Annotated in this window: 104 protein-coding genes and 3 pseudogenes (1 of these 107 running past the window's edge); 51 read left to right on the top strand and 56 right to left on the bottom strand. The window is 74.3% G+C overall.

The annotated features are described in order from the left end of the window. A protein-coding gene (locus tag ACLQ20_RS11985; RefSeq protein ID WP_132234804.1) for a winged helix-turn-helix domain-containing protein crosses the window boundary here: on the bottom strand, window positions 1–79 show its beginning. 161 nt of this gene lie to the left of the window's left edge; only the first 79 of its 240 coding nucleotides appear in the window; its start codon is at window positions 77–79; its stop codon lies beyond the left edge, outside the window. Window positions 80–446: 367 nt separating this feature from the next. On the opposite strand from ACLQ20_RS11985, the gene ACLQ20_RS11980 reads away from it, so the two are divergent. Genes ACLQ20_RS11980 through ACLQ20_RS11970 form a run of 3 tightly spaced genes read left to right on the top strand, consistent with a single transcriptional unit; the run spans window position 447 to window position 1,997 of the window. Then, window positions 447–686, top strand: coding sequence for a DivIVA domain-containing protein (locus tag ACLQ20_RS11980; RefSeq protein ID WP_334564998.1), 240 nt, complete (start codon window positions 447–449; stop codon window positions 684–686). Further along, window positions 683–1,024 (top strand): hypothetical protein, encoded by a 342-nt coding sequence (locus tag ACLQ20_RS11975; protein WP_425855457.1) that lies wholly within the window; start codon window positions 683–685, stop codon window positions 1,022–1,024. Before ACLQ20_RS11980 ends, ACLQ20_RS11975 begins: the two co-directional genes overlap by 4 nt. Beyond that, window positions 957–1,997, top strand: coding sequence for an ADP-ribosylglycohydrolase family protein (locus ACLQ20_RS11970; protein ID WP_425855455.1), 1,041 nt, complete (start codon window positions 957–959; stop codon window positions 1,995–1,997). The genes ACLQ20_RS11975 and ACLQ20_RS11970 overlap by 68 nt, the downstream gene beginning before the upstream one ends. A 53-nt stretch (window positions 1,998–2,050) precedes the next feature. Here the strand turns inward: ACLQ20_RS11970 and ACLQ20_RS11965 are convergent, their stop codons facing one another. From ACLQ20_RS11965 to ACLQ20_RS11950, 4 genes are read right to left on the bottom strand one after another with little or no spacing between them, the layout of a single operon-like run. Continuing rightward, window positions 2,051–2,539: a hypothetical protein gene (locus ACLQ20_RS11965; protein WP_425855454.1), complete on the bottom strand. Its 489-nt coding sequence runs from the start codon at window positions 2,537–2,539 to the stop codon at window positions 2,051–2,053. Beyond that, entirely contained in the window at window positions 2,502–2,900 is a 399-nt protein-coding gene (locus ACLQ20_RS11960) for a hypothetical protein (RefSeq protein WP_425855453.1), read from the bottom strand. The genes ACLQ20_RS11965 and ACLQ20_RS11960 overlap by 38 nt, the downstream gene beginning before the upstream one ends. Then, window positions 2,897–3,775, bottom strand: coding sequence for an anti-phage DNA glycosylase Brig1 (gene brig1, locus ACLQ20_RS11955; RefSeq protein WP_425855451.1), 879 nt, complete (start codon window positions 3,773–3,775; stop codon window positions 2,897–2,899). The genes ACLQ20_RS11960 and brig1 overlap by 4 nt, the downstream gene beginning before the upstream one ends. A 9-nt stretch (window positions 3,776–3,784) precedes the next feature. Continuing rightward, window positions 3,785–4,108, bottom strand: coding sequence for a hypothetical protein (locus ACLQ20_RS11950; RefSeq protein ID WP_425855935.1), 324 nt, complete (start codon window positions 4,106–4,108; stop codon window positions 3,785–3,787). On the opposite strand from ACLQ20_RS11950, the gene ACLQ20_RS11945 reads away from it, so the two are divergent. The 5 genes from ACLQ20_RS11945 to ACLQ20_RS11925 all read left to right on the top strand — a co-directional run bounded on the left by ACLQ20_RS11945 (window position 3,989) and on the right by ACLQ20_RS11925 (window position 7,822). Then, a complete protein-coding gene (locus ACLQ20_RS11945; protein WP_425855913.1) occupies window positions 3,989–4,414 on the top strand; it encodes a hypothetical protein in 426 nt (141 codons plus the stop codon). The two genes, ACLQ20_RS11950 and ACLQ20_RS11945, sit on opposite strands and share 120 nt — an antisense overlap. Before the next feature lie 238 nt (window positions 4,415–4,652). Beyond that, entirely contained in the window at window positions 4,653–5,081 is a 429-nt protein-coding gene (locus ACLQ20_RS11940; RefSeq protein WP_425855450.1) for a hypothetical protein, read from the top strand. Between the two features lie 7 nt (window positions 5,082–5,088). Then, window positions 5,089–6,261, top strand: a complete 1,173-nt coding sequence (locus tag ACLQ20_RS11935) for a hypothetical protein (protein WP_425855449.1) — start codon at window positions 5,089–5,091, stop codon at window positions 6,259–6,261. Further along, window positions 6,258–6,863 carry a hypothetical protein gene (locus tag ACLQ20_RS11930; protein ID WP_425855446.1) on the top strand — a complete coding sequence of 202 codons (606 nt, stop codon included), beginning with the start codon at window positions 6,258–6,260 and terminating at the stop codon, window positions 6,861–6,863. The genes ACLQ20_RS11935 and ACLQ20_RS11930 overlap by 4 nt, the downstream gene beginning before the upstream one ends. Continuing rightward, the gene (locus ACLQ20_RS11925) at window positions 6,860–7,822 is read left to right on the top strand and encodes a hypothetical protein (RefSeq protein ID WP_425855445.1); all 963 of its coding nucleotides are present in this window, start codon (window positions 6,860–6,862) and stop codon (window positions 7,820–7,822) included. The genes ACLQ20_RS11930 and ACLQ20_RS11925 overlap by 4 nt, the downstream gene beginning before the upstream one ends. Here the strand turns inward: ACLQ20_RS11925 and pglW are convergent. Both pglW and ACLQ20_RS11915 read right to left on the bottom strand, forming a co-directional pair. Next, entirely contained in the window at window positions 7,772–12,163 is a 4,392-nt protein-coding gene (gene pglW / locus ACLQ20_RS11920) for a BREX system serine/threonine kinase PglW (protein WP_425855443.1), read from the bottom strand. The two genes, ACLQ20_RS11925 and pglW, sit on opposite strands and share 51 nt — an antisense overlap. Window positions 12,164–13,902: 1,739 nt before the next feature. Beyond that, the gene (locus ACLQ20_RS11915) at window positions 13,903–14,118 is read right to left on the bottom strand and encodes a hypothetical protein (protein WP_425855442.1); all 216 of its coding nucleotides are present in this window, start codon (window positions 14,116–14,118) and stop codon (window positions 13,903–13,905) included. 19 nt (window positions 14,119–14,137) lie between these two features. On the opposite strand from ACLQ20_RS11915, the gene ACLQ20_RS11910 reads away from it, so the two are divergent. Further along, window positions 14,138–14,599, top strand: a complete 462-nt coding sequence (locus tag ACLQ20_RS11910) for a hypothetical protein (RefSeq protein WP_425855912.1) — start codon at window positions 14,138–14,140, stop codon at window positions 14,597–14,599. Between the two features lie 111 nt (window positions 14,600–14,710). Here ACLQ20_RS11910 and ACLQ20_RS11905 read toward each other — a convergent pair whose 3' ends face one another. Beyond that, entirely contained in the window at window positions 14,711–16,336 is a 1,626-nt protein-coding gene (locus tag ACLQ20_RS11905; protein WP_425855441.1) for an ABC transporter permease, read from the bottom strand. Further along, the gene (locus tag ACLQ20_RS11900) at window positions 16,333–17,304 is read right to left on the bottom strand and encodes an ATP-binding cassette domain-containing protein (protein ID WP_425855439.1); all 972 of its coding nucleotides are present in this window, start codon (window positions 17,302–17,304) and stop codon (window positions 16,333–16,335) included. Before ACLQ20_RS11900 ends, ACLQ20_RS11905 begins: the two co-directional genes overlap by 4 nt. Before the next feature lie 107 nt (window positions 17,305–17,411). Here ACLQ20_RS11900 and ACLQ20_RS11895 point away from each other — a divergent pair, with 107 nt between their 5' ends. Further along, on the top strand, window positions 17,412–18,263 hold the full coding sequence (locus tag ACLQ20_RS11895; protein WP_425855438.1) for a TetR family transcriptional regulator: 852 nt from the start codon (window positions 17,412–17,414) through the stop codon (window positions 18,261–18,263). Window positions 18,264–18,501: 238 nt separating this feature from the next. On the opposite strand, the gene ACLQ20_RS11890 is transcribed toward ACLQ20_RS11895, so the two are convergent. After that, window positions 18,502–20,055, bottom strand: coding sequence for an aminotransferase class I/II-fold pyridoxal phosphate-dependent enzyme (locus ACLQ20_RS11890; protein ID WP_425855436.1), 1,554 nt, complete (start codon window positions 20,053–20,055; stop codon window positions 18,502–18,504). A gap of 23 nt (window positions 20,056–20,078) precedes the next feature. After that, window positions 20,079–21,407 carry an NAD(P)/FAD-dependent oxidoreductase gene (locus ACLQ20_RS11885; protein ID WP_425855911.1) on the bottom strand — a complete coding sequence of 443 codons (1,329 nt, stop codon included), beginning with the start codon at window positions 21,405–21,407 and terminating at the stop codon, window positions 20,079–20,081. A 393-nt stretch (window positions 21,408–21,800) separates the two neighbouring features. On the opposite strand from ACLQ20_RS11885, the gene ACLQ20_RS11880 reads away from it, so the two are divergent. Then, window positions 21,801–22,787, top strand: a complete 987-nt coding sequence (locus ACLQ20_RS11880) for a serine hydrolase domain-containing protein (protein WP_425855434.1) — start codon at window positions 21,801–21,803, stop codon at window positions 22,785–22,787. A gap of 73 nt (window positions 22,788–22,860) precedes the next feature. On the opposite strand, the gene ACLQ20_RS11875 is transcribed toward ACLQ20_RS11880, so the two are convergent. After that, window positions 22,861–24,654 carry an ABC transporter ATP-binding protein gene (locus tag ACLQ20_RS11875; RefSeq protein ID WP_425855909.1) on the bottom strand — a complete coding sequence of 598 codons (1,794 nt, stop codon included), beginning with the start codon at window positions 24,652–24,654 and terminating at the stop codon, window positions 22,861–22,863. Between the two features lie 79 nt (window positions 24,655–24,733). Between ACLQ20_RS11875 and ACLQ20_RS11870 the strand changes: the two genes are divergently transcribed. Together ACLQ20_RS11870 and ACLQ20_RS11865 are read left to right on the top strand one after the other, a co-directional pair. After that, window positions 24,734–25,159 carry a MarR family winged helix-turn-helix transcriptional regulator gene (locus ACLQ20_RS11870; protein WP_425855433.1) on the top strand — a complete coding sequence of 142 codons (426 nt, stop codon included), beginning with the start codon at window positions 24,734–24,736 and terminating at the stop codon, window positions 25,157–25,159. A 232-nt stretch (window positions 25,160–25,391) separates the two neighbouring features. Then, a complete protein-coding gene (locus ACLQ20_RS11865; protein WP_425855432.1) occupies window positions 25,392–27,176 on the top strand; it encodes an N-acetylglutaminylglutamine amidotransferase in 1,785 nt (594 codons plus the stop codon). Window positions 27,177–27,418: 242 nt separating this feature from the next. On the opposite strand, the gene ACLQ20_RS11860 is transcribed toward ACLQ20_RS11865, so the two are convergent. The 9 genes and pseudogenes from ACLQ20_RS11860 to ACLQ20_RS11820 form a co-directional block, all read right to left on the bottom strand. Further along, window positions 27,419–28,552, bottom strand: coding sequence for a carboxylate-amine ligase (locus tag ACLQ20_RS11860; RefSeq protein ID WP_151452927.1), 1,134 nt, complete (start codon window positions 28,550–28,552; stop codon window positions 27,419–27,421). Window positions 28,553–28,653: 101 nt separating this feature from the next. Then, window positions 28,654–29,865: an RNA polymerase sigma factor gene (locus ACLQ20_RS11855; protein WP_425855429.1), complete on the bottom strand. Its 1,212-nt coding sequence runs from the start codon at window positions 29,863–29,865 to the stop codon at window positions 28,654–28,656. Window positions 29,866–29,867: 2 nt separating this feature from the next. Continuing rightward, window positions 29,868–30,218, bottom strand: coding sequence for a YciI family protein (locus tag ACLQ20_RS11850; protein WP_151452929.1), 351 nt, complete (start codon window positions 30,216–30,218; stop codon window positions 29,868–29,870). Window positions 30,219–30,334: 116 nt separating this feature from the next. Then, window positions 30,335–33,172, bottom strand: coding sequence for a DUF5682 family protein (locus ACLQ20_RS11845; protein WP_151452930.1), 2,838 nt, complete (start codon window positions 33,170–33,172; stop codon window positions 30,335–30,337). Continuing rightward, complete coding sequence (locus ACLQ20_RS11840) at window positions 33,169–34,278, bottom strand: ATP-binding protein (protein WP_151452931.1); 1,110 nt, start codon at window positions 34,276–34,278, stop codon at window positions 33,169–33,171. Before ACLQ20_RS11840 ends, ACLQ20_RS11845 begins: the two co-directional genes overlap by 4 nt. Before the next feature lie 14 nt (window positions 34,279–34,292). Beyond that, window positions 34,293–35,363 (bottom strand): annotated as a pseudogene (locus tag ACLQ20_RS11835) (vWA domain-containing protein); the annotation flags it as partial. Window positions 35,364–35,495: 132 nt separating this feature from the next. After that, window positions 35,496–35,831 (bottom strand): annotated as a pseudogene (locus tag ACLQ20_RS11830) (VWA containing CoxE family protein); the annotation flags it as partial. Next, the gene (locus ACLQ20_RS11825) at window positions 35,828–37,234 is read right to left on the bottom strand and encodes a hypothetical protein (RefSeq protein WP_425855427.1); all 1,407 of its coding nucleotides are present in this window, start codon (window positions 37,232–37,234) and stop codon (window positions 35,828–35,830) included. The gene ACLQ20_RS11825 and the pseudogene ACLQ20_RS11830, both read right to left, overlap by 4 nt. Beyond that, on the bottom strand, window positions 37,234–37,740 hold the full coding sequence (locus ACLQ20_RS11820; RefSeq protein ID WP_327028692.1) for a hypothetical protein: 507 nt from the start codon (window positions 37,738–37,740) through the stop codon (window positions 37,234–37,236). Before ACLQ20_RS11820 ends, ACLQ20_RS11825 begins: the two co-directional genes overlap by 1 nt. A gap of 450 nt (window positions 37,741–38,190) precedes the next feature. Between ACLQ20_RS11820 and fxsA the strand changes: the two genes are divergently transcribed. The 3 genes from fxsA (at window position 38,191) to ACLQ20_RS11805 (ending at window position 41,629) form a co-directional block, all read left to right on the top strand. Then, a complete protein-coding gene (fxsA, locus tag ACLQ20_RS11815; protein WP_425855426.1) occupies window positions 38,191–38,382 on the top strand; it encodes an FxSxx-COOH cyclophane-containing RiPP peptide in 192 nt (63 codons plus the stop codon). 112 nt (window positions 38,383–38,494) lie between these two features. Then, complete coding sequence (locus ACLQ20_RS11810; RefSeq protein ID WP_425855425.1) at window positions 38,495–39,703, top strand: FxsB family cyclophane-forming radical SAM/SPASM peptide maturase; 1,209 nt, start codon at window positions 38,495–38,497, stop codon at window positions 39,701–39,703. A 669-nt stretch (window positions 39,704–40,372) separates the two neighbouring features. Next, the gene (locus ACLQ20_RS11805) at window positions 40,373–41,629 is read left to right on the top strand and encodes an aKG-HExxH-type peptide beta-hydroxylase (RefSeq protein ID WP_425855423.1); all 1,257 of its coding nucleotides are present in this window, start codon (window positions 40,373–40,375) and stop codon (window positions 41,627–41,629) included. Between the two features lie 106 nt (window positions 41,630–41,735). On the opposite strand, the gene fxsT is transcribed toward ACLQ20_RS11805, so the two are convergent. Both fxsT and ACLQ20_RS11795 read right to left on the bottom strand, forming a co-directional pair. Next, entirely contained in the window at window positions 41,736–45,647 is a 3,912-nt protein-coding gene (gene fxsT / locus ACLQ20_RS11800; protein ID WP_425855421.1) for an FxSxx-COOH system tetratricopeptide repeat protein, read from the bottom strand. Window positions 45,648–45,663: 16 nt separating this feature from the next. Beyond that, complete coding sequence (locus ACLQ20_RS11795; protein WP_358119851.1) at window positions 45,664–46,896, bottom strand: TIR-like protein FxsC; 1,233 nt, start codon at window positions 46,894–46,896, stop codon at window positions 45,664–45,666. A 188-nt stretch (window positions 46,897–47,084) separates the two neighbouring features. Between ACLQ20_RS11795 and ACLQ20_RS11790 the strand changes: the two genes are divergently transcribed. The 4 genes from ACLQ20_RS11790 to ACLQ20_RS11775 all read left to right on the top strand — a co-directional run bounded on the left by ACLQ20_RS11790 (window position 47,085) and on the right by ACLQ20_RS11775 (window position 49,419). After that, window positions 47,085–47,465: an ArsR/SmtB family transcription factor gene (locus tag ACLQ20_RS11790; RefSeq protein WP_132234872.1), complete on the top strand. Its 381-nt coding sequence runs from the start codon at window positions 47,085–47,087 to the stop codon at window positions 47,463–47,465. Then, window positions 47,462–48,103, top strand: a complete 642-nt coding sequence (locus ACLQ20_RS11785; RefSeq protein WP_425855419.1) for an SRPBCC family protein — start codon at window positions 47,462–47,464, stop codon at window positions 48,101–48,103. The genes ACLQ20_RS11790 and ACLQ20_RS11785 overlap by 4 nt, the downstream gene beginning before the upstream one ends. A 166-nt stretch (window positions 48,104–48,269) precedes the next feature. Further along, window positions 48,270–48,830 carry an NADAR family protein gene (locus ACLQ20_RS11780; RefSeq protein ID WP_358119845.1) on the top strand — a complete coding sequence of 187 codons (561 nt, stop codon included), beginning with the start codon at window positions 48,270–48,272 and terminating at the stop codon, window positions 48,828–48,830. Between the two features lie 76 nt (window positions 48,831–48,906). Continuing rightward, window positions 48,907–49,419: an NUDIX domain-containing protein gene (locus ACLQ20_RS11775; protein WP_311412605.1), complete on the top strand. Its 513-nt coding sequence runs from the start codon at window positions 48,907–48,909 to the stop codon at window positions 49,417–49,419. A gap of 7 nt (window positions 49,420–49,426) precedes the next feature. Here ACLQ20_RS11775 and ACLQ20_RS11770 read toward each other — a convergent pair whose 3' ends face one another. Further along, window positions 49,427–49,966, bottom strand: coding sequence for an RNA 2'-phosphotransferase (locus ACLQ20_RS11770; RefSeq protein WP_358119841.1), 540 nt, complete (start codon window positions 49,964–49,966; stop codon window positions 49,427–49,429). Window positions 49,967–50,079: 113 nt separating this feature from the next. Between ACLQ20_RS11770 and smpB the strand changes: the two genes are divergently transcribed. Both smpB and ACLQ20_RS11760 read left to right on the top strand, forming a co-directional pair. After that, window positions 50,080–50,574 (top strand): SsrA-binding protein SmpB, encoded by a 495-nt coding sequence (gene smpB / locus ACLQ20_RS11765; RefSeq protein WP_425855418.1) that lies wholly within the window; start codon window positions 50,080–50,082, stop codon window positions 50,572–50,574. Window positions 50,575–50,808: 234 nt separating this feature from the next. After that, window positions 50,809–51,201, top strand: coding sequence for an SCO5389 family protein (locus tag ACLQ20_RS11760; protein ID WP_425855417.1), 393 nt, complete (start codon window positions 50,809–50,811; stop codon window positions 51,199–51,201). Window positions 51,202–51,262: 61 nt separating this feature from the next. On the opposite strand, the gene ACLQ20_RS11755 is transcribed toward ACLQ20_RS11760, so the two are convergent. Together ACLQ20_RS11755 and ACLQ20_RS11750 are read right to left on the bottom strand one after the other, a co-directional pair. Beyond that, the gene (locus ACLQ20_RS11755) at window positions 51,263–52,402 is read right to left on the bottom strand and encodes a hypothetical protein (protein ID WP_225851956.1); all 1,140 of its coding nucleotides are present in this window, start codon (window positions 52,400–52,402) and stop codon (window positions 51,263–51,265) included. Then, on the bottom strand, window positions 52,294–53,478 hold the full coding sequence (locus ACLQ20_RS11750; RefSeq protein WP_151452944.1) for a transporter substrate-binding domain-containing protein: 1,185 nt from the start codon (window positions 53,476–53,478) through the stop codon (window positions 52,294–52,296). The genes ACLQ20_RS11755 and ACLQ20_RS11750 overlap by 109 nt, the downstream gene beginning before the upstream one ends. Window positions 53,479–53,624: 146 nt before the next feature. Between ACLQ20_RS11750 and ACLQ20_RS11745 the strand changes: the two genes are divergently transcribed. The 4 genes from ACLQ20_RS11745 to ACLQ20_RS11730 are packed head-to-tail and all read left to right on the top strand — an operon-like array spanning window position 53,625 to window position 56,705. Further along, window positions 53,625–54,050: a TOBE domain-containing protein gene (locus ACLQ20_RS11745; RefSeq protein WP_151452945.1), complete on the top strand. Its 426-nt coding sequence runs from the start codon at window positions 53,625–53,627 to the stop codon at window positions 54,048–54,050. After that, window positions 54,047–54,832, top strand: a complete 786-nt coding sequence (gene modA, locus ACLQ20_RS11740; protein WP_151452946.1) for a molybdate ABC transporter substrate-binding protein — start codon at window positions 54,047–54,049, stop codon at window positions 54,830–54,832. The genes ACLQ20_RS11745 and modA overlap by 4 nt, the downstream gene beginning before the upstream one ends. Further along, window positions 54,829–55,644: an ABC transporter permease gene (locus ACLQ20_RS11735; RefSeq protein WP_151452947.1), complete on the top strand. Its 816-nt coding sequence runs from the start codon at window positions 54,829–54,831 to the stop codon at window positions 55,642–55,644. The genes modA and ACLQ20_RS11735 overlap by 4 nt, the downstream gene beginning before the upstream one ends. After that, window positions 55,641–56,705: an ABC transporter ATP-binding protein gene (locus tag ACLQ20_RS11730; protein WP_151452948.1), complete on the top strand. Its 1,065-nt coding sequence runs from the start codon at window positions 55,641–55,643 to the stop codon at window positions 56,703–56,705. The genes ACLQ20_RS11735 and ACLQ20_RS11730 overlap by 4 nt, the downstream gene beginning before the upstream one ends. A 184-nt stretch (window positions 56,706–56,889) precedes the next feature. On the opposite strand, the gene ACLQ20_RS11725 is transcribed toward ACLQ20_RS11730, so the two are convergent. Then, on the bottom strand, window positions 56,890–57,315 hold the full coding sequence (locus ACLQ20_RS11725; RefSeq protein ID WP_151452949.1) for a type II toxin-antitoxin system Phd/YefM family antitoxin: 426 nt from the start codon (window positions 57,313–57,315) through the stop codon (window positions 56,890–56,892). Window positions 57,316–57,481: 166 nt separating this feature from the next. Between ACLQ20_RS11725 and ACLQ20_RS11720 the strand changes: the two genes are divergently transcribed. The 3 genes from ACLQ20_RS11720 (at window position 57,482) to ACLQ20_RS11710 (ending at window position 60,898) form a co-directional block, all read left to right on the top strand. Further along, entirely contained in the window at window positions 57,482–58,267 is a 786-nt protein-coding gene (locus ACLQ20_RS11720) for an RNA ligase family protein (RefSeq protein WP_225851958.1), read from the top strand. 258 nt (window positions 58,268–58,525) lie between these two features. Then, window positions 58,526–60,067, top strand: a complete 1,542-nt coding sequence (locus ACLQ20_RS11715; RefSeq protein ID WP_425855907.1) for a chitinase — start codon at window positions 58,526–58,528, stop codon at window positions 60,065–60,067. 243 nt (window positions 60,068–60,310) lie between these two features. Continuing rightward, window positions 60,311–60,898 (top strand): TOPRIM nucleotidyl transferase/hydrolase domain-containing protein, encoded by a 588-nt coding sequence (locus tag ACLQ20_RS11710; RefSeq protein WP_151453155.1) that lies wholly within the window; start codon window positions 60,311–60,313, stop codon window positions 60,896–60,898. On the opposite strand, the gene ACLQ20_RS11705 is transcribed toward ACLQ20_RS11710, so the two are convergent. After that, window positions 60,869–61,444, bottom strand: a complete 576-nt coding sequence (locus ACLQ20_RS11705) for a GNAT family N-acetyltransferase (protein ID WP_327028706.1) — start codon at window positions 61,442–61,444, stop codon at window positions 60,869–60,871. The genes ACLQ20_RS11710 and ACLQ20_RS11705 overlap by 30 nt on opposite strands. A gap of 80 nt (window positions 61,445–61,524) precedes the next feature. Here ACLQ20_RS11705 and ACLQ20_RS11700 point away from each other — a divergent pair, with 80 nt between their 5' ends. The 3 genes from ACLQ20_RS11700 to ACLQ20_RS11690 are packed head-to-tail and all read left to right on the top strand — an operon-like array spanning window position 61,525 to window position 64,999. Beyond that, complete coding sequence (locus ACLQ20_RS11700; RefSeq protein WP_151453153.1) at window positions 61,525–62,049, top strand: PadR family transcriptional regulator; 525 nt, start codon at window positions 61,525–61,527, stop codon at window positions 62,047–62,049. Continuing rightward, on the top strand, window positions 62,046–62,726 hold the full coding sequence (locus ACLQ20_RS11695) for an ABC transporter ATP-binding protein (protein ID WP_327028707.1): 681 nt from the start codon (window positions 62,046–62,048) through the stop codon (window positions 62,724–62,726). The genes ACLQ20_RS11700 and ACLQ20_RS11695 overlap by 4 nt, the downstream gene beginning before the upstream one ends. Then, window positions 62,723–64,999: an ABC transporter permease gene (locus ACLQ20_RS11690; protein WP_327028708.1), complete on the top strand. Its 2,277-nt coding sequence runs from the start codon at window positions 62,723–62,725 to the stop codon at window positions 64,997–64,999. Before ACLQ20_RS11695 ends, ACLQ20_RS11690 begins: the two co-directional genes overlap by 4 nt. A 51-nt stretch (window positions 65,000–65,050) precedes the next feature. On the opposite strand, the gene ACLQ20_RS11685 is transcribed toward ACLQ20_RS11690, so the two are convergent. The 6 genes from ACLQ20_RS11685 to ACLQ20_RS11660 all read right to left on the bottom strand — a co-directional run bounded on the left by ACLQ20_RS11685 (window position 65,051) and on the right by ACLQ20_RS11660 (window position 71,639). Then, window positions 65,051–66,211 carry a (Fe-S)-binding protein gene (locus ACLQ20_RS11685; RefSeq protein WP_327028709.1) on the bottom strand — a complete coding sequence of 387 codons (1,161 nt, stop codon included), beginning with the start codon at window positions 66,209–66,211 and terminating at the stop codon, window positions 65,051–65,053. Then, window positions 66,208–67,593 carry an FAD-binding oxidoreductase gene (locus ACLQ20_RS11680; protein ID WP_151453151.1) on the bottom strand — a complete coding sequence of 462 codons (1,386 nt, stop codon included), beginning with the start codon at window positions 67,591–67,593 and terminating at the stop codon, window positions 66,208–66,210. The genes ACLQ20_RS11685 and ACLQ20_RS11680 overlap by 4 nt, the downstream gene beginning before the upstream one ends. 205 nt (window positions 67,594–67,798) lie before the next feature. Then, complete coding sequence (locus tag ACLQ20_RS11675) at window positions 67,799–68,242, bottom strand: hypothetical protein (protein WP_327028710.1); 444 nt, start codon at window positions 68,240–68,242, stop codon at window positions 67,799–67,801. 54 nt (window positions 68,243–68,296) lie between these two features. Further along, complete coding sequence (locus ACLQ20_RS11670) at window positions 68,297–69,094, bottom strand: sugar phosphate isomerase/epimerase family protein (RefSeq protein WP_327031233.1); 798 nt, start codon at window positions 69,092–69,094, stop codon at window positions 68,297–68,299. Window positions 69,095–69,218: 124 nt separating this feature from the next. Then, the gene (locus ACLQ20_RS11665; RefSeq protein WP_151453149.1) at window positions 69,219–70,373 is read right to left on the bottom strand and encodes a dihydrodipicolinate synthase family protein; all 1,155 of its coding nucleotides are present in this window, start codon (window positions 70,371–70,373) and stop codon (window positions 69,219–69,221) included. A 114-nt stretch (window positions 70,374–70,487) separates the two neighbouring features. After that, window positions 70,488–71,639, bottom strand: a complete 1,152-nt coding sequence (locus tag ACLQ20_RS11660) for a Gfo/Idh/MocA family protein (RefSeq protein WP_151453148.1) — start codon at window positions 71,637–71,639, stop codon at window positions 70,488–70,490. Between the two features lie 294 nt (window positions 71,640–71,933). Here ACLQ20_RS11660 and ACLQ20_RS11655 point away from each other — a divergent pair, with 294 nt between their 5' ends. Both ACLQ20_RS11655 and ACLQ20_RS11650 read left to right on the top strand, forming a co-directional pair. Continuing rightward, window positions 71,934–72,998 (top strand): LacI family DNA-binding transcriptional regulator, encoded by a 1,065-nt coding sequence (locus tag ACLQ20_RS11655; RefSeq protein ID WP_151453147.1) that lies wholly within the window; start codon window positions 71,934–71,936, stop codon window positions 72,996–72,998. 440 nt (window positions 72,999–73,438) lie between these two features. Next, window positions 73,439–73,843, top strand: coding sequence for a helix-turn-helix domain-containing protein (locus tag ACLQ20_RS11650; RefSeq protein ID WP_151453146.1), 405 nt, complete (start codon window positions 73,439–73,441; stop codon window positions 73,841–73,843). Between the two features lie 18 nt (window positions 73,844–73,861). On the opposite strand, the gene ACLQ20_RS11645 is transcribed toward ACLQ20_RS11650, so the two are convergent. After that, the gene (locus ACLQ20_RS11645; protein WP_425855407.1) at window positions 73,862–74,470 is read right to left on the bottom strand and encodes a phosphoesterase PA-phosphatase; all 609 of its coding nucleotides are present in this window, start codon (window positions 74,468–74,470) and stop codon (window positions 73,862–73,864) included. A 258-nt stretch (window positions 74,471–74,728) separates the two neighbouring features. Here ACLQ20_RS11645 and ACLQ20_RS11640 point away from each other — a divergent pair, with 258 nt between their 5' ends. Then, the gene (locus tag ACLQ20_RS11640) at window positions 74,729–75,202 is read left to right on the top strand and encodes a hypothetical protein (RefSeq protein WP_151453144.1); all 474 of its coding nucleotides are present in this window, start codon (window positions 74,729–74,731) and stop codon (window positions 75,200–75,202) included. A 12-nt stretch (window positions 75,203–75,214) separates the two neighbouring features. After that, window positions 75,215–76,447: an MAB_1171c family putative transporter gene (locus tag ACLQ20_RS11635; protein WP_151453143.1), complete on the top strand. Its 1,233-nt coding sequence runs from the start codon at window positions 75,215–75,217 to the stop codon at window positions 76,445–76,447. A gap of 6 nt (window positions 76,448–76,453) precedes the next feature. Here ACLQ20_RS11635 and ACLQ20_RS11630 read toward each other — a convergent pair whose 3' ends face one another. Continuing rightward, a complete protein-coding gene (locus ACLQ20_RS11630) occupies window positions 76,454–77,707 on the bottom strand; it encodes a hypothetical protein (RefSeq protein ID WP_327028714.1) in 1,254 nt (417 codons plus the stop codon). Between the two features lie 227 nt (window positions 77,708–77,934). Between ACLQ20_RS11630 and ACLQ20_RS11625 the strand changes: the two genes are divergently transcribed. Then, the gene (locus ACLQ20_RS11625) at window positions 77,935–79,524 is read left to right on the top strand and encodes an NAD(P)/FAD-dependent oxidoreductase (RefSeq protein WP_358119799.1); all 1,590 of its coding nucleotides are present in this window, start codon (window positions 77,935–77,937) and stop codon (window positions 79,522–79,524) included. A gap of 81 nt (window positions 79,525–79,605) precedes the next feature. On the opposite strand, the gene ACLQ20_RS11620 is transcribed toward ACLQ20_RS11625, so the two are convergent. The 4 genes from ACLQ20_RS11620 to ACLQ20_RS11605 form a co-directional block, all read right to left on the bottom strand. After that, window positions 79,606–80,304 (bottom strand): class I SAM-dependent methyltransferase, encoded by a 699-nt coding sequence (locus ACLQ20_RS11620; RefSeq protein WP_151453140.1) that lies wholly within the window; start codon window positions 80,302–80,304, stop codon window positions 79,606–79,608. A 121-nt stretch (window positions 80,305–80,425) separates the two neighbouring features. Beyond that, the gene (locus ACLQ20_RS11615; RefSeq protein WP_425855403.1) at window positions 80,426–81,670 is read right to left on the bottom strand and encodes an RNA polymerase sigma factor; all 1,245 of its coding nucleotides are present in this window, start codon (window positions 81,668–81,670) and stop codon (window positions 80,426–80,428) included. Further along, entirely contained in the window at window positions 81,667–82,056 is a 390-nt protein-coding gene (locus ACLQ20_RS11610; protein ID WP_425855401.1) for a YciI family protein, read from the bottom strand. Before ACLQ20_RS11610 ends, ACLQ20_RS11615 begins: the two co-directional genes overlap by 4 nt. Window positions 82,057–82,077: 21 nt before the next feature. After that, window positions 82,078–82,440 (bottom strand): YciI family protein, encoded by a 363-nt coding sequence (locus ACLQ20_RS11605; RefSeq protein WP_151453137.1) that lies wholly within the window; start codon window positions 82,438–82,440, stop codon window positions 82,078–82,080. Between the two features lie 244 nt (window positions 82,441–82,684). Between ACLQ20_RS11605 and ACLQ20_RS11600 the strand changes: the two genes are divergently transcribed. Next, window positions 82,685–82,972 (top strand): hypothetical protein, encoded by a 288-nt coding sequence (locus ACLQ20_RS11600; protein WP_225851988.1) that lies wholly within the window; start codon window positions 82,685–82,687, stop codon window positions 82,970–82,972. 145 nt (window positions 82,973–83,117) lie between these two features. Here ACLQ20_RS11600 and ACLQ20_RS11595 read toward each other — a convergent pair whose 3' ends face one another. Next, on the bottom strand, window positions 83,118–83,558 hold the full coding sequence (locus ACLQ20_RS11595; RefSeq protein WP_425855400.1) for a hypothetical protein: 441 nt from the start codon (window positions 83,556–83,558) through the stop codon (window positions 83,118–83,120). Between the two features lie 201 nt (window positions 83,559–83,759). Between ACLQ20_RS11595 and ACLQ20_RS11590 the strand changes: the two genes are divergently transcribed. Next, window positions 83,760–84,257 carry a DinB family protein gene (locus ACLQ20_RS11590; protein ID WP_425855398.1) on the top strand — a complete coding sequence of 166 codons (498 nt, stop codon included), beginning with the start codon at window positions 83,760–83,762 and terminating at the stop codon, window positions 84,255–84,257. A gap of 92 nt (window positions 84,258–84,349) precedes the next feature. Continuing rightward, entirely contained in the window at window positions 84,350–84,835 is a 486-nt protein-coding gene (locus tag ACLQ20_RS11585) for a GNAT family N-acetyltransferase (RefSeq protein ID WP_425855396.1), read from the top strand. 64 nt (window positions 84,836–84,899) lie between these two features. Here the strand turns inward: ACLQ20_RS11585 and ACLQ20_RS11580 are convergent, their stop codons facing one another. Together ACLQ20_RS11580 and ACLQ20_RS11575 are read right to left on the bottom strand one after the other, a co-directional pair. Beyond that, window positions 84,900–85,745, bottom strand: a complete 846-nt coding sequence (locus ACLQ20_RS11580) for a siderophore-interacting protein (RefSeq protein ID WP_425855395.1) — start codon at window positions 85,743–85,745, stop codon at window positions 84,900–84,902. Beyond that, window positions 85,742–86,779, bottom strand: a complete 1,038-nt coding sequence (locus ACLQ20_RS11575) for an ABC transporter substrate-binding protein (RefSeq protein ID WP_151453132.1) — start codon at window positions 86,777–86,779, stop codon at window positions 85,742–85,744. The genes ACLQ20_RS11580 and ACLQ20_RS11575 overlap by 4 nt, the downstream gene beginning before the upstream one ends. Before the next feature lie 90 nt (window positions 86,780–86,869). On the opposite strand from ACLQ20_RS11575, the gene ACLQ20_RS11570 reads away from it, so the two are divergent. From ACLQ20_RS11570 to ACLQ20_RS11555, 4 genes are all read left to right on the top strand, one after another. Then, the gene (locus ACLQ20_RS11570; RefSeq protein ID WP_425855905.1) at window positions 86,870–87,946 is read left to right on the top strand and encodes a FecCD family ABC transporter permease; all 1,077 of its coding nucleotides are present in this window, start codon (window positions 86,870–86,872) and stop codon (window positions 87,944–87,946) included. Continuing rightward, a complete protein-coding gene (locus ACLQ20_RS11565; RefSeq protein WP_425855393.1) occupies window positions 87,943–88,971 on the top strand; it encodes a FecCD family ABC transporter permease in 1,029 nt (342 codons plus the stop codon). Before ACLQ20_RS11570 ends, ACLQ20_RS11565 begins: the two co-directional genes overlap by 4 nt. A gap of 47 nt (window positions 88,972–89,018) precedes the next feature. Next, on the top strand, window positions 89,019–89,858 hold the full coding sequence (locus ACLQ20_RS11560) for an ABC transporter ATP-binding protein (protein ID WP_358119784.1): 840 nt from the start codon (window positions 89,019–89,021) through the stop codon (window positions 89,856–89,858). A gap of 100 nt (window positions 89,859–89,958) precedes the next feature. Next, window positions 89,959–90,525 carry a GNAT family N-acetyltransferase gene (locus tag ACLQ20_RS11555; RefSeq protein WP_425855390.1) on the top strand — a complete coding sequence of 189 codons (567 nt, stop codon included), beginning with the start codon at window positions 89,959–89,961 and terminating at the stop codon, window positions 90,523–90,525. Window positions 90,526–90,574: 49 nt separating this feature from the next. Here ACLQ20_RS11555 and ACLQ20_RS11550 read toward each other — a convergent pair whose 3' ends face one another. Then, window positions 90,575–92,185, bottom strand: a complete 1,611-nt coding sequence (locus ACLQ20_RS11550; RefSeq protein ID WP_425855389.1) for a hypothetical protein — start codon at window positions 92,183–92,185, stop codon at window positions 90,575–90,577. Between the two features lie 221 nt (window positions 92,186–92,406). Next, window positions 92,407–96,960, bottom strand: coding sequence for a HAMP domain-containing protein (locus ACLQ20_RS11545; RefSeq protein ID WP_425855903.1), 4,554 nt, complete (start codon window positions 96,958–96,960; stop codon window positions 92,407–92,409). 335 nt (window positions 96,961–97,295) lie between these two features. Between ACLQ20_RS11545 and ACLQ20_RS11540 the strand changes: the two genes are divergently transcribed. Then, window positions 97,296–98,432: an FUSC family protein gene (locus tag ACLQ20_RS11540; protein WP_425855387.1), complete on the top strand. Its 1,137-nt coding sequence runs from the start codon at window positions 97,296–97,298 to the stop codon at window positions 98,430–98,432. Here the strand turns inward: ACLQ20_RS11540 and ACLQ20_RS11535 are convergent. From ACLQ20_RS11535 to ACLQ20_RS11505, 7 genes are read right to left on the bottom strand one after another with little or no spacing between them, the layout of a single operon-like run. Further along, window positions 98,399–99,091: a RibD family protein gene (locus ACLQ20_RS11535; RefSeq protein ID WP_151453125.1), complete on the bottom strand. Its 693-nt coding sequence runs from the start codon at window positions 99,089–99,091 to the stop codon at window positions 98,399–98,401. The two genes, ACLQ20_RS11540 and ACLQ20_RS11535, sit on opposite strands and share 34 nt — an antisense overlap. Next, window positions 99,084–99,740, bottom strand: a complete 657-nt coding sequence (locus tag ACLQ20_RS11530; RefSeq protein WP_327028726.1) for a GTP cyclohydrolase II — start codon at window positions 99,738–99,740, stop codon at window positions 99,084–99,086. The genes ACLQ20_RS11535 and ACLQ20_RS11530 overlap by 8 nt, the downstream gene beginning before the upstream one ends. Before the next feature lie 11 nt (window positions 99,741–99,751). Further along, a complete protein-coding gene (locus ACLQ20_RS11525) occupies window positions 99,752–100,678 on the bottom strand; it encodes a lysylphosphatidylglycerol synthase transmembrane domain-containing protein (protein WP_425855902.1) in 927 nt (308 codons plus the stop codon). 58 nt (window positions 100,679–100,736) lie between these two features. Beyond that, the gene (locus tag ACLQ20_RS11520) at window positions 100,737–101,558 is read right to left on the bottom strand and encodes a methyltransferase domain-containing protein (protein ID WP_425855385.1); all 822 of its coding nucleotides are present in this window, start codon (window positions 101,556–101,558) and stop codon (window positions 100,737–100,739) included. Continuing rightward, entirely contained in the window at window positions 101,555–102,592 is a 1,038-nt protein-coding gene (locus ACLQ20_RS11515) for a glycosyltransferase family 4 protein (protein WP_425855384.1), read from the bottom strand. The genes ACLQ20_RS11520 and ACLQ20_RS11515 overlap by 4 nt, the downstream gene beginning before the upstream one ends. After that, entirely contained in the window at window positions 102,593–102,991 is a 399-nt protein-coding gene (locus ACLQ20_RS11510; protein WP_151453121.1) for a 6-pyruvoyl trahydropterin synthase family protein, read from the bottom strand. It abuts the gene before it with no gap. 3 nt (window positions 102,992–102,994) lie between these two features. Further along, entirely contained in the window at window positions 102,995–103,975 is a 981-nt protein-coding gene (locus ACLQ20_RS11505; RefSeq protein ID WP_151453120.1) for a zinc-dependent alcohol dehydrogenase, read from the bottom strand. 92 nt (window positions 103,976–104,067) lie between these two features. Between ACLQ20_RS11505 and ACLQ20_RS11500 the strand changes: the two are divergent. Both ACLQ20_RS11500 and ACLQ20_RS11495 read left to right on the top strand, forming a co-directional pair. Then, window positions 104,068–104,820, top strand: a pseudogene (locus tag ACLQ20_RS11500) (CDP-alcohol phosphatidyltransferase family protein); the annotation flags it as partial. 25 nt (window positions 104,821–104,845) lie between these two features. Next, entirely contained in the window at window positions 104,846–106,612 is a 1,767-nt protein-coding gene (locus ACLQ20_RS11495) for a sulfatase-like hydrolase/transferase (RefSeq protein ID WP_425855382.1), read from the top strand. A 214-nt stretch (window positions 106,613–106,826) separates the two neighbouring features. Here the strand turns inward: ACLQ20_RS11495 and ACLQ20_RS11490 are convergent, their stop codons facing one another. The 3 genes from ACLQ20_RS11490 to ACLQ20_RS11480 all read right to left on the bottom strand — a co-directional run bounded on the left by ACLQ20_RS11490 (window position 106,827) and on the right by ACLQ20_RS11480 (window position 109,596). Next, a complete protein-coding gene (locus ACLQ20_RS11490) occupies window positions 106,827–107,372 on the bottom strand; it encodes a GerMN domain-containing protein (RefSeq protein ID WP_327031236.1) in 546 nt (181 codons plus the stop codon). A gap of 197 nt (window positions 107,373–107,569) precedes the next feature. Continuing rightward, window positions 107,570–108,925, bottom strand: a complete 1,356-nt coding sequence (locus ACLQ20_RS11485) for a sensor histidine kinase (RefSeq protein ID WP_425855380.1) — start codon at window positions 108,923–108,925, stop codon at window positions 107,570–107,572. After that, the gene (locus tag ACLQ20_RS11480; protein ID WP_151457378.1) at window positions 108,922–109,596 is read right to left on the bottom strand and encodes a response regulator transcription factor; all 675 of its coding nucleotides are present in this window, start codon (window positions 109,594–109,596) and stop codon (window positions 108,922–108,924) included. Before ACLQ20_RS11480 ends, ACLQ20_RS11485 begins: the two co-directional genes overlap by 4 nt. Window positions 109,597–109,769: 173 nt before the next feature. Here ACLQ20_RS11480 and ACLQ20_RS11475 point away from each other — a divergent pair, with 173 nt between their 5' ends. Genes ACLQ20_RS11475 through ACLQ20_RS11465 form a run of 3 tightly spaced genes read left to right on the top strand, consistent with a single transcriptional unit; the run spans window position 109,770 to window position 111,137 of the window. Further along, complete coding sequence (locus ACLQ20_RS11475; RefSeq protein WP_192581595.1) at window positions 109,770–110,141, top strand: GlsB/YeaQ/YmgE family stress response membrane protein; 372 nt, start codon at window positions 109,770–109,772, stop codon at window positions 110,139–110,141. Then, window positions 110,138–110,782 (top strand): STAS domain-containing protein, encoded by a 645-nt coding sequence (locus tag ACLQ20_RS11470; protein WP_327028731.1) that lies wholly within the window; start codon window positions 110,138–110,140, stop codon window positions 110,780–110,782. Before ACLQ20_RS11475 ends, ACLQ20_RS11470 begins: the two co-directional genes overlap by 4 nt. Window positions 110,783–110,837: 55 nt before the next feature. Continuing rightward, on the top strand, window positions 110,838–111,137 hold the full coding sequence (locus ACLQ20_RS11465; RefSeq protein ID WP_327028732.1) for a BON domain-containing protein: 300 nt from the start codon (window positions 110,838–110,840) through the stop codon (window positions 111,135–111,137). A 123-nt stretch (window positions 111,138–111,260) separates the two neighbouring features. Here the strand turns inward: ACLQ20_RS11465 and ACLQ20_RS11460 are convergent, their stop codons facing one another. After that, window positions 111,261–112,010 carry a DNA-formamidopyrimidine glycosylase family protein gene (locus ACLQ20_RS11460; RefSeq protein ID WP_327028733.1) on the bottom strand — a complete coding sequence of 250 codons (750 nt, stop codon included), beginning with the start codon at window positions 112,008–112,010 and terminating at the stop codon, window positions 111,261–111,263. An 86-nt stretch (window positions 112,011–112,096) separates the two neighbouring features. Between ACLQ20_RS11460 and ACLQ20_RS11455 the strand changes: the two genes are divergently transcribed. Then, window positions 112,097–113,173 carry a spore photoproduct lyase family protein gene (locus ACLQ20_RS11455; RefSeq protein WP_358119754.1) on the top strand — a complete coding sequence of 359 codons (1,077 nt, stop codon included), beginning with the start codon at window positions 112,097–112,099 and terminating at the stop codon, window positions 113,171–113,173. Window positions 113,174–113,267: the final 94 nt, after the last annotated feature.

The raw sequence follows: 113,267 nt of genomic DNA, 5'->3' as shown, positions 1-113,267 counted from the left end.
CCCCCGGCTTCAACTTCTTGGACCTGACGTCGGCGATCACATCGTCGGCGATGCGCCAATAGTCCGGCACTTCTCGCATGGCACTCCTCGCGTGGCAATCCGATTCGATCACACCGCGACGCGCCTAACAAGCAGCGTTGACTCATCTGACATGTCTAGCTATGTTGATTCGGAGCCCGTCCTCGCGTGGCAACGAGTTCGGCTCATCCCCTGGTCGGGGCGGGTGAGCGTGCCCGTCCCGACCCCGTCCGGCTGCTCTGCTGTCGTACCGCCGAATCGGGCTGCGACGGCCGAGCGGGCGGGTCGTCCGCGGCCCCCTCGCGGACGACCCGCCCTTCCAGACCCCACCGCGCGGAGCCTGCGCTCCCGCCTGCCCTGGAGAGAGGATCGTCGTGGCCCAGGTCTATCGAGGTGCTCAGCCCCATCCCGCCGGTTACCCGGGCCGGTTGACGCCGCACGAGGTGCGGACCCGCGAGTTCGCCGCGCGACGGCGCGGCGTCGACCCCGTGGAGGTACGCGAGTTCCAGGCCCGGGTGTCCGACGAGCTGGCGATGCTCAACGAGACGGTACGGCTGCTCACCCAGGAGAACGACCGGATCAGGCGGGCGCTGCGCGACTGGCAGACCATGCACGCGCGGGAGTGCCGGCCGCCGGAGGAGCACCACCGCAACTCCGGCCACTGGTGACCGCGCGCCCCTCCCCCGGCGACCTGCTCGCCGTCGACGGCCGGGCCTCGGTGCAGTTCGCCGGGGACCGCGCCCTGACCTTCCGCGTCGTCTCGGTCTCCGACCAACCCACGTACGCCGGTTGGATCTGGCTGACCGGCTACGTCCTGAACCGGCGCGGCGAGGCGACCGACAAGCGTGAGATCTACGTCCAGCTCGCCGGCCTCAGCCCCGTCGTCAGCCCGCCGACCCCGCAACGCCCGCGTGCCATCCGCTCCTATGCTTCTCAGGGTGACCAAGGTGACGGCAGAGCAGCTCGCAACCGCTCGGGGCAGCGTGCTCGGGCTGATGCTCGGTGACGCGATCGGCGCGGCGGGCGGCAACGTGCCGACGGGCGGAACCCTGCCGGTCACCAGCGCCGGCCAGCTCGCCTGCTTCACCATCGAGGGGATCATCCGGGCCAACATCCGGGGCACCCACAAGGGCATCTGCCACCCTCCCGGCGTGGTGCGCCACGCCTACACGAGATGGGCCGCGATGCAGGGCGTCCCTGGGATCAAGCGCTGGCAGGAGCAGGACTGGCCGGACGGCTGGCTCGCTGGGGTGCCGACGCTGACGGCCCGGCGTGGGTCTGCTCCCGCCACCGTCTCCGCGTTGCAGAGCACAGCCACGTACGCGCCAGGGAAAGCTGACTGGACCAGCGTCGGAGCCCATGGGCTCACCCGGAGCCTGCCCGCCGGGCTCATCCCGGGGTGGGGGCCGCAACCCGGGCGCTTCGCGGCGGAGATCGCAGCCACCACCCACGGCCCAGCAGCGGCCGACGCCGCCGCACTGGGTGCCACGGTGATTGCCAACGTCGTCAGCCGTCAGGACGTCGAGAAGGCGGCGGAACTCGCGCAGCGGGAGTGCCAGTCGATCGTGACGGTCCTGACCGGGCTGCCACTCGCACCGGCCCTGCACGCCGGCCGGAGGCGCCCGCGCCAAGCAGAGGTCCTGGCGCAGCTCGCGCCGGACGCGCGTGCGGCATCGGCACTGGCCGGAGGCGTCTACGTCGCACTCTCCTATCCTGACCGCTCGCAGCTACGCGACGCCCTCGTCTTTGCCGCATCAGTTCCGCACGGCAAGCACGTGGCCGCTACCGCCGGCGCGTTCCTCGGTGCCGCGCACGGCGTCGACGCGCTCCCCGTCGACGTGGTCTCCCGAGTCGAGTTGGTGTGGGTGGCCGACGTCCTGGCGCGGGATCTCCTCACCGAATTCGCGGACGGCCCGTCCGGCAGCGGCTACGGCGACGAGACCGATCCGCACTGGTGGGAGCGTTATCCGGGCTGGTAGCGCATTCCGCTGTCCGGGGCCGGTGGGGCGTGGCTGGACATTGACGGCAACCGTCAGCTCTGCTGCTGAAGCCATCGGCGTGCGGTTCTGATCGTCGGCGCAACCGTCCCGTGCAGGTAGGGCACGCTGGTCAGCCGCCCCCAGTGGTCCGTCAGCCGCATGGCGGACGGGTGGGTGAAGGCGTCGACGAGCGTGTCGACGCCGGCGATCCTCGCCCGTACGAGGTACGGTGTGATCTCCCGACGGCGACTCATGATCGCGGTGAGCGACTTGTGGACCTCGACGCCCTGGACGATGCAGAGGGTCGGCTGGAGGATCGCGATCGTCGCCGCCATGTGCGGGGCGCAGTTGCGGCTCATCGTGGCGTTACCGAGCGATTTGGTCGTGCCGCTGACCACGGCCGAGCAGAGCCGCATGTTGGCCATGGCGTAGGCGTCGAAGAGGTGCACCGGGGAACGGACGCCGTCCAGGTGGAGCAGCTCACCGGCCCGGTCGGGCCCGGGTTCACGCCCGACCGGCGAGCCGCAGGGCGCTCGTGACACCGCGCATGTGCGGGTTCCGGGCGGTGAACGCCAAGCCAGCGGACTGCATGACCTCGGCATGACGCTGTTTGAGCGTCACGCCCTCGCGCGCCCGCCCGGTCTCCATGGCGATGACCAGGGTCCGCTCCGGCACGCCGTCGAGGACCAGGTCGTAGTGGTGGCCGACGTGCGAGAGTTGCCCCGCGGCGAAAGCGGCCTCGGGTCGGGACGCCGATCGGCGTCCGCCCAGGGCGCTCTCACGGCAGCTGCCGAGCCTGCGGCAGACGCAGGCCCCGGACGGCGCGAGGACGTGCTCGGCCATGTACTGATCGAGCTGCGCGATCCGGCCGGCGGTGACAATCGGGTCGCTGGCATGGGTCATGAGGACGGCCCGATCGGGGTCGGAGCAGGGCTCGAGTCGACGGAGACTCCCGCCCTGGGAATGGGCGTCGTCCGGATGCCGTCACTCCCGGCGCCGACGAGCGCTTTCCGCAGCAGCGCCGTCTCCTTCGCGCTCGGCGGTCCGGCTGAGCCCGTATGCCACTCGACGACCAGTCGCTGCCCCGACGGCAGCGCGTACGTCCGCACCGCCCGGCTGGGCACCTTCGACCCGTAGTCCGTGCCGCCGGAGCCCAGCGCGCCCGTCAGCGGCAACTTGAGCGCCCGAGCGAGGTCATTCCAGGGGCGGCCGAAGGCGAACACGTCCCACACGGGCAGCTCCGCGATCGGCTGCCACACGAACTCGTCGATGACCTCCGGCGGCGGCCGCAGTGGCGCGGTTATGGCCTTCGAGTGCCACGGATAGCACTCGAAGATCAGCAGGTCACGATGATCGGCGCTCGGGTCCTGCAGCCACCGGCGGGTGAACGCCAGCCGGGCCTGGTAGTACCTGTTCTTGCCCATCTCCTGCGGCAGCGTCCATGGCGGCCGGTTGTAGGGGCATGTCGTCGCCCACCTGCTGTACGAGCCGTGCTCCTTGATCTCCTCGGCGAAGATGCCGTCCCGCGCCTGGAAACGGGGGCGGAATTCGCCGGGGTTCAGGCCGAGCACCACCATTCGTGGCGTGTGCTCCAGACCGAGGAGGTCACCGTGGTAGGGCTCCGGAAACCCGTCACGGGTCACCTCGCCGTGGCCGACGCCGACATAGGAGTCGAACCATGGCTGGAGGCATTTTGGTAGTTCGTCCTCGCCGCTGAGCCAGGATTCGACGTGAGCGTCCCAGAAGGCCGCGACGCGCTGCCGTGCGGAGGTCGTCATGACGAAAAGTTAGCGATGCGTGACTGGCCAGGCCAGGGCGCAACGCGAAGAATCAACCTCGTGACCGAAACCTTGCGCCAATTGGCCGCGTTGCTGCGGGATCGCGACGAGTTGGACACCCGGATCGCGGCGCTCACCGGGCGATCGGCGCGGCCGGGTGACATCGGCGAGTTCATCGCCGCCCAGGTGTTCGACATCGAGCTGGCCGCCGCGATCCAGGCCGGCTACGACGGCACGTTCCGATCCGGTCCACTCGCCGGCCGGACGGTGAACGTCAAGGCCTACGGTGACGCCTTCGCCGGCCTCGACATCAGCCCGCACCACTGCGACCACCTACCTGATCCTCAGTGGACCGGCCAAGCCCCCGGGCATCGTGCGGCACCACCGGTGGCGGATCTCCGCGGCGTACCTTCTCGACACCCGCCGCCTGCTCGAGACCCTCACGGCCAGGGGCGTGAAGGTCGGGATCGCGACGAGCATTCGCAGAGGCGACCTCGAGGTCGCCCAAGTCTTCCCCACTACCGGGGCGCACGCCCCGATACGCCTCACGCCGGAGCAGGCAGCGCTGTTGTCGCTGTTCGCGTAGCCCCCTCCTGTCCGGTGCCGCCACTGGCGGGCGGACATGCGCAACGCCGCTAATTTGAACGCGCCGACCGGGGCGGACTGTCGTGATGACGACAGCGCGATGCTCCCTCGATCGGGCTCGGCACCGACCGTCGCACAAGCAATAGGCGATTTTCCATGGAAAACGGCGGTTTCTCATGCCAGTGGATCGATAGCGGGAAGGCCCGGCGCATTCTTGACAGGCATTTTGGCATTGGCATACTGGGCGGTGCCCGTTTCCCGGTGTGCGCCATCACGACAGATGCGGTGACCCATGGACGACCTGTCGGCAGCAGGCCTGGCCGCCGCAGCGAGCGCGGCTCTGATCCAGGCCATGGTCTCGGACGTGTGGCTCAACGTGAAGGACCACGCGGCACGCATCCTCGGTCGCGACGAGACGGAGTCGATGGTCCGCGCAGACCGGGTCCTGGAGGATTCGCGCGAACGGGTGTTGACCGCCTCGCCGGACCGCAGAGATACGGCGTCAGCATTGGAGGCGGCCCGGTGGAAGGGCCGGTTGCAGGCCCGGCTGGAGGAGGACCCGGACTTTGCCGTCGCGATACGGGAGCTGGTCGCCGCAGTCCGGGCGGCCGGCGAAGGCGTGGACCAGTCGACCACCGTGCAGCAGAACGTGACCGCCGGACGGGATTCGTACACCGCAGGCCGTGATCTCACCGTGGGCCGCCCCGATCCGGCTCCATGAGTGACGCGTGACCGTGCCCCAGCAGGATGTCAGCGCACGGCGCGACGGCTATGTCGCGGGCCGGGACCTACACCTGCACGTGACGGGGCAGCAGCTCAGCCTTTATCCGGAGGAACGCTTTGCCGCGCCGCTGACCTACGATCGCGAACGGCCGATCTTCCTGCAGTACCTGAATCCGGAGATCCGGTCGTGTTACGGCCGCCCACCGACGGCCCGTTTCACCGAGGCGGATCTGTCCCAGGCGCTGCACGCGACGCGGCTGGCCGTGCTCGCCACCGACGAGGAACTGATCCTTCCCGCGTCGTACCTGTTCGAGGTGCCGAGCCTGTCGATCTTCCTCACCCGGATCAGGCCACTCGTGGTTCGGGGCGTGGTCCACTACTCCTCGCACATCGCCGACCTCGACTCCTACGTGGAGCACAAGGCCGTCGAATACCGCCGCGACACCCGCAACCCCTACGAGCTGACCCCGCACCGCAGTCTCACCGACGGCCTCGTCTGGCGGCCCCGCTACGCGCAGAACACCGCCACCGACATCGGCCAGAGCTGGGGCACCGCCCTACAGCCGGACGGCGAGTTGGCCACGACGCTCGCCAGCATCGCCGGTCGCTGGCCCGCGACGGCCGGTGACGTCGAGACGCACCTGCATGAGGTGCCCGATCGACTCGACGGGCAGGCCTTCATCAGCCGGTTCGTCCGAGCCACGGTGCCGGTGACCCTGGGAGCCGAGGAACGGGCCAGGATCGACATGTTCCTGTCCCGCGAGTACCTCGCCAGCTACCTGCGCGACCTCGACGCCGCCATCGTCGCCGACTTCGACTTCGGCGACTTCTCCTGCGGCATCCGCCAGATGCGGACGTCGCTCGCGGACCGCGTGCTGTCCGCCCGCTCGTTCGACCTCGGCCTGCGATGGCTCGGCATCCACGACTTCGTCCACCGCAGCGCCCGCTGGCCCGATCTGCTCTCCCTGCGCTCGACTCCAGAGTTCGGCACCATCGCCGCCGCCACGCAGCATCCGGTGCTCCGCGCCCGGCTCCGCGAGGCGGTGATCCGCGGGCGGAAGCGCATCAGGTTCCAGAACGCCGCGACCATCCAGCAGGCGCTGACCGTGGTGGCTGTCGTCGCCAACAGGCTCGACGGCACGTTGAACCAGACAGATCCCGACCGAAGGGCACGATGATGCTGATTTCCGTCTACTGTTCCGGGTCGATCATCAAGGGCGGAGGCGATCAACAGCGTCTCTGCTGGACGGATGTGGAGCGGGAGGAGGTCGCGGGCGGGGCGGCTCCCTGTGACGTCGTGTTCCTCAATCCGGACGACCCAATTCCCGACGCAGGCAACACGTTGGGTCAGTTCGGCCGGGACATGTACCAGGTGATGGTGGCGACGGCGGTCATCGTCGACGCGCGGGTACGCCGTGGGATCGGCATCGGTGTCGAGATGGCGGCAGCGGTCACGCTGGGAACGCCTGTGGTCGTGGTCGCACCCCGCAATTCGCAGTACCGCAGTGACGTCCTGGAATACCGGGGCGTGCGGGTGACCGACTACGTGCACCCGCACGTGGCGGCGCTGGCCACCGACGTGGTCGACGACTTCGCCGCCGCCGGTCGCGCTCTCGTGGCGTTGGCCGACCGACCCAGGGCAGCCCAACCTCGCCCCGCCTGGCTGTCCGCCGCACTGGACGAGTACGAGAACAACGTGCTCGGCATCGACACGCCGATGCTCGACGCACTACGACGGATCGAGGCCGGCGCGGCGCGAGTGCCCAGCACGACGGCATGATCGCCGACACGGGGTCCAGCGCCGTCGAGCCGATCAGCATCAGGACGGGGGTGAGGGGACTCCACCTGGTGCACAACCGCCACCTGGAAGCGCTGTTGTTCGACCGAAACCTGACGGAGTTGCCGTTTCGGCGAGCCTGCCTCGCCAGCAGCCGGGAGTTCGTCCGACACATCCGGGACGAACTCGACGGTGCCGACCTCGCCGAGGTGATCATCCTGAGCAAGGGCCTGGTCTACCAACTCGCGGAGGCGGTCGCCGCCGAGGCGGGCCGGAACCTGCCGGCGAACCTCGTCTCCACGAGCAGGGTGGCCGTCGCCTCCGACGACGCGACGGTCGAGGTGTCCTACGCGCGGTTCGACGCCGGCGGCTCGACGCTGCTGATCGGCGACACCGTCGCCTCCGGTGCGACGATAGTGGCGGCGCTGCGGGAGTACCGGCGATTCCACCCGGTCCGCCGCCTGTACGTGCTGTCGTACGCCGGTGCCGTGCACGGTGCTGCCCGCATCGCCGACTACTGCGCCGGCAGCGGGATCGAGTGCACCATGCTCTTCGGCCTGGCCGCGTTCGGGCTCGCCGAGAACGGGTTCGACCTGTCCTTCCTGCACCCCGCGACGGTCACCAGGGACGCCTATCGCGAGCGGGCCCGACGGCAGTTCGCCGGCAGGCCCGTCTCGGCTGTCGGGTGGGACTTCGGCTCGCAGGCCATGGCACCGGAGAAGTACCGCCAGCTCTGCTGGGTCGAGGCCGGCTTGTGGGAACTGCACGGCTCACCGGCCCTCGCCGTGGCCCGCGAGCCGGAGAACATGGCAGCCCTCGCGCACGAGGCACCCGCGTACGCGGGCACCACGTTCCAGGCTCCGGGCAACGACGCGGTCCGAGGCGCCGAGACCATGGCGGACGCTCGTGCGTCAAGCGGTGACTGCGCTGCGGTGGGCGTTGACGACCCAGGCGTCCGGTAGGGCGATCCACTCGTTGTCGCCCACCCGCACGACCGCACCGTCCAGCTTGGGCAGCAGCGCCGGGTCCTCCATCGGGCAGAGCAGCCACACGTCGCCCGCCCCGCCCCGCGCCGCGTCGGCCAGCTCGTAGAGCCGGTCCACCGCCCGGTAGCGCGCCAGCACCGCCGCGTCGTGCAGCAGCACCGGCCCCTCCCCGGCCCGCAGCTCCGCGCGCAGCTCTGGCACGGCGAGCTGCCACGCCTGTTCGGCGTACTCGCCCAGCTTGATCGCCGGCCGGGAGCCGGGCTCCGCGATGTCGGCTCTCAGCACCGTCTCCCAGGTCGGCTTCGGGCGCGCGTCGACGAGGGCGTGCAGGTGGTCCAGGAAACGGGCCGCCACGTTGACCGGCCGGGCGTCGAAGCGCCGGATGAGTTCCTCGCGAGCCGGGGCGTACCGGTTCAGGCGTACCGTCAGGGCCCGGAACCCACCGGCGGTCCTGGCGCCGGTCAGGCGCTCCTCGGCCCGCACCGCCGCCGCCAGCTCCGGCGACTCGGCCGTCCACCGGCTCGGCGCGGCCGTAGCCGACGGGCGACGCTGCACGTACGACATCGAGGACGACGCGTTGCGGGGCGGTGGCGGGACATACCGGTCGCGGTCCCAGCGCAGCTCGAAACCGGCCTCGGCGAGCAGCCGATCCAGCTTCGGGTGCGGCGGCAGCGGGTCCAGCTCCGGGAACCGCGCGGCCACCCGGTCGGCGACCTGCGTCGGGGTCAGGCCGCGCCGTTTGTCGGGCCCGGCCGCCGGGGGCACCACACCGGCCTGGGCCAGCCGAAGCGCCCGCACCGGGTCGAGGTCGCGAGGATAGAGCTCCAGCCGCGCGGTCGCGGCGGCCCGCTCCGAGGCCACCGCCGCGAGCAGCACCCGTCGCCGCTCGTCGATCACGTCGGCCGCCCCGCCGGGCACGGTCACGGCCGCGAGGGTACGCAGCACTGTCGCCGGGCTCGGCAGCACCTCGCTGGCGGCGAGCTTGTCGGCGGCCTTGCCGAGCGCGTCGGCGTAGTCGAGCAGGGCCGGCGCGGCCGGGGCGTCCGGGGCGTCGTCCTCGCCCGCCTCAAGGGCCACCAGCAGCCGCTCTCCGTGCCGGCGCAGCAGCAGGCGCGGCTCGTCGGCGAGGGCGTCGACCTCCACGGCGGCCCGCACCGCGGCGAGCGCCACCGCCTGGCGCAGCGCGTCGCCGGTGCGCACCGAGCCACGGCTGCCGAGCAGCGCCGTGGCCAGCTCGCCGACGCCCATCACCCGGCCGCCGTCGCGCAGCAGCTCGATGATCTGCGTACGGACGCTGCCGACGACGGGGATGTCGTGCCAGCGCTTGCGCTGCTTGCCGAGGATCTGCGCGATGCGGGCGGAGCTGACGCCCAGCGCGGTGGCGACCTGCGGCTGCTGCGGCCAGGGCGGCAACGCCGGCAGCGTGCCGGATTCGTCGGGCAGGTGCAGCAGCAGTCGGGTGCCCTCGATCTCGGTGCCGTTGCGGCCGTTCTTCGCCGGCAGGAGCAGCGTGGCGATCGCGTCCACGCCGACGCGTACCAGATCGGCGTCGCCGTGTCCGGCGGCGGTCTCGGTGGCGGCCTCGGCGGTGGCCGCCTTACGGGCGGCGGGAGTGGTGGGGAGGGTCTCCCGCTCCCCCAGCCGGCCGCGCCACTCCTTGACCCGGCGCTGCAACTCCTTGCGGGTCCGCGCGCCGAGGCCGGGGAGGGTGGCGAGCTTGTTCGCCACGGTGAGCAGCTCGCCGACGGTGGAGGCCTCCAGCCGATGGGCCGCGGAGACGGCGCGCGGGGTGAGGCCGGCGGCCTCCAGCGCGGTGGCCCGGGTCGCCCTTGTCGCGGCCTCGTCGCGGGCCGCCTCGGCGGCCTGCTCGTCCGGCTCGTCGGCCTCGATCTCCGGATGGTCGGTGCCGACCGGGGCGCTCGCGTCGGAGCGACGGAAGACCTCGTGCCAGGCGTCGCGCATGTCCTTCAGCGAGGCGAACCGCTGCCGGTGGTCGCGATGCAGGGCCTCATGGAAGAAGTCGACCAGGTCGTCGCGGATCGCCGGGTCGAACGCCTCCACAGCCAGCACCGGAGGGCCCTCGGTGAGCTGCGGCTCCGTGCCGCCGTCGCCCCACACCGGCAGTTCGCCCGACGCCATCTCGTGCAGGGTGACCGCGAGGGCGTACCACTCGGCGTGCTTGTCGTAGACCTGCCGGTTGGCGGTGCCGAGGAACGGGTCCAGGTAGCGGGGGGTGCCGGCGGCGGTCTCCTTCACCGAGACGCCGGCCAGGGAGAAGTCGAACAGCACCAGCTGGCGGGTGCGGTTCGGGCGGATCCGGATGGCGATGTTGTCGGGCTTGATGTCGCGGTGGTAGACGCCCTCGCCCTCCAGGTAGTCGAGCGCCCCGAAGAGGTAGTGGCTGTAGGTCTCCAGCTCGTCAACGGTGAGCCGGCCGTCGTCGCGCAGCTTGCGGGCCAGCGTCAGCTCGCCCGCGTGCTCCAGCACCACGACGGTGCGGTTGCCGAGCTGCAGGGGCTCGGGCCGGGCCAGCCGGATCACCCGGGAGTCGGTGAGCGGGCCGAGCACCCGGGCCTCGTGCGCCAGCCGGGCGCCCTTCTCGTCGGAAAGGCCGACCTTGAGCACCTCGTCCTTGCCGGTGCGCTCGTTGTGCGCGAGGAACGCGCGGCACGTCGAGCCGGTGCCGAGGCTCTTCCTGATCGTCCACTCGCCGACCCGGTCACCGCCGCGCGCCTCCAGCGGGTCGACCTGCTCGGGCTCCCGTTCCTCCGGGTGCACCGAGCCGGGCGGCGGGGCGGTCAGCTCGTCCTCGACGACCTGCAGCATCTCGATGAACTCGGCGACGGTGGTGAGTCGCTGCGTCGGCACCGGGGCGGTGGCCGCCTGGATCAGCTCGTCGGCGAAGAGGCTGATCCCATCGGCCACGGCGGTGGCGCGCAGCCCGTTGTCGCGGGCCAGCCGGGAAAGCAGCTCGGGGCGCTTCGCCGCCGGCGGCTCGCCGGTCAGGATCAGGTACGCCAGCGCGCCCAGCCCGAAGACGTCCATCGCCACCGAGTCGGGCTTGGGGGCGGTCAGCTCCGGCGCGAGGTACGCCTCGGCGGAGTGCTCGATGTGCGAGGCGGCGTGCGAGGAGTGGGTCACCGGATCACCGCTGCTGCCACCGGCGGTGTCGGCACCCCGCGTGGCCGCCTGCCAGTCGCTGACCTGCAACTGCGGCACCAGCCAGGCCTCGTCCTCGCTGCCGCCCCGACGCCGCCGACCCGGGCTGACCAGCACGCTGCGGGCCGACAGGGCGCGGTGGTGCAGCCGGCGGCGGTGCGCGTACGCCACCGTCTCGGCGAGCTGACGGATCATGGCGAGCCGGCTCAGCGCGTCGAGGCGGTCGCCGTACTGGGCCATGTAGTGGTCCAGCCGGATGGAGCGTTGGTCGTACCGGAAGATCAACGCCGGCCCGGCCTCGTGCGACTCCATCGAGTCCACCCGCACGATGCCCGGGTGGTTGATGCCGTGCAGCACGGTCATCTCGCGCTTGGCGGCACGTTCGATGCTGGCCCGCTCGGACTGCACCGCGTTGCGCTCGACCAGGTAGATCCGGATCCGCCGGTGCTCCCGCTCCAGCTCCCGGTGCCGGGCGTGGTGGTCCTGCCACGTCGGGCCCAGGTCGAACGGGCGGGTGTCCAGCTCCCATGCCCCGATCTGGTAGTGCTTGCGGCTGCGGGCGATGCCGACGGCCTTGAGCAGCTCCGGCAGCGCTGCGGACATCTCCTTGGTGATCCGCTGCCGCTCGTCCTGCGGTGGGCGCTGCAACAGCGAGCCGATCGTCGGCAGCGGGCCCGGCTGGTGGCCGGGAGCAGCCTCGGGGCCGTGGATGCCGTGCAGGTGGTGCTCGGCGAGGTTGACGATCAGGCCCGGCTTGGACAGGAAGACCGCCGCCTGCACGAACGGGATCCTGAGCGGCGGACCCTTGCGCTGGCTCGCCGCCGCCTGGAGCAGGGACTTGATCTTCTTGGCTTTGGCGTCGGCCAGGTGCAACGGGTTGTCGAACGTGCGGGTGCTGCTCGGGCCGTACAGGATCCAGTTGGAGCCACTGGAGGTCAGCCGGCCGGTCAGGCTCTTGATCTCAACGAGGTAGAGCCCGCCCGGACCCGCTACCAGCAGGTCGACCTCGTACGGGTGGCCGGTCTGCGCGGTGAAGGTGAAGTTCGACCAGGCGCGGTAGGGCTCCGTGTCGGGCAGCAACGCCTGAACGTGCGCCAATGCCTCCCGCTCGTGTGCGAACTGCGACGGCGTGATCGTCGTCCACCGGCCCTCCTGCATGCCAGTGATCCTAGAACCTGCACATCCGGCCGCGGCCCTACCGCCTCAGCGGAGCCTGGCGACTTAGCGCCTCGCCAAGCTCCGCTGCATCGGCAAAACACCCGTTGAGGCCTTTAATGCCTCAACGGCCGACGATCGTGTGAAGAGCGCCGGCCACGACGATGCCTGCCGCAACACCCGCGGCGGCTCCGGCGGCTGTGCTGGTCATAGCACCTACAATCACAGACGCCATCAAGATCACCGCCCAGCGGAGCGGGAGTTGACGCTGATCGTTCGCGTCCCCGTTGTTCCCTGAGGCGTCACCCTGCAGCTCAACCACGTCCTGCCACTCCCTCTCCCTCGCCTCGACAGAGGCTGTGCTCTCTCGTGAGTCATCACTTGTCGAGCAGTGCCACTGTGGACGATCCTGCAGGGCGTCCGATGGGCGCGCGAGCATGTCCGACGCACGTTTTGGTCCGCCATGGTCGCCTGGCGCGCGCACGGGCGCGGATGTTAGGTGGGCCAAGACGTGGCGATCAAGGGGAGGATGTTCGTGGATCGAACTTCATGGAAGGACTCCAAGCGACCGAACCTAGGCGAGATGGAACGGCTACGCCGCCGCGCTCGGCGACTCAAGGCAATGACACCTTCACCCGGCCAAGTCGAGGAGAACCTGCGCCAACTGGCCAAGCCGGACATGGACGAGGTGCTGATCCGTCGTGACTTCGTCTACCGAGCACAGCCCGCTCCAGGCGATCCTGACGACCGTCGCCTTCCCGCCGCGCGAGATCGCCCCCCAGCAACCCGCATCATCTCGCCCAGAGGTTGCGCCCTGCGCCTCTACCTCACGGCAATTTTCGAAGCGCAGAGCCGCAGCAGAGCCGGAACCAGTCCCACCAATGACCGCCCCCTAGCAGGCCGAGCCGACGAACTCGGGTGGACAGAACTTGTCAGCTCCCCCGCCGCCACAACGACAGATGCAAAGCGATACATGACAGCAAGATCGAAGCGCCTTCGACAACTACACGAGGCGCTTAAGACATTGTCAAGCGACGACGTTCAACTTATCGCCCTCCCCTCCGGCCATCGAACCCGACACAAGTACGAACGGTTCCAGATCTTGGACGAGGCAGGGGCGAGGGCCGGGGAGCCAGCCCCTTACACCATTCCGAATAGGGGCGAAGCGACCTTCGGCATTCCGGCTTGGTGGTTCATTGGCGGCTGGATCAATGTGCTGGAAGACACAGAAATCACCTTCTTGCTCATGCTCGCGGACGTTGAGGCAGGCCGCCAGGGATGGGGTCCCGTCATGATTCCCAGCCACCGACGACTCTTACATTACGGAGTCGGACGAGACGCATATGAAGAAGCGCAGCGACTACTCTCGCACATAGGATTGATAGACGTGTCCGCAGATTTCCAACGCCGAACGGACGGCACAGTAAGAGGCTTCGACCCTGTTGCGAAGCCTTATCTACACCGCCTCCGAATCCGCCGATCCCCTTACGGCGCACCAGACAGCGACAAACTCTTGAAGTATCTCGAGTTTCAGATTAACCGAACCTAACGGCGCATATCGGCGACACCTATCAGCGCCAGAGCGGCAGTAGGGTCCCGATTGGAGTCTCCACTACGGCGAAAACTCGTGATCGCGTTTTATAGAGTGAGTGCGTATGCCACCGCGAGAGCAACGGTGTGGGTTCGTCACGTGACGGATCTGCGAGGGGTCCTAACCAGGCTGACCCGAAGGCGAAGCGCCGCTACCGCTCGCTGCGCCACGGCGCCCGCACCCATGCCAGCGCCTCCCCCTCGTACGTGAACCGCGACGGCTGAGCCTCCTCCACCGGCCCGCCGTCGGCCACGGGAACTCCCCCGGTGCGGGGCTTGACCCTCGAGTCGGTCGAGCCCCGAGCATGTGCCGCGACGACCCGCCGGCCGGCCGGCGGGTCCACGACCGCGAGGAGCACAGTGGACACGAACGACGCCGACGAGGTCATGGCGCAGATCGGCCGCGCCCTGGAGCTGGGTGGCGCCGGCGACCGGGCCGCCGCACGCGAGGCCCTCACCCAGCTCTGGGACCGGGTCGGCGACACCGGGGACGCCCTGCACCGCTGCACCGTCGCGCACCACCTGGCCGACCTCCAGGAGTCGGTCGCGGACGAGGTGGCGTGGGACCGCCGCGCGCTGGCCGCCGTCGCCGACCTCAGCGACGAGCGCGTCCAGCGGCACCACGGGGCATTGCGGGTGCGCGCCCTCCTGCCGTCCCTGCACCTCAACCTCGCCGACGGGTACCGCCGCGCCGGCGATCTCTCCCGCGCCCGGGAGCACCTGGCGGTCGCGGCGCCCCTCGCCGCCGAGTTGCCGGACGACGGGTACGGCGCGATGATCCGCAACGCGATCGCGCGGGTGGCCGCCCTCCTCGACGCCGGGTCCCGGGAACCCCTCGCCGCACCGTGACACCGCGTCGCCCCGGCCGGGTCGGCGGCGCGCGTCACCGGCGCGGGCGACGGCTGCTCAGGTGCGACAACGGTGTCCGGAACCCGAGCGGGACGCGTCGGTAGGGGTCCGTCAGCTCGGGACGTCGCGGCGGCGGAAGCCGGCCGTCCCGGCCGCCAGCAGCGCGGCTCCCACCCCTGTCAGCACGACCAGCGGCAGCGCCGCCGGGTCGACCGCCGGGGCCGACGGCACGTGGGTGTACGGCGACAGGTTCAGCGCCGCCTGCGGCAGGTCGAGCACCGCGCCGAGCTGCCCGAGCAGCAGGAACACGATCAGTGCCGCCCAGGACAGCGCCACCGACCAGCGGGGCAGCAGGCCGAACAGCGCCGTGACCACCCCGGCGACCACCAGCAGGGCCGGCAGTCGCACCAGCGCCGCTCCGCCCAGCCCGAAGGCCCGGCCGAGGGGGTCGCCGGCGACCAGGCCGTAGCCGAGGCCGGTGGTGAGCCCGCCCAGCAGCACCAGGGCGAGCGCGCCGAGCGTCGCCGCGGCCACCTGGGTGACGAGCCAGCGGGTACGGCTGACCGCCGTGGCCAGCACGGCCTCCAGCAGCCCGTCGGCCTCGTCGTTGCGTGTGCGTAGCAGCGCCTGCACGACGTACGCCCCGATGGTCAGCGCGAACAGTCCCAGCATCGCCGCCAGGTACGCGTCGATGAGTTTCGCGCCGCCGCCCATCGCGCTGATGGCCTCGGCGGCGGCCGGGTTCTCCTCGATCATGGCGTTGAACTCGTCGCCGGCGATGCCCATCGAGAACCCGAGCACCGCCACCCCGACCGCCCAGCCGAGCAGCGCGCCGCGCTGCAACCGCCAGGCCAGCCCGGCGGGGCTGAGCAGCCCGGGTGCGGCCGTGGCCGGCCCGCGTCGGGGCGCGACGAGCCCGGCGCCGATGTCCCGCCGCTCGGCGAGGGCGTAGGCCGCCGCCACCCCGGCGACCAGCAGCGCCACGGGCAGCGCCAGCGTCCACCAGCGTTCGCCGCCGAAGGCGCGGACCTGGTTGCCCCAGCCGAGCGGCGAGAGCCAGGACGGCCAGGCGCTGACCACCCGCAGCCCGCCGTCGGTCTGCTCGCCCAGCACGTCACCGGCCGCGCGGAGCAGGAAGGAGATCCCGACTGCGGCGGCGGCGAGCGCGTTGGCGCCCCGGGACGTGACGGACAGTTGGGCGGCGACGGCGGCGACACCGGTGAACGCCAGGCCGACGCCGCCGATGGCGGCGGCCGCGGCGACCGACCCGGCGAGCGGCAGGCCGGCTCCGGACAGTGCGGCGGCGAGCAGGGCGGTGGCGGCCACGTTCGCGGCGGCGACCACCAGCAGCGCGGCGGTGAGCAGGGCGTACCGGCCGACGACGGAGGCGCCCAGCAGTTCCGCCCTGCCGGTTTCCTCGTTCTGCCGGGTGTGCCGGATGACCGCGAAGGTGCTCAGCAGCGCGGCGAGCAGGGCCAGCGTCACGTACGTCTCGGCGGTCACCACCGCGCCGAGGTCGGTGCCGGCGATCGGCCCGTTGAACGCACGGGCGACCAGGCTGGACGCCGACGTGGTGGCGTAGCCGACCCGGGACGCCTCGTCCGGGTAGAACTCCTTGACGCTGCCGGCGAGGGCGTAGCCGAGCAGGGGCGTGCCGAGCACCCAGATCGCCAGCCGGAGCCGGTCGCGGCGCAGCACGAGGCGGGCGAGCCGCCCGGTGCCGGTGAACGCGCTCACCGGGCACCCGCCGGCCGGTTGGCGTCGGGGCGGTCACCGTCGGTCGAACCCGCCGCCGGGGCGGAGGCGCCAGCGGGGACGGCGGCGCGCTCGTCGCCGTAGTGGCGCAGGAACAGCTCCTCCAGGGTGGGCGGAGCGCTGGTCAGCGCGCGTACGCCGAAGCGCACGAGGTGCCCGAGCAGCTCGTCGAGGTGGGCGGGCTCGACCTCCAGGTGGGTGCGACCGTCGACCTCGCGCACGTCGTGCACGCCGGGCAGCGCCGCCAGGCCGGTCGCCGGCCGCGCGGTCTCGACCGTCACGGCCGTACGGGTGAGGTGGCGCAGCTCGGTGAGGGTGCCGGACTCGACGGTGCGGCCCTCGCGGATGATGCTGACCCGGTCGCAGAGTGCCTCGACCTCGGCCAGCACGTGGCTGGAGAGCAGCACGGTGGCGCCGTCGCGCTTGAGTTGGCGGACCTCGTCCTGGAACACGGCCTCCATGAGCGGGTCGAGCCCGGAGGTCGGCTCGTCGAGCACGTAGAGCTCGACGGCCGAGGCGAAGGCGGCGACGATGGCGACCTTCTGCCGGTTGCCCTTGGAGTAGGTGCGGCACTTGCGCGTCGGGTCGAGGTCGAAGCGCTCCAGCAGCTCGTCGCGGCGGCGCCGGTCGAGGCCGCCGCGCAGCTGGCCGAAGAGGTCGATCGCCTCGCCGCCGGAGAGGTTCGGCCACAGGTTCACGTCACCGGGCACGTACGCGAGGCGGCGGTGCAGGGCGACCGCGTCGCGCCACGGGTCGGCGTCGAAGACCCGCACGTCGCCCGCGTCGCGGCGCAGCAGGCCGAGCAGGACGCGGATGGTGGTGGACTTGCCGGAGCCGTTGGGCCCGAGGAAGCCGTGCACCTCCCCCGCCGCGACCGTCAGGTCCAGCCCGTCGAGCGCGCGGACGCTGCCGAACGTCTTGACCAGGTTGCCGATGGAGATGACGGGCATGGGCCCTCCTGTCGCTGGCGGTGCCGACGACCACACTGTACTAACCGGCGGTCAGTCGAATCAACAGGGTTGCCTGCCATCGGTCAGACGCCGCTAGGCTTGCCGCCATGACCGCCGAGGCGCCCGACGACACGCGTACCCGGATCCTGCGCGCCGCGCTCGACCTGTTCGCCGAGCACGGCTACCAGCGCACCCCGCTGCGCCAGATCGCCGAGCGGCTGCGGCTGACCAAGGCCGCGATCCTCTACCACTTCCCGACCAAGGAGCACCTGCTCACCGCCCTGATCGAGCCGATGGTGGCCGATTTCGAGGCGCTGCTCGACGCAGCCGAGGAGGGGCCGGCCGAGCGGGCCCGGTGGACGGTGCTGGAAGGCTGGGTGGACATCATCCTGGGCCACCGCCGACCACTCGGCATGCTCTTCCACGACATCGCGCTCGTCGGCCGGGGCGACACCTACCACCGCCTGATACGGATCGCGATGCGCGCCAACGACCTGATCGCCGGGCCCGACGCGGGGCGCCGGGAGCGGGTTCGAGCGGTGCAGGCGGTCGCCGCGTGCAGCGATCCGGTCGTCTTCTTCGTCGACGTGCCGGACGCGGTGCTGCGGGCGGACATGCTGGACGGCGTGCGCCGGCTGCTCGGCGACCCGACCGGCTCCGGCTCCGACCAAGCCGGCGGCGCGGGCACGGCCGGCGGCGCGAGCACCCGCACGGCGGCGACCAGCGGCGGCACAGGCACGGCGGCCGACGGCGGTGGCGGTGCGGGCACCCCGGCGGCCGGCGGCGCGGCGAGGGGCCGGCGCCGGCCCGGCCGACCACGGGCGATGAGCCCGGAGCAGGTCGAGGCGGCCCGGCGGATGCACGCCGGGGGCGACCACTCGGCGGACGAGATCGCCGCCGCGCTCGGGGTCTCGCGGGCCACCGTCTACCGCCACCTCGACCCGGCCGCCGCGAAATAATGAGACTGTTTCTGCGACAGTTTTGAGAACGGGGCCGGCCCGTCAGGTGTCGAAGTCCAAGGTCGTCCGCACGGCTGCTCGACAACGCATGAGCTGATCCACCCGGGCCGCTCCGAACCAGATTTCGGGAGTGCCGTCTTCGGCGGACGAGAAGCGATCAGCAGGAGGCACCCTCATCCGAGGGTGCCTCCACTGCGCTGATCCGGTGCTGGGCGGTACCGGGATCCAGAGACGTCTCTCAGCGGGGAGCGCTGCCGAAGGCGCTGGAGAGGTACGCCCGGGAGTCGGCGATGGCGCCCTCGATGATCCGGGCCGCCTCACGGGCTTCCTCGGGCCGGTGCCCGGCCTGCACCTGAAGCCGGAACCGGGACGAGCCGGTCGGAGTCACCGGGAACTCGACCATGAATGCCAGCACCCCCCGGTCGAAGAGCAGGCGGTTCGCCGTCCGCGCCAGCTTCTCGTTGCCGATCAGTAGCGGCACGATCGGTGACGGCTCACCCATGCAGGTCAGACCCCGGCCGGTCAGCTCGTCGCGCAGGGCGTGGATCGCGGTGAAGAGCCGGGCCCGCAGCACGTCCCCCTCGGCCGACCGGATGATCCTGGTGGCCTCCCGCACCACGGCGGTCTGCACCGGCGACAGCGCGTTGGAGAAGAAGTGCGAGCCACCGAACATCTTGATGTACTGCTTCAACGCCGGCGAGTGGGAAGCCACGAAGCCACCGTTGGAGCAGAACGTCTTGGAAAAGGCGCCCATCACGATGTCGACGCTGCCGAGCAGATCCTGCATCCCCAGCACACCCGTGCCGCCGGGCCCCATCGAGCCGAGGTCGTGCGCCACGTCGACCAGCAGCGTGGCGTCGTGTTCCCGGCAGACGCGTTGCAGGGTGACGAGGTCCGGCCAGTCCGCGTCCACCGAGAAGAGCCCATCGGTGACCACCAGGATGCCGTTGCGGGTGTCCGTGGCCCGAATCTGGGTCAGGTGCCGGCGTACCGCCTCGACGTTGAGGTGCTCGTAGCGGACCACGTTCCGGGTGGCCGCCCGTGCCCCCTGCTGAAGGCAGGAGTGGGCCAGCCGGTCGATCAGGATGTGGTCGGACTGCCGGACCAGACCGACGACCGCGCCGAAGCCGGCCGCCCAGCCGGTCGGAAAGAGCGTCACGTGGTCGAGCCCGACCAGGTCGCCGAGGGCAGCCTCCAGATCGTCGGAGATGCGGGTGTTGCCGAGCACCATCGGCGAGCCGGCGCTGTGCGGCCCGTAGTCGTGCATCGCCTTGGCCGCCGCCTCCCGGATCGCCGGGTGGGTGTTGAACGACAGGTAGTCCTGCGAGTTGAAGTTGATGCCGCGGGCCCGCCGGCCCAGGTCGTTGGTGATCTGGGCGACGCTGTCCGGTGCCGCCTCCAGCACCCGCGAGTACTGCCACGTCTCCGTGCGTCGACGGGCCTGCACCCAGCCGTAGAAGTCCCCGGTGCGGGTCAGCAGGTTGCGGCCGGCGGGCCGGTAGAAGTCGTACGCGTTCTTGTCCAGGGCGTACTCCTCGTCGGGGTCGACGGGGCTGCGCAGGTGGGCCGGCTCCCACATCTCGGTGAGGTCGGCGACCACCTGGGCCAGCTCGTCGTCGGCGCCTTCGAGCGAGGCGAGGTCGTCCCACGGGATGTGGGTGGCCCAGTTACGGGTCATCTCGGAGACCTCGGTCGCGGTACGCGCCATGGTCTCGAAGTCCCGGCAGTGTGCCGCCTTGAGGATGATTCCGATCAGTTCGCCGTCTTCACGCTGGTCCAGCTCGGTGGTCACGGTGTCGTCTCCCTGGTGGATCATCAGGCGAAGAGGTTCTGCTGGTAGCTGCGGGAGGTCTCCGCGAAGTCCTCGAAGACCGCGTGGTCTGCGGAGGACTCCTTCCCGGCGTCGTTGAGCAGGAAGAGGTTGGAGGCCTGGAAGAACTCCGACACCGGCGCGACGTCGGCGTGGGTGGCGATGAACCGGTCGGTCTCCTGCTGGTTGCCCCGCAACGCGACGAACAGTTGCAACTCGTCGTGCCGGTACGGACGCATCTCGGCGAGGGTGCAGACGTAGTCGTGGTAGGCGGCGGCGTTCTGGCTCCGGCGGCGGTCCCCGTAGGCGGTCATCGCCTCGTCGATCGACGCGTCACCGCGGAGCCACCGGTCGAGGGCGGCGCTGACCAGCTCGGCGTCGCGGAAGGCGTGGGTGATGCCGATCGCGGTGCACTGGTCCTTGGCCGACTCGGCGTCACCGACGAGCACCCACCCGGGCCCGTGCAGTGGCCGGAGAAAGGCCGACTGGTCCAGGGTGCCGTAGATGCGTTCCTCCCTGGTCCCCTTGCTGCGCACCACGTCGCCCAGCTCCGGACTGACGAAGTCCAACGCCTTCTGGTAGTTGCCCGGCACGTCACCGCGAAACTCCCGCGACCACTCACTCGGCCCCCAGACCAGGACCATGTTCTGGTCGAAGTTGGTCGGCGCCACCGCGCAGGCCAACCGGCCGCGCCGGTGCAGTTGTGCCGGCCCCAGGTCGAAGCCGGACCAGTAGCTCCAGTAGGCGAACGTGCAGCGGGGCCGCTCGTCGTACTTCGGCAACGCGAGGGTGCGGGCGACGAACGAGTTCCGGCCGTCGGCACCGACCACGATCCGGGCCCGCTCTTCGACCAGCTCTCCGTCGACCGCACGCCCCCGGACACCGACGACCTGCCCGTTCTCGACGATCAGCTCACGAACGGTGAAGTTGGTCCGCACCTCGGCGCCGGCCTTGGCGGCCGCACCGACCAGGATCTCGTCGAGCACCCGGCGCCGCACGGACGCATAGCTCTGCACCACGCCCGAGTCGTCGCCGTGCAGGTCCCGGAAGTACTCGCGCAGCAGTTCGGTCGGCACCGAGCCGGTCAGCGAGATGCCGTCGTTGACCACCTCGACCGTGGTGTGCGCCGGAGTGACCGCCAGGACCTCGTCGAGCAGTCCCCACCGGTTCAGGTAGGACATCCCGTGCGGCCAGAGGAAGTGCGTCGAGATGACGTCGCTGGGAAACGAGGAGCGGTCCACCACGAGCACCCGGTGTCCACGCTGGGCGAGCAACAGGGCGGTGGACGCACCCGAACAGCGGGCGCCGATGACGATCGCGTCGTACAACTGAATCGATCCTTCGTTGATGTGGCGGTGGCGGCGCAGGTAGCGGCGGCGGAAAACCCACCCAAGAGCGGCCCCGGGGTCCGCGGATCGCGCAGGTCACCCGGGTTGCGTGCGGCGTCGGCCACCGTTGCCGGTGGCTGCCTCTGCCACACCTACCGATCGAGTCGGCAGGCCCGGCGGAGAGCGTAGCGTATGTCCACAGTGGATCGAAACCGCTCGGAGTGGGCGTGCGAGGTCACTTCAGTGGACTGGCGCCACGAACAAATCGAGCGGCTCACGGCGGCTGAGGACGCGCGGCGGGCCGGGCTTGGCCCTCCCAGCCGGGTCGCCTGAAGAGCGGAAACTCCGGTATAACGAGCATGCTGTTCCGCTGGCCGGCATCGCCCCCTCGGAGTGCCCATGACGACGCAGTTGCGTGACCGTCTCGACGACATACTTCGAGCTGGCCAGGTCGGCGGTCTGCACACCGTCGCGGCGGTTCGCGGTGGTCACACCGTGCTGGAGTACTACGGGGCTGGTGAGGACTTCGCCTGGGGCGACTCGCTGGGCGTCGTCGAGTTCGGGCCCGGGGTCCTGCACGACATCCGGTCCGTCACCAAGAGCGTGACCGTCCTGTTGTACGGCATCGCGCTCGGCGAAGGGCTGGTCCCGCCGCCGGCGGAGCCGCTCCTGCACCGGTTCCCGCAGTACCCCGACCTGGCGGCCGACCCCTGGCGCGCCCGGCTCACCGTCGAGCACGCACTGACGATGTCGTTGGGCGTGGAATGGTGCGAAGATCTCCCGTACAACAGCCCGGCCAACGCCGAGATCGCGATGGAGCTGGCGCCGGACCGGTACCGGTACGTCCTGGAGCGGCCGATCCTCGAGCCGCCCGGCACCCGGTGGACCTACTGCGGCGGTGCCACGGCTCTGCTCGGCCGGCTGATCGCCGACGGCACCGGGCAGTCGCTGCCGCAGTACGCGCAGGCCGTGCTGTTCGGGCCGCTGGGCATCGGCAGCTTCGACTGGATGACCGGCGCGGACGCAGTGGCCTCCGCCGCGTCCGGGCTGCGACTCACGCCCCGCGACCTGGCCCGGATCGGCGAGCTGGTGCTGGCCGAGGGAACCTGGGACGGTCAGCGGATCGTCCCCGCCGACTGGATCCACACGATGCTCCAGCCACGCCTGCAGACCAGCTGGGGCGCGCGGTACGGCTACCAGTGGTACATCGATTCCATCGAGGGCCATCGGCTGGTGGCGGGCATGGGCAACGGCGGCCAACGCCTGTTCGTCCTGCCCGACCTGGACCTCGCCGTGGCCATCACCGCCGGCAACTACGACGACCCCGACCAGTGGCGGACCCCGCTCACGGTGCTGGAACGGGTCATCTTTCCCGCACTGGCCTGACGGCGCCGCGTCCGCCGGTCAGCCATCGGCAGGGCACACCTCTGGCGTGCCCAGGAGTCCGGACCCTGACACGTCAGGCGGCCAGGGTGGCGTAGCGGCCGGCGCGCTCCAGCAGGCCGTCGTGGCTGCCGGACTCGACGATCCGACCGTGGTCGAGCACCGCGATCCGGTCCGCGTTGCGCACCGTGGAGAGCCGGTGCGCGATGGTGATGGTGGTACGCCCCCGGGCCACCTCGTCGAACGCCCGCTGCACGGCGCGCTCGGTCTCGGTGTCCAGCGCGCTGGTGGCCTCGTCGAGGATCAGGATGCGCGGGTCGCGCAGCAGCGTACGGGCGATCGCGAGGCGCTGCTTCTCGCCGCCCGAGAAGCGGTGTCCCCGCGAGCCGACCATGGTGTCGTACCCGTCGGGCAGCCCGGCGATCAGGTCGTGGATCTGGGCGGCGCGGGCGGCGGCCTCGATCTCGGCGTCGGTGGCGTCCGGGCGGGCGTAGCGCAGGTTCTCCCGCACGGTGGTGTGCAGCAGGTACGTCTCCTGGCTGACCACGCCGACGATCGCGGCCAGATCGGCCAGGCGCAGGTCGCGCAGGTCCACGCCGTCGACGGTGATCCGGCCGCTCGTCGGGTCGTGCAGGCGGCTGATCAGCGCGGCCAGGGTGCTCTTGCCGGAGCCGGTCTCGCCGACCAGCGCCAGGCCGCTGCCGGCCGGCACGTCGAGGGTGATCCCGGCGACGGCGGCGGTGTCGCTGCCCGGGTAGCGGAAGGTGACGTCGCTCAGGCGCAACTCGCCCCGGATCCGGCGCGGGTCGACGTCGACCGGCTCGGCGGGGTCGTCCACCTCGACCGGCAGGTCCAGGTACTCGAAGATCCGGGCGAACAGTGCCAGCGAGGCGGTCACGGAGACGCCGACGTTGAGCAGGCCCATCAGGGGGCGGAACAGCCCGCCCTGCAACGCGGTGAAGGCGACCAGGGTGCCGATGCTGAGCGTGCCGGCGGCGCCGGGCAGCCCGGCGCTGAGGTAGATGACCGCCGGGATGGCGGCGAAGACGACGCTCATGGTGGCCATCCGCCAGCGGCCGGCGAGTTCGGAGCGCAGTTCCAGGTCGACCAGGCGGTCCGACGAGGCGGCGAAGCGGGCGGCCAGGGCGGGGCCGGTGCCCAGCGTCTTGGCCAGGTGCACGCCGCTGACGGACAGCCCCTCCTCGACGGTGACGTTGAGGTCGGCGAGTTCGCGCTGGCGCTGCGCGGTGATCTCGCGGCGCAGGTGGGCGACGCGTCGGGTCAGCCAGATGGCCGGCGGCAGCACGACGAGCGAGACCAGCGAGAGCCGCCAGGAGAGCGCGACCATCGCCGCCGCCGTGGCGACGACGGTGGTCAGGTTGGCCGCGATCGAGGTGGCGGTCGAGGTGACCACGCTCTGCATGCCGCCGATGTCGTTGGTGATGCGGGACTGCACCTCGCCGGTGCGGGTGCGGGTGAAGAACGCCAGGGACTGCCGTTGCAGGTGGGTGAAGACGTCGGTGCGCAGCCGGTGCATGACCTGCTGGCCGACCCGGGTGGAGATCCAGGTCTGGAGCACGCCGAGCACCGAGGTCACGGCGGCGACGGCGACCATGCCGGCCACCAGCCAGACCAGCAGCGGCAGGTCGCGCTCGGGCAGGGCCCGGTCGATCACGGCGCGGAGCAGGAAGGGCGAGGCCATGGCGAGCACCGAGGAGACCACGATGATCGCGGTGACGGTGGCCAGCGCCGCCCGGTGTCGGGCGAACAGGACGCCGATGCGCCGCAGGGACACCTGGCGGGCCTGCGCCTTCTCGGCGGCGCTGACCTTGCGGGGGCCGCGGTCGCGGCCGGAGGGGACGGGTTCCAAGGGATACTTCCTCACGTCGGATATGCTGAGGTTACCTCAACATGAGGGAGCAACAGCTTCCGCTGCTACGGTATTCCCCGTGACGGCAGACACCGACAGCACCGAGGACGGCCTGGCCGAGGCGTTCCGGGCGGTGACCCGGCGGCTGCGCCACCGCACCGGCGAGGCGCTCGCGCCCTGGGACGTGACGCCCGGCCAGTCCCGGGCCCTCGGCGTGCTGATCCGGCACGGCGCGTTGCGGCTCAGCGCGCTCGCCGAGCACCTGCGCATCGCCCCGCGCTCCGCCACCGAGGTCGTGGACGACCTCGAGACGCGCGGGCTCGTGCGGCGCCGGCCCGATCCGGCGGACCGGCGCGCCACCCTGGTCGCGCCGACCGAGGAGGGCACGCGCGCCGGCGCCGCCATCCACGCCGCCCGCCGGGCCGCCGCCGAGGAGCTGTTCGGCCGCCTCGCACCCGCCGACCGGGTCCACCTCGCCCGCATCCTGCGTACGCTGCGCGACTGACCGCCCGCCCACCGCCCGGCGCCGTCCCCGCGCCCCTGCCCGGCCTTCCGCCCGGCGCCCGCCAGGGCGTGCTACCGGGCGCCGGGGTTTGCCGCCCCCAGCGGCGGGTAGCCCAGCCACCCGTCCTGCCGACGGGACCGGGTCCCCCGAGCGGGCGGCCCGGCACACCTGCGACGCCGACAGGAGTGATCACGGTGGGTCGGATGCCCGGCAAGCCCGGTGACCGCTGACGATGTGCGGCATCAGTGGCGAGGCGAGGTTCGACGGATCGCCGCCGGACGCCGGCGCGGTGACCCGGATGACCGAGGCGATGCGCTCCCGGGGCCCCGACGGGGAGGGCCTCTTCGACGACGGCTGGGTGGTCCTCGGGCACCGCCGGCTCACCATCATCGACCTCACCGAGGCCGGCTCCCAGCCGATGGTCCGCGACGACCTGGGACTGGCGCTGGTCTTCAACGGCTGCGTCTACAACTATCCCCAGCTGCGCGAGGAGCTTCGCGGCGCCGGGCACACGTTCCACTCCACCAGCGACACCGAGGTCGTCCTGGTGGCGTACGCGCAGTGGGGCGAGCAGTTCGTCGACCACCTGGTCGGCATGTTCGCCGTCGTGCTGGTGGACCGCCGGCGGCGCCGGCTCGTGCTGGCCCGCGACCGGCTCGGCATCAAGCCCCTCTACCTCGCCGAGTCACCCGGCCGGCTGCGGTTCGCCTCCACCCTGCCGGCGCTGCTGCGCGCCGGCGACGTGGACACCTCGATCGACCCGGTGGCGCTGCACCACTACCTCTCCTGGCACTCCATCGTCCCGGCGCCCCGCACCGTCCTGCGCGGCATCCGCAAGCTACCCCCGGCCACCGTGCGCGTCGTCGAGGCCGACGGGCGCAGCCGCCAGCACGTCTACTGGCGGCCCGACTACGCCCGGGACCCCGCCCACACCGGCATGGACGCCGGGGACTGGCAGGCCGCCGTCGGGGAGGCGCTGCGCGAAGCGGTACGGCGGCGGCTCGTCGCCGACGTCCCCGTCGGCGTGCTGCTCTCCGGCGGCCTGGACTCCAGCATGATCGTGGCGCTGCTGGCCGAGGCCGGGCAGCAGCATCTGCAGACCTTCAGCATCGGCTTCGACAGCCGCGGCGGCGAGGCCGGCGACGAGTTCCACTACTCCGACCTGGTCGCCCGCACGTTCGGTACCGACCACCACCGCATCCGGCTCGCCGACGGCGACCTGGTCCCGGCGGTACGGCGGACCGTGCACGCGATGACCGAGCCGATGGGCAGCCACGACGTGGTCGCCTTCCACCTGCTCTCCGAACAGGTCGCCCAACACGTCAAGGTGGCCCAGTCCGGCCAGGGCGCCGACGAGGTCTTCGCCGGCTACGGCTACCACCAGCCCCTCACGCGGGTGCTCCGCGACGACGCGGCGGCCACCTTCGCCGACGCGTTCTTCGACCGGGACCACGCTGAGCTGAGCCGGGTGGTGGACCCGGCGTACGCCTGCGACCGCGACGCCAGCCGCGAGCTGCTCGCGACGGACCTGGCCGCGCCGGGCGCGCAGACGGCGCTGGACGCGGTGCTGCGCCTGGACACCCACCTGATGCTCCCCGACGACCCGGTCAAGCGGGTGGACAGCATGAGCATGGCCTGGGGGCTGGAGGTGCGCACCCCGTTCCTGGACCAGGACCTGGTGGCGCTGGCGGCGGCCTGCCCACCCGAGCACAAGGTGGCCGACGGCGGCAAGGGCGTGCTCAAGGAGGTGGCTCGCCAGGTGCTGCCCGCCGAGGTGGTCGACCGGCCGAAGGGCTACTTCCCGGTGCCGGCGCTGCGCAACGTCGACGGGCCGGTGCGGCAACTCGTCACCGAGGCCCTCGCCGCGCCCGCCGCCCGCGAGCGCGGCCTGTTCCGCCGCGAGTACGTCGCCGAGCTGCTCGCCGAGCCGGACCGGGCGCAGGCCGCCGCCGGCAGCAACAAGCTGTGGCAGCTCGGCCTGCTGGAACTCTGGCTCCAGTCCCACGACGTCCGCTGACCGCCTCCCGTCCGACGCCCGCACCCCGGTCGCCGGGCTGCGGCGACGCCGTCGAGCCCACGAGTGGAACACCACGGGTCCCTCCACCGCCGGGTGAGACCCGTGGTGTTCCACCGGCCAGCTGCCGCCACCGGCCAGCTGCCGCCACCGGCCAGCTGCCGCCACCGGCCCGCGGCTCGCCGCCGGGCGGGACGGGTCAGACGGCGCGGGGTCAGACAGCGCGGGGCCAGGCGGCGCGCGGGTCAGGCGGCGCGGGTCTCGGCGGCCAGGTGGTCCAGGACGGCGCGCACGTCGTCGCCGGTACGGGCCATGACCCGGCGCTGCCGGGTGGCGCCGTTGCCGTCGCGCCGCAGCCGGACCAGCTGGTCGCGTACGTAGTCGAGGTCGCCGTGGCGGGCCAGGGCCGGCGCGACCGTGTCGACGAGCTCGCCGACCAGGTCCCAGGCGGGACGGGCGACGCCGGCGCGCAGGTCGATCAGGTCACCCTCCAGCCCGTCGTGGGCAGCCCGCCAGTGCGCGGCGGAGACCAGGCAGTCCCGGATCCGTCGGGCGGGGACCCCGGCGCGGGCGTCGTCGGCCATCGTCGCGACGAGCGCGCGGACCAGCCCGGCGACCAGCACGGTGTCGTCCACCGCCGGGCAGACGTCGCCCACCCGCACCTCCACGGTGGGGTACGCGGCCGACGGGCGCGCGTACCAGTAGACCATTGCCGCGTCGAGCATGATCCCGGCGTCGATCAGCTCCGCCACCGTCGCGTCGTAGTCGGCGACCGACTCGAAGTGCGGGGTCGGCCCGATGCTGGGCCAGCGTTCCAGCTGCATGGAGCGCCAACTGGCGTGCCCGGTGTCGCGTCCGTCGTGCAGCGGCGAGTTGGCGGTGATCGCCTGTACCACCGGCAGCCAGGGGCGCAGGTGGTTGCAGACCTGGATGGCCAGTTCGCGGTCGGGCATCCCGACGTGCACGTGGCAGCCGCAGACGGCGGGGTCGTGCGCCACCGGCCCGAACCGGCGGGACATGGCGTGGTAGCGCGGTTTGTCCGGCACCGTCCGGTGCGGCTCGTGCACGGGCGTGGCACCGACCGCGACGAGCCGCGCCCCGGCGGCCTCGGCCGCGTCGCCGACGGAGCGGCGCAGCGCCACCAGGTGCGCGCGCAGCTCGGCCAGGTCGGCGGTGACCGGCGTGACCATCTCCACCATGCTGTGCCGGAACTCCTGCCGGCTCTGGTCCCGCGCGCTGCCGGACAGGGCGGTGAGCACCCGGTCGGCGACCGGCAGGCTCTCCCCGGTCTGCGGGTCGAGCAGAAGGTACTCCTCCTCGACCCCGAGCGTCAGCGTGGTCTGGTCGGAAGCGGTGGCAAGTGCCGGACGGTACGTCATGGGCGCTCGCGTCCGTTCGTCGGGCGACGCGCCGGGCGCCGCGCTGCCGGACAACCCGAATTCCCGGCCCACTGCCTGGGCAAACGCCTGGGGCGAGGGCGTCATCCACCCGTCAGCACCGAGGTCGCCCGGCTGTCCAGGAAGGCGCGTTCGGCCGCGTTGTCCGTCCGCTCGGCAGCCGTCCGGTACGCCCGCACCGCCTCCCCCGCCCGGCCGAGCCGCCGCAGCAGGTCCGCCCGGACGGCGTGGAACACGTGGTACCCGGCCAGGTCGAGCCGCTCGACGGCCGCCAGCCCCGCTGCCGGCCCGGCCACCTCGGCGAGCGCGACGGCCCGGTTCAACGCCACCACCGGCCCCGGGGCGCACGCGGTGAGCTGGTCGTACAGCCGGAGGATCTGCGCCCAGTCGGTGTCGGCGGCGTCGGGCGCGTCGCTGTGCACGGCGGCGATCGCGGCCTGGATCTGGTACGGCCCCGGCCGGTCGCGGCGCAGGCAGCGGCGCACCAGGGCCTGCCCCTCGCCGACGAGCCCGGCGTCCCACCGACGGCGGTCCTGCTCGGGCAGCGGCACCAGCGCGCCGTCGGCCGTGGTGCGGGCGGGGCGGCGCGCCTCGGTGAGCAACATCAGCGCCAGCAGCCCCAGCGCCTCGGGCTCGTCCGGCATGAGCCGCACCAGCAGCCGGCCGAGCCGGATCGCCTCGGCGCACAGGTCGTCGCGGACCAGCCGGTCGCCGGAGCTGGCGGTGTGCCCCTCGGTGAAGATCAGGTAGAGCACGGCCAGCACGGCCGGGAGCCGGTCCGGCAGGTCGGCGTCGCCGGGCACCCGGTACGGGATCCCGGCGTCGCGGATCTTGGCCTTGGCCCGGACGATCCGCTGTGCCATGGTCGCCTCCGGCACCAGGAACGCCCGGGCGATCTCGGCGGTGCCCAGCCCGCCCAGCAGCCGCAGGGTCAGCGCGACCCGGGCGGCGGGGCCGAGCGCCGGATGGCAGCAGGTGAAGATCAGGCGGAGCCGGTCGTCGCGCACGGGTCCCTCCTCGGCCGGTACGTCGCGGACGTGCAGCAGGGCGGCCTGGGCGTGCCGGTCGGCGCGGGAGGCCTCCCGCCGCAGCCGGTCGACGGCCCGGTTCCGGGCGGTGGTGATGATCCAGCCGGCCGGGCTGGGCGGCGGCCCGGTCTCGGGCCACCGCGCCACCGCCACCGTGAACGCCTCCTGCACCGTCTCCTCGGCGAGGTCGATGTCGCCGAGGAGGCGGACCAGGACGGCGACCGCGCGGCCGTACTCCGCGCGGAACACCGCCTCCACGTCGGGCATGGTCAGCTCTCGCCCTGGAAGGGGCGCACCTCGATCGGCAGGGTGGTGGCCAGCGCGTACCGGCGCCCCCACGCCAGCGCGGCGTCGAGGTCGGGCGCCCGGAGGATGGTGATCCCGCCGAGGTGTTCCTTGCCCTCCACGAACGGCCCGTCGGTGACCAGCACCTCGCCGTCGGACGGCCGCAGCACGGTCGCCGTGTCGGGCGCGTGCAGCCCCTGGCCGAACACCCAGCAGCCGGACGCCTCCAGCTCCTCCCGGATGGCCCCCAGCTCGCGCATCACCCCGGCCAGGAACTCCGGGTCCGGCAGCCCGTCACCGTCGGGCTGGTGGATGCTGAGCAGGTACTGCTTCATGGCCCCTCCTCACGTCGGCGGCCGGCGGCGCCGCCGGCCTCTCATCCTCCACACGAACGGAGCGGGCCAGGATCGACAACCCGCCGGAAAATCGGTCCGCCAGCGGTCGGCGCCGGTCAGCGCGGGGTGGCCGCCAGCAGGTCGGCCACGGCGTCGACGGACTCCGGATGCGCTGCCAGCAGCGCGGTCAGGCCGGCGGGAACGGCGGTGGTGGCGGCGTCCACCTCGCGCCAGCCGCCGGCGCAACCGAGCAGCGCGGCGACGGCGTCCACGCTCTGCGGGTTGGCCGCCAGCAGGGCGGCGACCGGCCCGGACACGGCGGCGGGGACCGCCGGCGCCGGCGGTGACGTCGGCCTCGACCACGGCGGCACCCAGGCGTCCAGCGCGGCCAGCGAGCCGGGGAACGTACGCCCCGCCTCCCGCACCAGCAGCGGCACCAGCTCCGCGCCGTGCTCGCGCAGCGTGGTGATCAGGGTGGGCAGCCACGGCAGCAGGACCGGGTCGGGCAACCGGGCGAACGCGGACGACATCACCTCCACGACGAACGGCGCGAGCCCCGGCACCGGCTCCAGGGCCTGCACGAAGCCGCTGAGGTACTGCGGGAAGGCGGGCACCACCAGCGGGTTGGCGAGCAGCGCGGCGCACCGCTCGCGCAACTCGGCCAGGGGCAGCAGGCCCAACTGGTGCCGGGCGGCCCAGAGCAGCGCCACCTTGGCCGGCGTCTCCGGATGGGACTGCGCGACGGCGAGTTCGAGCTGGGACCGGTCGCAGCCCAGGGAGAGCGCCAGACTCTCCATGCCGAACAGGAAGCCCAGCATGGCGCCGACCTGACGCACGCCGCTCTCCTCGTCGAGGAACGCGGTGGGCAGCAGGGTGCAGTAGTGCGCGTACCCGGTGGTCACGAACGCCTCGCACCAGGCCGGCAGCGGCCCGGTGGCGCGGTGGTGGGCCAGCAGCCGCCGGATCCGGCGCAGCACCTCGGGGGCGTCGTCAACGGTGCGTTCGGCGGCGAGCAGCTCCACCGCCCGGTTGCCTAGCTCGTCGACCAGGCGCGGGCTGTCGAGCAGCCGGATGGCGTCCTCCACGGCCTCCAGCGCGACCGAGGCCGTCGCCGCCGGGCCCCGCACGGCGCGGCGCAGGCGCTGCTCCAGCACCTGCTCGACGGTCACCCCCTCGTAGCCCAGCTCGATCAGCGCCCGCTGGCTGCGGCCGAGGGCCAGGTCCCAGCTCTCCTGGATCGAGCGCTGCCCCAGCCGGCGCTCGCCCATGATGGGCCGGACCGCGTCGCGGGGCAGCAGGTGCCGCAGCCGCCACAGCAGATCCGAGCAGGGCACCAGCTCGGGGTTGGCCCGCAGGTCCACCAGGGCCCGCTGGATCGTACGCTTCTCCAGGTCCAGCCCGAGCGGGGCGAGCCGGTCGTGGACGTCGCGGGCGAGCGGCGGAAGGGCCTCGTAGCCCACCTGGCCGACCCGGTCGCCGCCGAACAGGATCTCGCAGAGCCGGCGGACGTCCCGGCGGCCCGGGACGACGTCCTTCTCGATGCAGGTGACCGCCGCGTCGGCGAAGTCGTACGGCGTGGGACGCGCGCGGTTGCGCAGGCCGGCGAGGAGGATCGAGGTCTCGAAGACGGCGATCGCGTCGGCGGTGCTGGCCAGGTAGCCGTTGCGCCGGGCCAGCCGGACGATGTCGACGCACCAGCCGCGCAGCTCCGCCTCGTCCAGGCTCTGCGTCGCCGGCGGCTGCGCCAGGTAGCCGGAGAGCCGGTCGGCGACCCCGGCGGCGGGCACGGGCGCCGGGGTGGCGCGGCGGCGGCCACCGGTGCGGGTCCGGCCGCCCCGCTGCCCCTCCAGCCGGAACGGGCTCAGCTTGGTGCGGGCGACCGCCTTCGTCCAGGTGGCGGAGGCGATCGACACCGAGCCGGGCGCGAGGCCGAACTGCGCCTCGATGGCGGAGTGGCTGGACGGGATGAGCCCGTAGTGCCACCGGGTGCCGGTGCGCGGGCCGATCTCGAAGGGGGCGTCGGCCCGCAGCCCGAACTGCTCCACCCGGCTGGCGGCGTGGAACGCGCCGCAGACGTAGAGGCAGTCGGCGGGGTCGGCCCCGGAGGCGGCGAGGTGCTGCCGCATCCGGGTCCACATGTAGCGCTCGCGGTCCTCGTCGCGGTCCTGCCGGTCCGCCCCGGCCGGGCGCAGCCGCCGGAACAGGCTGCCGATCAGCACCATCACCTGCCGGTAGGTGTCGTGGTCGGCGTCGGCCAGCGGCTGCTCGACGTACTGGTCCCACCACTCCGACCAGTGCCGGACCTTGCCGTGGTGCAGCAGGTAGGCCTCCAGCTCCGCGAAGCGGGGCCGCAGGTCGCCGATCTCGACCCCGACCGCGTCGCCGTGCAGGGCAGCCTCCTCCCCCGCCGGCGCGGCGGCCTCGACGTCCCCGCCGGCCGGGGCCTCGTCGGCGGCGTCGGCGGGGCGGCGCGGCGACCACTGGAAGACGTGGTCGGTGGAGCGGTCCACCAGCACCAGCTCGACGCCCGGCGTCTCCAGCGCGTACGCGATGGCCTGGTATTCGGCGCTGGCCTCGGTGATCGGCGCGACCACGCTGAGCGGCCCCCAGTCGGCCGGGAAGCCGTCCAGCTCCGAGGCGAAGGCCTGCACGGCCACCGGGAGACTGCAGTTGCGCAGCTCGCCCAGCAGCGGCTGGAGGTCCTCGCAGAGCTCCAGGTAGATCACCTTCGGCTGCTTCGCGCGCAGCCTGCGGACCATGGCCAGCGCGGACGCCGGGGAGTGGTGGCAGACCGGGAAGATCTCCAGTTCCTCGCCGAGGGCGCGGTCGACGTCGTCGACGATGCCGGCGAGGATCTCCGCGACGGCGCCCGAGCTGCCGGCGAATGCGCCGGCGGCGGCCGTGAGCTGCTCGCGCAGCGCGCCGAAGGGCCCGGCGGTGGTGGGGGCGGTCACGACAGGGCGGCGATCGCCTGGCGGCCACCGTCGAGGAAGCCCTCCCAGCCGCCGTCCTGCTTGGCGCGCGGCTCGACCACCCCGTGCAGGTACTTGTTGAGGATCGCCAGGTCCTCGGGGCTGCGCCGGGCCAGCGAGCCGACCAGCGACCCGGCCAGCGTCGCGGCGCGCAGGGTGCGGTCGCCGAAGAACTGGCTGTGCAGGATGGCGTCCTCGAGGACGCCGATCTGTTCGGCAGTGGACAGCGCCGACTCCAGCTTCTCGTCGTCGCTGGTCGCCGAGGTGGCGGCGGCGCGCAGGTCGGCGAAGCTCTGCAACAGGATGTCGAGCAGGGTGGGCGGCACGTCCAGCGTGATCTGGTGGCGGCGCAGCAGCTCCTCGGTGCGGAAGCGGACGATCTCGGCCTCGCTGCGCTTGTTGGTCACCACGGGGATCCGGACGAAGTTGAACCGCCGCTTGAGCGCGGAGGAGAGGTCGTTCACGCCCCGGTCCCGGCTGTTCGCGGTGGCGATGATCGAGAAGCCGGGCTTGGCGAAGACGATGTTGTCGTGGTCCAGCTCCGGGATGGAGACGTACTTCTCCGACAGGATCGAGATCAGCGCGTCCTGCACGTCGCTGGTGGAGCGGGTCAGCTCCTCGAACCGGCCGACGGTGCCCTGCTCCATCGCCGTCATGATGGGCGAGGGGATCATCGACTCCCGGGACTGGCCCCGCGCGATGACCATGGAGACGTTCCACGAGTACTTGATGTGGTCCTCGGTGGTGCCGGCGGTGCCCTGGACCACCAGGGTCGAGTTGCGGCAGACGGCGGCGGACAGCAGCTCGGCCAGCCAGCTCTTGCCGGTGCCCGGGTCGCCGATCAGCAGCAGGCCCCGGTCCGACGCCAGGGTCACGATGCTGCGTTCGACGAACGTACGGTCGCCGAACCACTTCTGCGCGATCTCCCGGTCGAGCCCGTCGGCCCGTTCCGAACCGAGGATGAACAGGCGGACCATCCGCGGGCTCAGCCGCCACGAGAACGGCTTCGGATCGGTGTCGACCGACTCCAGGAAGTCGAGTTCCTCGGCGTACTTGACCTCGGCGGGGGCACGGAGCATCTCGGACATGAGGGGTTGTTCTCCTAGGTGAGGAAGCTCTTGAGCTCGAAGACGAGTTTGCGGATGTGACCGGAGATGACCGGCGTGCCCAGGTCCTTGAAGCGTTGCCGGAACCAGGGGTTGACGCTCTGCTGGCCCGAGCTGTTGACCGAGCCGACCGGGATGAACCGCACCCCGGAGCGGTGCACCGCCTCGATGCCGTCGAACAGCGGCTGGGAGCGGTTGAACTCGTAGAAGTCCGAGATCCACACCATGACCGTGTTCTTCGGCTCGACGATCTTGGGGCGGGCCAGCGCCATCGCGACCGGGCCGTCGTTGCCGCCGCCCAGCTTGGTGCGCAGCAGCACCTCGAACGGGTCGTGCACCCACGGCGTGAGGTCGAGCGCCCGCGTGTCGTACGCGATCAGGTGCACGTCCACCTTGGGCAGGCCGGCGAAGATCGACGCGAGGATCGTGCAGTTGACCATCGAGTCGACCATCGAGCCCGACTGGTCCACCACCACGATCAGCCGGGCCGGCGTGACCCGGCGGGCCGTCTGCCGGTAGTAGAGCCGGTCGACGTAGAGGCGCTCGTCCTCCGGGCTCCAGTTGGTCAGGTTCTGCCAGATGGTGCGGTCGAGGTCGAGGTTGCGGTAGACCCGCTTCGGCGGCACGGACCGGTCGACGACGCCGACGCTGGTCTGCGCGACCTGGGTACGCAGCACCTCGGCGACCTCGTCGACGAACCGGCGGATGAGCGCCTTGGCGTTGGCCAGGGCCACCCCGGAGAGGTTGGCCTTGTCCCGCAGCAGCTGCTCGATCAGCGACATGCTGGGCGTCAGCCGGCTGGCCAGCACCGGGTCGGCCAACACCTCCCGCAGGTGCATCCGGCGGACGAGGTCGCCCTCGATGCCGGCCAGCACCCCGCCGAGACCGTCGCCGCCGCCCTGTCGGCGCAGCCCGCCGGGCTCCATCCCGAGGGCCTGCTCGAACCAGCCGGCGTCGGACTGCCACCGGGCCAACTGGCCGGCGTCGACCGCCCCGTGGCCGGTGGCGAACACGTTGAGCAGCAGCTTCGACACCAGCGCGGCGCGGCGTACCTCGGCGGCGCCGGGCGCACCCGGCGCACCCGGCGGCCCGTCGCCACCCGCCTCGACGGCAGGCTCGGTGGCAGGGTCGGCGTCCGGCGTGTCGGCCTCGCCGGACGCCGCAGTGCTGGTGACGCCGGGCGCGGGCCCGTCGGGCGGCTCGGGAGCCGACGCGGCGGCCCCGGAAGCCGGCTCGGCGGGCAGGCCGCCAGCCGGCGTGTCGGGAAGGTCGGCGGCCGCAGGGGCGTCGGGCGTCGGGGTGAGCAGGCCGCGCAGCTCGTCGGCGACGGCCGGGAAGCGCTGGACGACGGTGTCCACCGACACCGCCGGATCCAGCAGGGCGGCCGGCAGCCCGAGGTCCTTGACGACCGCCATGCTGGCCGACTCCAGGGTGGGCTGCTCGTCGGGGTCGAAGAGCCGGGCCAGCAGCCGCCAGTAGAGCACCTGGCGCCGGTTGGAGTCGGCGAGGTCCGCGGGGGTCGGGGAGTCGTTCATCGGCGCAGCAACCGTCCCGCGCGCTCGCGCAGCACCGCCACGGCGTCGCCCGCCTTGGCCTCGGCCTTGGCGATCTTCGGGTCGGTGACCCCGCCCGCCCAGTCGCCGGTGTGCGCCTCGACCGGCTGGCGTTTGACGGTGGCTTGCACCGCCAGGGGTTGCAGCGACCACCGCCCGTCGTCCCACCGGATCAGGCCGAGGCACGCGGACGAGGCGGCCACCAGCTCGGGGGTGAGCGGTCCGCAGGACGGCAGCCGGTCGACGGCGACGGCGATCGGCTGGCCGCCGATGTCGAAGGTCGTCGTGCCGTCGTCGTCACCCACGGTGTAGCCCTCCACCAGCACGGGCTCGGCGATCCCGACGGGGTGCCGCTCCAGGGGCGCCGGTGCTGCCGCGACGGCCGTCGGCAACAGGACCCGGGCGGTGGCGAACGGGTCGGCCGGCTCGCCGGGTCGCACCCGGTCGTCGTGCCAGAGCAGGTCCGCCCCGTGCAGCGGCAGACCGGTGACCGTGAGGCTGCGCCGCTCGGCCAGCGCGGCCAGCAGCACGGGATGGGCGTCCAGCAGCCGCCACAGCGCGGGCCCGACGATCGTCTCCACCTTGACCGCGCCGACCGCGCAGCGGACCAGCCGCGGCGGCCCGCCGTCTGCCGGTTCGAGGATCGCGTGCACCTGCGCCTGCACGGCGGTGTCGTGCTCGTGCACGTCGACGCCGAGCACGAGCAGCCGCCCGGAGACCTCCTCGACGGCGGACGGGACGGACGCAGCCGCCGGGTCCTGGGCGAGCAGCACGCCCCGGGCCCAGAGGTCGGCCCAGCGCCGCAGCGGCGGCTGCGCCATCGTGGCGACCGGCACGCAGGCGCGCAGCTCGGCGGCGAGCCCGTCGAGCAGCACCGCCAGCCTGCGCAGGCCGGGCTCGGCGAGGGCGGCCTCGACCGGCGCCCCCGCGGCGGCCACCAGCTCGTGGTCGACGCCGCCCCACCCGGTCACCGCCACCTCGTGCAGCCAGGCGCGGGCGCCGACGCGGGCCCCGGACCCGGTGCCCGGGGCCTCGACCGGGCCGGGAGCCCAGGAGGCGCGGGCCCGACCCAGCGCGGTGTCGAGCTGCCCGAGCAGCGCGTCGTGGGCGGCGCCGAGCAGCGCGCACCGGGCGCCGGCGAGGGCGAGCAGGTGTTCCTCGGCCACCGAGCCGGCGGTCACCTTGGCCACCGCCTCGGCGAGCCGGTCGCCGAGCGGGGTTGCGGTCAGCGCGCCGGCCAGGGCTGCCAGCGCGGCGGCGTCGGCCTCACCCACGCGGGCGAGGCCGCGCAGCAGGGCGTCGTCGAGGCCGGCGACCAGGTCGAGGGCGTCGGTCAGGCCGGTCGGGGCGCCGTCGCGCAGGACGGCGAGCTGCGTGCCGAGCATCAGCGGCCCGCCCCGGTGGCCGGGAACCAGTGCAGCTCGGGCAGCGGGACCGCGCTGCCGGGCAGCTCCAGGTAGGACAAGTGGCGCAGGAAGCGACTGAACACGACGGCGGCGGGGGTCGGCTCGTGCCGCCCGTCGAGGGCGGCCAGCAGCTCCCGGGCCGTGTCCACCCCCGCGCCGACGTCGACCCGCAGGTAGCGGGCGACCCGGTCGGCGCCGTACTGGAGCAGTGCCTCGTCGGCCAGGGCGTGCAGGTGCTTGCACGGCACGCCGCGCAGCCCGCCGCAGGGGCGGTTGTTGTTGGTGCTGCAGTGGTAGGCGTGGGTGCCGGAGGCGATCGACGAGACGTAGACCCGGTCGACGTCCGACCCGCTGGAGACCACGCCCTGCAACCGCCCGTCGGCCAGCTCCAGGTAGGGCACCTTGGCCAGCTTGCGGGGCCGCGCGGGCGGCACCACCCGCACCGTGCTGCGCCGTCGCCACGCGGTCCGTTCCGCGTCAGCCACTGTCCGACCTCCCGTCCGCCGCTCCCGGCGCCGCCCATGACCATCCGCACGCCGGAGGGGTCGCCGGCGTCGCTGTGACGACAAGGATCATGGACCACGGGTACGACAGACCCTGAGTCGGGTTTACGGACGGTGGTCGCTGCGGAGGCCGCCGCGCCCCTATGCTTCGGACACCGACGCCGACGGGAGGCGGGATGTCACCGGTCATCGCGGTCCCGGGCAGTGCCGGTGCCACCCGGATCCACCACCTGTCACCGCGCGCCGCCGGACGCGTCCCCGTCGCCGGACACACCGGCGGCCAGTCGGTCGGCCGGGGCCGTCGGGGTGCCGCCGACGCGCGCCCCGGGGCGCGGTGTCGGGCCGTCGGGGCAGGCACCCGATGGTGTAGAAAAGGCGGGGTGAGCGCAGCGATGACGCGCGGCAGGACACACGGTCGCCGGACGGTCCACCGTGGCTGAGACCGAGCTGCCGCCACCGTCGGTGGACGCGGGGGTCGCCCTGGTGCGGCTGGGGGACGTACCGCTGGCCGACCTCCTCGCCGGCGCCGGCGACGGCGTGCTGGCCCACGTGCTGGCCACGCTCGTGGCCGGCGACGAGCCGGGCCGGCAGCTCGACGTGTCGGCGTTCGAGTCGAGCTTCTGACGTGTCCGCCGACGCCCCGACGTCGGCCGCCCCACCCCACCCTGACCACGCCCGTCCGCCGACCGGGCACGACCTTTTGGGCCCGGCGGCGGGGTCCTGCGGGTCCGCCCCGGTGGCCGGCGCGGCGCCGCCGGCCCGGGTCCGGCAGCTCGTGCTCAAGGTGCACAGCCGCTGCAACCTGGCGTGCGACCACTGCTACGTCTACCGCAGCGCCGACCAGCGGTGGCGGGAGCGGCCCCGGGTGATCGCGCCGGGCACCGTGGCCCAGGTCGCGCGGCGCCTCGGCGAGCACCTGGCACGGCACGGCCCCGACCGGGTACGCGTCGTGCTGCACGGCGGCGAGCCGCTGCTGGCCGGTCCGGCGACCCTCGACCGGACCGTACGCACCCTGCGGGCGGCACTGCCCCCCGGCGCGGCGCTCGACGTCGGCGTGCAGACCAACGGCGTGCTGCTGGACGAGGAGTTCCTGGCGCTGTGCCACCGCCACGACATCGACGTCGGGGTGAGCCTCGACGGCGGCCGGGCCGCCAACGACCTGCACCGCCGCTACCCCGACGGACGGGGCAGTTTCGCCGACGTGGCCGCCGCGCTGCGGCTGCTCGGCCGCCCACGGCACCGGTCTCGCTGGGCGGGACTGCTCTGCACGGTCGACCTGGCCAACGACCCGGTGGGCGTCTACGAGTCGCTGCTCGCGTTCGACCCGCCCCGCCTGGACCTGCTGCTGCCGCACGGCAACTGGAGCACTCCCCCGCCCGGGCGCCGGCCGGGCGGCACCGACACCCCGTACGGCGACTGGCTGGTGGCCGTCTTCGACCGCTGGTACGCCACGACGCCCCGCCGCACCGGGATCCGGTTGTTCGAGTCGCTGATCGCGCTGGTGCTCGGCGGCCGCAGCGGCACCCGGGCGGTGGGCTTCGCCGAGCCGGACGTCATGACGATCGAGACCGACGGCACCATCGAGGGCACCGACACCCTGAAGACGACCGACGACGCGTCGATGCGTACCGGCCTCGACGTCTTCCGTCACTCCTTCGACGAGGCGCTGCGGCACCCGTCGCTGGCGGGCCGGCCGACCGGTCCGGCCGCCCTGGCCGCCGCCTGCCGGGCCTGCCCGGTGCTCAGCGCCTGCGGTGGCGGCCTGTACGCGCACCGCTTCCGCGCCGGCGCCGGATTCGCGCACCCGTCGGTCTACTGCCCCGACCTCTACCGGCTGATCGACCACGTACGACGGGTGGTGGCCGCGGACGTCGACGCCCTGCGCCGCCGCGCCCTGGCCGCTCCGCCCGACGCCCCGGCCCGGCGGCCTGCCCTGGGGCGGTGAGTCGGTGGTGCTCTCCCCCGCCCAGCTCGCCGGCCTCGCCGCGGGGCACGGCGACGACGCCACGCTCGAGGTGCTGCGCGCCGGTCAGCTCGGGCGGCGGCGGCTGCTGACCGTCGCCGCCGCCCGCGCGGGCGGGACCGGTTCGCCGGCCGCGCAGTGCCTCGCCCTGCTCACCCTCGCCGAGCGGGCGGATCCGGCGGCCGTCGCCCACGTCCTGGCCCACCCGCCGGTCACCGGCTGGGCCACGGACGCCCTGCACGGACGCCCCGACGCGGCCTACCTGGCCGGGCTGGCGGGGGCCGCCGCCCTGCGCGCGGGCCTTGCCTTCACGCTCGCCGTGCCCTGCCCGCAGGGTGCGCTGCTGCTGCCCACGGTGGGCGGCGCGGTCGGGCTCGGCGCCGGCACCGCGCTCGTCCGCGGCACGGGACGGCGCTACGACCCCCGGTCGAGCGGCGACGGGCGACCCCCCCCCGGGGTGTCGGGGCCCGGGCCCGGTTGGGCCCTGCACCCCCCCCGCCGGTGGGGCGACGGGCCCCCCGGGGGCGCGGCGCGGTCGGCGGGGGCGCCGTCCCCGGGTTCGTCGGGGCCCGGGGACGGCCCTACTCCCCCGGTCCCCCGGGGGCCGGGCGCCCGCCGCCGGGGTTGTCGGTGCACGGGCCGGTTGGTGCCGTGCACGCCACCGACGGGTCGGGCGACGGGCACGCCCCGGCACGCCAGTGGCTGCCGAGCCGCCGGCTCACCCCGGGCCCCGACGCGCCCCCGACCGAGGTGCTCGTCGACGACCAGGATCCGCACCGGAGCCGCTACCACCGGCCGCCGACGAGCCGCCTGGACGACGCCACGGCGGAGCGGCTCGACCGGCTGGCCGGGCAGGCGTGGCACTGGCTGACCGAACGGCTGCCTGCGCACGCCCGGGGGCTGGCCACGCTGCTGCGTACGCTGGTGCCGCTCACGCCGCCGCCGTCCGGGCACCCGGTCAGCGCCACCAGCCGGGCCGCACTGGGTGCGATCGCGCTCTCCGTGCCGGCCGACCCGCAGACGCTCGCGCTGCTGCTGGTGCACGAGTTGCAGCACACCAAGCTGGGCGCGCTGCTGGATCTGCTGCCGCTGCACTCGCCGGGCGGCCTGGCCCGCTACCGGGCGCCGTGGCGGTCAGACCCCCGCCCCGTCGGCGCGCTGTTGCAGGGCGCGTACGCCCACCTCGGGGTGGCCGAGGTGTGGCGCTGCCGACGACACGAGGACGTCCGCTGCGCGTTCGAGTACGCGTACTGGCGGGTGCAGACCGCGCGGGCCGTCGCGCAGCTCGCCGGCAGCGCGGAGCTGACCGACGACGGGCGGGCCTTCGTGGCGGGGATGGCCGGCACCCTGCGCGGCTGGCAGCCCACCGGCGACGCGCGGGTCGAGGCGGCGGCGCGCGACGTCGCGGACGGCGGGGCGGTGCGCTGGGCGCTGGCCAACCTGGTCCCCGACGACGACGGCGTGGCGGAGGTGGCGTACGCGTGGCGGCGGGGTCGGCGCCCGCCGCCGATCGCCGCACCCGCCGTCGTGCCCGGCCCGGCCCGGCCCGCGTCGACCGGCGACACCGGCGCGGAGGCGGCGGTGCGGCGGCGGCTGCTGGCGACGACGGAGCACAGCGGTACGGGCAGCGGCGAGGCGGACGCGACGGGGCGGGTGGACCACGCCGACCGGGCGTACGCGGCGGGGGACGCCGGCGGCGCCCTGGCGGGATACCGCCGCCGGCTCGCCGGGGACCCCGGGGACGCCGACGCGCTGGTCGGGGTCGCGCTGGCCGCCGGGCGGCTGGGGCGTACCGCCGCCGCGCGGGTGCTGACCACCCGCCCCGACCTGGTCCGGGCGCTGTGCCGGCGGCTGCCCGGCGCCGACCCGCTGGCGGTCGCGACCTGGCTGGCCGACGGCCCCGACTAGCGCGCCGCCGGCCGGGCCCGGCGCAGGGCGGGCGCTCGGACCAGCCCGGGCGCTCGGAGCAGCCCGGGCGCTCAGAGCAGGCGGGCGCTCAGAGCAGGGCGGGCGCTCAGAGCAGGGCGGGCTCGATGTAGCCGTTGAACCGGTCGCGCTGACGGGCCTGGACCACCCGCGGGTTGTCGCCGCCGAACAGCTGCACCAGCTGGCCGAACGCGTCGTCGTAGAGGGCGCGACCGGCGTCGGCCTCGCTCTCGGTGGCGATCCTGCTGACCGCGAGGTTGAGCGCCGCCGAGACGCTGTCCGGGTGCTCGGCGCCGAGGGCCCGGATCAGCTCGACGTACGCGGTGGTGTCCAGCAGCAGGGCGGCGTCGCGCTCGCCGAGCGCGAACAGGTCGTTGGCGAGGTTGAGCGTGGCGAGCAGGGTGTGCGGGTGCCGCTCGCCGAGGCTGGCGAGAAGCTGGTCGCGGACCCGCTGGGCGAGGTCGAGCGCCTGGGGGTGTTCGCCGCCCTTGCGCAGGAACACGCCGAGGTTGTTGAGGCAGGCCAGGGTGATGGCGTGGTCGGCGCCGAGGACCTCGGTGTACGCGTCGCGCAGCCGCCGCGCCATCCGCAGCGCGGTCGGGTTGTCGCCCACCGCCGACCAGGTGGTCGCCAGCGCCATCTCGCAGGAGAGGGTGTCGGCGTGCTCGCCGCCGAGGGTGCGCTGGTAGCGCACCACCGTGCGTTCCAGCACCCGGTGCGCGTCGGCGAAGCGGCCGAGCTGGCGCAGGGTCAGCGCCAGCTCCTTGGCGGTACGCAGGGTCTCCGGGTGGTCGGGGCCGATGATCTTCTGCTGGTTGACGGAGGTGCGTTGCAGGACGCTGTGCGAGCGCCACAGCTCCCCGGTGTCGCGCAGCCCTCGGCCGTAGTTGCTGGCGGAGGCGAGGGTGGACGGGTCCTCGTCGCCGAAGCGTTCCCGGCGCCGCTCGTAGATGTGCTGGTCGAGCTGGGCCGCCTCCCGGAAGTGGCCGACGAGCCGCAGCGAGACGGCGAGGTTGTTCTCGGCGGTCAGCGTACGGCCGCTGTCCTCGCCGAAGCTGCGGACGCTCAGCTCCAGGGTGCGCCGGTCGCGCTGCTCGGCGTCGTGGTAGCGGCCCTGGGCGCGCAGGTCGGCCCCGAGGCTGCGGGCCGTCATCAGGGTGTAGAGGTGGTGCTCGCCGAAGATCCGCCGCTGCCGGTCGTAGACGTCCTGGTCGATCTCGAAGGCCCGGTCGAAGAGGCTCTGCGCGCGCAGCACGTTGGCCAGGTGGAACCGCATCCGCAGCTTGGTGGGGTCGTCGTCGTCGGTGTCGCGCCAGCGGTCCAACGCGTCCTCGGCCAGCGAGCGCGCGGACTCGTAGTCCCCGCGCCGGTAGAGGTAACGCACCGTGTCGGCGACGAGCTGGCGGGCCTCCTCGGCCGTCGACTCGTGCAGCGCCGAGGGACGTACGTGCGGCCACAGCTCGGCGTAGCGCGGCCAGTTGGCCGGCTTGTCCGGGTCGCGGGGGCTGGCGGCGGCGAGCAGCGACTGGGCCTCGCGGCGGGTCTCGGCGGGGTCGTCGAGCTGGTCCTTGATGACGAGCTGCACCAGCCGGTGGATGCGCACGGTGTTGTTCTCCGCGTCGACCTGGGCGAGGCCGTAGCGGCCCAGTTCGGCGGTGACCAGCCCCTGCAGGATCGGGTCGGTGAGGGTGGGGTCGAACGGGGCCATGAAGACGGCGAACCGCTCGCCGGTGAGCATCGCGACCGGGATCGGCTCCGGCGCGTAGTACGAGCACAGCTCCAGCAGGCGCGCGGCGGCGGGCTTCTCCTGCCGCAGCTGGCGCAGGGTCACCAGCCAGGTCGCGGCGAGCGTCTTGGAGTATCCGGCCGACTGCCGGCCCTCCAGGATGCGCAGCAGGCCGGGGGTGTCCAGCGAGGCGAGGTACTGCTGCACCGGCAGCGCCGTGGCCCGCAGGTAGGCCGCGCCCTGTTCCACCGCCAGCGGCAGGTCGCCGAGCTTCTCCGCGACCTGGGTCGCCTCCTCCTCGGTGAGGCCGCGGACGCGGTCGCGCAGCAGCTGGACGCTCTCCAGCCGGTCGAAGACGGTCAGCTCGGTGGCGCCCGCGTACTCGCTCCAGGTCTGGTCGCGCGTGGTGAGCAGGACGTGCCCGGGGCCCTGCGGCAGCAGCGCCCGGGTGGCCCGTGACGGCTCGTCGGCGTTGTCCATGATGATCAGCCAGCGCCGGCCGGGGCCGCCCCGGCGCAGCGCGTCGAGCACCCGCCGGACCGCCTCGCCACCGCCGCCCGCGCCGAGCCCCATCGCCTCGGCGAGGTCGGCCAGCCCGCCCCGGATCCGTTCCTCGCTGTCGGCGGGGATCCACCAGACCACGTCGTAGTCGCGGGCGAAGCGGAGCGCGTACTCGGCGGCGAGCTGGGTCTTGCCGACCCCGCCGAGGCCGTGGATCACCTGCACGCCGGAGGCGGGCGAGGCGGTCAGCCGGTCGCGCAGCGCCTCCAGCTGCGCCGCCCGGCCGACGAAGGTGGTGCCGTGCTGGCGCACGTTCCACACCGCCGGGAACGTGCCGGGGAACCGGCCGACCGCCCGCCCGGTCACCGTGTGCGCGGGTGCGCCCACCTCCTCGAGCAGCAGGGTCCGGGCGGTGCCGGCGTCGACGTCGCTGAGGTCGACCGGGGTGCGGTCGGTGTAGGGCAGGGCGAGGCGGGACTCGTCGACCCGCAGCGGCACCAGCACGCCGGTGCCGGCGACCTGGTCCCGGCTGGCGGCGGCCTTCCACGCCTCCCCCGCCAGCGGCGTGGCCGCGAAGTGCCGGGTCAGCACGACCAGCACCCGGCTGGCGGCGGCGAGCGCCCGGTCGAACTCGGTGCGGCCACCCGCGCGGACCGGCACGTCGACCGCGCGGCGGTCCACCCGCAGCCCGGCCTCCTCGAGCTGGTCGCTGATCCACTCCGCCCAGAGCCGGTCCATCGAGGCGTAGCCGACCAGCACGGTCTGCTCGGCGGTGAGCCGGGACCGCTCGAACGCGGTCAGCGAGCGGCGCCGTTCCTCCTCCGGCATCGGCTCCAGCCGGGTGACCCGGCCACCGGTCACCACCGACGCGAGCTGCTCGTACGCCGCCAGCAGGGTGCCCGCCTGCTCCGGACGGTCGCCGAACGCGGCGAGGATCTCCTCGTAGGCGTAGAACGCGCGGTAGGGCACCTCGATGGTGTTCCAGTAGCGGGCCCGCGCGGCGTCGGAGAGGTGGTCGAGGAACGACGCGAACTCGGCCCGGACCAGGTCCCGGCCGGTCTCCAGCTTGCGCAGCTCGGCGTCCTCCACCCGGGTCGGCACGGGCACCAGCAGCGGCGGGTCGTCCGGGCGCTGGGCGCGGATCGAGCGGGCCACGGCCGACGCGCCCCGGATGCTCTGCGTCGACATGGTGAAGCAGTTGACGACGGTGTCGGGCAGTTGCACGGTGCAGATGCCGGCGACGTCGCTCAGGCCCGTACGGCTGTCGATCAGCACGATGTCGTACTCGGCGCGCATCTGCGCGCGGACCGCGTCGAAGAAGGCCGCCCCGCCCTGGCGTTCGTAGAAGTTCGACCAGTCGAAGGTGCTCACCAACCGCGAGTACGCCGAGTCCTGCTGGCCGGCCGCCACGAAGTCGATCACGCCGCCGTGCGGGAACTCCCAGTTCAGCGAGACCGCCCGCCGCTGGATCTTGGCGTGCCCGGCGAGCAGTTCCTGCGGGTCGTCGCCGGGATTGCGCTGCATCGTGGCCATCGAGTAATCCCAGATCATCTCGATGACCCCGGGGGTGGCGCGCAACTCGGAGTCGCGCAGGAACGGATGGAAGTAGCGGTGCAGGCCGGGCGACTCCAGGTCCCAGTCCACCACGAGCACCTGGAGCCCCTGGCTGGCCAGGATCCAGGCCACGTTGGCCAGCGCCATCGTGCGTCCCGTGCCGCCCTTGTACGAGTAGAACGTGACGATCTGCCCGCGTGCCGCGTCGTTCACCACCATCGGCTGCCCGCCTCCATCAGGGACCTTCGAGGATCGGGCGGTGCACCGGGCCGTCCGACGGCGGCTCCTGGTAGACCGTGCCCGTACGGTAGATGCGGCTCTGGGCCACGACCAGCGCGTCCTCCAGCTCGGCGTGGAAGCGGCCGGCGGTGGCGATCTCCGGTCGCCACATCGCGGGATCGTTGCGCACCACGTGGTGCGACAGGACGCGCGCCAGGGTCTCCCACAGCCGCTGGTTGCCGTCGGCCGCCGCGTCGTCGGCGGCCGTCCAGGGCACCAGCACCGGGGTGGTGGTGTCGGGGTCGCGGTCGTAGCCGACGAGGCTCAGCTCGTAGCGCGGCAGGCCGGCCGACCAGACGTCCACGACGAGCACGACGATCTGGTTGTGCGCCCGGGCCCACTCCCGCACCTCGGCGAGGTCGACGGCGTCCTCGACCGTCCAGCCGTAGCTCTTGGTGGTGGCGACCGCCCCGGCGTAGCTACCGATCGGCGCCTCCAGCTCGGGGCGGTACGGCCGCCAGTCCCGGGCCAGCGCGCCGTAGCGCTCCTCCGCCCCGCTGCGGGTGCCGGCCAGCTCCGCCGCGCTGCCGGCGGCCAGGACGAACCAGACGTGCCGGGCGCTTGTCGAGCGGGGCGACCGGGCGGCGGACGACCCGGGTGCCGGCCGCCGGCGGGTGGTCTCGAAGGCGCTGGTGACCTGGGCGAGCACCGGCCGTCGGGCGGGCCGGAGCAGGCGGTGGTCGCGGTCGGTCTGCACGATGTGCTTGGCCAGCGCGTCGACGAAGTCCTGGTATTCGTCGTGGTGCCGGCGGCGCTGCTTGAGGGTGAGCAGCCCGTCCTGGGCGTACACGGCGCCGGCCGGGAAGTTCTTGTGCTGGAAGCCGGTCAGCGCCTCGGGCACGCGGTCGCAGGGGATCCAGCGGATCGGCAGCACGGCGGGGGGACGGCGACGGAACTCCCGCTCGTGCGCGTCGACCCGGTCGGCGAAGACCCGGAACTCGCGCCCGCAGTAGTCACTGACCACGTAGCGGGGGGAGGTCAGCGCCACCAGGCAGGAACTGGTGGCGAGGGCGTCGGCCAGCTCCTGCGACCAGGTCGCGCCGAGCGGCAGCTGCCCGTCGACGAATCCCGCCTGGTCCCAGCCCACGCCGGCCAGCCGGGCCACCGCCTCGCTGAGATCGCCGAAGAACTCCTGCACCTGGCCGTTGCGGTTGTCCTCATGGGCGTAGCTCAGGAAGAAGAGTGGCACGCCCGCCTCCGCTCACGGGTTCCACGATCGTACGGAAAGTATATGTCCGTCGATGCCAGGGTAGCGTCGTGCGGATCTTCGCACCGACCCGTGGAGAGTCGTATCCCCGACGCTTCCGCGACGGCGTCGGCGACACGCCGACCCATCATGGGTCGCTTAAATAAGGGGTGACTGATATAAAGGGTTCCGTGCACGCCTTCGACGTACTCGGTGACCCGGTGCGGCGCCGCATCCTCGAACTGCTCACCGACGGCGAGACGACCGCCGGCGGGCTGTGCGACGTGATCCGGCGGGAGTTCGGGATCTCCCAGCCGGCCGTCTCCCAGCACCTGAAGGTGCTGCGGGACAACGGCTTCGCCACCGTGCGGGCGGAGGGGACCCGACGTCTCTACGCGGTCGATCCCCGGCCGCTGCGGGAGGTCGACCGCTGGCTCGACAACTTCCGCCGGTTCTGGACGCCGCCCCTGCACGCCCTCGCCACCGAGCTGGCCCGAGGCAAGCGCGAACGGCGGCTGCGCGAGCAGCCGCCCACGACAGACGACACGACCGACCACGGGAGAGACCGATGATCGACGCGACCGAGCAGATCAACGCCGTACGCCGCCAGCTCGGCCGGCGGGTGCTGGAGGCCGGCGAGGCCCGGGTGATGACCATCAGCCAGACGTACGACGCGCCGCTGGAGGACCTCTGGGACGCCTGCACCAACGCGGAACGGATCCCCCGCTGGTTCATGCCGATCTCCGGTGACCTGCGGCTGGACGGCCGCTACCAGCTGGAGGGCAACGCCGGCGGCACGATCGAGCGCTGCGACCCGCCGAAGGCCTTCGCCGCCACCTGGGAGTTCGGCGGCGAGGTGAGCTGGATCGAGGTGCGGCTGACGCCGGTCGGGGACGACCGGACCCGGTTCGAGCTGGAGCACGTCGCGCACGTCGACCAGGAGCGCTGGGACCAGTTCGGCCCGGGCGCGGTCGGCGTCGGCTGGGACCTGGCGCTGCTCGGCCTGGCGTCGTACCTGGCCGCCGACGGCAGCGGGGTCACGCCGGAGAAGGGCGAGGCCTGGTCGGTGTCCGAGCAGGGCCGGCGGTTCGTCACGGCGAGCAGCGAGCGGTGGGGCGAGGCGAGCGTCGCCGACGGCACCGACGCCGAGGCCGCCCGGGGCGCCGCGGAGCGCACCACGGCCTTCTACACCGGGGCGCCGCCGGCCTGACCGCCCCGCCCGGCGCGGCGACCGCCCGTGCACCCGACCGCCCGGCGCGGCGGCACCGCCCGCCCCGCGCACCCGACCGCGCGGCGCGGCGGCACCGACGCCCGCGCCGGCGGCCGGCCGGAAAAGCGCGCGCGTTCCGTCGGACCCCTCGGGCAGACTCGCCGCCATGTCGCCGCGATCCGTCACCGAGCTCGTCGCCGCCGTCAACGCCGGCGAGAAGATCCGCTACCTGCACTTCTGGGGTCACCGACCGCAGCGTGACGGCAGCGTCGGGCCCGGCTGCCTGAGCCAGTGGTGGCCGGCCCCGTTCACCGACGGCGAGCGGACGTACGCCACCGCCGAGCACTGGATGATGTGGCACAAGGCGATGCTGTTCGGCGACGCGGCGGTCGCCGAACGGATCCTGGCGGCCGGGCACCCCCAACGCGCCAAGTCGCTCGGCCGCGAGGTGCGGGGCTTCGACCAGGCGACCTGGGAGGCCCGGCGCGACGACATCGTGGTGGCGGGCAGCGTCGCGAAGTTCGGCCAACACGACGACCTGCGGGCGTACCTGCTCGGCACCGGCGAACGGGTGCTCGTGGAGGCCAGCCCGGTCGACCGCGTCTGGGGCATCGGCCTGGCCGCCGACGACCCGCGCGCGGACGATCCGGCGCGCTGGCAGGGCGCGAACCTGCTCGGCTTCGCCCTCATGGCGGCCCGGGACGCACTTCGCGCGGGCCGCCCGTGACCGCCGGGAGCCGCCGCCGCACGCCCCGGGCGGCAGGTCGCGGCGGCCCCCGGCGTGCCGGGTAACGTGCTGCGGCATGACCGCCGTGGCGTACTCCCACTGCTCCTTCTGCGGCGCCGCCTATCCGGCGGCGGCCGGTTGGCCGCGGGTCTGCGCGGCCTGCGGCGCGACGGTCTGGCGCAACCCGCTGCCCGTCGCGGTGGCGGTGCTGCCGGTCCGCACGGCCCGGGGCCTCGGGGTGGTGGTCGTCCGCCGCGACATCGAGCCCGCCCGCGGCCAGCTCGCGCTGCCGGGTGGCTTCATCGAGTACGGCGAGGAGTGGCAGGAGGCGCTGGTCCGGGAGTTGTGGGAGGAGACCGGCCTGCGTGCCGACGCCGCCGACGCCCGGCTCCTCGCGGTGCACGGCGCCCCGGCCGGCGGCACGATCATGGTCTTCGGCGAGCTGCCCGAGCGGCGGGCCGAGGCGCTGCCGCCGTCAGCGCCGACCGAGGAGGCCACCGAGTGGCTGGTGCTCACCGAGCCGACGGAGCTGGCCTTCTCCACCCACACCCGGGTGCTCGCCGAATTCCTCGCCCGGCGCGCGGGCTGAGCCCCGCTCAGTCGGCCAGGTACCGGGCGGGCACCGCGTCGGTGAGCCAGACGCCGTTGGCGCTGCGATAGAAGGCGTGCCCGTCGCGGGCCATCGCCGCCGCGTCCACGGTCAGCACCACCAGCTCGCCCGGCCGGCGGGCACCGACCCGTCGGGCGGTCGCCAGGTCCGGCGACAGGTGGACGTGGTGCCGGCCGGCCCGGTGCAGGCCGCTGGCCCGGATCGAGTCGAGCGCGACGCGGCTGGTGCCGTGATAGAGCCGCGCCGGCGGCGGGCTGGGCGCCAGCTCCAGGTCGACCGGGATCGAGTGCCCCTGGTTGGCCCGGATCCGCTCGACGCCGTCGGCACCGCGTTCCATGGCGAAGCGCTGCTTGTCGTTGCCGGCCACCACGGCGTCCAGGTCGGCGCGGTCGATCCCGAGCGCGGCGAGCAGGTCGTCGACCGACACCCAGCCGCCTCGGTCGGGCGCGAGGCCGAACCGGGCGGGCTCGTGCCGCAACGCCAGGGACATCCGCTTGCTCAGCCGCACCATCGCCCGATGATCCATTGGCGGAGTCTCCCCCGCCGGGCACCGCCGGCGCCATCGGATTCGGCCGGACCCGGCCACCGCATCGGCGCCGGGCCGGCCAGCCCTGGCCGGCAGCCGATATCCTCGGCCGGGTGAACGCGGCCCGGCAGAACGAGCGCAGGCTGATCGCCTCCAACAAGAAGGCGCGGCACGACTACTCGATCCTCAAGACCTACGAGGCGGGCATCGTGCTGGCCGGCACCGAGGTCAAGTCGCTGCGCGAGGGTTGGGCGTCGCTGGTCGACGCCTTCGCCCAGGAGCGCGACGGCGAGCTGATGCTCTACGGGCTGCACATCGCCGAGTACGGCTTCGGCAGCTGGACCAACCACGCGCCCCGGCGCACCCGCAAGCTGCTGCTGCGCCGGGTGGAGATCGCCCGGATCCTGGAGCGGACCCGCGAGGGCGGCCTGACCCTGGTGCCCCTGTCGATGTACTTCTCGGGCGGCTGGGCGAAGGTCGAGCTGGCCCTGGCCAAGGGCAGGAAGTCGTACGACAAGCGGCAGGCGCTCGCCGAACGCGACGCCGAGCGGGAGATCGCCCGGGAACTGGGCCGCCACCTCAAGGGCCGCACCGCGCGACGGGGCTGACCGCTCCCGTCGCCTCCCCCGCACGCCGGCCACGGACCGACCGACGCGTCGGCCGTCTCCGTCACCCGCCGGTGGCGCCGGTCCGGCCCGTCGTCGTTCGCCGCGTGCCACCGCCGTCACGGTGGGTCAACGCGGCACGCCGGACGGTCGTTGACGCGCCGCCCGCATCGTGGTGTGCTCACTCGGCCACGGTAATGAAAACCGTAGTCATTACCAGTGAACCGGAGGAGAAGCATGTCTCTCACCGTCCCGCCCGCCCTGATCGACGCCGCCGAGCGCGGCCCCGTCGACGACGCCGAGTTCGTCGCCTGCGTCCGCGACTCGCTGCCGTACGCCTGGCAGACCGTCAGCCGGGTGGCCGCCGAACTCGCGTCCACCGGCGCGGACCACGCCGACAACGTCGTCCCGCCGCCCACCGAGGCCGAACGCGGCCAGTTGCTGCGGGCGCTCGCCAGCGACGCCATCCGCGCCGGCCTGGAGCGGCACTTCCACGTCAAGCTCGCCTTCCAGAACTGCCACCGGGTCGCCGCGTTCCGCCCGGCGGCGGTCGGCTCCGACGCGTACCGGCGGTTCGTCTCCGCCCGGGGCCAGCTGCTCAACCAGTCCCCCGAGCTGCGCAACTGCTGACCCGACGGATGCGGCCGGCGGGCGGGACGGGGCGTCGAGGGCCCGCCCCGCCCGCCGGCCGTCAGCGGGGGACGGCGGGCGGAGGCGCGGACGACCCGGCCGGCCCGGGCGACGGCGGCGCGGACGGTTCGGCGGGCTCCCCTGCCGGCACCCGGCCCAGGCAGCGCGGGTCCGCCCGCCCCACCGGTTGCCGGGGGATCATCCAGTCCAGCGCCGTCTCCTCCACGTGCCAGCCGTACACGTCCACGCGGGTGACCGGGATCCGCCCCGGGTCGGGGCAGAGGAGCTGCCCGCGTACCTGGTCGTTGGGCAGGAAGCGCACCTCGCCCCGCCCGTCGAGCACGATCGTCATCCGGTCGGTCACCGTGACCGCCTGGCCACGTACCACCTCCCGCACCGGGCCCGCCTCCGGGCCGACCTCGACGGCGACCGCGGGCAGCAGCGGCACCCGCAGGAAGACCACCCCCGTCACCAGCGGCAGCACCGCCGCCACCGCGTAGGCGAGGCTGTGGGTCAGCGCCGGGGCGACCGGGCGCGGCACCGGGCCGGTGAGCACCACAGCTCCCAGCGGGGGCACGACCAGCAGCAGGGCCGTGGCCAGTTCGCCGTCGCTGATCGCGGCCGGCACGGCGGGCGCCAGCCAGGCGTAGCTCGCGGTCGCCGCCACGACCGGCAGCACCAGGGTGGCGACCAGGAGCAGGCGGGGTCGGTCCGGGTAGCGGAGCCGGGTCCGCAGCGCCAGCAGCCAGAGGGCGAGCATCATCAGCAGCGGCAGGAACCGCAACTGCCAGGTGAGCGCCGCCAGCGCGGTCGCCGCCACCAGCACCCAACCGGGGGTACGCACGGTGCCGTAGGCGAGCAGCGAGCGATCCGGGTCGAACCGGTCAGGCGCGCTGACCTGGAGCAGCCGGCCGAGAACGGTCAGCACCAGCACCACCAGCGGGAACGCCCACACCAGCGCGATCAGCAGGGCGCTGAGCAGCCCGAGCGGGCTGACGTACTGCACCAGCAGCAGCATCGTCGGCATGTCCTGCCGGCTGAGCCGCCAGAGCCGCAGCACCAGCAGCAGCACCGGGAACGCGGGCAGCAGCGTCAGCAGCCACTGCTGCGCCTGTTGCGCCTGCTTGGTGCCCGGGCGACGGTCGGCGCGCCCGATCGCGGCCGACTCGGAGACGGCAGGGCCCATCTCTCCCACGGCCACTGCCGCACCTCCACCTTCTCCTCGGGCTCCGGCTGCCGGCCGACCGCCACCTGCTGCAGGTTGCTGTACTGCTGCTCCGAGGCCAGGTACCGGTCGAACGCCGCCTTCCACCGGTAGCCGTCGGGCCCCTCCGCCGACTGCTGCAGGGAGAGGTTGACCAGGTCCCGCATCGCCGGATTGGGGCCGGTGTTCACGCCCCACTTCTCCGCCGCCTCCTCGCCGATGTCCCAGTGCTGCAACTCCTGGCGCCCTCGCAGCTTCACCGCCGGCGGCAGCTCGCCCGGCGGGCGGGGGCCCACGAAGCCGGCCAGGATCGCCGCGTCGGTGGTGACCGCGTCGACATCACCGTCGTAGAGCGCCTGGATGCACTCGCTGATCCGGTTGCGGCCGATCGGGCTCGCGCCCGCGTCCCGCAGGCGCCGCTCCGAGGTGGACGTGCCCAGCGTGCAGACCTTCGCCCGGTCGAGGTCACGCAGGCTGGCGACCTTGCGGCTGTCGGACGCGAGCGTCACCACCGACTGCTCCGTCTCCAGGTAGGGGAAGGAGAAGACCACGCCCTGCCCCTGGCGCTGCTCGGTGATGCTGTAGGAGGCGACCACCAAATCGACGGTGACGAAGCTGCCGCTGGCGTCGCGCGCCTGCCGGCGGGCCCGGTCCTCGCTCTCGATCGCCAGCAGCGTCACCTCCGGGGCGTCGAACCCCAGGTCCTCGGCGATCATGTACGCGATCTCGATGTCGAAGCCCTCGAACGCGCCGTTCTCCAGCTTCTGCGCCACGCCCGGCTGGTCGTCCTTGACCCCGATGACCAGCCTGTCCCGGTTGGTCAGCCCCGCCCGCTCGCGCAGCTCGTCCCAGGTGGGCGGGCCGGTCGCCACGATCACCCGTACCGTGGCCGCCACGATCACCACCAGCAGGAGCAGCAGGGCCGCCAGGCGCACCTGCCGGGACCTCGACCGGCGCGCGGTGGGGGCCTCCACGGATTCCGGCGCCGGTGGGTTGCCGCTGCCCTCGTCGTCCTGACCCAACTCGGCCCTCCCGGTCGCCGTCCCCCGCCCGAGCCCTCCATTGTGGTCCATCCCGCCAGGTCACGACAGCATCCGGACGGTCGGCCGTGTCGCGGCTGCGCCGGCCGCGGACACGAGGAAAATGGGCTCTTCCGGGCCGCATCCGCGACGAGCTGCCCGCCCTTCTCCTCGCATCTGCCGGACGCTAGGCTGGGCCGGTGACGACGTTCCGCATCGGGGAGGCCGCCGAACTGCTCGGCGTCAGCGCCGACACCGTGCGCCGGTGGGTCGACGCCGGGCGGCTCGCCGCCGGCCGCGACGAGCACGGGCACCGGGCCATCGACGGGGTCGAGCTGGCCGCGTTCGCCCGGGGGCAGGCCGCCGAGCCCGACGACCGGTCGGACGCCTCCTCGGCCCGCAACCGGCTGCGCGGAATCGTGGTCAACGTCGTCAAGGACACCGTGATGGCGCAGGTCGACATCCAGGCCGGGCCGTTCCGGATCGTCTCGCTGATGAGCCGGGAGGCGGTCGACGAGCTGGACCTGCGCGTCGGTTCGCTGGCCGTCGCGGTGATCAAGTCGACCACGGTGGTGGTGGAACGCGCCTCCCCGTCCGGGGCCTCCCGGGGGAGGCAGGGGTCGTGAGAGCGGCGGGGCGCTCGCGGACGGTCGCGGCGGCGGCGGCGGTGATCACCGCCCTGGTGGCCCTGGCCGGGTGCGGCGCGGGCACCACCGCCGGTGGCGGGTCGACGGACGGCACGGTGACCGTGTTCGCCGCGGCCTCGCTGACCGAGTCGTTCACCCGGATCGGCCGGGACTTCGAGGCGACCCACCCGGGCACGAGCGTGATCCTCAACTTCGCCGGCAGCGCCGCGCTGGCCGCCCAGATCAACCAGGGCGCCCCGGCCGACGTGTTCGCCTCGGCGGCGACGCGCAACATGACCACCGTCGCCGAGGCCGGCAACGCCGACGGCGATCCGGTGGTCTTCGTCCGCAACCAGCTCGTCGTCGCCGTGCCGAGGGGCAACCTGCGGGGCGTCGCCGGGCTGGCCGACCTGGCCCGGCCGGGCGTGAAGGTCGCCCTCTGCGCGGAGCAGGTGCCCTGCGGGGCGGCGGCGCGGACGGCGCTCGACGCCGCCTCGGTCGCGCTCACCCCGGTCACCCTGGAGCAGGACGTGCGGGGCGCGCTGTCCAAGGTGCGGCTCGGCGAGGTCGACGCGGCCCTCGTCTACCGCACGGACGCCCTGGCCGCCACGGCCGACGTGACGGCCGTCGAGTTCCCCGAGTCCGCCCGCGCCGTCAACGACTACCCGATCGTCGCGCTGCGGGACCCGCCCAACCCCGACGGCGCGCGGGCCTTCGTCGCGTACGTCCGCTCGGAGCGGGGACGCGCGGTGCTCACCGGGGCCGGGTTCCAGGCCCCGTGACGCGTACCCACGGCGGGCGCCTGCGCCGGCGGGGCCCCGGGGTGCCCGTCGCGCTGCTGCTGCCGGCCGTGCTGGGCCTGGTCTTCCTCGTCCTGCCGCTGGTCGGGCTGGTGGCCCGTACGCCGTGGGCCGACCTGCCGCAGCGGCTCGCCGCGCCGGGCGTGCTCACCGCGCTGCGGCTGTCCCTGCTGTCCGCCACGCTGGCCACGCTGCTCTGCCTGCTGCTCGGGGTGCCGCTGGCCTGGCTGCTGGCCCGCGTCGAGTTTCCCGGCCGGCGCCTGGTGCGCGCCCTCGTCACCGTGCCGCTGGTGCTGCCACCCGTCGTCGGCGGGGTGGCGCTGCTGCTGGTCTTCGGCCGGCGTGGCCTGCTCGGCGGCTGGCTCGACGCGACCTTCGGAATCACCCTGCCGTTCACCACCGCCGGCGTGGTGCTGGCGGAGGCGTTCGTGGCGATGCCGTTCCTGGTGATCGCCGTGGAGGGGGCGCTGCGCGGCGCCGACGGCCGGTACGAGGAGGCGGCGGCGACCCTCGGGGCGGGCCGCTGGACGACCTTCACCCACGTCACCCTGCCCCTGGTGGCGCCCGGCCTGGCGGCCGGGGCGGTGCTGTGCTGGGCCCGGGCGCTCGGCGAGTTCGGCGCCACCATCACCTTCGCCGGCAACTATCCGGGGCGTACGCAGACCATGCCGCTGGCCGTCTACCTGGCGCTGGAGACGGACGTGCAGGCCGCCGTGGTGCTCAGCCTCGTGCTGCTCACGGTCTCGGTGGCCATCCTCGCCGGGCTGCGCGACCGCTGGATCACCAGCCCGTGAGCGCGCCCCTGCTCGACGCGCACCTCGTGGTGCAGCGGGACGGCTTCCGCCTCGACGTCGCACTGCGGGTCGCCGCCGGCGAGGTGGTCGCGCTGCTCGGCCCCAACGGGGCGGGCAAGACCACCGCGCTGCGCGCGCTCGCCGGCCTGCTCCCGCTGACCGCCGGGCACCTCACCCTCGACGGCGTCGACCTGGACCGGCCGCTGCGCCGCGCCTGGACGCCGACCGAACGCCGGCCGATCGGCGTGGTCTTCCAGGACTACCTGCTCTTCCCGCACCTGAGCGCGTGGGAGAACGTGGCGTTCGGGCCCCGGCGGCACGGCGCCGACCGGCGTACCGCCCGGCGGACCGCCCACGACTGGCTGGACCGGGTCGGCCTGGCCGAGCACGCCGACCGGCGGCCCCGGCACCTCTCCGGCGGGCAGGCGCAGCGGGTCGCGCTGGCCCGCGCGCTCGCCGTCGAGCCGGCGCTGCTGCTGCTGGACGAGCCGCTCGCCGCGCTCGACGCGCGTACCCGGCTGGACACCCGGGCGGAGCTGCACCGGCACCTCGCCGCGCACCCGGGTGCCACCCTGCTGGTCACCCACGATCCGCTGGACGCGTTGGTGCTGGCCGACCGGCTCGTGGTCGTCGAGGAGGGGCGGGTGGTGCAGGAGGGGGACGCCGCCACCGTCACGGCGCGGCCACGCACCGACTACGTGGCCCGGCTCGTCGGGCTGAACCTGCACCGGGGCCACGCCGACGGGCACCGGGTCCGGGTCGCCGACGGGCTGACCCTCACCGTCGCCGACCGGCTCGACGGGGAGGTCTTCGTCGCCTTCCGGCCCTCGGCGGTGGCCCTGCACCCGTCGCGGCCCGAGGGCAGCCCGCGCAACACCTGGGCGGCGACGGTGGCCGGCGTGCAGCGGCACGGCGACGACCTGCGGGTGCAGCTCGACGGGCCGATCGGGGTGTCGGCGGACGTCACGCCGGCCGCCGCCGCGCAGCTGCGGCTGGCCCCCGGCCAGCCGGTCTGGGCCGCGGTGAAGGCGGCGCAGACCCACGCGTACCCCGCCGGCTGACACCCTGCGGCCCCCAGGGCCGGCGGCACGCGCGAGCGCTGCCCTCGGCAGCGTCGGGGCGCGGTCGACGGCGGCACACCGGATCCCGGCCAGGCAACCGCGCGGCACTGAGCCCGGGGGTGGCGCGGAGCCCGGGACGGCGCGGACGCGAGCGACGCCGGACGCGGCGCGGACCCCGGGCGGGTCAGGCGGCGGGGTCGGCGGCCAGCAGGTCGGCGTGGGCGGCCCGGAGCCGGGCGAGACCGGGGTCGCTGCCCGGGGTGACCCGGCGGTCGAGTTCGGCCCAGACCTCGGCGAGGGCGGCGGTGACCGCGCGCAGCTCGGCGGCGTGCCGGTGGGCGCTGCGCCGGTGCGCCTCGTCGAGGCGCCGGGCCCAGCCGGCGGTGACAGCGGCGAGGCGGTCCCCGTCGGCACGCGCCTGGGCGGCGCTACGGGCGGCGGCCGCCGGGACGATCGCGGCCACCGGGCGGGGATCGCCGTCGCGGGTGACGACGGTGACGGTGTCGGTCAACTCGGCCAGCGCGACGAGCTGGGTGAGCCGGGTGCGCGCCTCGCGAAGCGGCACCGAGCGCGGCTGGTCGGTGTGCGGGGTGAGAGCGGGGACAGCCATGGATGGATGGTCGCGCGCGGGTACGACACTTCCGCACGCCGACGGTCCAGGGTGGACGCGCGGACCGGAAACTGGCGCGAGCCGGGGCCCTCGCGGCGGATACGCTGCCGGCCCGGCGCCGCACCGCGAACCGGCGCGGCGCACCCCGCCACGTGAAGGAGCTGCCGTGTCCCGCCTCGACGTCCGGACGGTCGACCTGCGGACGATCAACTCGCTGACCAAGTACCCGTCGATCCCCACCTACCACGCCCTGGACCCCCGCGACGGCGGGCTGCTGGCGGAGTGCGTGGCGTTCACCGGGCCGGTCACCCTCACCGAGAAGGTCGACGGAACGAACGCCCGGATCGTCGTGCTGCCCGGCGGCGCGTACCTGATCGGCAGCCGCGAGGAACTGCTGTACGCGCGCGGCGACCTGATCGGCAACCCCGCGCTGGGCATCGTGGACGCCCTGCGCGACGTGGCCGAGCGGCTGACGGTCGCGGCGGCGGAGGACCGGATCACGGTCTTCTACCTGGAGGTGTACGGCGGCAAGGTCACCGCCGCCTCCCGGCACTACACGGCCGAGCGCCGGGTCGGGCACCGGCTCTTCGACGTGGCCGTGCTGGACGACCCCGCGCCGATGCTCGACTGGCCGACGCAGCGGATCTCGGCCTGGCGCGACGGCGGCGGCCAGCGGTTCCTCGGGGAGGCCGACCTCGTCGGGCGGGCCGAATCGCTGGGCCTGCCGACGGTGCCCCGGCTGGCCACCGTCCCCGCCGAGGAGCTGCCCCGCGACATCGACGGGACGCACACGTTCCTGACCGCGCACCTGCCCCGGACCCTGGTGGCCCTGGACGGTCCGGCCGGCCGGTCCGAGGGCCTGGTGCTCCGCGCGGCGGACCGCTCGGCCATCGCCAAGGCGCGGTTCCAGGACTACGAGCGCACCCTGAAGCGTCGCGAGGCCAGGCGCTGACGACGGTTCGGCGGCGCGCCGGTCGGGCGCGCCGCCGAACGGGCGGGCGGCGGACGGGCGGGCGGCGGACGGGCGGGCGACGGGGGCGTCGACGATCGGGCACCGACCCGCCACCCGGCGTCACGGGCGCCGGGACGCGACGGGGAAGTCCGGCCCGAACGCCTGGACAATTACAGTTAATAATCCTAATAATTGTGCATCCGTCGATCCGACGGCCCTCGTACCCGGGAGGTCCGGATGCGTCGCCCTGCCCGAAACCTGCTGCTGGCCGCCGTCGCGGCCCTCGCCACCGTCACCGCCACCACGCTGACCCTCGCCGCGCCGGCCCAGGCCGCCGGCCCGACCGCCACCTTCGTCAAGACCGCCGACTGGGGCACCGGATGGGAGGGCCGCTACACCGTCACCAACGGCGGCCCGGCCACCATCACCGGCTGGCAGGTGGCCTTCACCCTGCCCGCGGGCACCACGCTCGGCTCCTACTGGGACGCCACCGTCAGCAGCGTCGGCCAGCGGCACACCTTCACCAACCGCTCCTGGAACGGCACCGTGGCCCCCGGCGCCTCGGTGTCGTTCGGCTTCCTGGCCACCGGCTCCGGTTCCCCCACCAACTGCACGCTCAACGGCGCGCCCTGCTCGGGCGGCACGCCCACCACCCCGCCGACCACGGCACCGCCCACGACCGCTCCGCCGACCACGGCACCGCCGACCACCCCACCGCCCACCACGCCTCCGCCGACCACGCCGCCACCGACCACGCCGCCGCCGACGGGTGGGCTGCCCCGGCACGCGCTGATCGGCTACCTGCACGCCAGCTTCGCCAACGGCTCGGGCTACCTGCGGATGGCCGACGTGCCCGCCGACTGGGACATCATCAACCTCGCCTTCGGCGAACCCACCACGGTCACCTCGGGCGACATCCGGTTCCAGCTCTGCCCGGCGGCCGAGTGCCCGGGCGTCGAGACCGAGGCCGAGTTCATCGCCGCGATCCGCGCCAAGCAGGCACAGGGCAAGAAGGTGCTGCTCTCCATCGGCGGGCAGAACGGCCAGGTCCAGCTCACCACGACCGCAGCCCGGGACACCTTCGTCCGGTCGGTGGCGGCCATCATCGACCGGTACGGCCTAAACGGGCTCGACATCGACTTCGAGGGCCACTCGCTCTACCTGAACACCGGGGACACCGACTTCCGCAACCCGACCACGCCGGTGATCGTCAACCTGATCTCCGCGATCCGCACCCTCAAGCAGCGGTACGGGGCGGGCTTCGTGCTCACGATGGCGCCGGAGACGTTCTTCGTCCAGCTCGGCTACCAGTACTACGGTTCGGGCCCGTGGGGCGGGCAGGACCCGCGCGCCGGGTCGTACCTGCCGGTGATCCACGCGCTGCGCAACGACATCACCGTGCTGCACGTGCAGGACTACAACTCGGGGCCGATCATGGGGCTCGACAACCAGTACCACACCATGGGCAGCGCGGACTTCCACATCGCGATGACCGACATGCTGCTCGCCGGCTTCCCCGTCGCCGGCAACGCCGACCGCGTCTTCCCGCCGCTGCGTGAGGACCAGGTGGCCTTCGGCGCCCCCTCCTCCCCCAGCGCCGGCAACGGCTACCTCGCCCCGGCCGGGGTGCAGGCCGCGGTGACCTGCCTGGTGAAGGGGCAGGGCTGCGGCCCGTACACCCCCCGCAGCGGCACCAACCCCGCCCTCCGGGGCCTGATGACCTGGTCGATCAACTGGGACCGGTTCTACGCCTGGGAGTTCCGCCTGAGCCACGGCCCGTTCCTGCGGTCGCTGCCCTGAGCCGGTGCCGCCGCCCGGGTCACCCGGCCCGGGCGGCGGCACGGCCACCGACTCCGGCGGTTGCCTGCCGCCCGCAATCCGGTTGCGCCGGGGGCCGGCCCGGTCCACGCTGCCCTCGCGGGGCGACGGGCCGCACTGGCCGCCCGACACAGGTCGTCCCCGGTGGTACGTCCCGCACATCGGGGCCGGACCGCCGGGCCGCCCCCCGGGCGGGCGCTGCGGCATCGGGGACGGGGAGGCGGAGTGCGGAGCATCGGTGACCTGGCGCCCGGGACCGACGCGCGGACGGTGGTGCTCGTCGAGGGGCCGAGCGACCGGGTCGCCCTGGAGACCCTCGCCGCGCGCCGCGGCCGGGACCTCGGCGCCGAGGGCGTACGGGTGGTGGCCATGGGCGGCGCGACGAACGTCGGCCACTTCCTCGACCAGCTCGGCCCGGCGGGACGCGGCCTGCGGTTGGCGGGCCTCTACGACGAAGCCGAGGAGGGCTACTTCCGGCGCGGGCTGGAACGCTGCGGCTTCGGCGTCGACCTGTCCCGGGCCGACCTGACGGCCCTCGGGTTCCACGTCTGCGTGGCCGACCTGGAGGACGAACTGATCCGGGCGGTCGGCGTCGCCGGGGTGCGGGCGGTGCTCGCCGCCGAGGGCGAGCTGCGCTCGTTCGACCTGTTCCAGCGGCAGCCGGCGCAGCGGGGTCGGGCCGTCGAGGCGCAGCTGCGCCGGTTCCTCGGCACCCGGTCCGGCCGCAAGAGCGCGTACGCGCGGCTGCTGGTGCAGGCGTTGGAGCCGGACCGGGTGCCCCGCTCACTCGACGCGGTGCTCGCCGGCGTCTGACCGGAAGCCGCGCCACTCGGGCGCCAGCACCGACCACACCTCGATGTCGATCCGCCCGGCCGGCCCTGGATAGACCTGGCGCAGCGTCCCGTCGTGACGCATGCCGAGCCGCCGGGCGGTGGCGATGCTGCGGGTGTTGTCCGGCTTGGTGCGCCACTCGACGCGGTGGATGCCGCGTTCCCGTACCGCCCAGTCGACGAGCCGGCCGACCGCCCGGCTGACCAGCCCGTGCCCCTCGCCGGCGGGCTCCAGCCAGCAGCCCGCCTCGCAGCCGCCCGACGCCACGTCGAACGAGACGAACATGACCCCGCCGACCAGGGTGCCTCGCCGCCAGATGCCCCAGATGCCGCCGGCGTCGCGCGCCCACAGGTCCGCGTAGCGCTGAAGCACGGCCCGGGCACCGGCCAGGTCGTCGACCAGGAACGAGGGCGATACCCAGGGCGCGATGTGCGTACGGGCCCGGTCGAGGTGGGCGAGGAACTCCTCGGCCCGCCAGGGCTCCAGGGGACGCAGCTCCACGTCCTCGGTCAGGGACAGGGCGAACACGGTGACCTCCGATGCAGACGGTTGAGCGGGCAATGTACCGCTATACACTCCGGGTATACGCGGTGTGTATAGTCGCCGGCATGTCGATCGGACAGACCTTCTTGGGCCTCCTCGAGGCCACCCCCCGCCACGGCTACGACATCAAACGCCTCTACGACGAGCGCTTCGGTCACGCCCGCCCGCTCGCGTACGGGCAGGTCTACGCCACCCTGTCCCGGCTGCTGCGTGGCGGCCTCGTCGAGGTGGAGGCGGTGGAGCCCGGCGAGGGCCCGGAACGCAAGCGGTACGCGATCACCGAGGCGGGCGTCACGGACGTGGCGCAGTGGCTGGCCCGGGCCGAGAAACCCGAGCCGTACCTGCAGAGCACCCTCTACACCAAGGTGGTGCTGGCCCTGCTGACCGGCCGCCCCGCCGCCGACGTGCTCGACGTGCAGCGCGCCGAGCACCTGCGGATGATGCGCGAGCTGACCCGCCGCAAGCGCGACGGCGACCTCGCCGAGCAGCTGGTCTGCGACCACGCGCTGTTCCACCTGGAGGCCGACCTGCGCTGGCTGGAGCTGACCGCCGCCCGCCTCGACGAGCTGGCTGCGACGGTGCGGTCGTGAACGCCCCGCTGCTGCTCGCCGAGGACCTGCACCGCTCGTTCGGCCCGACCCGGGCGCTCGCCGGGGCGAGCATGCGCGTCCACCCGGGCGAGGTGCTGGCCGTGATGGGCTCCTCGGGCTCCGGCAAGTCCACGCTGCTGCACTGCCTCGCCGGCATCGCCCGGCCCGACTCCGGCCGGGTCCGCTACGCCGGCCGTGACCTCGCCGCCCTGAGCGACGCCGAGCGCAGCGCGCTGCGCCGCGAGGAGTTCGGCTTCGTCTTCCAGTTCGGCCAGCTCGTACCGGAGCTGACCTGCCTGGAGAACGTCGCGCTGCCACTGCGGCTGGGCCGGGTCGGTCGGCGCGAGGCGGAGCGGCGGGCCGCCGAGTGGCTGGACCGCCTGGAGGTCGCCGAGGTGGCCGGCAAGCGGCCCGGCGAGGTCTCGGGCGGGCAGGGGCAGCGGGTGGCGGTCGCCCGGGCACTGGTCACCCGGCCACGGGTGGTCTTCGCCGACGAGCCGACCGGCGCGCTCGACTCGCTCAACGGCGAGCGGGTCATGCGGCTGCTCACCGCCGCCGCCCGGGACACCGGGGCGGCCGTGGTGCTGGTGACGCACGAGGCGCGGGTCGCCGCGTACTCCGATCGGGAGATCGTGGTCCGCGACGGCCGCACCCGGGACCTGGAGGTTGCGGCGTGACGCGGCTGCGCGACCGCGCGGCCGACCTGAGCATGGGCGCGCGGATGGCGTTCACGGGCGGCCGGGACGGCTGGCTGCGGGCGGTGCTCACGGCGGTCGGCGTCGGGGTGGGGGTGGCGATGCTGCTGCTCGCCGCCGCGGTGCCCGGCGCGCTGGACGCCCGGCAGGCGCGCGGCGACGCCCGCGACGACCTGCGGATGGGCGAGAAGATCCCGGCCGCCGCGAACACCGTGCTGATCCGCCAGACCGACACCGAGTTCCGGGGGCAACCGGTGCGTGGCCGGGTGCTGCGGCCCGAAGGGCCGGCCGCGCCGGCGCCGCCCGGGGTGGCCGCGCTGCCCCGCGCTGGCGAGGTGCTGGTCTCCCCCGCCCTGCGCGACCTGCTCGGCTCCGCCGACGGCGCGCTGTTCGCCCCCCGCCTCGGTGGGGCCACGGTCACCGGCGTCATCGCCGACGAGGGGCTGGCCGGTCCCCGCGAGCTGGCCTACTACCTGGGCAGCGACACCCTCGCCGCCGACGACGCGACCCGGCTGGACGCGTTCGGCGGCGGGCTGCCCGGCGAGGCCTTCGACCCGGTGCTGGTGGTGCTGGTGGTCGTCATCTTCGTGGTCCTCCTGCTACCCATCGCCGTGTTCCTGGGCGCGGCCGTGCGGTTCGGCGGTGAGCGGCGCGACCGGCGGCTGGCCGCGCTGCGGCTGGTCGGCGCCGACGCCGCGATGGTCCGCCGGATCGCCGCCGGGGAGGCCGCCGCCGGCGCCCTGCTCGGCGTCGCGGCCGGCGGCGTGCTCTTCGCGCTCGGCCGGCAGGTGGTGCCGCTGGTCACCCTCATGGACCTCAGCGTGTACGCCGCCGACGTGCGCCCGCCGCTGCCGCTGGTGGCCGCCGTCGCGCTGGCGGTGCCGGCGCTCGCCGTCGTGGTGACGCTGGTGTCGATGCGCGCCGTGCTGGTCGAGCCGCTCGGGGTGACCCGGCGGGCCACGCCGGTGCGCCGGCGGCTGGTGTGGCGGCTGCTGCTGCCGGCCGCCGGGCTCGGGCTGCTGCTGGCCGGCGCGGCCGGGGTCGCGCCGCTGGGCGGCGAGCGGCAGACCGCCGCCGGCGCCGTGCTCCTGCTGGCCGGCGTGGTCACCCTGCTCCCCTGGCTCACCGACCTGCTCGTACGCCGGCTGCGCGGCGGCCCGGTCGCGTGGCAGCTCGCGGTGCGCCGCCTCCAGCTCGACAGCGCCGCCTCCGCGCGGCTGGTCAACGGCATCGCGGTCGCCGTGGCGGGCACCATCGGATTGCAGATGCTCTTCGCCGGTGTCGCCGGCCGGTTCACCTTCGACACCGGCCAGGACACCTCCCGGGCCCAGGTGCAGGTGCAGTTCTTCCCGCGGTCGGACACGGCGGCGGGGCTGGACCGCCTGGCCGACGCGCCCGGGGTCACCGCCAGCCACGCCACCCTGACCACCCAGGTCACTGCGGCTAGTGGGGGGTACGGCACGCTGCGGATCGGCGACTGCGCGGCGCTGGCCGAGTTCGCCCGGCTCGACCGGTGCGCCGACGGCGACGTTTTCCTGGTCCGCGATTCCGAGGGCCAGCCGGCCGGCATCGGGCCGGGCGCGACGGTCGCGGTCGCGGGCGTCGACGGGGTGACCTGGCAGGTCCCCCGCACCACCCGGGAGGCCCCCGTCCGCGCCGACCCGTCCGGCTACCAGCAGGCCGGCCTGCTGGTCACCCCCGGTGCGGTCGACGCCGCCCGGCTGGGCCCGCTGGGCGCGGACGCGTACCTGCGGCTCGCGGCCGACCAGCCGGACGCGGTGGAGCACGTCCGCAACGCCGCCGCCGGCGTCGACCCGTACGCCTCGGTGCTCACGCTGACCGAGAACCGCCAGGCCAGCCAGTTCGTCAACGTCCAACGCGGCCTCTACGTCGGCGCGGTGGTCACCCTGCTGCTGATCGGGGCCAGCATGCTGGTCGGCGTGCTGGAGCAGCTGCGGGAGCGCCGCCGGCTGCTGGCGATGCTGGTCGCGGTGGGCACCCGGCGCTCCACGCTGAGCTGGTCGGTGCTGTGGCAGAGCGCCGTTCCGGTGGTGATCGGGCTCGCCCTGGCGGTGGTGTTCGGCCTCGCCCTCGGCGCGGTGCTGCTGCGCATGGTGCAGACGCCGGTCACGGTCGCCTGGCCGGCGCTGGGCATCTCCACCGGCCTCGGGGCGGCGGTCGTGCTGCTGGTCACCGGGCTCAGCCTGCCGGTGCTGTGGCGGCTCACCCGACCCGACGGCATCCGCACGGAGTGATCCTCCGCCGGGTGCACCGCGGTGCGCCCGGCGGCGGCGCCGGCCGGCCGGCTACGGCGACTCGACGCGGGCGAGCAGCTCGGCGAGGTGCACGGCCCGTACGGCCGACCGGCGCCGGCGCAGCCCCGTGCGCAACTGGCGCAGGCAGCCCGGGTTGACGGCCACCACCAGGTCGACGCCGGCGGCCTCGATCTCGTCGAGCTTCGCGTCCAGGATCCGCCTGGAGTCCTTCGGCCGCAGCAGGGAGTACGTGCCGGCGGCGCCACAGCAGGCGGCCGCCGAGGGCAGCTCGACGTAGTCGGCGACCTGGCGCAGCAGCATCCGGGGCTCGGCGAAGACGCCGAGGCCGTTGCGCAGGTGGCAGGAGTCCTGGAGGGTGACCCGGGCGCGTCGGCCGCCCACCCGCAGTTCCGCCCCGGCGGGCCGGTCGGCGAGCCAGGTGGACAGCTCGCGCACCCGGTCCCGGCCGAGCACGGAGGCGAGGTGCGCGGCGCAGCCGCCGGAGGTGGTGACGATGGTGCCCGGCAGGTCCGCGCCGAGCCGCTCGGCCAGCCGCTCGCCCCCGGCCAGGTCGCCGTTGTGCGCGTGCAGCGCGCCGCAGCAGCCCTGCGCGGTGGGGACGGCCAGCTCGGGGGCGAGCGCGCGCGCCGCCCGGCTGACCGCCGGGTAGAGGCCCCGCTCGACGCAGCCCAGCATGAGCTGCGCGCCCGCCCCGCCTGCGGCGGCGGATCCGGGGGCCGCCGCCGGCGCGGGTGCCGCACCCGAGGCCGGCGCGCTCAGGGCCGACGCGGCCGGGGCCGACGGGGGCGGGGCCGGGGTGACGGCGCGGCCGCGGGCGGCGCGGCGGACGAGGCCGGACAGCCGCAGCAGCCACCGCTGCTCGACCAGCAGCATCAGCGCCCGGGCCACAAGCGGTCGCCGCCAGCCCCGCCACTGGTGCACCCGCCACTGCTCCAGCAGGCTGCCGTACTCCACCCCGGCCGGGCAGACCGGCTCGCAGGCCCGGCAGCCCAGGCAGAACGAGGACTCCTCGGCGAGGGTGCCGTCGTCCGGGGGCAGGGTGCCGTCCTGCAACGCCCGCATCAGCGTGATCCGGCCGCGCGGCGAGGACGCCTCGTCGCCGGTCATCGCGTACGTCGGGCAGGCCGGCAGACAGAACCCGCAGGAGATGCAGCGGGACAGCTGCTCCGGGTCGAACACGTCGCCGGTCATGATCCCAGCTTTCCGGGGTTGAGGATGCCCGCCGGGTCGAAGGCGCTCTTGATCCGGCGCAGCAGGGCGAGCTGGTCCTCGCCGAGGCGGGCGGCGAGGAACGGCAGTTTCGCCGCCCCCACCCCGTGCTCGCCGGTGATCGTGCCGCCGAGGTCGATGGCGGCGGCGAAGACGTCGGCGAAGGCCGCCTCTGCCCGGCGTACCGCGTCATGGTCCTCGGCCGAGTCGAGCACGCAGGTGGGGTGCAGGTTGCCGTCGCCGGCGTGGCCGAAGGTGGCGATGGCGACGTCGTGCCGGGCGGCGATGGCGTCGATCCGGTCGACCATCTCGGCGATGCGCGGCCGGGGCACGGTCGCGTCCTCCAGGATGGTCACCCCGCCCCGGCGGGACAGCGCCGGCAGCGCGCAGCGCCGGGCGGCCAGCAGCGCCTCGGCCTGGGCGACCTCGCGGGCCGTGGTGACCTCCACCGCGCCGGCCTCGACGCAGGCGGCGCCTATCCGGTCCAGGTGGGCGGCGACGAGGTCGGGCGGGCCGTCGTCGCCGAAGAGCAGCAGGGCGCCGGCGTCGGTACGCAGCCCCAGGTGGGCGAAGTCCTCCACGGCGTCGATGCAGGCCCGATCGAGGAACTCCAGCGTCGCCGGCACCACCCCGGCCCGGATCACCCGGGCGACCGCCTCCCCCGCGTCGGCCAGCGTCGGGAAGTACGCGACCCCGGTGTTCGCCGACGCCGGTGCGGGCAGCAGCGCCACGGTCGCCTCGGTGATCACGGCGAGGGTGCCCTCGGAGCCGGTGAGCAGCCGGGTCAGGTCGTAGCCGGCGACGTCCTTCCACAGCCGGCCGCCGGTGCGGATCACCTCGCCGGTGGGCAGCACCGCCTCCAGGCCCAGCACGTAGTTGCGGGTCACGCCGTACTTCAGGCCGCGCAGCCCGCCCGCGCAGGTGGCGATGGTGCCGCCGACCGTGGCGACGGTCCGGCTGCCGGGGTCGGGCGCCCAGAGCAGGCCCTGTGCGGCGGCGGCGTCGGCGAGGGCGGCGCTGGTCGCGCCCGGTTGCGTCCGGGCGAGCAGCTCGTCCCCGCTGACCTCCAGGATGGCGTTGAGCCGGGTCAGCACCAGCACGATCCCGCCGCGCAGCGGCACGGTGGCGGCGCACAGGTTGGAGCCCGCGCCGCGGGGCACCACGGGCACCCGGTGCCGGGTGGCGAGTGCCAGCACCGCGGCGACCTCGGCGGTGTCGGCCGGGAAGACCACCGCGTCCGGCCGGTGCGAGAACAGCGGCGTCGCGTCCCGCGCGTACGCCACGAGGTCGCCGGCCGCGTCGTGCACGTGCGACGGACCGACGATCCCGCGCAGCTCGGCGAGGACGGTCGCGGACAGCGCCATGCCCACCCTTCCCGGCGCCGGTCGCGCCTGTAGCTTTTTGCCGGCTCGCGACCGGCTGTCTGGCGACAGTTTTCACCGATCATAGAGAGCCGGAGGGGCTGGGTGAAGACGGCGGGCCGCCCGGCCCACGTCCGGGTCACCGCACTCGCCGCCCGCTGCGCACCCGGCGCCGACGGTCCGGATCGAGCCGGCCGGGACCTGGCCGTCAGCGCGGCGGCAGGTGCTCGCGCAGCGCGGCGAACTCGGCCACCGTGAGGAAGGACGGATTGGCCCCCTGCGGCTGCCGGAGCACCTCCGCGCCGGCCAGCCGCGCGTCGCCCCGGAAGGACTCCCGGGGCAACCGGTGCGCCTCGGCGAGGACCGTCAGGTCCAACGGCACCGTCCAGGCCGCGCCCGGCTCCCCCGGCACGGCGGCGGCGGCCACCAACCCCACGCCCCAGACGCCGTACGCGAGCCGGCCGCGGCTGCCACTGGCCCAGAGGACCACCGGCTGACCGGGACGCATCAGCCGGGCCCGGTAGCCGGGGCGTACGCACCAGGCCGTCACCCGCGGATCACGGGCGAAGCGGCCGGCCAGGTCGACCCGGTCCGCGTTGCCCTTGATCAGCCACGCGCCGAGGTCGTCGAGGTGCACCCGTCGGTCGGTCACCCCCTCATCCTCGCCCGGATCCCGGCCGGCCGCCCGACCGGCCGGGACCCGTCGTCAGGCGACGTGGCGCAGGTAACCCGCGACCGACGCGTCGAGGACCTCCCGGCCGGGCCGGGCCCACACCTCGGCCGAGAAGACCTCCACCTCGACCGGCCCGGTGTAGCCGGCCTCGTCCACGGCCTCCCGCAGCCGGCGCAGCTCGATGCAGCCGTCACCGGGCAGGGCCCGGCCGAGCAGCACCCCCTCGGGCAGCGGGGTGATCCAGTCGCACACCTGGAACGCGGCGATCCGCGCCCCCGCCCGGGCGATCTGCGCGTACACCGTGTCGTCCCACCACACGTGGTACGCGTCGACGACGACCCCGACCACGCCCGGGTCGAACCGCTCGGCGATGTCGAGCGCCTGGCCGAGGGTGGACACCACGCAGCGGTCGGCGCTGAACATCGGGTGCAGCGGCTCGATCGCCAGCGTCACCCCGGCTGCGGCGGCGTGCGGGGCCAGCTCGGCGATGGAGTCGGCGACCTGCCGGCGGGCGCCGTCGATGTCCCGGCTGCCCACCGGCAGCCCGCCGGAGACCAGCACCAGGACCGAGGTGCCGAGGGTGGCGGCCTCCTCGATGGCGCGCAGGTTCTCCTCCCGCCAGCCGTCGGCGGTGAAGAAGCCGCCCCGGCACAGGGACGTGACCTCGAGGCCGGCGTCGCGGACCAGCTTCGCGGCGCGGGCCAACCCGTACTCGGCCACCGGCTCCCGCCAGAGCCCGATCCCCGGCACGCCGGCCGCGACGCAGCCGTCGACCACCTCGGGCAACGGCCAGTGCTGCGACGTGGCCTGGTTGAACGAGAACCGTTCCAGCCCACTCACTGCGTCACCTCCGTTCGCGACTGCGGGGCTCGCAAACCCGGCTCACTCCTCGCGCTCACAGGGCCACCTCCGGTCTGCGACTGCGGGGCTCGCAAACCCGGCTCACTCCTCGCGCTCACTGGTCAACCCCCGCCACTGTGAACAGCGCCCGGGCGCGGGCGGCCGCCAGGTCCGCGTCGGGCAGCAGCCCGGCGGCGTCGGCGAGGGTGAGCAGGGTGGCCAGGTGCTCCGGCGAGCGGCCGGACTGCGCCCCGCCGACCATCGTGAAGTGGTCCTGGTGCCCGGTCAGCCAGGCCAGGAAGACGATGCCCGTCTTGTAGTGCCAGGTGGGGGCCGCGAAGATGTGCCGGGCCAGGGGCACGGTCGGCGCGAAGATCCGGTCGTACGTCGCCAGCTCCCCCCGGTCCAGTGCGGCGAACGCCGCGGCGGCGGCCGGTGCGATCGCGGCGAACACCCCGAGCAGCGCGTCGGAGTAGCCGCTCGCATCGCCCCGGATCAGCTCCGGGTAGTGGAAGTCGTCGCCCGTGTAGAGGCGTACCCCGGCGGGCAGCCGGCGGCGCAACGCCACCTCGCGGTCGGCGTCCAGCAGGGAGACCTTGATCCCGTCCACCCGGGCGTCGTGGGCCTTGATCAGCTCGACCACGGCGTCGGCGGCCTCGTCGAGATCGGCCGACCCCCAGTAGCCCGCGAGCGCCGGATCGAACATCGGGCCGAGCCAGTGCAGCACCACCGGCTCGTCGGCGACGGAGAGCAGCTCGTCGTACACCCGCAGGTAGTCCTCCGGGTTGCGGGCGGCGGCGGCCAGGTGGCGGCTGCACATCAGCACCGGGCGGGCCCCGGCGGCCCGCACGTCGTCGAGCTGCTCGCGGTAGGCGCGGGCGACCTCGGCCAGGGTGGCCGGGCCGGGCGGGAGCTGGTCCGTGCCGACCCCGGCGACGATCCGCCCGCCGACCGCGCGGGCCTCGGCGGCGCTGCGCCGGATCAGCTCGCGGGTGGCCGGATAGTCCAGGCCCATGCCGCGCTGCGCGGTGTCCATCGCCTCGGCCACCCCGAAGCCGTACGACCACAGGTGGTGCCGGAAGGCCAGGGTGCGGTCCCAGTCCAGCACGGCCGGGGCGCCGGGGACGTTCTCGGCCGTCGGATCGGCCACCACGTGCGCGGCGGCGTACGCGATCCGGCTGCTCGGCGGCCCGGCGGGGCGCGGGAAGCCTTCGCCTCCGGTCAGCCGGTACCGCCGCCCGCCGGGCAGCACCACGTCGGCCCCGCTCACAGCGCCACCTCCGTTCGCGACTGCGGGGCTCGCAGACCCGGCTCACTCCTCGCGCTCACAGCGCCACCTCCGTTCGCGACTGCGGGGCTCGCGACCCCGGCTCACTCCTCGCGCTCACAGGTCCAGCTCCGGGATGTCCAGGCGGGCGCCCTCACGCGCCGACCGCAGGCCCAGCTCGGCGAGCTGCACGCCGCGCGCGCCGGCCAGGAAGTCCCACGGGAACGGCTCGTTGGCGACGACGTGCCGCAGGAACGCCTCCCACTGCACCTTGAAGCCGTTGTCGAACTCCTCGTTGTCCGGCACCTCCGTCCACTGCGAGCGGAAGGGCTCGGTGACCGGCAGGTCGGGGTTCCACACCGGCTTCGGGGTGACCGCCCGGTGCTGCACCCGGCAGCTGCGCAGCCCGGCCACGGCGCTGCCCTCGGTGCCGTCGACCTGGAACTCGACCAGCTCGTCGCGGTGCACCCGGACGCACCACGAGGAGTTGAGCTGCGCGACCACGCCGCCGTCGAGCTCGAAGATGCCGTACGCGGCGTCGTCGGCGGTAGCCGGGTAGGTGCGGCCCGCCTCGTCGACCCGCTGCGGCACGTGCGTGGCGGTGACGCAGGAAACGGTACGCACCCGGCCGAAGAGCTCCTCCAGCACGTACTGCCAGTGCGGGAACATGTCCACGACGATGCCGCCGCCGTCCTCGCTGCGGTAGTTCCAGGACGGGCGCTGGGCCGGCTGCCAGTCGCCCTCGAACACCCAGTAGCCGAACTCCCCGCGCACCGACAGGATCCGGCCGAAGAAGCCGCCGTCGATGAGCCGCTTGAGCTTGCGCAGCCCGGGCAGGAAGAGCTTGTCCTGCACCACCCCGGTACGCACGCCGGCGGCGCGCGCCGCCCGGGCCAGGTCGAGGGCGCCCTCGGTGTCCTCAGCCAGCGGCTTCTCGGTGTAGATGTGTTTGCCGGCGTCCAGCGCCCGGCGGATCGCCTTCTCCCGCTGCTGGGTGACCTGGGCGTCGAAGTAGATCTCGACGTCGTCGCGGGCCAGCGCCGCGCTCAGGTCGGTGGTCCAGTCGGTCAGCCCGTGCCGCTCGGCGATCTCGCGGAGCTTGGTCTCGCTGCGCCCGACCAGGACGGGCTCGGGCCAGATCGACGTGCCGTCGGCCAGGGGCACGCCGCCCTGCTCGCGGATGGCGAGCAGGGAGCGCACCAGGTGCTGCCGGTAGCCCATCCGGCCGGTGACGCCGTTGACGATGATGCCTATCGACCTGCGGGTCATGGTGTTCCTTCCCTCCGCGGGCGCCTCCGACCGGGACCGGCGGCGGGCGACCTGTTCCACGCCTGCGCCGCCGCCGGGAGGCCCCCGGCGGCGATTCTCAGGCAAGCGCTTTCCTGGGCAGCGTAGGGAACGCCTCCCTCCTCAGGCAAGGGGCTGTCCGACCCGTCTCGCGGCCTGCGCCGCCCGCCGGGCCACGCGGGCGGGCGCCGGGGCGGGGAAGCGCTTTCGCTGCGGTACGGTGACGGATGGCCGGCACCGGGGCGCGGCCGTCGAGAAACGACCGAGGGGGCGGCAGTGGCGACCCTGTCCGACGTGGCCCGGCGGGCGGGGGTCTCGCCCGCGACCGCCTCCCGGGTGATCAACGGCAGCAGCAAGCCCGTCACCGAGGAGCTCCGCGAGCGCGTGCTGCGCGCCGTCGCCGAGCTCCAGTACGTGCCGAACGCGCACGCTCAACTGCTGGCCCGCTCGCACCGCGTGGCGGTGGGCGTCATCGTGCACGACGTCTCCGACCCGTACTTCGCCGAGATCACCCGTGGCCTGCAACGGGTCGCCACCGACCAGGGCCGGCTGCTGATGATCTGCAACAGCTACCGCGACCCGGACCGCGAGCTGGAGTACGTCGAGCTGCTGCGCGGCCAGCAGGTCGCCGCGATCATCCTGGCCGGCTCGGGCTACCACGACGCCACCTTCACCCGGCTGCTCAACGAGAAGCTCGCCGCGTACGAGGCGACCGGCGGACGGGTCGCGGTCATCGGCCGGCACGAGCACTCCGGCGACGCGGTGATGCCGGACAACCGCGCCGGCGGCCGGTTGATCGGCGAGGAGCTCTACGAACTCGGCCACCGGGCGATCGGGGTGGTGGCCGGGCCGGCCGTGCTCACCACCACCACCGACCGGCTCACCGGCCTGCGGGAGTCCCTCGCCGCGCACGGGCTGAGCCTGCCCGAGCACCGCGTCCGGCACGCCGAGTTCGACCGCGACGGCGGCGTCGCCGCCACGGCCGCGCTGCTCGACGCCGACCCCGAGCTGACCGCCGTCGTGGCGCTCAACGACTCGATGGCGATCGGCGCGCTGGCGCTGCTGCGCTCCCGGTCGGTGGCGGTGCCCCGGCAGATGTCGGTCATCGGCTTCGACGACATGCCGATCGCCCGGGACGTCACCCCGGCGCTGACCACCGTCCGGCTGCCCCTGGTCGAGATGGGGGCCCGAGCGATGTCGCTGGCACTCGACCCGGGGGCCGCGGCGCCCCGCGTCGAGGTGCTGCCCGCCGAGGTGGTGCGCCGGGACAGCACCGGGCCGGCCCCCGAGGTCACCCCGGTCCGCCCACGGGCGGCGGGATCGGGCGCGTCAGCCGGCTGACGACCCTCCGGTCACCGGGACGGCCGGCCACGTGGACACCGTCGTCGGTGGCCCCGGGCATGGCGCCCGGGGCCACCTGGCGCCAGGTCGCGCGGAGGACGGCCCCCCAGATGCGCGCGGCCGTACCGGCTGCGGTCCCCCCTGCCGGCTGCTTCTCGGCGTGCGGTGCGGTGCGCGCCCTGAGCGGCTTGCGCATCCCCCGTTTCCGTCCCCCCTGTGCCGCGCCTGGCGGTCGTCGGCCGACGCGCCGACGCGGAGTCGACACACGCTGGTGCGGGTGTCCTGGAACACACTATGGTTGTCCGCTACGGTGTCACTGCCACAACAGTGGTCGGCGTGGTCAGTCAAGCACGGTCCGCCACGGCCCGCAACCATTGTGGCGGCGCAGCCCGGCCCAACCACTATGGTGGGCGTCCTCGGGTCGGATCGGGAGGGGTGTCATGGCCGACGGCGGCGAGGCCAGCGGATCGACGTCCTTCGCCGACCGGCTGCGGCACCTGTTCGAGACGCATCGCCGGCCCGGCAGCGACAGGCCCTTCTCGCCAGAGGAGGTCGCCAGGGCCACGGGGCTCTCGACGAGCTACGTCAACTACCTGCTGAGCGGCGAGCGGGACAATCCCACCCGGTCGGCGATCCAGCAGCTCGCCAACTTCTTCCGGGTGCCCCCGGGCTATTTCTTCGACACCGTGACCGCAGACGGCGAGGGCGACCCCGACCTGGAGACGATCACCGTCCTGGCCCGCCGGATGCCGCCGGGGGCGCCCAGGGCGAGCCTACGCGCCATCGTGGAGCAGGTCGCGGCGCTGGAGGCACGCAACAAGACCTCGGGGCGCGGCCGGACGTGAGCGGGCTCCCGCCTCCGTTCACCGCAGCAGCAGGAACGTGGGGGCGGCGATGAGCGTCCCCACGACGGTGCCGGCGGCCACCTGACCGACGGTGTGGTCGCGCAGGCGTACCCGCGACCAGCCGACCAGCGCCACCACGGGCGCCGAGGCGAGCAGCGCCGGTCCGAACTCGATCACGAGCACGGCCGCCGCGCCGGCCGCCACGGCCGCGTGGATGCTGAGCTTCCACGCCAGGTTGACCACGGTCACGGCGAGGCCGAGGGCGAACATGACGACGACTATCGCCAGGACGGGGCGCGGGGCGCCGAACCCGATCATCACGGCGAGGCCCACCAGCACGGACAGCAGCCCGTACGCCAGTGGCCGCCGGCGCTGTTCCCGTCGCCTGATGTGGTGGTCGGTCAGCCGGCCCCGGCGTACGCCCCACCAGATCAGGCTGTTGGGGATGATCGAGCAGAACAGGGAGCCGACCAGGGCCCAGGCGAGGCCCACCTCGACGGGCGACGCGGCGTGCAGGCCCACGACGACGGGCATCAGCGCGGCCAGCAGCGCCGGGGCGAAGACCTCGGTGGCGGCGCGGGCGAGCAGCCTGCTGATGCGGTCGGGGCGGTCGATGACGTCGTGCACGGTCCACATTCTGCCGACCGCCCCGGGCGGCGGGCGCACCGCGGGCGTGAGCTGTCACGTTCCGCCCCGCTCGGGCGTCACAGTGTCGTCGCGCTTGGCTATGCTGCCCGCACCCGCGCCGTCGCGGCCGGCACGGGCGTGGACCGTCCGGGGTGGACGCGACGGTCGGGTGACACGACACGGGGGTCTCTCGGGCTGGCGGCCCGTCGGGGAGAGTGATGGCGGACGATGTGGCACCGACGGCGTCGGAGACAGCGGTTGTTGCGCCAGCTCGACGTGGACCTGCCGTCGCCCCTGACGGTGCGGGGCCTGGTGTCCGCGCTCGAGACCACGCGCGGTCGGCGCATCCAACTCGCCGCGATGAGCGTCGACGGGCAGGCCGGTCCCTGCGGGCTGTGGGTGGCGACCGCCGGGACCGACTACGTCCTGTTCAGTCGCGACGCGCCGCCCGTGCTGCGCGTCCAGACGATCCTGCACGAGCTGATGCACATCGCCCTGCGGCACACCGCGCGGGCGGTGCCCTCCGGCGGAACGGGTGAGCCGGCGGCGGCGCACGGGGTGCTCGCCCGCTCCCCCGCCACGTTCGACGAGCAGCAGGAGCACGACGCGGAGCTGCTGGCGACGTACCTGGGGGCACGGCTCGACGGCGGCGGCGAGGACGTGGCCTTCGACGAGCTGGGCGGCGTCACGGCCGCCGTCATGCACCGCATCGCCGCGACGTTGACGGACTAGGCGGGAGATCCGGTGCTCGTCACGGTCGGTCATCTGGTCGCCGCCAGCGTCGCCGCGGTGGCGTTCCTGGTGAAGCTCAGGGCGCTGGGTCGGGATCCGGCCAACCCGAGGATCCTGGCGAGCGCGGGGATCTGCCTGGGGATGGGGGTGGCCGTCACCGCCGGGTGGGCGCCGGTGCACAGCCTGCTCGACCGCGTGTCGGGCGTGGCCAATCTCGCCAAGCTGGTGGAGCACGGCTCGGCGCTGCTCGCCGCGGCGGCGATCCAGTTCCTCTTCCTGCACCTGGGCGACCCGGGGCGGGCACGCCGGCTGATGGCGCGGCGGGGCGTGTTCCTCGCCGTCGCGTTCGGCGTGATGGTCGCGGCGTTCTCGCGGGCCGACTTCCCCGAGTCCGAGCCCCTGCACTTCGCCGAGCGGTACGGCGACCTGCCACCGGTCGGCGTCTACATGCTCGCGTTCCTGACCTGCCTCGGGGTGACGGTCGTGGACATCCTGCGGGTGTCCGCCGGCTACGCGCGCTACGCCGGCGCCCGGCTGAGGACCAGCATGCGGCTGCTCAGTGCCGGCGCGGCCTTCGGTGCGGGATTCGTCGCGCACAAGGCCCTGTTCATCTGCCTCAAGCTGGCCGGGGTGGCGCCGCCGTGGCCCGAGCCGGCCGCGACGCAGACGCTGATCACGCTGTCGGTGTCGCTGATCGGGGCCAGCTTCGTGCTGGCGACGGCCCGCAAGGCGGTCGACGGCGTCCGCGCCTGGCCGCGCCGGTACGCCACGCACCGCGACCTGCACGCGTTGTGGTACCTGCTGTACCGGGCGATGCCGACCATCGCCCTGCATCCCCCGCGCCGGCCGGAGGTCGACCCCCGGTGGGCGTGGCGCCTGGGCGAACGGCTCTACCGCCGCTGCGTCGAGATCAGCGACGGCCTGCGTGCGTTGGGCCCGCTCGACGAGTCCGTGGCGGGCGCCGCCCGGCAGCGGGCGATGGCGGCCGGCTGGAGCATCGAGCGTGCCGACGCCGCCGGTGAGGCCGCGGCGGTCCTGGTGGCGCTCCGGCGCTTCACCTCGGGGGCGACGGCGACGCGGGAGGTCGATCCGGCCCTGGAGTCGCAGAGCGTGGCGGTCGCGCAGGCCGACGTGCAGGCCGACGCGAGTCGGCTGGCGCTGGTCTCGACGGCGCTCTCCGAGGAGCTGGTGCGCGCGGTCGCCGCCCGTACGCCGGACGCCCCGGCGCGCGGGCGGGAGGCGTAGGCGGGCTCAGATGATGAAGTGGGTCCAGTAGGCGAGCCAGGTGACGAAGAGCGCGCCCTGGAGCAGGGCCAGGGCGGCGGTCAGCCAGGCGTCGGCGCCCGCGTGGCGGGCCCAGCGGGCCAGCACGAGGCCGACCGGGAAGACGGCCAGCAGATAGCGCAGCAGGCTCTTGTACACCGGCGGCCCCATCGACAGCGGCACCAGGACCATGGTCAGCCCGTACACGAGATAGGGCAGCCCGAGTCGGCGGGCGCCCGCGAGCAGGACCGCCAGCACCAGCACGGCGACCCACACCCGCAGGGCGTCGCGGGGCGGGCTGCCGGTCAGGCCGTGCCACAGCACCGCCAGCGGGTTCTGCACCCGGATGCCCCAACCCGTCTCCTGGGCGTGCTTGTAGGCGAACCAGTCGCCGCTCTGCCATCGGCAGAACGCCATGAACGCCAGCCAGCCGGCGGGCACCAGCGCCAGCGGCCAGCCGACGCGCACGTACGCCCACCACGCGCGCGGGCCCAGCCGGTAGCCGTGCTGCCGTAGCAGCACCAGGGCCAGCGGGAGCACGACGAGGAACCCGACCGAGCGGCTCGTCGCCAGGAAGAAGCCGACGACGCCCACGAGCAGCCAGCGCCGCCGCTCGGCGTAGTGGAAGGCGGCGAGCGCGAGGCAGAGGAACAGCGACTCGGTCAGCGCCGCCTGGAACAGGAACCCGGCCGGCAGCAGCACGAGGTAGCGGACGAACCGGCGGGCGGAGGCGTCGTCGCCGAGCAGCCGCTCGCCCAGCCGGTGGGCGTAGAAGAGCATCAGCAGGAACGCGACGTTCGCGACGAGCAGCAACGCCAGCGCGGTGTCCCCGCCCAGCAGCGGGGCCAGCGGACGGGCCAGGAACGGATAGAGCAGGGGAAAGCCGAAGTCGGGCCACGGCTCGTCGAGCGGGAGCTGCGCCAGGCGGTCGTAGAGGAAAGAGTCCCAGGCGAACCAGAGCGCGACCGCGCGGTGCCCCGAGACTGCCCGCTGCTGCTCGCGCATCATCGTCTCGTCCGGCGGCGGGGCCCAGGGCACGTCGTCGAAGGCGCTCAGCGCGAGCACCCCGAGGGCGCTGAGCACGATCTTCGTACCGAGGAAGACGGCGAGGACGAACAGCCACGGCGTCGGCATCCGGCCGGCGGCCCGCGACGCCGCCCGCCGCAGGTCGTGCCCGCGCCCGGCCAGCCGGGCCGGCAGCGTGCGCCACCGCCGGCCCGAGACGGCCCGCCCACTGTCCATCACGCGTCTCCCGGTCCGGCGGCCCGACCGGTGCCACATCCCCGTTCCGGGGCCGTTGACACGTCGGCGCGATCCCGGCGCGGAACCGGGCGCCAGGCGCGTCGCGGGACGTCCCAGGCGCTCCGCCCGTCGGGGTGTCCCGGGAGCGGACGGGGATCCGGGGTGAGTTCGGGCCGGTGCCGGGTAAGCGGGCCGCCTCCGGGAGGCGGAAGCAGGGGGCGACGGGCATGGGCGAAGAGCACGGCACGGTGGTCATCGGCGCGGGACCGGCGGGCCTGACCGCGGCGTACGAGTTGCTCCGGCGCGACAGCGCGGTCCGGGTGTTCGAGGCCGACGAGGTGGTGGGCGGGATCAGCCGTACCGTCGAGCGGGACGGATGGCGCTTCGACATCGGCGGGCACCGGTTCTTCACGAAGGTGGCCCGGGTCGAGGAGTTCTGGCACGAGATCCTGCCCGACGAGGACTTCCTGCTGCGGCCCCGGATGAGCCGGATCTACTACCGGGGCGCCCTGTTCGACTACCCGCTGAGCGCGGCGAACGCCCTGCGCAACCTCGGCGTGCGGGAGGCCGCGCTGTGCATGGGCTCGTACGCGCGGGCCCGGCTGCGCCCGCCGAAGGACCAGTCGCACTTCGAGGGGTGGGTCTCCGCCCGGTTCGGCTGGCGGCTCTACTCGATGTTCTTCAAGACGTACACCGAGAAGGTCTGGGGGATGCCGGCCGACCGGTTGCAGGCCGACTGGGCCGCGCAGCGGATCAAGAACCTGTCGCTGGCCAAGGCGGTCCGCAACGCGGTGCTGCCCAGACGCAACCGCAAGGACGTGACCAGCCTGATCGAGGAGTTCCAGTACCCGAAGCTCGGCCCGGGCATGATGTGGGAACGCTGCGCCGAGGAGGTGCGCCGACGCGGGGGCCGGGTGGACACCGGCACCTGGGTGACCGCCGTGCACCGGGACCCGGAGCGCCGCCGGGCCGTCGCCGTGACCGTCAACGGGGCCGGCGGGCAGCGTACCGAGCCGGCGGAGCACGTCGTCTCCTCGATGCCCATCTCCGAGCTGGTCGCCGCGCTGCGCCCGGCGGCCCCGCCGGAGGTGCTGGCCGCCGCGGCCGACCTGCGGTACCGGGACTTCCTGACCGTCGCGCTGGTGGTGCCGGAGGAGTTCTCGTTCCCGGACAACTGGATCTACGTGCACGACCCGGCGGTGAAGGTCGGCCGGATCCAGAACTTCGGCTCCTGGTCGCCGCACCTGGTCAAGGACGGCCGCACCTGCCTCGGCCTGGAGTACTTCGTGTTCGAGGACGACGAGACCTGGCGTACGCCGGACGCCGAGCTGGTCGCCGCCGCGACGGCCGAGCTGGAGCGGCTCGGTCTGGTCCGGCCGGGGGTGGTCGAGGCCGGGTACGTGGTGCGGATGCCGAAGGCGTACCCGGTCTACGACGAGCGCTACCAGCACAACGTCGACGTGATCCGGGACTGGCTGGCCCGCGAGGTGCCCAACGTCCACCCGGTGGGCCGCAACGGCATGCACCGCTACAACAACCAGGACCACTCGATGCTGACGGCGATGCTCACCGCCGAGAACATCGCCTGCGGCACCCGGCACGACGTGTGGTCGGTCAACGTGGAGCAGGACTACCACGAGGAGTCGAGCCACGACGGGGACGGCCACCGGGGCACCGGCCGGGACGCGCCCGTCGTACCGGCCCGGCCCGCCGTTCCGGTCGGCACGACGCTCGACGGCACCGGCACCGGCACCGGCACCGGCAGCGGCACCGGCACCGCCCGGCCCGAACGGCCGGCTCACGTGCGCCTCGGTTGAGCCGCCGGCTGCGCGTTCGGCACCGCCGGCACAGGCCCGGGAGGGAAGGCCGGTGGCGTGCGGCGGCGGACCGGCCCGGGCTCAGTGCGCTTCGAGGACGAAGAAGATGAAGCAGATGAACGTGGTGCGGTCCACGAGATGTGGAGGCAGGATCTCGCGCGGGGTCTCGGGAGACATGGGGGGTTCGCTGACGACCGAGAGGCGGAAGCCCGCGTCGGTGAACGCAGCCGTCATCGCGTGCAGCGGCCGGTGCCAGTAGGTCAGCTCCGCGGTGTGCCCGTCGAAGGTGTACTCCTCCGACCACCGTGCGAGGGCGAAGTAGTCGGCGCCCGGGTTCACCGCCGGGTAGACCATCGGGTGGTTCACGGACAGGATGAGGCGACCCCCTGGCCTCAGGACTCGTCGCAGCTCGGCCAGGGGCGCGGTCCAGTCCTCCAGGTAGTGCAGGACCAGGGACGCGACGACGTCGTCGAACGCGCCGTCGGCGAAGGGAAGCGGCTCGCTGAGGTCGGCCACCAGCAGCGTGGCGTCCCCGCCCAGCCGCCGTCGGGCCAGCTCGACCATCGCCCGGCTGGAGTCGAAGCCGGTCACGACGGCCCCTCGCTCGCGAAGCGCCGCGGACAAGGGACCCGAACCGCAGCCGGCGTCGAGGATCCGCCGGCCGTCCACGTCCCCGGCGAGCCCGACCATCGCGGGCCGCTCGTAGTAGCCGTTGATCAGGTTGGATTCGTTGTCCGCGCTGTAGCGCTCGGCGAAACTGTCGTAGTGGTCGGCCTTCACCAGGCTGTCTCCTCGGCATCGCAGCAGGGTCGAAAGCGCGATCCTGCCAGGGTCGTCGAGCCGCCACTGCCCCTGCCGCGCTCCGGTCGACGCCAGTCAACGCGCTGGCTCCACGTGCCGGTCAGCCGGCGAGCTGGTCGCGGCGGCGGGTGAGGTAGGCCCGCTCCGCGGGGTTGCCGGCGAGACCGATGGCCCGGTCGTACGCCGCCCGCGACTCGCCGCCGCGCCCGAGTCGCCGCAGCAGGTCGGCGCGCGCGGCGTGGAAGGCGTGGTAGCCGTCGAGGGCGTCGGCGAGCCGGTCGATCTCGGCGAGCCCGACCCCGGGGCCGTCGACCTCGGCGACCGCGACCGCCCGGTTGAGCCGCACGATCGGTGAGGGGTCGAGCAGCGACATGCGCCCGTAGAGCGCGACGATGGTGGACCAGTCGGTGTCCCGGGCGGACGGGGCGTCGGTGTGGACCGCGTTGATCGCGGCCTGCAGTTGGTAGCGCCCGGGTGGGTCGCCGCCGGTCACCATCGCCTCGATCCGCTCGCGGAGAAGGGCGTTGCCCTCGGCGATGAGGGTGCGGTCCCAGGCGCCGCGGTCCTGCTCGGCGAGGGTCACCAGCTCCCCGGTGCGGGACACGCGCGCCGGGCGCCGGGCGTCGGTGAGGAGCATCAGGGCGAGCAGGCCGGCCACCTCGCCGTCGTCCGGGAGGAGGGTCCGGAGCAGGCGGCCGAGGCGGATCGCCTCGTCGGTGAGGTCGACGCGCACCGGGGCGTCCCCCTCGCTGGCGAGATAGCCCTCGTTGAAGACGAGGTAGACGACCGCGAGCACGCCGGCGAGCCGTTCGCGGATGTCGTCGGCCGAGGGCACCCGGTAGGGGATGTGCGCCGCCTTGATCTTCGTCTTGGCACGGGTGATGCGTTGCGCCATGGTGGTCTCCCGCACCAGGAAGGCGCGGGCGATCTCGGGCACGGTGAGGCCGCCGAGCAGGCGCAGGGTGAGCGCCACCCGGGCCTCCGACGCGAGCGCGGGGTGGCAGCAGGTGAAGATCAGTCTGAGCCGGTCGTCCTCGACCGGGCCGGTCGGCTCAGCAGGGGTGTCGTCGTACATGATCCGGGCCGCCTGGTGTTTGGCGTCGCGCTGTGACTCGCGACGGAGCCGGTCGATCGCCTTGCGGGTCGCGGTGGTGGCGAGCCAACCGCCGGGATTGGACGGTACGCCCTCGCGCGGCCACCGCTCCGCGGCCGCCACGAACGCCTCGGCCGTCGCCTCCTCGGCGACGTCGAGATCGCCGAAACGGCGCGCGAGGCCGGCGACCACCCGCGCCCACTCCTCGTGGTGGACACGGGTGATCGCCTGCTCGACGGTGGGATCGGTCATGGCTCCGGCAGCGCTCGGACGGATGCCCCGGTTCGGAAGGGACGCACCTCGACCGTACCGCGACACGCTCTCGACCCCTCGGCGGCGAGGGCCAGGGCCACGTCGAGGTCGGCCGCCTCGATGACCCAGAAGCCGTCGAGGTGCTCCCTCGTCTCCAGGTAGGGCCCGTCGGTGAGAACGGGCCGCTCGCCCTGCCCGTCGACGGTGGTGGCGGTCGTCGCGGGCGCCAGGCCGCCGGTGAAGACGAGGTGACCGTCCCGCCGGAGCCTCTCGTCGAAGACGCCGGTGTCGGCGAACGCCTGCGGCACGGCCTCCTGGGAGGGGTGGGTGCCGAGCTCGGTGGGCTCGGCCGGTCCGTGGACGGACAGCAGGTATCTGGGCACCACGCTCACTTCTCCCCGGCGCCGTTACGCCGGGCGCGCCCCGGGGCCTCTGAACCGGTGCACCTCCTGCGGCCAGTCGAGCGCGGTCGCGAGCCTGCCGGCCCAGTGTCGCGCCGCCTCGTCGTCGGGCACGTCCACGACGGCGAAGCCGCCGAGGTGCTCCTTGGTCTCGACGTACGGGCCGTCGGTGAAGACGGGCCTGCCGTCGACCGATTCGACGCTGCACACCGCGGTGGACCGGTCGAGCCCCCCGTTGCTGAAGAGCAGGACGCCCTCGGCCTGCATGTCCGCCATCACGGCCCAGCCGGCCCTGCTCTTCTCGCGAAGCTGCTCCGCCGTGTGTTCGGGCACCCACTCGTCGTTGAAGGTGATCAGGTACTCCGTCATGGTTGTCTCCTCTCGGTCCCGGACGAGGGCCCTGCCCGGCTCCTCGTGTCCGACGGCCCAGCCGGCCGCCGCACACTGGTTCCACGAACGGCCACGCCCCGATACGACACCATCATCGGAGAATCGAGGTCCAGGATGCGGCACGAGGGGTGAGACGAGGTCACCGTCGTTTGCCGAAGCCGTTCGCGTCACCCGGCAGTTGTGGTGGCGCGAACGGGCACGATCCGGGATAGCCTTGGCGCATATGGCTACCTATCGCAGCGCCTCAGTGCTCCTCTCCTCCGACGGCACCCGTACCCCCGGTACCGCCGCACTCTTCGCCGAGCCCGCCCGCAAGGGTGGGACCCCGCCGTGGGCGGGCGATTTCCGACCCGCCAACAGCGCCGGCAACGGCCCCAAGAACGCGGTCGGGAAGACCTTCACGTTGGAGTTGCCCGACGGCAGCACCGGCAAGGTCGTGGTCCAGGGCCTCAAGAGCGGGAAGGGAGGCGTCGTGCTGGCGTTGATGGGCGAGGACGCACCCCCCTTCTGATCGGGAACTGATCGCCCACCGACCCCACCGGCTGGAGACGGCCGGTGAGCGCGGTGTGCCGCAGCGCCGGTGGCGGCTCGGGTCCCGGGCTACCGGAAGCTCACGGATCGGCCCCTGGTCGGCGACGCGCCGACCAGGGCCACGGTCAGCGGCGGCCGGCGGCCAGGGCGACGAGGTACTGTCCGCCGCCCGCGTCGACGCTCGCGGTCACCGACAGTCCGGGCACCAGCCGGGAGAACCGGTCGACCAGCCAGTCCGCCGCCGCCTGGGCGTCCTTCTCGCTCGGACAGCGGGCGACCAGCTCGCGACCGCCCTTGCGTTCGAGTCGCTCGGCGACGGTGATCAGTGGCGCGGGCTCCACCACGTGCAGGTGGTCCGGCCAGGCGATGACCACCTTGACCGCGCCCTTGCGGGTGTTGCAGGCACGGTGCGCGAGTCGCTCGGCGACCTTGGCCTTCCTGTCGGCGGTGCGGCTGTCGACGCTGGGACCACGCGGGTCGTTCACCGACATGCCGGCATCGACCGGCTCGTCGCACACCCAGCACCGCCAGCCGTCACGCCTCGCGACGTCATCGAGGGAACTCATCCGAGCAAACTAGCCTGTCGACCGCCGGCCGACGACAGCCCCGGCCGCGGCGAGCGGGTCCGCGTCATCGACGTCGTCCTGGCGCACCCGTCGGCGGTCACGTCCGCAGACCCGCCGTACCAGCCGCACCATCCGCCTCGGCCTGGGCCACCTGCCGATGTCCGACGCTGCTCCCGGGCGACGGTCTGGAATGCTCCTCCCATGCCCTCCTACCCGCCCACCTTCGCCGACCAGGTCGTCGCCCAGCCGGCCCGGGCCCAGTTCGAGGCGTTCCTCGACGAGCACCGCGGCGCGCTCAACGGCTGCCTGGACGGGCTGACGGAGGAACAGGCGCGCCGGTCGTTGGTGGCCTCGCGGACCACGCTGCTGGGTCTCGTGAAGCACGTGACCTTCGTCGAGAAGGTCTGGTTCGACGAGGCCGTCACGTGCCGGTCGCGCGCTGAGATCGGCATCCCCGCGACGCCGGACGAGTCGTTCATCCTCGATGACGACGACACGATCGCCACCGTCCAGCGCGCGCACCGCGAGGCCTGCGAGGCGTCACGCCGCGCGACGTCGTCCCTGGGCCTGGACGACATCCTGCCCGGGCACCGGCGGGGCCCGCTTCCGCTGCGGTGGGTGTATCTCCACGTGCTGCGCGAGCTCGCCCAGCACTGTGGGCACGCGGACATTCTCCGGGAGCAGCTCGTCGACGGTTAGTGCGCCCAACGTCCGCCCCGCCGACCCGGGCCGCACCCTCCCCGCCGGTAAACGCCTTGCCGCCGCACCCGGGCCGTCCCTAGCATCCGCCGATGCGGATCCGCGAGTTCCACGAGTCCGACTGGGCCCAGGTGTGGCCGATCGTCCAGGAGGTGGTCCGGGCGCGGGAGACCTTCCCCTACGACCCGGAGCTGACCGCCGAGCAGGCGTACGACATGTGGGTGGAGGCCGCGCCCGGCCGGACGGTGGTCGCGGTCGACGGCGACGCGGTGCTGGGCACCGCGAAGATGGGCACCAACCGCCCCGGACCGGGCGCGCACATCGCCACCGCGAGCTTCATGGTGGCCCGCGCGGCGCGCGGGCGTGGCGTGGGCACGGCGCTGTGCCGGCACGCGGTCGACTGGGCCCGCGAGCGGGGGTACGCCGGCATGCAGTTCAACGCCGTGGTGGCGAGCAACGCCACCGCCGTGGAGCTGTACCGGCGGGAGGGGTTCGACGTGGTGGGCACGGTGCCCGGCGCGTTCCGGCATCCCACCCTCGGCCGGGTGGGCCTGCACGTGATGTACCGGGAGTTCTGAGCGACCGGCCGGACGCCGCGCGCCGCGTCCCATCGGGGCGGGACGCGGCGCGCGGCGGGCATCGTCAGACGGCGGCCTTGGCGACGGCCTCGGCGCGCAGGTTGTCCTCGGAGGCGCCCCGGCGCCAGTAGCCGGAGAAGGTGACGTGGCGGCGGTCCAGGCCGCGCTCCCCGACGAGGTGCCGGCGCACCGAGCGCACCATCGAGGACTCGCCGGCGATCCAGGCGTACGGGGTGCCGGCCGGCAGGCGGGCGGCGCGCACCGCGTCCGCCAGCAGGGTGCTGCCGGGGGCGGTGGCGCCGCGCACGATCCAGCGCACCTCGGCCCGCGCCTCGGTGGGCAGTTCCTGGATGTCTCCCGCGTCGGGGACCTCGATCCAGGCCCGCACCGGGGTGCCGGGCGGCAGCCAGGCCAGGATCCCGGCGGCGGCCGGCAGCCCGGTCTCGTCGGCCACCAGCAGGACGGAGTCCGTGCCGACCGGGGGCCGGAAGCAGACACTGCGGTTGTCGTGCACGGCCGGGCCGAGCAGCACCACCCGGTCGCCCGGCAGGGCGTGCCGGGCCCAGCGGGAGGCGGGGCCGGTGTCGCCGTGGCTGACGAAGTCGATGTCCACCTCGGCCACCTCGGGGCGCTGCTCCCGGATGGTGTACGAGCGCATCACCGCGCGCACGTCGGGGTCCATGGCCCGGTAGGCGCCGAACCAGTCCTCCCCCGCCCCGACGGGGAGCACCGGCTCGGGCTGACCGGGGTGCGGCAGGAACAGCGAGACGCTCTGGTCCCGGCCGCCACCGGCGAAGTCGGCCAGTTCCGGCCCGCCGAAGGTGACCCGGACCAGGGAGGCGCCGACGCGGCGGGCGCCGACGACCTGCGCGGCGAAGAGGCGGTACTGCACGGCGACGGCGGTGGTCACGACGTGACCTTCTTCGCGCCCTTGATGGCGGCGGCCAGGTTCTCCAGCAGCGGCGCGGCGCCGGCGTACGAGAAGCGGGGCACCGCGTCCCAGGCGGCGACCTGGTTGGCCTTGACCGCCGGCAGCTGCTGCCAGGTCGGCTTCGCGGCCATGTCCTTGGGTTGCAGGGCCGAGGCGCGGTTGTCGAGCAGGAGCAGGTCGGCCGGGAACTTGCCCGCGTTCTCCCAGCTCAGCGCCTCGAAGTAGTCGCCGGCCTCCAGCTTGGTGGGGACGACGATGTCGACGCCCAGCTCGGCGAAGTACATCAGGTCGGTGCTGACCTTGGGGTTGGAGGCGTAGAACAGGTCGGGGCTGCCGGAGCAGGCGAGCACCTTGATGCCCGGGTTGGCCTTGACCGCCTGGCGGACCGACTCGGCGGCGGCCTCGAAGCGGGCCTTGGCGTCGGTGACCTTCTTCGCGGACAGGTCGGCGCCGAGGGACTCGGCGAGCTGCGCGTACCGCTCGATCGGCTTGGTCATCGGCACCCGCGCGGTGGTCACGGTGACGGTGGGGGCGAGCGGGAGGATCTTGCCCTTGCTCTCGTCCGGCACGTACCAGAAGGCGCCCGGGTCGTACATGTGGGTGACGAGCAGTTCGGGCCGCAGGGCGGCGTACTTCTCCAGGTTGAACTCGCCCCAGACGTTGCCGAGGATCTCCACGGACTCGACGTCGAGGTCGCCGGCCTGCGGGTCCTTGCTGCCGTCGGAGCGCTTGGTCTCGCCGAACACCCCGACGATCTGCTTGTCGAGCCCGAAGTCGACAAGCGCGGCGGCGACCCCCGTGAAGGCGACCACCCGGGTCGGCCGGGCGGGGGCGCTCACCTTCTCGTTGCGGTCGTCCGTGAACGACCACGGCCCGCCGGAGTCCTTGGCGGCCGGGGTGGCGGAGTCCTCGTCCCCGCCGCAGCCGGCGAGCAGGGCTGCCAGGGTGGCGGCGCCACCGGCGGCGAGCAGGCCCCGGCGGGAGAGGCGGCGGGCGGACACGGGATGCGGCATGGCGGTGTCTTTCGATCAGGGTCGGGCGAATGACCATGGACAGCGGGGTTAGGTTAACCTAACCTAAACGGCTGTCAAGTCCCGTTCGGAATTCCGCACCAATCGGAGCCCACACTGTCCGCCACCCTCTCCCCCCGCGTCGGCGCGCCGCCGGCACCGCCGGCCGTACGCCGGCCCGGCCGGGCCGCGCTGCGGGCCGCCGGGCTCGCGGCGTCGGTGCTGCTGCTCGCGGCCGTCGCGGTGCTCAGCATCGCCGTGGGCGCCAAACAGCTCCCCCTCACCGACGTCTGGCAGGGCCTGCTGGACCGCGACGCCGCCGAGTACGCCGTCGTGCACCGCATGCGGCTGCCGCGTACGCTGCTCGGCCTGCTCGCCGGGGCGGCGCTCGGCGTCGCCGGCGCGGTCATGCAGGCGCTGACCCGCAACCCGCTCGCCGACCCGGGGCTGCTCGGCATCAACGCCGGTGCCTCGGCGGCGGTGGCCACCGGGGCCGTCCTGTTCGGCATCGGCGGCGTCGGCGGGCAGGTGTGGTTCGCGCTGCTCGGCGCGGCGGCCGTGACCGCCGCCGTCTACGTGGTCGGCGGCGGGCGCGGGGCCACCCCCGCCCGGCTGGCGCTCGCCGGCGCGGCGCTCAACGCCACCCTCTACTCGTACGTCAGCGCGGTGATGCTCATGGACACGGCGTCGCTGGAACGGCTGCGGTTCTGGACGGTCGGCTCGCTGGCCAGCGCCGAGCCGTCGACCGTACGCACGGTCGCGCCGTTCATCGCGGCCGGCCTGCTGGTCGCGCTGGCCGTCACGCGCCCGCTCAACGCGCTGGCGCTCGGCGACGACGCGGCGCGCGCGCTCGGCGCCCGCCCGACCGTCGTCCGGGGCGCGGTCATCGTGGCGATCACGCTGCTCTGCGGCGCCGCCACCGCCGCCTGCGGGCCGATCGTCTTCGTCGGGCTGCTCGTGCCGCACCTGGTCCGGGCAATCACCGGGCCCGACCTGCGCTGGCTGCTGCCGTACTGCGCGGTGCTGGCACCGGTGCTGTTGCTCGGCGCCGACGTGCTGGGGCGGGTGCTGAGCCGGCCCGGCGAGCTCCAGGTCGGCATGGTGACCGCCGTGGCGGGCGGGCCGCTCTTCCTCTGGCTGGTGCGGCGCGGGCGGGTGGCCCACCCGTGATCACCATCCGCACCCCCGGCGGCCTGTCCCTGCGGCTGCGCCCCCGCGCCATCGCCGTCGGTGTCATCTGCGTGCTGCTGGCCCTGACGCTGAGCGTGTTCGCCATCGGCAGCGGCGACTACCCGATGAGCACCGCCGACGTGCTGCGCGCCCTCACCGGCCGGGGCACTCCGGCCGAGGAGTTCATCGTCACCGAGCTGCGGCTGCCCCGGCTGGTCACCGCGCTCTGCGTCGGCGCCGCGCTGGCGCTGGCCGGGGCCGTCTTCCAGTCGCTGGTCCGCAACCCGTTGGGCAGCCCCGACATGCTCGGCTTCACCCAGGGCGCGGCCACCGGGGCGCTCGTCGTGGTGGTGCTCGGCGGCAGCAGCGTGGCGCTGGCCTCGTCGGCGGTGGTCGGCGGGCTGGTCACCGGCGCGCTGGTCTACGCGCTGTCCTGGCGGCGCGGCGTGCACGGGTACCGGCTGATCCTGGTCGGCATCGGCACCATGGCGATCCTCACCGGCGTCAACGGCTGGCTGCTCACCCGGGCCCCGCTGATGGACGCCGCCCGCGCCGTGCTCTGGCTCACCGGCAGCCTCGACGGTCGCGGCTGGTCGAACGCGCTGCCGCTGCTGATCGCGCTGGGCGTGCTGGTGCCCCTCATGCTGGCCGGCTACGGGCCGGCGATGCGGCTGGTCGAGATGGGCGACGACACCGCCGCCGCCCTCGGCGTACGCGTGGAGCGGCTGCGCCTCGTCGTGCTCGCGGCGGCGGTGCTGCTGGTCTCCCTCGCGGCGGCCGCCGCCGGGCCGGTGAACTTCGTGGCCCTCACCGCGCCACACCTCGCGCGGCGGCTGACCCGGGCCCCCGGGCCGAACCTGCTGCCCTCGGCGGCCGTCGGCGCGGTTCTCCTGGTCGCCGCCGACCAGCTCGCGCTGCGGGCCTTCCCCGGGCACCAACTGCCGGTCGGCGTCGTCACCGGCGTGCTCGGCGGCGCCTACCTGGTCTGGCTGCTGGCCACCGAGCGCCGGGCCGGCCGACTGTGACCGGACGCGGCCAGCGGGCCACCCACGACGAGAACGGAGCACCGAGCATGCAGTCCCGGCTGAGCGGCACCGCGATGACCCTCGCCTACGAGCGGCGGACCATCGCGCAGGACCTGAGCGTCGCCGTGCCCGACCGGTCCTTCACGGTCATCATCGGCCCCAACGCCTGCGGCAAGTCCACCCTGCTGCGGGCCCTGTCCCGGCTGCTGAAGCCGGCCGCCGGGGCGGTCCTGCTCGACGGCGAGGACATCCACCGGCAGCCGGCCCGCAGCGTGGCACGCACCCTCGGCCTGCTGCCGCAGACGTCCATCGCGCCGGACGGCATCGGCGTGGCCGAACTCGTCGCCCGCGGCCGGTACCCGCACCAGGGGCTGCTGCGGCAGTGGTCGCGCGAGGACGAACGGGTGGTCACCGAGTCGATGGCCGCCACCGGGGTCGCCGACCTGGCCGACCGGGCCGTCGACGAGCTCTCCGGCGGGCAACGGCAGCGGGTGTGGATCGCGATGGCGCTGGCCCAGCAGACCCCCCTGCTGCTGCTCGACGAGCCGACCACCTACCTGGACATCGCCCACCAGATCGAGATCCTCGACCTCTGCGCCCGGCTGCACGAGGAGCAGGGCCGCACGCTGGTGGCGGTGCTGCACGACCTCAACCACGCCGCCCGCTACGCGACGCACCTGATCGCGATGCGCGAGGGGGAGGTGGTCGCCGCCGGCGCGCCCCGGGAGGTGGTCACCGCCGAGCTGGTCGAGGAGGTCTTCGGGCTGCCCTGCCGCGTGATCGACGACCCGGAGACCGGTACCCCGCTGGTGGTCCCCGCCGCCCGCCGCCGGGCCGCCGCGAGCGCCCCGGCGGTCACCGCCGGCGGAGGCAAGGTGGGCGGGTGACGGGCGTTCGCGCCGCCGGCGCCGGCCGCCTGCCGGCCCGCGCCGCGCCACGGGTCGACCTACTCGCGCATCGACCGGAATCACCGTACGGTGGCACACGATGCGTGATCTCGCCAGCACCTACCGACAGGACGTCGACGGCTTCGGCCGGGTGACGATCCGACCCGTCGACCCCGACACCGACATCGACCTGATCCACGCCTGGGTCAGCCAGGAACGCGCCCGGTTCTGGGGCATGCGCGACGCCGGCCGCGACCGGGTCGAGGAAATCTACCGCTACCTCGACTCGCTGCCCACCCACCACGCCTGGCTGACCCACCGCGACGGCACACCGGTGGCGCTGTTCCAGACCTACGAGCCGGCCGCCGACCCGGTCGGCGAGTGCTACCCGGTCCAGCCCGGCGACCACGGGGCCCACCTGCTGATCGGCCCGCCCGGCGCGGTCGAGCGGGGCTTCACCGGCACCCTGTTGCGCGTGTTCCTCGACTTCGTCTTCGCCGACCCGCGACGCCGGCGCGTCGTGATGGAGCCGGACGCGCGCAACGACAAGGCGGTCGAGCGGCTCCGGCGCACCGGCTTCGTCGCCGGCCCGCTGATCGACGTGAACGGCAAGCGGGCCCGGCTGCTCTTCCTCGACCGGGAGACCTTCGAGGCCGGCCGGCCCTGAGACGCGGGACGCTCCCCGGGCGGTCGCCCACCCGGGGAGCGTCGGGGGCTCAGCCGCCCGGCCGCAGCACCCGGCCCGGGCCGGCGACGTTGTCCGCCGCGGCCTGACTGCGCTGGGTGCCGGTGACGCAGACGTCGTCACCGAGGAACGCGTCGCGCCACACGTAGCCGGCGACGCAGGTGTGCGGGCCGTACGGGCCGTTGACCCAGCGGCTCGTGGCGACGGCGTTGTCCGCGAGCACCTGGGAGCGGGTCGTCCCGGTGACGCAGACGTAGTCGGACTGGTCGGCGTCGCGCCAGACGTACCCGCTGACGCAGGTGTTCGGCCCGGCGACCAGGCGCGCCGGGTTGCGGCGGCTCGCCGCGGCGGCGTTGTCCGAGGCCGCCTGGGTGCGCTGGGCGCCGGTCACGCAGACGTCGTCACCGGCGTACGCCTCCCGCCACACGTAGCCGGAGATGCAGGTGTGCGGGCCGTACGCGCCGTTGGTCCAGCGGCTCGGGGCCGCCGCGTTGTCCGCCCACACCTGGCTGCGGGTCGCCCCGGTGACGCAGACCATGTCGCCCGGCCGGGCCTCCCGCCAGACGTACCCCTGCAGGCAGCGGTTCACCACGTCGGTGGTGACGGTGACCGACGCGGAGTTGCCCGAGATCCAGTTCACGCCGATCTGGACCCCGTTGGCGTTGAGCGACTGGGCCGGACCGCCGCCGGGCCCGGTACGCAGCAGCGTGGGCGTGCCGTTGCGGACCTCGTGCAGCAGGACCGTGTCGGCCGGGATGCCGGCGCTCCAGCCGGTCTTGCGGCGGAACTCCACGGTGTAGTATTGGAACGTGTCGGCGGGGTCGAACGGGATCCGGACCAGTTGCGGGCCGCTCGCCGAGGGCACCTCCAGCGGCGCCAACGTGATGCTCCGCGAGCCCACCCCGTCGGCGGCCATGGTGAACACCCGGTTCTTCGGCAGCCAGCCCAGCTCGTCGCGGTGGAACGCGTTGAGCCCGACCGCGCTCGTGCCGTAGTTCGCCGTGGCGAAGGCGTGGATGTGCATCGCGCTCATCTCGTCCCACGGGTCGTCGTACTCCCCCGGCTGGGACCACGGCGCGTTCTGGTAGGTGGTGTCGTTGGAGAACGAGTGCCCCAGGTTGTAGCCGTGCAGCATCTCGTGGGCGGCGAAGCCGACGTTCCAGGCGCCCGGGTCGAGCAGCACCCGCCCGCCGGCGGCCCCGGAGTCGACCCAGTCGTTGAGCATGACGGCGGTGCGGTGCCCGGCGGGGACGGTGTAGCCGTTGGCCGCGGCGGTGTCGACGCAGCGCTGGATGCGGGTGCCGCGGTCGATCGACTGGTACTGCGCCAGGGTGTACGGCATCGTGTACCAGCCCCGGACGGCCGAGCCGGCCAGCGAGACCCGGCCACCGGACTGGTCGGCCAGGTAGTCCGCCACCCCGGAGGTGCCGAGGCCGGCGTCGGTGAGGAAGTTGGCGAAGAACGACGGCGCCCGGGGCTCCGCCGGCTTGTCGCTGAACTTGCAGAGCAGCACCGACCAGGGGGTGCTGTTGCGGATCGGGCTGGCCACCGCCGGCCCCGTCGCCGCCACCACCGTCCCGATGACGGCGCAGCTGAGCGCCACGGTCGCCGTGGCGACGCGGCGCAGCAGGTTGGGTCCCACTCGCACTCTCCGTTTCCGTCGGCCCGCCCGGTGCGGACCAGTGGGAGACATGGGAGCACCCGGCGTGACCGCGCGGATGCGGCAAGTCGCATTGGCGACGGGCCGAAATCCGACTCGCCCCCGCCGCCGGGGCCGGCGACGGGGGCGGAGCCGCCCGGGCGGAAGGGCGGCAGCGGGCGGATGCCACCCGGCGGTACGCCCTCGGGGCGCGGCGGGAGGCCTCAGCCGTGCAGCCAGCGGTGGATGCACTGCAACAGGTCGGCGGCGTCGACCGGCTTCGTGACGTAGTCGCTGGCGCCGGAGGAGATGCTCTTCTCCCGATCGCCGTGCATGGCCTTCGCGGTCACCGCGATGATCGGCAGGTCGGCGTAGCGGGGCATGGCGCGGATGGCCGCCGTCGCCGCGTAGCCGTCCATCTCCGGCATCATCACGTCCATCAGCACGAGGTCGATGTCGTCGTGGCGCATCAGCGTCTCGACGCCCTGCCGGCCGTTCTCCGCGTACACCACGTCGAGCCCGTGCAGCTCCAGGATGTTGGTCAGCGCGAAGACGTTGCGCGCGTCGTCGTCCACCACCAGCACCTTGCGCCCGGCCAGGTCGCCGGGCAGGGCGTCGACGACGGGACGGACGTCGGGCAGCACCGGGGCGAACGGCAGCACCCGCTCCGGCGTCACCGCCGTGAGGTGCAGGGCGATCCGCTCGCGCAGGTCGTCCAGGCTGCGCAGGACCTCCAGCGGCCGCTCGTGGGTCAACGCCTGCAACAGGGCCTGCGAGCCCGACGGCAGCGGGTGTCCGTGGTACGCCAGCACGGGCACCCCGCGCAGCGCCGGATCGTCGTGCAGCGCCTTCAGCAGGTTCGTACCGCCGTCGTCGGGCAGGTCGAGCTGGAGCACCAGGACGTGGTGCCGCCCGGCGGCGAGCGCCTCGACCGCCGAGGCCACGTCCACCGCGGTGGAGATCTCCACCGGCGGGTGGGCGTCGCCCAGGTCCGCCGCGACGCCCTGGGCGAGCAGCGTCAGCAGCCCCTTGTCGTGACGCTCCAACACCAGCATCCGGCGGACCTCGCCGGGCTGGAGGGTCACGGCCGGCGGCAGCGTGGCCGGCGGCGTCCAGGGCAGGGTGGCCGGGGGCGTCCACGGCAGGGTGGCCGGCGACGTCCAGGGCAGCGCGCCGGCACGGCCCGCGGCCGGCAGCGCGCCGGTCGGGCGGTCGTGCGGGACCGCCGCGTCGCCGGTCCCGGCGGGCACCGGCCCGACGGGCAGGTAGAGGGTGAACGTGCTGCCCCGGCCGAGCACGCTGCGCGCCTGGATCCGGCCGCCGAGCAGGTGGGCGATCTCCCGGCTGATGGACAGCCCGAGGCCCGTGCCCCCGTACCGCCGGCTGGTCGTGCCGTCGGCCTGCTGGAAGGCGTCGAAGATCGCGGTCAGGTGCTGCTCGGCGATGCCGATGCCGGTGTCGATCACCCGGAACGCGAGGAAGACGTCCGTCTGGGCGAGCCCCTCGGGCAACTCACCCGGCGCGGCCCGCTCGATGCGCAGCCGTACCCGCCCCTTCTCGGTGAACTTGACCGCGTTGGAGACCAGGTTGCGCAGCACCTGCCGCAGCCGCTGCTCGTCGGTGTGCAGCTCGGTCGGCACGCCCGGCCCGGTGCTGATCTCCAGCTCCAGGCCCCGGGGCGTGGTCAGCGGCCGGAAGGTGGCGTCGACGTAGTCGCGCAGCGCGGCCAGCTCGAACGTCTCCGGGTTGATGTCCATCTTCCCGGCCTCCACCTTGGACAGGTCGAGGATGTCGTTGATCAGCTGGAGCAGGTCCGTGCCGGCCGAGTGGATGACCGTCGCGTACTCCACCTGCTTGGCGGTCAGGTTGCGGTTCGGGTTCTGCGCGAGCAGCTGGGCGAGGATGAGCAGCGAGTTCAGCGGCGTACGCAGCTCGTGGCTCATGTTCGCGAGGAACTCCGACTTGTACTTGGAGGCGAGGGCGAGCTGCTGGGCGCGGGCCTCCAGCTCCTGCCGGGCCTGCTCGATCTCGGAGTTCTTCGTCTCGATGTCGTGGTTCTGCCGGGCCAGCAGGGCCGCCTTGTCCTCCAGCTCGGCGTTGGAGCGCTGGAGCTCCTCGGAGCGGGCCTGCAACTCCTCCGAGCGGGCCTGCAACTCCGCGGCGAGGCGCTGCGACTCGGTGAGCAGCACGTCGGTACGGGCGTTGGCGACGATGGTGTTGACGTTGACGCCGATGGTCTCGGTCAGCTGGTCGAGGAAGTCGCGTTGCACCTCGGTGAAGCGGCTCATGCTGGCCAGCTCGATGACGCCGAGCACCTGGTCCTCGAAGAGGATCGGCAGCACCACCAGGTGCAGCGGGGCGGCGGCGCCGAGGCTGGAGGAGACGGTGACGTAGTCGGCCGGCACGGTGTCCACCACGATGGCCCGCTTGCTCACCGCGGCCTGCCCGACGAGCGAGTCGCCGAGGGCGTACCGGCGGCCGGAGGTGTCATGCCCGTACCCGCCGACGACCCGCAGGCCGGTCCCGCCGGGGCCGTCGTCCACCAGCAGGAACGTGCCGAGCTGCGCGGAGACCAGCGGGGCCAGCTCGTTCATCACCAGACCGGCGACCACGTCCAGGTCGCGGTGGCCCTGCATCAGGCCGGCGATGCGGGCCAGGTTGGTCTTGAGCCAGTCCTGTTCCTGGTTGGTGCGGGTGGTCTCGCGCAGCGACTCCACCATCGAGTTGATGTTGTCCTTCAGCTCGCCGACCTCGCCGGGGGCGTCCACGGTGATGGAGCGGGTCAGGTCGCCGGTGGCCACCGCGCTGGTCACCTCGGCGATGGCGCGCACCTGGCGGGTGAGGTTCCCGGCCAGCTCGTTGACGTTCTCGGTGAGCCGCTTCCAGGTGCCGGAGACGCCCTCGACCTCGGCCTGGCCGCCGAGGCGGCCCTCGCTGCCGACCTCCCGGGCCACCCGGGTCACCTCCGCCGCGAACGACGACAGCTGGTCCACCATCGTGTTGATGGTGGTCTTCAGCTCCAGGATCTCGCCGCGCGCGTCGACGTCGATCTTCTTGGTCAGGTCGCCCTGGGCCACGGCGGTGGTGACCTGGGCGATGTTGCGGACCTGGCCGGTGAGGTTGTTCGCCATCGAGTTGACGTTGTCGGTGAGGTCCTTCCAGGTGCCGGCCACGTTCGGCACCCGCGCCTGCCCGCCGAGGCGGCCCTCGGTGCCGACCTCCCGGGCCACCCGGGTCACCTCGTCGGCGAAGGCGCCGAGCGTGCCGACCATCGTGTTGATGGTCTGGGCGAGCACGGCCACCTCGCCCTTGGCCTCCACGGTGATCTGCCGACTCAGGTCGCCCTGGGCGACGGCCGTGGCGACCAGCGCGATCGAGCGCACCTGGTTGGTGAGGTTGTTGGCCATCTCGTTGACGTTGTCGGTGAGGTCCTTCCAGGTGCCGGCCACGTTGGACACCCGGGCCTGGCCGCCGAGGCGGCCCTCGGTGCCCACCTCCCGGGCCACCCGCGTCACCTCGTCGGCGAACGCGGAGAGCTGGTCGACCATCGTGTTGATGGTCTCCTTCAGCGCCAGGATCTCGCCGCGCGCGTCGACCCGGATCTTCTGCGTCAGGTCGCCCTTCGCCACGGCGGTGGTCACCTCGGCGATGCTGCGCACCTGGGCGGTGAGGTTGTCCGCCATGACGTTGACCGACTCGGTGAGGTCCTTCCAGGTGCCGGAGACGCCCTTGACGTCCGCCTGGCCGCCGAGGCGCCCCTCGGTGCCCACCTCGCGGGCGACCCGCGTCACCTCGTCGGCGAACGACGACAGCTGGTCCACCATCGTGTTGATGGTGTTCTTCAGCTCCAGGATCTCGCCGTGCGCGGTGACGGTGATCTTCTGCGACAGGTCGCCCCGGGCCACCGCCGTGGCCACCTGCGCGATGCTGCGCACCTGGTCGGTGAGGTTGACCGCCATCGAGTTCACCGAGTCGGTGAGGTCGCGCCAGGTGCCGGCCACGCCGCTGACCTGGGCCTGACCGCCGAGCCGCCCGTCGGTGCCGACCTCGCGGGCCACCCGGGTCACCTCGTCGGCGAACGACGACAGCTGGTCCACCATGGTGTTGATGGTGCTCTTGAGCTCCAGGATCTCGCCCCGGGCGTCGACGGTGATCTTCTGCGACAGGTCGCCCCGGGCCACGGCCGTGGTGACCTGGGCGATGTTGCGGACCTGGCTGGTCAGGTTGCCGGCCATGAAGTTCACCGAGTCGGTGAGGTCGCGCCAGGTGCCGGCCACGCCGGGCACCTCGGCCTGGCCGCCGAGGCGGCCCTCGCTGCCGACCTCCCGGGCCACCCGCGTCACCTCGTCGGCGAACGACGACAACTGGTCCACCATCGTGTTGATGGTGATCTTCAGCTCCAGGATCTCGCCGCGCACGTCCACGGTGATTTTCTGCGACAGGTCGCCCCGGGCCACCGCCGTGGCCACCTCGGCGATGTCGCGGACCTGGTCGGTGAGGTTGCCCGCCATGGCGTTGACGGAGTCGGTGAGGTCCTTCCAGGTGCCCGACACCCCGGGCACCTCGGCCTGGCCGCCCAGCTGCCCCTCGGTGCCCACCTCCCGGGCCACCCGGGTCACCTCGGAGGTGAACAGCGACAACTGGTCGACCATGCCGTTGAAGACGGTGGCGATCTCTCCGAGCAGGCCGTCGGCGTCCTCCGGCAGCCGGGTGCCGAAGTCACCGTCGCGTACCGCCGTCAGGCCGGCCAGCAGCTGCCGGAGCCCCGGATCGGCCATCGCCGCGGCCCCACCGGTCGCCGGGTTGCGCCGCGACGCCGTCTTCTCGACCACCACAACCACCTCGCGCAGCAGCCGGGGGCCTGCCCGCCGGCACAACATCGACCGCGCAAGTATGCACAGCCCGGTCGCCGCACGCGCGCCGGCCGGCACCCCGCTACGCCGGCCGTCCGGCGGCTGCGCACCAGCACGGTTACCAGGGGCGCGGCGCGGGTAGAGGCGACGCTCGAACCGGTCCGACCGGAACGGGGGACTCGCCGGGGCGGTCCTCGACGCCGGCCCGGCGAGCGGGTCCGGTGTGGAGCGCGCGCCCCGCCGGAGAAGGAGTGCCGACGGTGCGACAGTGGTGGCGGGGCGCGCGCGGGCGGATCCGCGCCGACGGCATGACCGTGGTCGAGCTGACCCTCGCCGCGACCGTCGCCTGGATGCTCGCCGCGCGGGTGATCGGCCACCCGGACCCGTTCTTCGCGCCCACGGCCGCGCTGGTCGTCCTCGGCGAGGCACGGGGGCGGCGGGTCCGGCAGACGGTGGAGATCCTGCTCGGGGTCGCGGCCGGGGTGCTCGTCGCCGAGCTGCTGGTGTACGCGCTCGGCCCCGGCACCGGCACCGTCTTCCTGGTGCTGCTGCTGACCACCGGCCTGATGGTGGCGATCGGGGCGCGCACCACCCTCGTGGTGCAGGCGGCGGTCTCCGCGATGTACCTGGTGGCGGTCGCCGCGCCCAGCGGCACGCTGATGCCCTTCCGATTCGTTGACGCGCTGATCGGCGGCGTGGTCGCGCTGGCCGCGAGCCAGCTCCTGGCGGCCCGCGACCCCCTCGCCCCGCTGGTGCGGGAGGCCCGGCAGAGCTTCGCCGACCTCGCCGAGGTGCTCGACGCGCTCGACGACGCGCTCGCCCGCTGCGACGAGACCGCCGCCCGGACCGCGCTGGACCGGGCCCGGGAACTGGACGACTGCGTGGACCGGCTGCGCACGGCGGTCCGGGCCACCGGGGAGACGCTGCGGTTCCGGGTCCGCCGGCGGCGGCACGTCGGGCAGGTACGGGAGGTGGAGGCGACCGCCCGGCAGCTGGACTACGCCGTGCGCAACGTCCGGGTCCTGGCCCGCGCCGGGGTGACGCTGACCCGGCTGTGCACCGACACGCCGCCGGAACTGGGCGACGCGATCCCCGCCCTGGCCGCCGCCGTACGCGCCGCTGGCGAGGCCGTCGCGACGGACCTGACCGGCGAGGACGCCGCCCGGCACGCCGCCCGGGCCGACGAGGCGGCCATGACCGCGGTCCGGGTCGCCGGCCGGCTGCTCGCGTCCGACCCGGCGCTGCCCGTCACGATGATCGTCGGCCAGATCCGGGCGACCGCCATCGACCTGCTGCGCGGGGTCGGCCACGACGACGTCGCCGTGCTGGAGCGGGTGGACGAGGCGCTCGGGGTGGTGCCCGCTCAGGTGGCGTCGCAGCGCTCCGAGAGCGCGTAGCGGACCAGCACGACGTCGCCGATCTGGCGGGTCTCCGCCACCCGCGCCCGGCGACCGGGATGCCAGGGGAAGCTCCCGTCGCCGACGAACCGGGGCGCCCGCCCGTCACCGACGAAGAACGGGGCCAGGACCAGGTGCAGCTCGTCGGCGAGGCCCGCGGTGAGGAACTGCCCGAGCACGCTCGCCCCGCCCTCCACCATCAGCCGGTCCACGCCCCGGCCAGCCAGGTCCGCCAGCAGCCACGCCGGGTCCACCGGCTCGCCCGCGTCCACCACGGTGGCCCGGCCCGCCAGCCGCTCCCCCGTCTTCGCCACGGCCGGGGTGGCACAGTAGACGATCCGGTCGGCGTCGCCGGTGGTGAAGAAGCGGGCCGTCGGGTCCAGGTCGCCGCAGCCGGTCACCGTCACCTTGGTCGGGGAGGCGGGCAGGCCCCGCGCGACCCGTTCGGCGCGCCGCCGCGCGGAACGGACCAGCAGACGCGGGTCGTCGCGGCGGACCGTGCCCGCGCCGACCAGGATCGCGTCGCAGCCCGCCCGGACCGCGTCGACCCGGTCCAGGTCGGCCTCGTTGGACAGCAGCAGCCGCTGCCCGCTCGCGTCGTCGAGGTAGCCGTCCATCGACGTGGCGCAGCTGAGCAGGACGTACGGGCGGTCAGTCACGGACGAAGGGCAGGTCGAGGGCGTGCCCGCCACGCCCGGCCTTCGCCGCCAGGTAGCCGGCGTTCGCCGGGGACAGGTGCACCCCGGTGGGTACGCGCGCGGTGACCGTCACCCCGAGCCGCTGAAGCTGTGCCGCCTTGTCCGGGTTGTTGCTCAGCAGGGCGGCCCGGTCCACGCCCAAAGCGGCGAGCATCTGCGCGGCCACGGTGTAGTCCCGCTCGTCGGGCTGGTGGCCCAGCGCCAGGTTCGCCTCGTAGGTGTCCAGCCCGGCGTCCTGCAACGCGTACGCGTCGAGCTTGGCGTACAGGCCGATGCCGCGTCCCTCCTGCCGCAGGTAGAGCAGGTAGCCGCCGGCGTCGGCGATGCGTTCGACCGCCTCGCGCAGTTGGGGGCCGCAGTCGCAGCGCCGGCTGCCGAACACGTCCCCGGTCAGGCACTCGCTGTGCGGGCGGACCAGCGGCGGCGACGGGCGCGCCGTGGCCCTGTCGACGGGGCCGGCCCGGTCACCCAGGCCGAACGCGAGGTGCTCCCGGCCGTCCACGAGACCGTCGAAGGAGAACACCCGGGCGGTGGTGAGGTATCCGTCGGGGAACCGCAGCGGCACGGTGACCTGCGTACGGACCGTGGCGGCGGGCGGGGATTCGGACATCGGGCTCCTCGTCAGACGGTGCCGGCGGGCACGCGGGCACGGCGGACCAGCAGGACGGCGGCGCCGGGCAGGCTGGCGGCGAGCACCAGGACCCCGTACACCGTGGCGGTGGCGACGCCCTCGGCGGCGCTCAGGCCGGCGGCGCCGAACGCCCACGCGGCCACGCCCTCGCGGGGGCCGAAGCCGGCGACGTTCACCGGCACCCCCATGGCCAGCAGCGCCAGCAGGGTCAGCGGCACCAGCAGGGTCAGCGGCGCGGTGGAGCCGGCGGTACGCGCGGCCAGCACGAACGTCGCGAGGTGGCCGGCGACGGCCACGGTGGAGGCCACGAGCACGCCCAGCCAGGCGCGGCGGCCGAGCAGCCCGGCGCGCACGTCGGCCACCGCCGCACGCGCCGCGCGCGCCCACCGCGACGGCCCGGCGGTGGGCAGCGCGCGGGCCAGCAGGACGACGCCCAGCCCGGCGGCGGCCAGCAGCGCCGCCACCGCCGGCAGGTGGGGCCGCACCGGCGACGGGAACGCGGCGAGCACGACCACCGCCACGGCGGCGAGCACGACCTGCCCGGCGACGCGTTCCCACACCACCGCGCGCACCCCCCGGCCGACGTCGCCGACGTCGCGGCCGTGCCGCACCGCCCGGTGCACGTCGCCGAGCACACCGCCGGGGAGAGTCGAGTTCAGAAACACCGCCCGGTAGCAGTGCGCGAGCGCCGTCGGCAGCGGCAGCCGCACCCCCAGCCCGTTGGCGACGAGGCTCCACCGCCAGGCGCAGCAGCCTGTGGTCAGCGCTCCGATGGCGACGGCGGCGGCCAGCGCCGGGCCGTCGACCAGGCGGAGCCCGGCGAGGAACGGGCCGGCGCCCAGCCAGCCCAGCAGCACGGCCAGCACGCCCCCGCCGCCGAGCGTCCGCACCCATGGCCAGCACCGGCGCGCCACCAGCCGGACCCGTCCCGGACGCTCGCCTCGCCGGTGGGCGCGCACCGGCGGGGCGCCCGGTTCAGCCACAGCCGGCCAGCAGGTCGAGGTGCTCGACCAGCACGTCGAGCCGGCCGGCAGCGATCTCGGCGCGGCGCCGGCGGGCGTACGCCCGAGTCGGGCCCGTCAGCTCGGGCCGCTGCTCGCAGGCGGCGTCGAGCCAGCCGGTGAACCACTCGCCAACCAGCTCCGCCCGCTGCGGGCCGAGCCGCCACGGGCTGGGCCGCAGGACCACGTCGACGCCGTGCCGGGCGAACGCCGCCGCGCAGGCGTGCACGGCGTCCGGCCCGAGCAGGGCGCGCCCGTCGACCGTGCGTCGCTGGTGGTCGTTGAACGCGGCGGCGATCCGCCCGTCCCACGGATCCGCCGGAGTGAGCCGCACCTGGCCGGTCACCGACAGGGCCAGCAGGGCCGGGCGGCCCGCCCCGGCGCAGGCCGCGACGAGCCGCTCGACCTCCGCCGCGGTGAGCATGTCCAGCAGCGCGGACGCGGTGACCAGCGACGCGTCGGCCAGGTCGGCGGCCGCCAGCCGGGTGAGGTCGCCGCGGCGGACCTCGACGGTGACCGGGCCGCCGTCGCCGGCGGCGGGCATCCCGGCGGCCGCGCGGGCGAGCAGGTCGGCGTCCCGGTCGTGCAGGATCCAGTGCTGCGGGCCGGGCAGTCGCGGCGCGAGCCACCGGGCCATCGCGCCGGTGCCGGCGCCGAGGTCGTGCACGACGAGCGGTCCGGCGCCGGCCAGCCGGGGGCGGACCAGGTCCACCAGGTCCTCGGCGCGGGCCGCCGCGTCGGCGGGCTCCCGCAGCGCCAGCCAGTGCGCGAAGCGCGGCGGCAGGTGCCCGGTCATGCCGCGGCCGTCCCGGCCAGCACCGCGCCCGCGACGGTCGCGGGAACCGTCCAGTCGTCGAGCGTGCGCCGCCGCCCGCGCGCCGCCCGCCGCAGCGCCCGACGCAGGTCGGGCTCGCCGAGCCAGCGCCGCAGCGCGCCGGCCAGGGCCGCCGGGTCGTCGGGCGGCACGAGCAGTCCCGGCGCCGCGCCGTCGGGCGCGCGGCCCAGTGCCTCGGGCAGCCCGCCGGCCGCCGTGGCGAGCACCGGCACGCCCCGCGCGAGGGCCTCGGTGACCACCATCCCGTACGTCTCCCGGCGCGAGGCCAGCACCAGCAGGTCGGCGGCGGCGTATGCGGCGTGCAGGGCCGCCCCGGTGCGCGGGCCGACCAGGCGCACCCGGTCGGCGAGACCGTGCCCGGTCACCCGCCGCCGCAGGGCCGCCACGAACCCCGGGTCCCGGGTCAGCGGCCCCACGCAGACACAGCCCCAGGGCAGGTCGGCGACCGCCGCCAGTGCCTCCACCAGCACGTCGTGCCCCTTGTGCGGGGCGAGGGCGGCGACGCAGAGCAGGTTTCCGCCGGCCGGTGACCCGGGCGCGGGCGGGGCCGGGTCCACGCCGGGCCGGGCGACGTGCACCCGGTCGGCCGGCAGCGCGTACCGGTCGAGCAGCCGCCGCCGGGTCCACTCGCTGGTGGTGACGACCGCGTCGGCGGCGGCCAGGGCGGCGGCCTCGGCGTCGTGCTCCAGCGGCAGGTGCACGAGGACGACGAGGCGCAGCCGCGGGGCGTGTGGGGCGAGCACCTCCGGCACGCAGGAGGCGACCAGCCCGTCGAGCAGGACCGGCGACCCGTCGGGCAGCGCCGCGAGCACCGTGGCGAGCCCGGCGCGGGCAGCCCGGTCGGGGCGGGGCCAGTCGCCGGGCACGGCGTGTTCGCGGACCGTCCAGCCGGCCGCCGCGAGGCCCCGGCAGAGCCGGCGGTCGTAGCCGTTGCCGCCGCTCGGCTCGGCCGGGTCGTCGATGTCGTTCGGCAGCACGACGTGCACCGTCGCCATTCAGAGCGACCGTTCGTAGCTGGCCCAGGCGACGTGCGACTCGTGCAGCGTGACGGTGATGCCGGCCAGGGCGCGCGCGCCCGCGCCGAGGTCGCCGGCGCGTACCCGCTCGGCGAGACGGTCGGCGACCGCGCGGGCCAGCACCTCGGTGGTCGTGTTCACCCCGGCGAAGGCCGGGTCGTCGTCGAGGTTGCGGTAGGTCAGTTCCCCGAGCACCGCCTTGAGCTGGTCGGTGGCGAGCCCGATGTCGACCACCACGCCGTCGGCGTCGAGGTCGGGGCGGCGGAAGGTGGCGTCCACGACGAAGGTCGCCCCGTGCAGGCGCTGCGCCGGGCCGAACACCTCCCCCCGGAAGCTGTGGGCGATCATCATGTGGTCTCGTACGGTCACGCTGAACACGGGTCACTCTCCGTCGTAGGTGATGAGGTGGCACAGTGCGGGGAGACTGCCGGCGGTCAGCCGGGCCAGCACGTCGGGCAGCTCCGCGAAGCGGGACTCGCCGGTGAGCAGCGCGTCGAAGGCGGGATCGGCGAGCAGCTCCAGGGCGAGCCCCAGCCGGTCGGCGAAGCTGCGGCTGCCCCGTCGGGCCGGCGCGACGGCGCCCACCTGGCTGCCGCGCACGCTCAGCCGTCCGGAGTGGAACGCCCCGCCCAGCGCCAGCGCGACGGTGCGGTCGCCGTACCAGCTCAGCTCGACGACGGTGCCCTCCGGCCGGAGCAGCTCCAGCGAGCGTTGCAGGCCGGCGGCGGTGGCGCTGGCGTGCACCACGAGGTCCCGCCCGCCGGCGGCCTCCTCCGGCGGGGCGAAGCCGACGCCGAGTGCGGCGGCGACGGTCGCCCGGGCCGGGTCGGTGTCGACCAGCTCCACCCGCACGCCCGGGAAGCGGGCGAGCAGCGCCGCCACGCAGCAGCCGACCATGCCGCCGCCGACCACGCTCACCCGGTCGCCGACCAGGGGCGCGGCGTCCCAGAGCGCGTTCACCGCCGTCTCCACCGTCCCGGCGAGCACCGCGCGGGCGGGCGGCACCGCGTCCGGCACGGGCACCACCGCGCCGGCCGGGACCACGTACGCGGTCTGGTGCGGGTGCAGGCAGAACACGGTCCGGCCCCGCAGCTCGTCCGGGCCCCGCTCGACCACCCCCACGTTGAGGTAGCCGTACTTCACCGGCGCCGGGAAGTCCCCCTCCTGGAACGGGGCGCGCATCGCCGCGTGCTGGTCGGCGGGGACGCGGCCGGCGAAGACCAGCGTCTCCGTGCCCCGGCTGACGCCGGAGTACCGGCTGCGGACGAGCACCTCGTCCGGGCCGGGGTCGGCGAGCGGTGCCGACCGGATCTCACCCTCGCCGGGCGTACGCAGCCAGAAGGCGCGCGCCTCACCGGTCACCGGCTCCTCCTCACCCGCATCCGGGGCGAACCGAACGGCGGTATTTCCCGTAGTTCCTGTCGGATGTCGTCGACGATAGACACGGAGGCACGGTGCCCACGGTTCGAAAAGACCCGGCGATCGGGCTGATCGTCCAGATTGTCCTGCTGGCGGGGCTGGCCGCGACGGTCGGTCTCGGCCCGGTGGGCTGGCTCGCCGGGGCCGCGTACGGGGCGGCGCTGTGCCTGATCCTCGACCGGGGGCTGCGCCGGTCGGGCTCGCACGCCCTCGGGCCGGCCGACCGGGTGACGCTGGCCCGGGCGCTCCTCGTCGGCGGCGTGACGGCGCTGACCGGGGACGCGCTCGCCCCGACCGCCGTCGACCGGGCCGCGTCGGTCGGGGTGCTGGTCGCCCTCACCGCCGTGGCGCTGGCCCTCGACGCCGTCGACGGGTACGTGGCCCGGCGCACCGGCACCGCCAGCGCGCTGGGGGCCCGCTTCGACATGGAGGTCGACGCGTTCCTCATCCTCGTCCTCGGGGCGGCCGTCGCGCCCGCCGTGGGTGCCTGGGTGCTCGCCCTCGGCGCCATGCGGTACGCGTTCGTCGCCGCCGGGTGGGTGCTGCCCTGGCTGCGCCGGCCGCTGCCCCCGAGGTACTGGCGCAAGGTCGTCGCGGCGGCGCAGGGCGTGCTGCTGCTGGTCGCGGCTGCCGGGGTGCTGCCCGGACCGGGCGACGCGCTGGTGCTGACGGTCGCGCTGGCCCTGCTCGTCGAGTCGTTCGGCCGCGACGTCGGGTGGCTGTGGCGGCGCCGCTCGGTCTGGGCGGTGTCACCGGGCGCCCCGCGCCGCCGGATCCGGCCCGCGGCGGTACGCCCCGACCTCGTCACCGCCCGTGACTGACCGCCCCCCGTCGCCGCCCGGGACCGAGCCGCCCTCGTCCCCGCGCACGAACGGCCGGCCCTCGTCGCCCCCCGCAACCTCGTCGCCGCCCGCGAACGACCGGCCCTCGTCGCCGCCCGGGACCGGCCGGTCGGCTGTCGGGGCGCGCGGCCGTACCTCCGAAGGAGCGGGCGGGAGGCGGCGGGGCGCGGCGCGGGTGACGACCGCGCTGGCCGCCCTGCTCGTGCTGGTCGCCCTGACCGCGCCGCACCAGCCCGCCCGGCTCACACCCGGCGCGTTCGTGCGGGTGCCCCTCGAAGGTCTGCTCGTGGTCGCCGTGCTGCTCGCCCTGCCGGCCCGCGCGCGGCGGCCGGTGGCGGCGCTCGCGGGCGCGCTGCTCGGGTTGCTGGCCCTGCTGAAGGTCGCCGACCTGGGCTTCCTCGCGACCCTCGGCCGCCCCTTCGACCTGGTGCTCGACTGGGCCCTGCTCGACGACGCGCTCGGGTTCCTCACCGATTCGGCCGGGCGGGCGGGCGCCGCCGGGGCGGTCGTCGCGGCCGTGCTGCTGCTCGCCGCCGTGCTCCTCGCGACGACGCGGTCCGTGCTGCGGCTGACCCCCCTGCTGGTGCGGCACCGCGCCGCCACCCGGCGCATGGTCGCCGCACTGGTGGTGATCTGGCTGGCCTGCGCCACGTTCGGCGTGCGCGTGTCCCCCGGCGTGCCGGTGGCCGACGCCGCCGCGACCGAGCTGGTCGGCGACCACGCCCGCCAGGTACGCGCCCGGCTGCGCGACCGGGAGGTCTTCGCGGCCCAGGTCGGCGTCGACGCGTTCCGGGACGCCCCCGGCGACCGCCTGCTGACCGCGCTGCGCGGCAAGGACGTGGTGGTCGCCTTCGTGGAGAGCTACGGGCGCGACGCGGTGGAGAACCCGGAGTACGCCCCGGGCGTGGGCGCCGTGCTGGCCGACGGGGACCGCCGGCTGCGGGCCGCCGGCTTCGCCTCGCGCAGCGGGTTCCTCACCTCGCCGACCACCGGCGGCGGCAGCTGGCTGGCCCACGCCACGCTGCTGTCCGGCATGTGGGTGGACAACGACCAGCGGCACCGCAGCCTGCTGGCCAGCGACCGGTTGACGCTGGGCGGCGCCTTCCGGCGGGCCGGCTGGCGCACGGTGGGTGTGATGCCGGCCGCCGCCCGACCCTGGCCGGAGGGGGCCTTCTTCGGCTACGAGGCCTTCTACGACGCCCGCAGCCTCGGCTACCGGGGGCCGAAGTTCAGCTACGCCCCGATGCCCGACCAGTACACCCTGGCGACCTTCGAGCGCCTGGAACGCTCCCGGGCGGATCGCGCCCCGGTGATGGCCGAGATCGCGCTCGTGTCCAGCCACTCCCCCTGGACGAAGATCCCGCGCCTCGTCGACTGGTCGCGGGTCGGCGACGGGACCGTCTTCCACGGCGAGACCACCGGCAACCCGTCGGCGCAGCCCCGCGCCGGCTACCGCCGGTCCGTCGAGTACTCCCTGGGCACCCTCGTGTCCTACCTGGAGGCCCACGGCGACGACGACCTGGTGCTGGTCTTCCTCGGCGACCACCAGCCCGCCCCGGTCGTCACCGGCGCCCGGGCGAGCCGGGACGTGCCGGTCACCGTCGTCGCCCGGGACCCGGCCGTGCTCGACCGGATCTCGGGATGGGGCTGGGACGACGGACTCCGGCCCGGGCCACGCGCGCCGGTCTGGCCGATGGACGCCTTCCGCGACCGGTTCCTCACCGCCTTCGGCGGCTGACCCCGCCCGCGCGACACCGTGGGCGGCCCGCCCCCGGGACGCCCGGCGGAGCGCCTTCGGGAGCCGAACGGGCCGGCGCCGGAGCGCGGGCAGGCCGCGTCGGGACACCGCCGGCCCGCCTCCGGGGCACCGGACAAGGCCGCCGTCGGGGCACCGGACGGAGGCCGCCGTCGGGCAGGTCCCGGCGGGGCGTCCGCGGCACGGGCCGGTTCCGTCAGCGGGGTGCCACGAGGCCGGCGTAGTCGTCGGCGGCCAGGGGTCGCCGGGACAGCGACCCGTCGGCGCGCGGCACCCCCAGCGGGGCCCCGCCCCGGAAGAAGGCCACGGTGTCGACGTCGGAACGGGCGGTCAGGGTGCAGACGATCTGCCCGAAGGCGAGGACCTCGTCGCTGCGGCCCGTCTCGTCGCCGGCCCCGCCGAGGTCCACGTCGACCTCGTTGCCCCGCGGCCGGGCAGCGGCGACCGGCACGGCCCCGGGCAGCGCCGTCGTCAGGCCCCGGTCGCGCTCGGCGGTGGTCGGGCCGGCCAGCAGGTGCTGGAGCTGGGCGTCGACGGTGGGCGTGCCGTCGACCCGACGCTCGACGCGGACCAGCCGGTCGTCGCTGACGAAGCAGAGCACCTCCGTCGTCCGCCCCGCCGTCAGGGTGGGGGTCGGTGTCGCCACGATCGCCCCCGGCGAGGGGAACGGCCCGGGCGGGGGTGCCACGGCGCGCGGGGCGCGCTCGGTCGGGACGCCGCAGCCGCCCAGCAGCCCCAGCACGACGAGCGCGCCGCCGACGGCGCGCCACCGGCCCGGGCGGCGCGCGGGTGGGGGGTTCGCGGGCGGGGGGTTCGCGGGCGCGCGGCCGGTCGCGGCGGGCGGAGGGCTCGCGGGGGCACGACCGGTCGCGGCGAGCGGGGAGTTCGCGGGCGGGGAGCCGGGCGCGGCGGGCGACGGCTGCACGGGCGCGCGGCGGGTCACGGCAGCACCCCGGGCAGCTCGACCCGGAAGCGGGCACCCCCGCCGGGGCGGTCGCCCGCGCCGGCCCGCCCCCGGTGCGCGGCGGCGTGCTGCGCGACGATGGCCAGCCCGAGCCCGGTGCCGTCGCCGTCGCCACGCGAGTGCGCGGCCCGGCCACGGACGAAACGGTCGAAGATGGGGTCACGGTCCTCCGGCGGCACGCCCGGCCCCTCGTCGTCGACCTCCACGATCCCCGTCCCGTCCCGCTGCGACAGCCGCACGGCCACCGGCCCGCCGCCGTGGCGCAGCGCGTTGTCGACCAGGTTGGCCAGGATCTGCTCGACCCGACGCTCGTCGACCAGCCAGGTGGGCGGGACACCCGCGCCGACCCGGACGAGCGTGGCCGGCAGCCCACGGACCTGACAGGCGCGGCGGGCCAGCGCCGCCACGTCCACCGGCGCCCGGTCCACCGGCTGGTCGCTGCGGGCCAGCTGGATGAGGTCGTCGACCAACTGCTGGAACCGGGTGATCTCGTCGGCCACGAGGCCGGCGGCGGTGGCGGTGCGCTCATCGAGATGGGCCCGGCGACGGGCCAGGACGCTGGCCGCGGCCGAGAGGGTCTGCAACGGCGAGCGCAGCTCGTGGCTGACGTCGGCGGCGAAGCGCCGGTCCCGCTCGATACGCCGGGAGAGCTGGTCGACCATGTGGTTGAAGGACGTGGAGAGCCGGGTGAGGTCGGGGTCGGTGGTCGCGGCGAGCCGGGCGGAGAAGTTGCCCGCCGCGATCTCCTGCGCGGCGTCGGCCACCGCCGTCAGCGGCCGCAGGCTGTGCCGGGTGGCGTACCAGCCCAGGGCGGCGCCGGACCCGGCGACCACGATGGCCACGGCGGTCAGTGCCAGCGCCAGGACCCGCAGGGTCTGGTCCAGCTCGCGCAGCGACGTCAGCTCGTAGTAGCTGGTGGACGGGGCCAGCGGCAGGCCGACGAGCAGGGTGGGCTGGCCGTTGACCCGGACCCGCTGCACGGCCGGTTCCCCGGCGTGGACGAGCTGTTGCAGGTCGACCGGGATGGCGGCGGTCAGGCCGGCGTCGGCCGTACGGGCGTACCAGTCGTCGCCGCGGTGCAGCAGCGGCCGGCGGTTGCCGCCGGTGTCGAGGGACCGCAGCACCTCCACCACGTCGAGGGCCTCCGTGTCCAGGCCGGTACGCACCACCGCCGCGTCGAAGTACGCCGCCCGCACGGCGGTGCGCTCCCGCTCGTCCAGCAGGGATCGCCTGGTCAGTTCGTACGAGACCAGCGCCATCGAGGCCGACAGCAGCAGTGCGCCGACCGCGAAACCGGCGGACACCCGGGCCCGCAGTCCGAGGCGCCTCACCGGGTCAGCTTGTAGCCGAGGCCGCGCAGGGTGACCAGGTGCCGGGGGTTGCCCGGATCGTCCTCGATCTTCTGTCGCAGCCGACCCACGTGCACGTCGACGAGCCGCTCGTCACCGGTGTCGTAGCCCCAGACCCGTTGCAGCAGCTGGTGGCGCGACAGCACCCGGCCGGCGTGCTCGGCCAGCTCGCACAGCAGCCGGAACTCGGTGCGGGTGACCGGCACCGGCTGCCCCGCCAGGCGTACCTCCCCGGCGTCCGGGCTGATCTCCAGCTGCCCGAAGGTGAGCACCGGTACGGGGTCGGGCGCCGCCCGGGCCCGGCGCCGTAGGGCGCGCAGCCGCGCCGACAGTTCCTTGATCGCCACCGGCTTGACCACGTAGTCGTCGGCCCCCGCCTCCAGCGCTGCGACGATGTCGTGGGTGTCGTCGCGGGCGCTGACCACCACGATCGGCACGTCGTCGTCGCGGCGCAGCCGCCGGATGCACTCGAAGCCGTCGAGGCCCGGCAGCATCAGGTCGACCAGTACGGTGTCGGCCGGCTCCCGGCGCTGCCGCAGCAGTCCCTCCTCGGCGGTGGCCACGCCCCGGACGCGGTACCCCTCGTCCTCGAGCGCGAGCAGCAACGCCAGACGGATCCGGTCGTCGTCCTCGATCACCAGCACGTCCGTCATACCGGCATCATCCCCAAGGCGGCGACGGGCGCCCAACCGTGTCCGGCGTTCGACGGTTTTGTCACGCAACTGTCATACAACCGCGTGACCCGCGCCACGGGCGGCGCCGAGGGTGGTGGGGAACACCCGTGGGCCGGCTGCCGTCGGCCGACCGGCCCGGCAGGAGGGACCAGATGACCGTCGCCGGTCTCCTCACCGCGCTCGCCGTCGGTCTCCTCGTCGCCGGGGCGGGCTGGTGGGTGACCCCGCGCCGGCGGGAGGTGCCGGCCTGGCTGGCCCTGGTGGCGGGGATCGTCACCGCGCTGCTCGGCGTCATCCTGGCCCGCATCGTCGGCCTCGACACCGACCGGTCGGGCGCGTGGCGCGTCGGCGTGCCGGCCGCCTCGGCCGTCGTCGGCGTCGCCCTCGTGGCGGCCACGGCCGGTCCCCGGCGCGCCGCCGCCCCGCCGCGCGGGACGGGGCCGGACCTCGACACCGCCCAGACGCCGCCGGTCGCGGGCCGGCGCGTGGCACGGCCCGACCTCCCGTGGAGGAAGACACGATGACCGTCGTACCGGACGAGCACCTGATGACGTTGATCTGCGACAGCTGCGGGGACACGACCACGGGCACCGCCTGCGTCCTGCCCGACGCCGAGGTCGTCTGGACCCTGGTGGCCGAACACGGCTGGAGCGGCTCGCCGTTCGCCACGGGCCCGCACCGCTGTCCCCCGTGCAGCCTGCCGGGTCTCGGGGGCGACGCCACGGGTCAGGGCGGGCCGCCGGGCGTGGACCATCTCGACGACGTCGCGGCGGTGACGGCCGCCGGGAACGTCGACGTCGACACCGCCGACGAGCTGCGGGCCGCCCTGCGGCAGGCGGTGGACGTCGGCGGGCACGTGGTGGTCGACCTGACCCGGGTGCGCCTCATCGACGCCGGCGGGCTCGCGCTGCTCGTCCGGGCCCACCGCGACGCCCGGGAGCGTGGCGCCGTGCTCTGCCTGGCCGCTCCGTCCCGTTTCATCCGCACCGTGCTGCACACCATGCGGCTCGACGGGCTGTTCCCGGTCTTCGCGAGCCCGCAGGAGGCGCTCCGGCGGCTCTCCCCGGGCGGGGCAGGTGACACCGCGGGGCTGGCGGCCGTCGCCGCCGGGCCGGGTCCGCGCGGCCGCCGTGCGGCGGCGGCGACCGAGGCGTCGTCCCGCTGACCCGACCGCCGGGCCCGGGCGGCCCGGCCCGCAGACCATCGAGAGGAAGCACGCCATGCTCATCCCCTGGCCGTACCCGGACGAGGGCGGGTTCCGCCCCGAGCCGCCGGGCCCCTCGCCGGACGACGAGGACGGCCGGTTGGCGGCGCTGGTCGCCCAGCGGCTGAGCAGCGACTGGACCACCCGCCGCCAGCAGATCGTGGTGACCGTACAGAACCGCGTCGTCATTCTCGCGGGCATCGTGACCGGGCCGGAGACCCGGCGGGTGGCCGGCGAGATCGCCTGGGACGTCCGGGGCGTCGCCGACGTCTGCAACGCCCTGCGGCTCGCCGCCTCGCGCCGGCCCCGCCACTGAACGCCGGCCCCTTCACCGAACACCCGCCCCTTCACTGAGCGCCCGCTCCCGACGACCGCCGCGGCGTCCGGCCGGGTGGACCGGTCCTCCCGGCCGAGGGCGGTCCCGGCGTCCCGGGGACGGTCAGGCCACGGGCTGGTCGACCGGGCAGGCGTACGCCGTGCGACCGCCCAGCTGCCACGTGCGCACCCGGGCGCCGCAGTGCCGGCAGGTCGGCCGCTTGTAGACCCACCGCTCGTCGGGTGCCGCCGGGTCGCTGACCACCTGGCCGGCGTCGCGACCCAGCGTGAGGTACGCGACGGCGAGCTCCCACAGCCGGCGGGCCGGCGCCGTCCCGACCGCTCGGGCGTCGGGGTCGAGGCCGGCGAGGAAGAGCAGCTCCGCCCGCCAGACGTTGCCGAGGCCCGCCCACACCGCCTGGTCGAGCAGCGCCGCGCCGACCGCGCCCCTGGCGGCGCCGAGCCGGCGTACGGCGTCCTCGCCGTCGGCGTCGGCGCGCAGCGGGTCCGGGCCGAGCGAGGCCCGCAGCGCGCGCTCGCCGTCGTCCGGGAGCGGTTCGCAGCGGATGGGCGCGATCAGGTCGTACGCGACGCCGGCGCGGGCCAGGCGCAGCCGGACGCCCTTGCGGGGCGGGACGGCCGGGTCGTCGTGGCGCAGGAACAGCCCGCGCATGCCGAGGTGCACGTGCAGGGCCGGCGCGTCATCGACGTGGTAGAGCAGGTGCTTGCCGTACGCCTCCACCGCCCGCAACCGCCGCCCGTCGTACGGGCCGGCGTCGAGACGCCCCTGCGGGCTGGACACGGCGAGGACCTGCCCGGCGAGGGCGGCGTGCTGCTCGCGCGCGTACCGATGGACGAGGTGGCCCTCGGGCATGCGGCCCGGGTACCCGAGGCACGGGCGCGAAAACGGCGCGTCCGGGGCGCGGGAACAACGGCGATCGGTCCGCAGTTGTCCCTTTCGTGACCGACGTTGTCCCGCACCCGCGGCTGTTCGACATCCGGCGGATCTACGTAGAGCCGGAGGCCGCCGGGCTGCCCCGCGGGCGGGCCGTGCTGGAGCGCTTTCCCGATGCGGAGCGCGTCGAGGTCGAGAGCCACTCCCGCATCCCGGAGTTGTACGGGGACGAGACGAACGTGGCCCGGTGGGTGCGGATCAAGACGGAGGCCCTGGTGCTGGGGGTCAAGAAGTCCCTGACCGCCCGCCCGAACGGCCGCTCGGCCGACTTCATCGCCCCGTCCACGGCGAACGGCTGCGCGATGGCGTGCGCCTACTGCTACGTGCCGCGCCGCAAGGGCTACAGCAACCCGGTGACGGTCTTCGCCAACATCGACCGGATCGCCGGCTACCTGGGTCGGCACGTGGGCCGGCAGGGCGTCAAAAGTGAGCCGAACCAGTGCGACCCCGCCGCCTGGGTCTACGACATCGGCGAGAACTCCGACTGCTCGGTGGACGCCCGCATCTCCGACAACGTCCGGGACCTGGTGACCCTGTTCCGGGGCCTGCCCACGGCGAAGGCCACGTTCGCCACGAAGCACGTCAACCGTGACCTGCTCGACTGGGATCCCCGGGGCCGGACCCGCATCCGGTTCTCGCTGATGCCGGCCCGCGACGCCAAGCTGCTCGACATCCGGACCTCCCCGGTCGCGGAGCGGTTGGCCGCCGTCGACGACTTCGTCGCGGCCGGCTACGAGGTGCACGTCAACTTCAGCCCGGTGGTGGTCCGCGACGGGTGGCTGGACGACTGGGCGGAGCTGCTCGACCAGCTCGACGACGCGCTCGGGCCCGCCGCCAAGGCGCAGCTCGCCGCCGAGGTCATCTTCCTGACCCACAACGACCGGCTGCACGAGGTGAACCTCGGCTGGCACCCGAAGGCCGAGGAGATCCTCTGGCGGCCGGATCTCCAGCAGCCGAAGCGGTCGCAGACCGGCGGCTGGAACGTGCGGTACCGCACCGGCAGCAAGGGCGCCTACGTGGCGGCGTTGACGGACCTGATCGCCGCGAAGGCGCCGTACTGCCGGGTCCGCTACGCGTTCTGACGGGCTCCGGTGCACGGAACGCAGTTCAGGGCCACCCCCTGTGGGGTGGCCCTGAACTGAAAGATTGTCCGGCGGTGTCCTACTCTCCCACACC

It is taken from the genome of Micromonospora sp. DT46 (assembly GCF_049841735.1).
Classification (GTDB): Bacteria; Actinomycetota; Actinomycetes; order Mycobacteriales; family Micromonosporaceae; genus Micromonospora; species Micromonospora reichwaldensis.
The sequence above is the reverse complement of the archived record's forward strand: the minus strand, read 5'-3'. Positions and strand labels throughout refer to the sequence as shown.

Bases quoted from the DNA above. Each gene is read 5' to 3' on its own strand.
- ACLQ20_RS11480 (WP_151457378.1), bottom strand. From the start codon at position 109,596: ATGACGGACGTGCTGGTGATCGAGGACGACGACCGGATCCGTCTGGCG.
- fxsT (WP_425855421.1), bottom strand. From the start codon at position 45,647: ATGGTGGTGAACGACGCGGCACGCGGGCAGATCGTCACGTTCTACTCG.
- ACLQ20_RS11465 (WP_327028732.1), top strand. From the start codon at position 110,838: ATGCTCATCCCCTGGCCGTACCCGGACGAGGGCGGGTTCCGCCCCGAG.
- ACLQ20_RS11605 (WP_151453137.1), bottom strand. From the start codon at position 82,440: ATGACGGAGTACCTGATCACCTTCAACGACGAGTGGGTGCCCGAACAC.
- ACLQ20_RS11530 (WP_327028726.1), bottom strand. From the start codon at position 99,740: ATGTCCGAATCCCCGCCCGCCGCCACGGTCCGTACGCAGGTCACCGTG.
- ACLQ20_RS11860 (WP_151452927.1), bottom strand. From the start codon at position 28,552: ATGACGTACCGTCCGGCACTTGCCACCGCTTCCGACCAGACCACGCTG.
- ACLQ20_RS11880 (WP_425855434.1), top strand. From the start codon at position 21,801: ATGACGACGCAGTTGCGTGACCGTCTCGACGACATACTTCGAGCTGGC.
- ACLQ20_RS11615 (WP_425855403.1), bottom strand. From the start codon at position 81,670: ATGACCGATCCCACCGTCGAGCAGGCGATCACCCGTGTCCACCACGAG.
- ACLQ20_RS11685 (WP_327028709.1), bottom strand. From the start codon at position 66,211: ATGACCGGCGACGTGTTCGACCCGGAGCAGCTGTCCCGCTGCATCTCC.
- ACLQ20_RS11590 (WP_425855398.1), top strand. From the start codon at position 83,760: ATGCCCTCCTACCCGCCCACCTTCGCCGACCAGGTCGTCGCCCAGCCG.
- ACLQ20_RS11475 (WP_192581595.1), top strand. From the start codon at position 109,770: ATGACCGTCGCCGGTCTCCTCACCGCGCTCGCCGTCGGTCTCCTCGTC.
- ACLQ20_RS11470 (WP_327028731.1), top strand. From the start codon at position 110,138: ATGACCGTCGTACCGGACGAGCACCTGATGACGTTGATCTGCGACAGC.
- ACLQ20_RS11825 (WP_425855427.1), bottom strand. From the start codon at position 37,234: ATGCTCGGCACGCAGCTCGCCGTCCTGCGCGACGGCGCCCCGACCGGC.
- ACLQ20_RS11760 (WP_425855417.1), top strand. From the start codon at position 50,809: ATGTCTCTCACCGTCCCGCCCGCCCTGATCGACGCCGCCGAGCGCGGC.
- ACLQ20_RS11680 (WP_151453151.1), bottom strand. From the start codon at position 67,593: ATGGCGCTGTCCGCGACCGTCCTCGCCGAGCTGCGCGGGATCGTCGGT.
- ACLQ20_RS11850 (WP_151452929.1), bottom strand. From the start codon at position 30,218: ATGAAGCAGTACCTGCTCAGCATCCACCAGCCCGACGGTGACGGGCTG.
- ACLQ20_RS11625 (WP_358119799.1), top strand. From the start codon at position 77,935: ATGGGCGAAGAGCACGGCACGGTGGTCATCGGCGCGGGACCGGCGGGC.
- ACLQ20_RS11650 (WP_151453146.1), top strand. From the start codon at position 73,439: ATGGCCGACGGCGGCGAGGCCAGCGGATCGACGTCCTTCGCCGACCGG.
- ACLQ20_RS11900 (WP_425855439.1), bottom strand. From the start codon at position 17,304: ATGCCCGTCATCTCCATCGGCAACCTGGTCAAGACGTTCGGCAGCGTC.
- ACLQ20_RS11770 (WP_358119841.1), bottom strand. From the start codon at position 49,966: ATGGATCATCGGGCGATGGTGCGGCTGAGCAAGCGGATGTCCCTGGCG.
- ACLQ20_RS11595 (WP_425855400.1), bottom strand. From the start codon at position 83,558: ATGAGTTCCCTCGATGACGTCGCGAGGCGTGACGGCTGGCGGTGCTGG.
- pglW (WP_425855443.1), bottom strand. From the start codon at position 12,163: ATGCAGGAGGGCCGGTGGACGACGATCACGCCGTCGCAGTTCGCACAC.
- ACLQ20_RS11575 (WP_151453132.1), bottom strand. From the start codon at position 86,779: ATGCCGCATCCCGTGTCCGCCCGCCGCCTCTCCCGCCGGGGCCTGCTC.
- ACLQ20_RS11960 (WP_425855453.1), bottom strand. From the start codon at position 2,900: ATGACCCATGCCAGCGACCCGATTGTCACCGCCGGCCGGATCGCGCAG.
- ACLQ20_RS11520 (WP_425855385.1), bottom strand. From the start codon at position 101,558: ATGACCGGGCACCTGCCGCCGCGCTTCGCGCACTGGCTGGCGCTGCGG.
- ACLQ20_RS11855 (WP_425855429.1), bottom strand. From the start codon at position 29,865: ATGCCCGACGTGGAGGCGGTGTTCCGCGCGGAGTACGGCCGCGCGGTC.
- ACLQ20_RS11515 (WP_425855384.1), bottom strand. From the start codon at position 102,592: ATGGCGACGGTGCACGTCGTGCTGCCGAACGACATCGACGACCCGGCC.
- ACLQ20_RS11785 (WP_425855419.1), top strand. From the start codon at position 47,462: ATGATCGACGCGACCGAGCAGATCAACGCCGTACGCCGCCAGCTCGGC.
- ACLQ20_RS11700 (WP_151453153.1), top strand. From the start codon at position 61,525: ATGTCGATCGGACAGACCTTCTTGGGCCTCCTCGAGGCCACCCCCCGC.
- ACLQ20_RS11660 (WP_151453148.1), bottom strand. From the start codon at position 71,639: ATGACCCGCAGGTCGATAGGCATCATCGTCAACGGCGTCACCGGCCGG.
- ACLQ20_RS11925 (WP_425855445.1), top strand. From the start codon at position 6,860: ATGATCGCCGACACGGGGTCCAGCGCCGTCGAGCCGATCAGCATCAGG.
- ACLQ20_RS11780 (WP_358119845.1), top strand. From the start codon at position 48,270: ATGTCGCCGCGATCCGTCACCGAGCTCGTCGCCGCCGTCAACGCCGGC.
- ACLQ20_RS11910 (WP_425855912.1), top strand. From the start codon at position 14,138: ATGGCGCAGATCGGCCGCGCCCTGGAGCTGGGTGGCGCCGGCGACCGG.
- ACLQ20_RS11630 (WP_327028714.1), bottom strand. From the start codon at position 77,707: ATGGACAGTGGGCGGGCCGTCTCGGGCCGGCGGTGGCGCACGCTGCCG.
- ACLQ20_RS11775 (WP_311412605.1), top strand. From the start codon at position 48,907: ATGACCGCCGTGGCGTACTCCCACTGCTCCTTCTGCGGCGCCGCCTAT.
- ACLQ20_RS11930 (WP_425855446.1), top strand. From the start codon at position 6,258: ATGATGCTGATTTCCGTCTACTGTTCCGGGTCGATCATCAAGGGCGGA.
- ACLQ20_RS11895 (WP_425855438.1), top strand. From the start codon at position 17,412: ATGACCGCCGAGGCGCCCGACGACACGCGTACCCGGATCCTGCGCGCC.
- ACLQ20_RS11725 (WP_151452949.1), bottom strand. From the start codon at position 57,315: ATGGCTGTCCCCGCTCTCACCCCGCACACCGACCAGCCGCGCTCGGTG.
- ACLQ20_RS11460 (WP_327028733.1), bottom strand. From the start codon at position 112,010: ATGCCCGAGGGCCACCTCGTCCATCGGTACGCGCGCGAGCAGCACGCC.
- brig1 (WP_425855451.1), bottom strand. From the start codon at position 3,775: ATGACGACCTCCGCACGGCAGCGCGTCGCGGCCTTCTGGGACGCTCAC.
- ACLQ20_RS11750 (WP_151452944.1), bottom strand. From the start codon at position 53,478: ATGGACCACAATGGAGGGCTCGGGCGGGGGACGGCGACCGGGAGGGCC.
- ACLQ20_RS11555 (WP_425855390.1), top strand. From the start codon at position 89,959: ATGCGTGATCTCGCCAGCACCTACCGACAGGACGTCGACGGCTTCGGC.
- ACLQ20_RS11585 (WP_425855396.1), top strand. From the start codon at position 84,350: ATGCGGATCCGCGAGTTCCACGAGTCCGACTGGGCCCAGGTGTGGCCG.
- ACLQ20_RS11940 (WP_425855450.1), top strand. From the start codon at position 4,653: ATGGACGACCTGTCGGCAGCAGGCCTGGCCGCCGCAGCGAGCGCGGCT.
- ACLQ20_RS11545 (WP_425855903.1), bottom strand. From the start codon at position 96,960: ATGGCCGATCCGGGGCTCCGGCAGCTGCTGGCCGGCCTGACGGCGGTA.
- ACLQ20_RS11600 (WP_225851988.1), top strand. From the start codon at position 82,685: ATGGCTACCTATCGCAGCGCCTCAGTGCTCCTCTCCTCCGACGGCACC.
- ACLQ20_RS11840 (WP_151452931.1), bottom strand. From the start codon at position 34,278: ATGTCCGAGATGCTCCGTGCCCCCGCCGAGGTCAAGTACGCCGAGGAA.
- ACLQ20_RS11865 (WP_425855432.1), top strand. From the start codon at position 25,392: ATGTGCGGCATCAGTGGCGAGGCGAGGTTCGACGGATCGCCGCCGGAC.
- ACLQ20_RS11560 (WP_358119784.1), top strand. From the start codon at position 89,019: ATGCAGTCCCGGCTGAGCGGCACCGCGATGACCCTCGCCTACGAGCGG.